Raw genomic sequence first — 90,911 nt, 5'->3', positions numbered from 1 at the left:
CGGTATCTTCATCCGTCGTTGCACTGTCATCCATGGCTATTGGTGCATCGGCAACCGCTGCTATCGTCAGTGTCACGGTATGCACCGCCGATAATGCCCCGTCGTTGTCACGTACTTGGAAGGTAAAGCTGTCGCTATGGTTTTCACTGCCATCATGTTGATAACTAAAGCTGCCATCACCGCTCAGCGTTAAACTACCAAATTGCGGTTGGCTCACCCCGACCGCCGTCAGGGTATCGCCGGTGTCATCATCGCTGGCATTACTTAATAAGCCATTGGCCAGTGCCACGGTTAAGGTTGCGGCTTCATCAAGATTAAAGCTAAAGTTTTGCCCAACAGGGGCATCATTGGTGTTAGTCACTGCTAAGGTAAACGGCGCTAAGTTTGCACTTGCCGTACCATCACTCACACTGATTGTTATAGCCGCGTAATTACCCACATCACTGTTATCCGGCGTGCCCGATAACTCACCTGTGCTGGTATTAAAGCTGGCCCAGCTTGGTCTATTGATAATACTAAAGGTGTGAGTATCGCCTGTATCACTGTCAGTCAGTGTCGGTGTAAAGCTATAAGCCGCATCTTCTGCTGTTGTTGTACTGGGGGTTCCACTTAATACAGGCGCAACATTATATTGCTTGGTTACTGTGGCAGTTACTGCAGGGCTTCCATTTCCAGCCGAATCAGTCACTATAGCTGAAAAAGTTAGCGCCCCCTCAGCCAATGAGGTCACATTAACACCTGTTATTTGCTGTGTTGCAGCAGTGATCGTTGCTGTACCACTGACAGAGCTACTACCGTCACTTACTTGATAACTAAGCGTACCACTGCCCTCAAGACCCGTTAAGGTCGCGCTTATTGCAGATTCATTACTGGTATTTATTACACTCTGATCCACACTTACCGCATGCCCTGTTGGCGCAGTATTATCCAATGTGATGGCTGTGGTTGCTGCGGGTGATATATTACCAGCGCTATCGGTTTGCGTTGCCGATACCGTTAATGTGCCATTACTTAATGCACTGATGTCTAATTCATTCCCGCTGAGGGTCCAGTTACCACTAGCATCCGCGGTGACAGACTGACTCTGCCCACCTATATTTACATTCAAGCTTGCATTTGCTTCAGCACCAGAACCTGTCACTAATACACTGTCATCTTCACTTGCATTAACAATGTCATCGACTTCTATGGGGGTATCAATCGTGACCGCTGTTGGCGCACTATTATCTAAGGTGATTGTAGTGGTAGCTGCTACTGAGGTATTACCTGCGTTATCCGTTTGCGTTGCCGATACCGTTAATGCGCCATTACTTAACGCACTAATATCTAATTCATTGCCGCTGAGGGTCCAGTTACCGCTGGCATCAGCAGCGACAGAAGCATTCACGCCATCAATATTAACAGCAACGGTTGCACCAGCTTCTGCACCCGAACCACTAACAAGTACGTTATTGTCTTCACTCGCATTTACAATATCATCCGTTGCAATAGGTGTATCAATTGCTAAGGTGGTTGGAACTAAATTATCGAGTTCTATTTGAGCCGTCGCAGTAGGTGAGATATTACCAGCACTATCGGTTTGCGTTGCCGATACCGTTAATGCGCCATTAACTAGCGTACTGATATCTAATTCACTGCCACTGAGGGTCCAGTTACCACTACCATCAGCTGTGACCGAGGTATTCACGCCGCCAATATTAACATTAACCGTAGCACCCGCTTCGGCGCCTGCACCGTTGATCACCACAGCATTGTCTTCTGCTGCGTTTACCACGTCATCGCCGGCAATCGGGGTACTAATTGTCACAGCTGTTGGCGTAGTGTTGTCTAAGGTGATCATGGTAGTAGCGGCGACAGAGGTATTGCCTGCGCTATCAGTTTGCGTTGCCGATACCGTTAATGTGCCATTATTTAATGCACTGATATCTAATTCATTCCCACTGAGTGTCCAGTTGCCACTGCCATCTGCGGTCGTTGCGGCATTCACTCCGTCAATACTTATATTAACCGCGGCATTCGCTTCAGCCCCGGCCCCCGTAATCAGTACAGTGTCGTCTTCACTCGCATTAACAATATCGTCGCCTTCAATGGGGGTATTGATTGTTAAACTAACTGGGGCACTTTTATCTAATAACAAAGTCAGGCTACTGTTGTTCAAGCTATTGTTTGCTGGATCTGTAGCGATAAAAGTAACTGCTATTACGCTACCTTCTTGCATATTACCATTACTATTAAGTGCTGCGGTGGTAATGCTATAAGTACCATCACTATTATCGGTTAATGATGAAGAACTACTAAAGTCGCTATCTAGCACAGTTAGATCTGCAGTGACAATTAACCCCGCCTCCCCTAAATTTAAAGTAAAGGTAATGGTCTCACCCGCTTTATAAGTGCCATCGCCAGTTTGTACCACTGATGTATATACAGGAGCTGTGGTATCAATCGTAAATGCTGGGATACTTAATACACTACTGGTATTATTCGCCGCATCAGTAACCGTCACGCTACAGTTATTGTAAGTGCCATCGACGAGTGCACTGTTATTGTCTGTTTGAGTTAGGGTAACCGTATTATTTCCTACTGAGGCAGTTGTTGAGCTAGATAAACCACAATTTCCTGCAACACTAATTGTGCCAGCTTCATTACTAGAAAATATAAAGTTCGGAGTGCTATCGTTAGTTGGTGTGGTCACTGCAGTGACTAAGGCGAGTACAGGAGCGGTATTATCATCGTCATCTAAAATAGTCAGTGTTTGTTGCTGTATACCACTTTCGCTCGCGCTGCCGCCTGAAACGGAGCTCAGATCAATGACAATCGTTTCTGTTCCTTCCTCGATAGCATCATCAATACTTGTTATAGCTGAAGTTGTATTTATATCTCCTGCCAATATAGTCATACTACTAACAGGTGCATTATAGTCACTTCCTGAAGTTGCTGTTCCTGAATACCCCAAATTAACGGTTACATTTTCATATGTCGGCACACTCAATGTTGCCGAAAGCGTACTAGAACCGCTATTTTCAGTAAGGTTAGTATCACTCAAGCCAAGAGACACCACAGGGGCTGACTCCGCATCAATGATTGTCACTGTCGCCGCAGAACCCGTTATAGTACCAGTGCTCGCAGAGCTAAGAGTCACCGCAAAGCTTTCGTTTATAGCTGCATCATAAAATGTGTCAGGCTTACCTGTAGCAGTCACACTACCACTTGTGCTTCCGGCATTTATCGTTACTGACGCACTATCAACTGTATAATCCAGATCGCTACCACTATTATTAGTGTCGTTAAATGCAAGCGCCGCAGTAATCGCAACAGGCCATTGATTATTCAAACTATTACTAAGTGATACCGAAATTACCTCAGTATCACCGTCTTCTCCTAGGTTACCATCTGCTGTCGATACACTCACATTGGGTAAGTTAGCGTAAATAGCATCATTTGCCTGTACAATTGCATTGTTATAGATACTACTGGTATTACCCGAAGAATCACTCAAAGTAATGCTAACAGGCACGTTTGAGCCGGCAGCAAAATCTTGTCCACCATCTGTAATAGTGAACTGGGCGGTATAGGTCGAGTTATTCGTTTTACTTAAATTGGTTACCGGATACCCGGCAATAGTGCCTGAAATTCCACCACTGCCTGTTGTATAATTGTCGCTATCATTACTGACAGAAATTGTTGCAGTAACTGTATCACCTACTTTAGCGCTACTATTTGCAATACTTACATTACTTATGGCTGGGGCAGTTGTATCAACACCGGTTCCTTGTAAAGCAATGTTATACGTTGATTCATCGCTATCATTACTAGTAATACGTAAATTACCGCTCACTGAGGCAAGCGACGTAGTTGCAAAAGCAACCACTACATTGCAAGAGGCACCGGCAACTAAGGTTACAGGAAAAGGACCACAGCCATCATTTTGAACAGAGAAATGACTCGCTCCTGCTGTTATGGCTATATTAGAGATAGTTAGGTTGGCATTACCGGTATTTTTAACTAAAAACGTTTTTGTTATAGCAGAGCTACCATTAGCCTCGACATTACCAAAATTCTCACTGAGTGTAGTACTGCCATTTTCAAGTACATCAATTTCAGGCACAGTTGCAGGGGTACCACAAAACCCGTAAGTGCCACCTTGTATATTACAGCTAAAGGTTCCGGTTACGTATGTAAGGCAATAGCCGTTTGGTAATTCGCAATAATCATCAACTGCAAATACTTTTCTTACCATTGTATCGCTGGCACTAATGTCACTATCACCTGACACTATGCTTGTTTCTGTAACCGAGGTATTTAATAAACCTTGCTCGCGCAAAAACGCCATAGTTTGTTGAACATCGTTATTATCTGCAGTACTCGCTGGGACATTTTGTGTTGTTGTTTTATTGCTAGTGGCAAATGCATTAAATGGATTAACCTTATTACTTTGCTGTTTTATTTCATAAGGTTGAAATTTACTTTCCATATTATTAATACGTACACTACGGCGCGATGAAGCCACAGAAGCAAATGCACCACCGCTTAATAACACCGGCAATACGGCACTTAATATGGTTCTTTTTACTGGCACAACATTCATGTCATTGACTCCTGATAAAACTCAAACAAGTGGCTTGCTAGGCTATCTGAGCTTTGAATAATTTCTGGTACTAGGGTATTTGGCAGTACAGCAATATCGTAAAGCTGCTGCACATCGCCGTTAAATTCAATACTGGCGATGATTTCGCCATTTTTCACATCAATTAACCATACGCCACAACGACTATTTTCAGCCCCTAACTGCTCATCAAGTGGTATTTTATTGCGATGTTTACTCGCACGAATTCTACTTGTCGCAACAATTAATAAATCACCAAAAAAAATCATTCCACGGGTAAAACCGGGTAAAACACACAGCACTTTTGTTTCACCGTTACTCGGGTTGTATGATTGCACTTCGCCTCGTCCTGATTCACAGTAGTAAACCAAGCCTTGATAACACCTTGGCGAGTGCGGCATGATCAGCCCTGTTTTTAATATCTTATTCGTTTTTATATCAATCAAAGTGCCATCTAATTGATTGAATGTTCGCCAAGCATCTTTTTGATTAGCTTGGTTAAACGTTGTGACATAACGCGGCTCGCCCGCCAATAGAGCCATACCATTGAGATGACACCGATCTTCTGCCACCAGCTCTGATATAAACGGTGGTTGCCAGCAAGCAACAAAACTATAGTCTGAGTTCAATTTAGAGATACATGAAAAGGCCGAATTCACCACCCATAGCCCCTCATTTCCCCATGCAATATCATGGATATTAATCATTCCAGTAGTTAAAGCGGCACGTTGTGTAAATAGCGAATCAGCTTGTTTAATCGCATTGAGTTGTGCAGTCCGTTGCTGCAATTGCTCGATCATTTCTGGATTTTGCAGCTTCGCAGGCAATGTTTCTAAGCTATCTAAATAGCCCGATTTCACACTTTTTAGTGAAATGTCACTACGTTGAAAATTAATAACCTGATTTAATGTACCTATCGTTATACGGTTTTTATCAGCATAAATTCCCATCGGCCTAGGAAATGCGATTAAATTGGTATCTAATTTACCTTTAACTGTACGCAACAAAATAAGCCGCTGTGCTTGGTAACTCGTCACTGCTAGGGTGATCCCTAAAAGAGATAAAATAGAGGGCAAGTTACTTGTATAGTGACTTTTAAAATCAAATGATTGCTGGCTGCCGATCGATTCCCTATCATGTGTTTCCATGTTATACCTATAGATAAATACCAAACCACCAACAACCAACTCAAATTAAGTTTTGCTAACTGGCTGTTACAAAAGGATTATTCCAATACATATTAAGCTGCTGTAATGTCGGCTGCACATCACACGATAAAGCCTGTGCAAGCGATGCCGACACTAACGCTGCAGCTGAGGACGTACCACCAAATAAACGATAGCCATCACGGTCTGTAGTGACTACGCCAAACGGAGCGAATACATCAACGCACGGACCAAAGTTTGAAAAATTTGCCACCTTGCCCTGTGCCGTTTTGGCTCCTACAACAATCACCGAATCTAATTGTGTAAGGTGATTAGCTTCACATGCTGGTCGCGCTTCATTTCCTGCTGCAACAACAATGTAAGGTCGGTGCTGCATAGCAGCTAATTCATCAATCACAGTCACTGCCAAGTCCGACATAAATGGCATAACCCAACTACAGTTAATCACCTGCGCTTTCATCAGTTTGGCCACATTAAACGCAATGATCAGCGACGAGGTCCACGTAGTAACCTGACGAATAGCAATCAATTCACTATCAGGTGCCCCGCCTTCAACTGCGCTACCATCTTGTTTCGCCACAATAAGCCCCGCCACTAAATTGCCATGGTAGTCACGGCTACTGTGCGGTGTTGCTGCTAAAACTCTTGTTTCTACGTCGTAGGAAAATAAAACATTAAGATCACTAAACTCATGATGTGAAAAATCAAAACCATCATCAATAATCGCCACTCGCACTGCTTTAGGAGTCTTACATTGTCTAGCTATAGCTACCGGTGCTAACCGTTGAGGTATCGTTTGATTAAATGGATGACTGGCAGCGCTTTTTCCTTGTGGTGCAACATCTGGCTGTACTGCAATAATCTCAGTAATTGCTTGCAAGGTCGTTAATACTGCGGGCAGGGTATTAGGCTTTAAGGTTAACCAATAAATGTTGGCCTCGCGCAGCTGAGTCAATATTTGCAAGTTTAGAATATCTTTATGTAAACTTTTTATTTGCTCAGCTGACAATTTACTCTTAACAATTAGCCGTTGATTTAGAGAAAATAATTGCCCGTGTATATCACTCAATACTGTGTCTTTTAATTGCCCATACAACGCCACTCGCTCACCATTATTGGCAAACGTTAAAACGGGCTGGGGCTGCTGGCTCAATACTTTGTTATGCAAAAAAAGTACAGTAAGCAGCAAAAACACCTTCGCAATTATCACAGTATCCTCCGAGTAAAAGACGGCTCCTTTTCACTATAAGCTAATATAGGAACAAGCCATGTTTAATTTCTATTCAAATCACGCATAACAGTTTTCACTCATATCCACTTGTAAGTACTGCTGTAACAATTACCCACGCGAGGGATAAAGACCTGTTAGTGCAATACAAAAACGCATTGCTAGTAAAGGCTGTCTATTTTCGTGGCCTTGGCTACCTCCTGTATTACCAAGACTATTACTGGCCATCGTAGTGGTGGTAGCTTGATTTTGTTCAGCGGTATAACGTATTACCCCTGTGCCTGCGCCTACATCAACGGCTAAATGACTATTAGCCGGACTACTACTATTACCCACCTCGGAATAGCCAAATAATGAATGTCTATGCTGCGGTAACTCAGTTTGATTTAGCGTTATCTGCTGATCACCAGCTGATTCACCCACCATTCTCGTTGATAGACCAGGTCCATGACCAAAGTGCATAGGAGATCTACCTTGCAGATCAGGTAAATTAAACGAAGAGATACCATCGCCCCCATAAAGAGTGCCGATCAATGAAAATAGCGCTGTATTTTGATTAATAGCAATTGTTTGGCCGTCACAACCTGCCCAACCGCGAGGGTTAAAAGTACTCCCCCAGATACGAATTTCTGCAATAAATGGTTCTGCCATGTGCTCAACTCCTAACTTCTTGACGGGTAAATACCAGCAAGGCTGATAATAAAATTAATGCAGGTATAGGGCATCATATTGGAGTGTGCTGCACTATGCCCTGAAACTTGAACCGTCTGTTCTGCGAGCATCTGAGGCGGCTGAGTAGGGTTACCAGAGTAATATATATTTTCGTTGTTCGGACTGGGAGCAAACACATTATTTTCTGGGCTTTGTGTTGTTCCAGGCTCTGTACTTGATAGCAACTGATGACTATGACTTGGTACATTCATCAACGTTAAAGTGACATTTTCTGTGCCATTTTTTTGCCCTAGTCGATAACGTGACAAACCATTTCCTTGGCCATATTTAACCGGTAATCGACCTCGCAGATCAGGGTATGCGAAGCTAGTACGACCATCGCCCCCATAAGTCGTACCCAGTAAAGAAAATAGCGCATCTTGTTGCGCAATAGCCACTAACTGCCCATTACAAAAAGCCCAGTTACGAGGAGCAAAATTTGCTCCGAACATTTTTACTTCACCAAGAAAAGGCTCTGCCATAATCAACCTCCATTAATTTCGACTAGGAAACACGCCAACCAATGCAATACAAAAGTTAATTGCTGCTGTTGGTTGAACATTCGTATGAGGCAGATTACCTCCGGTATTTAACACCATATTTTCAGCAAATGCGGTTAGATTTGTTGCTGCACCATAAATGTTAGGATCCCCTTTACCTGGTGCATCAACAGCTCTAGAAAATACTCTGTTAGTGAAAATTGGTGGATTAACGCCATCATCCGTAGTGGCTGTTAATAAATGACTGTGAGCGGGTATTTCTGCCGTTGTAAGCGTTACTTGTTCCACTCCCGCCGTCATGCCAGCATCATAGCCATTACCTATGCCAACAGGCACTCGGCTACGTAAATCTGGCAATTTAAAATTAGTTCGCCCATCACCGCCATACTGAGTATCAAGTAATGAAAACAAAGCTTGGTTTTGACTGATTGCTAACAATTGCCCATCACACCAAGCCCACCCTTTAGGTGCAAAATCAAAAGCGAAAGGCCTTATTTCAGACATAAATGGATCCGCCATTACATTCTCCTAATTTGCTATTTTTCTCGATACATGAATTTCATATTCGGTTGAACTATTGGGTGAAATCAACAACTCAACACTATCAAATGCGTCATGCTTAAGCGTGTAAGTACCTTGCATCAACGGACAGTCCTCAGAGCCTTTCATAACGACACAAAAAGCATCCCACTGATTACCATGCAAACTCGTGCGCTCAACAGCATCAATAGTCAGTTCCGTTTCACCCTGTTCAGCACTGACTTTCGCCTTAGAACCAACGATGCCAAGCAAATTGTCGTAATTAAACTTTTCCATTACCTTTCCTTTTTACTACTTGCAATTGCATTACGGGTTTAAACTTTTTCATTTGCAAAACAGCAAAACTAAATTAGCAATTAACCACTAATTTCTTCATCACTGCGGGATACCAAATCATAAATTCGTAAGGAGCTGAAACCGACTCACTTACAAAACCAAGGCGTAAATAAAGCGCTTTAGCAACAACGTTACTTTGCTCAACAGTCAATGTTAATGGAGTGCATGAATCAGCGGCTGCATGCTGAAATGACTGAATAATTGCCGCACCAAAACCATGTCCTCGCGCCTGACTAATAAAACCAATATCAATAATACGAACTTCATTAACACCAAAATCTATGGTCACTTTGCCAATTGGGTGATGGTGTTTTTCAATAATGAAGTACATGGCATTTGGAAACTTTTCGCCATATCCCTCGGTTTGTGATTTAAATTGCATATCAACAATCGAGTCGATAAAGTCTTGATCCGCATTGATCTGCTGTAAGTCCTGACGCACCTCAGAATGTAAACGCCGAATAAATGCAGCATCGCTAGGCTTGGATGGGCGAATATTTAATCCATCAGGAATAGAAAAATGACTCATCACTATGTCCTTTCTAAATTTCTAACAAAGAGACTGTAAACAACGAAGTAGCAAATAAAGTTATAAAAACGTTGAGTAACAAACTGAACTTAAGCTTTACACGCATTTAACAAAAAAAACATTACACAGCATTACACCACTGCGAGTTATGTTGCGATCCAACCAAAGCAGAGAAGCACCGTTGTTATTCACACAGTAACAACAGTGCTTTAAGGTACGCCATTGCGGACATAATAGAATCTTACTGCTATTGCCAATGCCTCGTATCGCTCCCCCAACCGCCTGTAATGATGTGTAATAGAAAAGCCTGCACTTCCCATATACTCCTTGACGAGTAAAGCATTTAGCTGCAACTCACAATCTATTCAAATAAACAATTTAAGGAGAAATTTATGGCTACATTTAAAGTGAATATCCCAGCAGGTCCTATTTGGGATCAAAAAGATGCTGAAGAAAAAGCCCCAGCCGTTGCCGCAGCACATCAAGGTAAATGGACAGGCCAATGGAATACAGTAGTAGAGAGTCAAATGAGTGTTGTTGAAGTTGAGCTTGAAGTGACAAACACTGGCAGTAACTCATTCAAAACCACAGTATTAGCTGGCCCACTTTGGAGCAATGATGAAGCTCAAAAAATAGGTAAAACAATCGCCGCTTCTTATGGTGCAGAATTTACCGGCGAGTGGAAAACCATCGTAAACGGCGTGATGAGCGTGATTGAAATAGAATATAAATTTTAATTAGTTAGAATTTATAAAGCGCTATGAAACCTAGGCTTATAGCGCTTTAACTGCCCTCAGATTAGAAGGCCTGCAACCCCTGCCATGCCAGTTGCAGCGCAAGTAAGGTTAAGACCGCACGGAAAATAGCTTTAAACTTAGCCGCAGAAATCCGCTGTAATAACTGTAAACCAAGCCAAGTGCCAAGCGCGCCGCTGATGATCATTGCGGTAACTAAAGGCAACCACTGCCAAAATGAAAAGCCCACAAAGCCATACAAAATAGCTTTAAAAGTATGCTGTACACTCATACAAGCAGAAAAAGTAGCGGTATATTTTAATTTCTCGTAATTATTAACGTACAAACAGCTGCCTACCAACGGGCCACTCGCCCCAATAAACATCGATAAAAATGTGGTGACAGCTCCCGCCATGTAACGCCATAATTTTGAGGTTTCACGTAGCTTTGGCGTCACGCCCCATAGTAAATAAAGTACAAACCCCGCCACTACAATTTTCATCAATTCAAGTGGGATATGCGCCACAATCGACGCCGCCGCAAGCGCACCAATAATCCCACCGAGCGAAAAATACACAAACATACTTTTATCAAGGTGCTTAAAAGTCAACATAAAGCGATTAGCATTTGAACCCAGCTGCACTAACCCATGCACCGGAATTACAATATTCATAGGTAATAGCGACGCCATCACCACCAACAACATCAAGCCGCCACCAGCACCAAAAGCCGCCGAAACCATCGACGTAATGGCCGATAAAACAATAAGCCCAACCGCACTGAGCGGCGTTAATAGATCACCAGCTAAAAATTCCATGTAGCACAACTTTGCAATACAACAACATGCTAGCAAAGTTACCATGAGACAAAACAAGTTACGAGTACCTAAAGAGCTAACAGCTATCTCCATTTGAATACATAACCGCTTTAAAACAGACATAAAAAAACCCGCAAACTTGATTACTCAAATTTGCGGGTTTTTTAGGGTTTTTAAATCAACGAATTTAAAAACCGATATTGGTGGAGCTGGGGGGATTTGAACCCCCGCCTAACCCTTTAAAAACAACAACTTAAAATCATTTGTGTATAAATGGTGTATTTTTTAATTTCTATTCTTAGTGTGACTCGTATTTACACCCATAGAGTTGAAGTTACTAACTAATTTTATCTCCAGTTTTAAAACCTTGGTATTCCGACGAATTGGGGAAATTAAAAATAATTTCAATTTGGACTCGCTCCCCCCGCCCATTGTCAATGTGACTCATCCATAATTCATTTCGTTGGCAGAGAGGTCTGCCTGTTACTTTTAAATCTAATGGAGAAAAAGAAATGAGTCACAAAAAAGTTCCAATGACAGCAGATGCAGCCAGTCGTATTGTTAGCCATGAAGCAAAAAACAATGGTGGCAGAATTGCTAAGAATGGATTTGCAGCAAAGGCTATGAGCGCGGCAGAAAAAACGCTAACAAAGGAGTGAAATAGTATAGATAAGCATGACGCAGATAACCACTCTAACCAATTAAACCCTGAAAATGATGCTTACTGGCAAAGCCGTGGTGAAGACGAAAGACCTGATGATTGGCAAGAGTAGCTAGATGATTAATAGATGTCAGTATGGAATTAAGTTTGTGTTAGCTTAATTAAGTTTGTGATGAAGTACTGACTATATATAAAAGGGCTATAAGGCCCTTTTATATATTTTGTATTTAAATTTTTATTGGAAAGCAGTAACTTAGTAAAATACTTTAATATTAATAGGTTAGATTAGCTCAACTAAAATACATCTATTGTGAGATGTAGACAATCTGACTATTACGGTGTAAAGCACTTTTAGTAAGAGAAGCTGGTAAGTCATAAAATGTATCATCATGGACGCATGCAAAAGTTTCATAAACACCGTCGCGACGTGCTACTTCAATGTTTGCTTCTACGGATTTTAATAGCTCAGAGTTATTTCTTTCTATCAAGAAGGATTTAAATCCTTCTTGATCTTCAAGTGTCTGCCTCTTTTTTAAAATTAGTATTTGATCATACTCTTCAATTAAATATTCTATGTTTTCATAAAATTCCAAAATTTCACCATCGTCACATTTGACCTTATCATCAATTACAGCTTTAACTTCACATTGATGATAAAATTCAAACCCTACGAGATCATCAAACAATAAGTCCGTATCAATTAGCATTTTTAACACTCCTAGTTATTTTAAATTTGAACTTCATCTTCAGCGATTATGCCTAACACTTTTTCTAAATATTTACCGTGTTCTTTAGAGGTAGCAGAGCGAAGGTAAGGGGGCACCTTTTCTAAAAACTCACTTTTCGATATCGGCTTAAACTCGCATAAAGCATCAATCATTGAGGGTCTTAGAAGCCTATTTGCCATAGGCACATCATCATCTTTTGGTATGACACATTCATCAAATTTTTGTAGTTTTGCTTCTAGTTTTTCATCATTATGACTAAATACTTCAATGCTATTAACTATCTGATTTTCTTGTTCAATAACACTGTCAATTATTTCTACATCAGAGATCGAACTATCGAGCGTTATAACTTCTGTTTTCAATTTATGGAGAGCTTCAATAATAGGTTTTAACTGAGCTTGTGGGTTTTTAAACCAATCTGTTGACCAAATTCGTTTGATATTCCAACCTAATCCTTCTAGAACAGATTGACGAAGTCTATCTCTATCTCGCGCTGATTTTGCAGAATGGTATGTTGCTCCATCACACTCAATACCCATTAAATATCTTCCAGGTTGGCCGGGATCTTGTACGGCTAAATCTATAAAATATCCAGCCACTCCAACTTGAGGTATACAGTTAAAACCCTCTAATTTTAGTGCATTCATAACAGATATCTCAAAATCACTGTCGGGCTGTTTTCCGGTGACTTTTTGTTGTTGAAGCTTTCCGGTTTGTGCGTAGCTTAAGAAGTTTTTTAAAGCATGAACGCCCGCACTAGATGTTTCTGATGCAACAATGTGTCCTTCAGTCATTGAACTAAAAACATGCATGCGCTTTTTAGAGCGCGTAAATAAAACATTTAACCTTCTACCACCGGCTGCTGAATTAATTGGTCCAAAACGTTGAGGCATATGCGCCGCACCAGCTTCTTGAGGGCCATAAGTGCAGGAAATATAAATAACATCTCTTTCATCACCCTGAACATTTTCAAGGTTCTTAAGAAATAAGGCTTCTTCATTGTTAGCATTTTCGGCTAGAGCGTCTCTGAACTGAATATCATCTTTAGACAACTCTTCAACACAGCGCTCTATTTGCTCCCGTTGCTTTGAGCTCATTGCCACGACACCTAAAGATTCGTGAGGTCGATGTAATAAATGGCTTCTAACAGCTTCGGCAATAACTTTAGCTTCTTCTATGTTATGTTGATTTACGAACCGGCCGCTTTTTACATGAGTGAACTTTATACCAAACTCATCACTTTCACTCGATGGCGATGGAAATACCACTAAGTTACTGTCATAAAACGCTTGGTTTGAAAATGCAATTAAGCTTTCATGGCGTGAGCGGTAGTGCCAACGTAATCTGCGGGCATTAAACATTGGAAAAGTTACATCAAGAATACTTTCAGATTGCTCAATAGCTGTTACATCCTCTTCGTCATTTTCAACAGCTTTATCAAAGAAACTTGTTGGAGGTAATTGTTTGGGATCACCTACGACAACTAACTGCTTACCTCTAGCAATCGTACCTAGTGCATCTTCAGGTTTTATTTGTGATGCTTCGTCCATTACAACCAAGTCGAATTCTAATTGTCCGGGGGCCAAATATTGAGCAACCGAATGAGGCCCCATCATGAAACATGGCTTCAGAGCTAAAAGTGACTGACTAGATCTTCGTATGAGTTGACGAATTGGCGCATGACGAGTCTTTTTATTAACTTCATTGTTTATAAGCCCCATTTCTGTATATGAAGCTACTTTACCGCTAGAAACACCGCTTTCAGTATTAGAAAATCCATTATTAGCCACTTGGTAAGCTATTTTTTCTTGTTGTAGGGTTTTTAGCTTATTGTCGTACTCCTTAAACTGTTTACGAATTGCATTTTGATCTGCTCCAGAGAAGTAAGCTAATTGTTGATTCTCATTAATAATTTCTCTAGCCAGAATATCAAATACTGAATAGATATATATTTGTTCAATCTCATCTAAATTTAAAGCGCCTGTTTCAGTGTAACGTAATAAATTTTCTAGGCCTTTATCAGATAAGGAAGTTCTAACTCTAATGAAATCCACCCAAGTGCTTAACCACCTTGGTTGACTGATTGCTTTATTATTACGCTCTTTTAATAGTTCAAACTTTCTGGAAGTGCCTTTAAACCAAGCCGTTTCATCTAGTTCTACTCTATCAGCAAACTTCAAAAGGCTTTGCTTATAATTATTGTAAGAAGCAGAAATGTTATCGATATTTGATTTTATTAGTGATAATGAATAAGCACTAATATTATCTAATAAATATCTTTTTAAAAGTTCAGACTGAAGAGAGGATATCGCTTTACTTAACTCTAAAGTTGATTCAATTTTTAATAATTGTGTTTTACTGCAAGCTCTGACTGTCAGTAAGATATTTTCACCAAATATTTCTTGGCTGACTAAGTTATTATCAAGCGAAGCTTCTTCATTTATAAAAACCGATATTCGTTGTATAGCTTGAGGAAGATCTCTCAGAGTGAAATCTTTTTTACAGAGTGACTGTAAAGCTTTGATATTACCTTCTATTTCATTAGTAAACGAAGAAATACCAATGTCAGTTGATAAATCTAAATTTTTATTTTCAAATAACTGGTGGGAAAATACACGCTCTAACTGAGGAAATAGTCCAAAAAATTGCTCAAGTTCCGATAGTGTTTTAGACGCTGCTAAGTGCTTTAACCCTTTAAATATTTCGTTTTCGATAGAAAATAACGAGTTAGCAAACGCAACTCTTTGTCCGAAACCAACTCCATATGAAGCTCGAATACCTTTGTACCAGAGCCGAATACTCACTAACTCAGATACAGGAGTCTCAATACCTTTAAACTCATGTTTAAGTATATCTTGGTAAGCTGGCTCTTTATGAAGTTCTTCTACTAATTTACGGTAACAGATTAAATTAGTGAGCAATGGCTTTAAACTTTTAACTTTCGGCTTCAGCCCTTTTGCACATAAAAATAATTTAGATTTTGCAGCCCGCCATTCACTACTTAACCAACAAAAAAGCCCTGCATTTTTAATTATGCTATTTATTTCTTCGAGCTCATTTGCTGTAGGTAAACTATCTAATTTAAAGTGCGACTCTAATTCTTTGTGTAATGAATTAATCTTAGGCAGTAGCTCCTCTAAATTAGCAAGGTGTATATCTAAAAGCTCATTATCGAATAACTCATGTCGTCTTGATACTAACGTTACATCTAAAGAGTTAACATGTTCTAGGAACTTCTTACACTCTCCAAACCCATTAAAAGATGGTGAAAATAATTCAGATAAGCTGCGGTCTTGCTCTATTAAAATACGTAAATCGTCAGCAATTGAGAGGCTAATATCTTTTAGTTTTGTCAGTGACATAAGCTGTTGATATAAGCTTGTTAGCTGCAAATCATTATTTTTACACTTCTGGAGTAAATTATTGCAAGAAGTTTCTAAAAGCTGAAATTTCTCATTATTATTGAATGCAGCAGACTCAAATAAATTATCTAATGTTTCTAGCTGTGTTTTCACTAGTTTGAATTGTTTTATATATTCCTTTAAAGCAATTTCTTTTTCGGTAGTTATAAGCTTTAATGATGAAAGGTCTTCAGTACCTTTTAACGCTGGTAATTTATGATTATCAGCTAAAATTTGTTCAAGCGTACTTATATCGGAGATTGCAGAGCTTCCTATCTGGTCGTGTAATGGCTGAATAGATTGCTCTAATAAAAAAATATCTTTGTTCCATGCTGCAAGTAAGGTACATATATCCTCACAATCAAAGAGCTGAATTGATTTATTATATAATCCAAACCAAGGGTGATCTGATAGTTCTGATTCTGCTCCAAGCTGCATTTTTACTTCAGAATATACATCAGCATACTTTTTAAGTTCATCGGTTGTTCTTCTTGATGATATTTCATCAAAACTCTGACCATTAATATGGTCTGGCTTGATATCTTGTAAATTAATGCTGGCAAATTCTTCACGGTACCTTGTCGCGGTCGAAAATATTTGATGAATAGTTCTACCTGTATTTTTCCATTTGCTATTAATTAAATTGGCATAACTACTTAATATTTCTTTCTTTTCTTCATACATTTTTATATCAATGTCTATAGAAGATGGGTAACGATATTTATCTTGATTATTAATCCGTTGAGCTAAGTTCTCGTAAACCTGCTTTTTTTGAGTTTTGTGGCTATGCAACTCCAAACAAAAGTCACCAAGTCCCGCTCTAGATAATCGAGATTTTACAACTTGAAGTGCTGCCATTTTCTCTGCAACAAATAATACTTTTTTTCCTTGCGCTATTGCGGCAGCAATTAAGTTTGTGATTGTTTGAGATTTACCGGAACCGGGGGGCCCTTCAATAACTAAGTTTTTACCCTGAATTGCATCAACTAAAGCACTATGCTGAGAGCTATCCGCATCATCAATTAAAGGGTAGTTGTTATGGACTTCATCTAGCTTATCTATTAAATACTCTTCACCAAAACTTGTATTATTTTCACCATCTGCAGTTCCGTGTTTTGCAAAAAACTTCTGAAGAATGGCATGGTTTTGAATATTGCTTGAGCCTTGAGGCCAACGGCTTGGATCTAAATCTAGATACATTAAGAGCTTGCCAAAATCAAACATAGATAAAGTTGAATACCGTTTAACTTTCCATGCTGGCTTATGGCGCTGTAGCTGGCTCTCAACCTTTTTGAGGTACTCTTCTGGCAACATATCTTCGATTAGTTCTGGTAATTCAAGATGAAAATCGTGCTTAAGTTTTTCTCTTAAGGATAGGTTTGAAATAATATCCTCACCAGTGTACTCAATAGTATAAGTGTATGTACCTAAATCTTTATTTAATGATGCCCTGTCAATTTTAACCGGAATTAAATACAGAGGTGCTTGCCTTTTAACATCAGACTTTTCATCTTCAAACCATTCTAAAAAACCAAAGGCAAGATAAAGAATATTGGCTCCTGTTTCTTCGATTGCAGTATTTGCTTTGGTACGAATATTTCGTAATTGGGCCTCTAGCTCTCGAGGAAAAAGGAGAGATTGTATATTAGTGTCATTATGCTTAGAGTCTTTTGACTTAGTACTTAATGGCAGTTCATAGCTTGTGTTAAAACCTTTAACTTTCGCCCAATCTTTAGAGCTAGGGTCTGCTTTTACTTTTACTTCTTGTCCATCGTCATTAATGACGATATATCCATGCTTAATTAATTCTTCACGCAAAGGCTCATCGATAGGAATAAAAGTAAATTCATTACCTTCGAGAATATTTGAAGCCAACTGATCTGGCATCTCATCTATAACTCTTATAAAGCCTGTTTTTCCATGCTTAAAATTTAGCAGACGGTTTCTGCCTGTCAGGTCTAACAAACGATTTCTAATAGCTTGCAAAGAGTCAAATGCAAAATTATTATTTAACTGGCTTTTAGTTGAACTATCCATTTTATAACCTATCTCTTTTCCGTTCGTTTCAGTTAAACACCATGAATAATCATCACTTTGCTGTACTTCATTTTTTAAGTCGATATGCAAAGCATGATTAATTGCTTTCTTATCCACGCCAAGCTTTTTAGCAATCGCTTTTGCTTTTTGATTAGGGGTGTTCTTAAGTTCACTAATAATTAAATTAGATAACTCACTCATTTTTCAAACCTATTATTCTACATTTAAGAGGGAGCGCTCTCCCAAACTCATATTCATTAACAGCAATTAAGTACGTTGCTCATTACTCTTACCCGCAACACCTTTCATTAGCATGTCGAACACTAAACTCGCGATGCCTTTAGACACTAAGTCGCTTGATAGAGCTTTCATAGCCATCACGTTATGAGTATCCATGCTTTCAATAATCGCGTTTTGAATTGCTTCAGGGAATTGCCCAAGCATGGCTTGCTCTTTGGTATTGTGCTTAACCTGATCCATTGCGGTTTCGTTTTCGGCTACTTTACCCATAATTGCATTAGCATAATTAACCATATCGTTTTCAGATAGGCCATCTTCAGCAAACAGGTCGTTCATCCGCTCAATTATTTCGTTTAAAAGCTCCGTTTTAGGGTCTTTTGGTACTGCGCCCGAGCCCTCCTTACTTGGTGGTATATAGCTTTTAGGTTCTTCACCAATTTTATGACCTAACTGTAAATCAGCTTCGCGTTGTTCATGAAGCCGATAATGCGTCATAACTACATCAGTTAGGTCAACGTCGTCTTCTATTACATCCATGCGTAATAGTGGGTGTAAGTTTTTAGCAAACACGCTGAGTTTTTCTAGGTCAGTGTCGTTAAAGTCAACAATTTGAGAGCTAAACTCGTAGTAACGATAAAACGAGATTAAATCTTTTCTAAACACATCTAAAATATCTCTGGCTTCTTTAGCGTGCTTAACACTGTTCTCACTGTACTTAATCGCTTTGTCGTTGTTCTCATCTTTCGCTTTTGAAAGCTCTTTTTGAGCTGATTGCAGTACAGTTGTGGCTTCTTTGTAGCGCAGCTTAAATCGTTCAACCGGCGCTTTCATAATGTTGGTGAGTTTGTCTTGCTTGGCATGTTTACTGTTATAAGCGGTTACAAAAGTTTCTACTTCAAACCATTGGTAAATACCCACCTCAGCTAGCTTATCCATAATGTCGTAAACAATATTAGGATCAGACACCCCCGAAAGCTCAGCGGTTTGAAAGTATACTTTAAACTCTTCTAAAATTTCTTCAGGGTCGTTTACAAAATCAAGCACAAAGGTTTTATCTTTACCTTTGCAAGTACGGTTTAGCCTAGAGAGCGTTTGAATACATTCAACGCCTTTTAATGGTTTATCAACATACATGGCCACTAATTTAGGTTGGTCAAACCCTGTTTGAAACTTATTCGCTACTAACATGACTTGGTAGTCGTTAGTGTCAAAGGCTTTGCGCATATCGCGGCCACGTAAATTAGGGTTCATCGCTTTTTCAGTAAAGGCATGATCAGGAATATCTGGGTCGTTTACTTCACCAGAAAACGCCACCATTGCATTGACGTTTTCATAGCCTTTATCCATCACGTACTTTTCAAAAGCAAGCTTGTACCGCACAGCTTCTAAACGGCTACTCGTCACCACCATTGCTTTAGCTTCACCGCCTAATAAGTGTTTAATTTTGGCATTAAAGTGCTCAACAATTGTTTCAACTTTTTGGGCAATATTATAAGGGTGTAGCCTAACCCACTTAGCCATTTTAGACGCTGCTTTTTTGCTATCTACCTCTTGGTCAGACTGCGGGTTATCATGAGCTAATTGATACGCCACACGGTAACTGGTGTAGTTTTGCAGTACATCTAAAATAAAGCCTTCTTCAATGGCTTGGCGCATTGAATACACATGAAAGGGTAATGGCTTATTAGTATCGCTTAGCGGCGCGTCTAAATCTTCAGGGCGGCCAAATAGCTCTAAGGTTTTCGCTTTAGGTGTTGCTGTAAAGGCAAAATAACTAATATTGTTAGAGCCTTTACGAGCCTCTAGCGACAAACGCAGCAACTCTTCACTGTCTAGCTCGTCATCGCCTTCAAGTTGTTCAGCCATTAGCACTTCACGTAACTTACGTGCTGTTGTTCCTGTTTGGCTAGAGTGCGCTTCATCGGCTATTACTGCAAAACTTCGCCCAGCTAAAGTAGAATCTTTACGTATTGCCTCTAAAACATGGGGAAAGGTTTGTATGGTCACAATAATAATCGAGGTACTGGCTTTTAGCTCACCGGCTAACTGGCTCGATTTAGAGCCTTGTGCTTCTTCGCGGTTAACGCGCGCTATCATCCCTTCATTATGATCAAACTGATAAATGGTATCTTGCAGTTGGCTATCTAAAACGGTTCTGTCGGTAATGACTATAACTGAATCAAATACTTTATCGCCCGCTTGTTTTTGTAATTCAGGGTGTTCAGTCAAGTAATGTTTAGAGGCCAGCTGGTGCGATAACCACGCAATTGAGTTCGACTTACCCGAGCCTGCACTGTGCTGAATAAGATACTTTTTACCCGTACCTTCAAAATCGACTGTATTTATAAGCTTAGAAACCACAGCCCATTGATGATAACGCGGAAATATCATGGTTTCTTTTACTTTTATTGAGCCATCTAGTTGCTCTTCGTCTTTTACTTCTAAGTGAATATAGCGGCTTAAAATAAGTAACAGGTTATCTTTTTGAAAAATCTCGTTCCAAAGGTACGAGGTCGCATAGCTGCCATCAGCCGGACTATCATTTCCCGCAGCGCCTTCTGCTGTACCTTGGTCAAACGGTAAAAAGAAAGTTTTATTCCCCGCTAAACGGGTCGTCATTGCCACGTTATATTGACTTACTGCAAAGTGAACTAACGCACCGCGTTTAAAGGTAAGTAACGGCTCTGCCTTTTTAATGGTTGGATCTTTTGGTTGGCGGTCTTTCATATACTGCACTTTGGCATTATTGAGAGACTGCTTAAATTCAGACTTTAACTCGCAAGTTGCAACAGGTAACCCATTCACAAACAGGGTTAAATCTAACCGGCCATCATACCCATTCGGTGAGTATTTAAGCTCAGGCACCACACGTAAAATATTTTTGTTATAGCGTTTACTCGCATCAGGGTTTAAATCGTGATCAGGCTTAAAGCTACATAAACTAAATTTAGCACCGCGGTCTTTAATTACATTACGTAACACCCAAAGCGTGCCTTTGTTTTTTAAGTTACGTTCTAGGTTTTTAAGTAAAGCATCTGCGGTTGCTGTAGGGCTTCTATCAGTCTCTGGGTAATGTTTTTGCAGCTTATCCCACTGCTCAGGCTGAGAGCCTTTTACAAAGGTAACAACATCCTCTGGGTAAAGGGCTAGCTCTTTATTATATTTATTCGACTCACCCAGTAACCAGCCTTGTGCAAGCATTTGGTCAATAATGTCTTTTTGAAATTGCAACTCTCTTACTGTTTTTGCTTGGCTCATTTACTCATCCTTTTGATTTAATCGTTGCTTTGCCTTGGCAATAGAGTGCTGTAATTTTTGTTCGAGTAGTTCAACATCCATCAAATGCGTTAGGTATTCTGCAACATGAATATCGCTGCCTTCCATTTCAAGTAACTCAATTTGTTCTTGTTTTTTACTGGAGCACAAAATGATCCCAAGTGGTGGGTTTTCACCCTCTTCGGTTTCATATTTTTTTAGCCAGTTGAGGTATAGCTCCATCTGGCTTTTGTGGCTGTGTTTAAACTTTTCGAGCTTTAAATCTATTGCCACCAAACGCTTTAACTTACGGTTGTAAAATAGCAAGTCGATATAAAAATCATCGTTGTCAATTTGGATACGCTTTTGACGTGCCACAAAGCTGAAACCGGCACCTAGCTCTAATAAAAACTGCTCAATGTCCCTTAGAATGGCATCTTCTAAATCTTTCTCTAAGTAGCGGTCATTCAGCTCTAAGAAATCGAGAATGTAGGGGTCTTTAAGCAGCAGTTCTTGATTATATTGGCCTGAATTTCGTAACTCAGAGAGTTCAGCCACAATGGTATCGTCTGGCTTTTTAGAAATAGCCGTGCGCTCAAACAACAATGCACCAATGCGCTCATCCAAGGTGCGGGTTGACCAGCGTTCCTGAATGGCCATTGTGGTGTAAAAGTCTCGCTTTATGGGCTCATCAATGGCAATTAACTGGCGAATATGGGTCCAGCTCAATTGTGTACGCAGTGCGTGCACAATCTCTATACCCGAAAAAACCTCTGCAAACTTAACCATTTGCGCAAGGTTGCGCTTACTCCAGCCTTTGCCAAATTGCGCCGTTAGCTCATTAGAAAGAGTGGCAATTACTCGTTTGCCGTAATCGGCCCGCTCGCCGCCCAGCACCGCTTGATTAATGCGATTACCCACTTGCCAATACAACAAAGTAATTTCGCTATTCACTGCGACCGCAGCGCGCTGCTTGGCACTGTGGATCAGTGCGGTCAGCTCTTGGCTCAAGGGAGCCAGGCTTGTTGGCTTACTCATCCTCAAACTCCTTGCGGCTTCCAATCTCGAACATCAATTTTACCCGTTACGGCGGCTGAGATAAGGGCGGTTTTGCGTTCGGATAGGAGCGCTATCTTATCGCTCGCAATATTGATTAGACGATCATACTTAGATATTTTTAAGTCTAAATGTTCAACGATCGTATTCAATTCATCTTCTGGTACTTTGAAAAATACTAGGTTTCTTAAATCACCCAAAGATAGAAAGCCTTGCGCACCACCTCTACTTTGAAGAGATATTTGAATATCAAGTAACCCACTTTCTAAGTAATACAAAATATAAGATGCTAAAGCACTTTTCCTCGTGGTTTTGAACAGAGCGACATTCTTGATAGAAAACTCAGCAGTTTCTTTTACGATTAAAGCTTTACCAATATTCCCCCCAATCATAGACATTAACACGTCACCGACTTCAGTGTTTGAGCGCTTAACTATCTCTCTATGAGCTTCTTTACTAATGTATTTAGCGCTCTCGAAAGATATATTTTTACCCTCAAAGTCTTTTGATGTAATCAAAGGGAAGCTGTTCTCACCTTTATCTAAATACTTTGGTGTATCGTGCGTACCATCTTTGACCTCACACATTCGTTTGATCGGTACAACGAACCAATGCTCTGGAACTTCACCTAACCATTCTACGCCTGAGTCGCGCATTGGGGCATTGGGGTTTAGCCCTTTAGTCACTGCGTGAGAAATCACCGCTTGGCGCTTTTCTTTTAAAAGCTCAATCAGCTTTTCTTGCTTAGCTATTAAGGTGTCGATTTTAGCAGTTTCGTGATCGAGGAAGCTGGCTATTTTTTGTTGTTCTTCGTAAAGCGGTAAAGGGTATTTAAAATTTACGAACGTTTCTTGATATAAATGGGCGATGGTACTGCCCGTTTTGTAGTAGTCTACAAAATCAGTAAATGCTCTAGAAAGTAGTAACCAATAATAATACTTAGTTGTGTAGTCTGAACGTAATGGCCGCACAACAAAAACACCACTATTCAATGTAGCTTTACCATTTAACTGACTGACTAATGCTACCTTACCGATCGTTCCATCTTTAGTGATAAGCAAATCACCATTTGTTAATTGAATATAAGGATCTTGCTCATATCGCTCTTCATCACAGTGGTAACAATTTTTCCACTGAATAAATTTACCTTTAAAATCTGAACCTGTAACCAAGTATGGACCAACTTCAGTAAAATCATCTGATTTAAGGCCGTGCCAGCCTACCCTTGCTTTAACAAGTGAATTAAATTTAATCCGTGTAAGAGCCCAATGTTCAGGGAAGTCTTCTATTATCACTTCCCTTGTTGATGACAACTTGTCATATGCTTTATAACGACCTGCCATCACGAATGCACCTCGTTAAGTAGCTGCATAATCTCGCTCGATACTTTATCTAAATCCGCATCAATTTCGGTTAGTGATCTTGGTGGCACATATTCATAAAAGTGGCGATTAAATGGGATTTCGTAGCCAACTATACCCACTTCCTTATCTTGCTCGTCCGTTTTTTTAGTATCAATCCACGCGTTTGGTACGTGTGGTAGTACTTCACGCGCAAAGTAGTCCTCAACACTTTCGGTAAGAGGTACGTTTTCGTTATCGCGTAAGTCGGGGTTGGCTTCTATTTTACCTTTGGTTTTGCATATTTCGGCTTCGTCATCGTGTTCACTTAAGTGTTTAACTATCAGCTTGAGCTGTGCAGCACTAAGCTTAACGCTTGGTGTCGTTGCTTCTAATTCAGTAGTAAGTGCTTTTAAAAACACATCGCGAGATAAGTACTTTTTACTAAGTGAGGCAAGCGCTGCAAGAATAGTGTGTTGTGTAGGCGCGTTTAACTTATCCCATGCTTTATCTGTTGTTAAAGCAGTAATACGTAGTTCACCTTTTGGATAAATGGCCAGTTGTAATGGGCGCTCTACAGTAATACGGCGATAACCAAATTCTTGGTAATCGAATATTTTACTAAAGTCGTTTTCTACAAATTGGCCGTATGTTTTAACAATGGTTTCTATTGCGTCTTCTGTTAGTTCTTTACGTTTGCTACCGAGTGACTTACGCATGGCTGCATAGAACACATTTTCAACGTCTTCAGTTGACTCGCCACCACCACTGCAGCCTCTGCCACCTGTTTTAGCGCGCTCTTTTGCCGCATTTATAAGTTGTACTTTACCTTTACGGTTAGCAGGTTTATGGCTTGAAAGTACCCAAACATAAGTTGATATACCCGTGTTATAAAACATATCCGTAGGTAGAGCTACAATGGCTTCTAACAAGTCGTTTTCGAGTATATAACGGCGAATTTCGCTCTCACCACTACCTGCACCACCGGTAAATAACGGTGAGCCATTTAAAATAATACCAATGCGCGAGCCACCTTCGTGTTGTGGGCGCATTTTGCTAACTAAGTGCATTAAAAATAGTAGCGAGCCGTCAGATACGCGCGGTAAACCTGCACCAAAGCGGCCTTCAAAGCCTTTTTCGGTGTGTTCATCGTTGATTTGTTTTTGAATTTTTTTCCAGTCCACACCAAATGGCGGGTTAGATAACATGTAGTCAAACTTTTCGGTGCGTAGCTGATCGTTCGATAAGGTATTACCGAGTTTTATATTATCGACCTTTTGGCCTTTAATAAGCATATCGGCTTTACATATAGCGTATGACTCTGGGTTTAGCTCTTGCCCAAATGCTGAAAGCGATGCTTTATCGTTAAGCTCTAATACGTATTCCATACCCGATGATAAAAACCCGCCCGTACCAGCTGTTGGATCGTAAATTGAGCGAACTAAGCCCGATTGCGTAAGCGCATCGTCGTCATTGGTAAATACTAAAGACGTGGTTAAACGTACAATGTCGCGCGGGGTAAAGTGCTCACCTGCGGTTTCGTTAGAGCTTTCAGCAAAGCGCCTAATGAGCTCTTCAAACACTAAACCCATGCCATAGTTATTTATAACATCTGGGTGTAGGTCGGTTGTAGCAAAGCGTTTAGCTACTTTATAAAGTAGGTCGGCTTCTGCCAGCTTATCTAGGGTGTTAAAAAAATCAAAATGTTCAAAAATTTCACGCGCATTAGGGCTAAACGACTGAATGTAGCTTTCTAGGTTACTGGCTACATCGGTTTCGCCAAGGCGGTTTAAGTCCATTTTTGAAGTATTGTAAAAGCTTAACTGCGCTGCATGAGTAAGGAGCTTGTCTTGCGCTTCAATTGGCATAGCTTTAACGGTTTCGTACTTTTCAAGCACGGCAGGTTTGGTGGCTTCAAGCACACACTCTAAACGCCTTAACAGTGTAAAAGGTAGGATTATACGGCCATACTGAGATTGTTTAAAATCACCGCGAAGCAAGTCAGCTACTGACCATAAAAAAGCAGCGGTTGAAGAGAAATTGTTGTTAGTCATTTTGACCCTTTATTATTTTGTTTTCCGTAACTTAACTTACCATATCACTAGATATGCTATTTTTTAAGCAAGATTTAAGGATTATTTACCAGCACTAAAGGCAGCACTGTTATTAAGGGTATTGTAACCTTTATTATGTTGCTTGGAAGAGAGTTTTGAAATTACAGTGGAAGCTTTCAGTTGATAGTGACTGTATTGAATTAGGGCTTATAAAAGGAAGATATAGTTGGTTATGTTGAATTAAAACTAAGTATTCGGTGGTCCGCGCTGAGAATCAACCCTAAAAGCTCGCCATGAAATGAACGAGTGCAATCTTTGGCTGTAATAATTATGATCAAATACAGATTTAGCTATGAATGAATTTATCAAAATTAATTGATTTAAAATCCATACCAAAGCGCACTCAACTTCTTTATAAGCATATCTAAAAAAGCTTAAACTTTGACGGCAGTAGTAAGAGCGATCACCTTTGACTTTGTTCTTACTATATTTAGGTTGTTTAGGGGCCTGCGGTGTAGCAATAGCTAACGCTTTTTCTAAAACAACTGTCATTTTTTGAAGTTTATAATTTAAATCCATATCCATCTAATTATCTATAAGCTAAATATCCGTTGTGATGTGTGATTGCATGAAACTACATCTTAGAAGGTTATTACCCTTCCTCTAAAATTAATAAATCAGTTTAGAGCAATATGAAATATATAAAGCAATCTAAACCCCTATTTTAATAAAATAAACTCTATTACAAGTTTTACTAATCTGAGGATAGCCGCAAAAGTCATTTTACGTTTATTCCCCCTGTTTAATTTTTTCTCTGTTTTTATAGACCTCCTGTAAAGCTTTATAAGTGAAAGTACGCTCCATACAACTAAAGCTATTAGAGTAAAAGTACTACGAACTTCAGAATTTGAAATTTTGTATTCAACAACTAATAGCCATAAGAGCAGTTTTAAAAAATTAATAAAATGTTTTCCCGTTTTCCTCATCACTAAATCCTAGGTATGAGGAAAGGAACACTGACTTAATTAATTAACGAATATTAGCAAGATAGATATATAGCTGGTTAAAAATAAATCAAGGGATGAATTAAGGGCATTTTTGATATAAGCACCTTTATTAAGGCGATAGCATAATCGTAGGCTAACCTATATAAGTTGGAGGGTTTAGCTATGTCCCATCAAGTTATTTGTTTAGCGGTGCAATTACTTAATAAAGAACAGCTGAATGAGCATTATAGATTGACGTTACCTACTTATTGCTTAGTTGAGTTTGCCGAAAGGCTCATTAATGAAGTACGTAGGGCTCTTAAGCATCTAGAAGAAAATAATTTTTATGAGGTTGTTGTTAAAACGACTGAGGTAAATTGGTTTTATGGGCTAACCAATCGGTATCATCATTCGATGACTTCATTCCTACATGTAACAAGTACAAAAGTTGCATTTTCAGGGCTGTTACCCCCAAATAAAGAACCCCACTTCATTACCGCATATATAAATATTGACGATATAGCACTACCTGAGCGAACTATTAAAAACGTTATATTAGATAAAAAGCGTGTGCCATTAGTTTTATCTTTAATTCGTGAACTGGAAGCTAAACAAGAGACGTTCGAAAACACCTCTGACCTATACTGGCAGCTTGAAAATATAGTTTCTCCGATTCGAGATTTAGATGACAAGTGCACCAATATGCTAACGACAGAACGTGATGAACTGTTATCTGATTTGAATGAAGAGTCGAACACGCTAAGTGTACAAACTGAACGACTTGAACTTGAGATTGAGCAAATAGTATTAAGAGTCATAAAGCGTGTTTTTGGTGTGGTTTATGGTGACTTAATTACTCATATTGACACTAAAAATAGAACCGCTAGCTTACGGTTTGAACATGCTTATTACTACGATAAAGAAATTACATTTAGTGGTACAGGCATTACAAAGCAAGGAAAGGTTGGTAAGCGACATCAGTCTTTTAGCATAAAGATTATGGCTGAGCGTGAGTCTGTATGAATATTCAAACTTTACTATCAGAAATCAAACAGGCTAAAAAGCGCAGAGTAATTCTTGATTATCATCCATCACCAGTTAGTGGTGTAGATGTAATGGCAAAAGATTGGAAACCAAGCTTAGTGCTATTACATGGCTTATTTAAATCACTTAAGGCAAAGAACTGTTCTATTACAATTACCTGGTGGGGCCAAATATTCGTTACCCCTGAAAATAGCAACACTGCATTTGAGTTAGCACTTGGCTACAAATTAATAAATGTTGAAATTCACGATGTACACACTTTAATGAGAGAGCAAGATTTCACTATTTTAAGGCTGGCAACGGCAACCCCTTATTACACAGTAAGTTTGAGAGCTCACCGAAATAGTACTAAGTGGAAGGACATACCTTTTAATATAGACTGTGACTCTGCTGAAAAACTTGCTACTGCCCTACACTTAGACATGCTTATTAAGATTAAAAGTTATAGTAGATCAGGCTTACAAGTTGAAAAATTTAGCTTATCTAACGATGATTTACTGGCGGCGTTACATTATGGCGCTGCAAAATTTGGCACTAATTCGCAGTTTTACCGCATCTCTTCAGTAGTACTCAATTCTACGAGGAGCTGGAAAGTTGAGTTAATGGAAAATCAAATAACAGCACAAACTCAGTACCCAATAAAAAGTAGAACTTTTCAATTAAATGATAAAGAAGTTGTGTTTTTAAGGTCCCTTTTGCCACGCAAGTTTGTAAACCTGAACAATTTAAAAGCACTTAAATACTTATAAAACTAAAAAAGCGCCCAAATTAACTCGGAGCGCTTTGCGTTTAGGACAAATAAACTAAAAAAATCGAAACAGTAGGCAGATTAACATTTGACAGATGCTAGGATCACTATTCTGAGGACGCGTCTCATAGACATAAATACCCATAGCAACCTTTGTGCAGAATAGAGAAAGACACAAAAACCAAAAGTATTCATCTGTTGCATAATACTGTATTACCAGAAAGCCTACCCCTAAAATAGAAATCGTGCTGTAGATGATTTCAACCCGATATTGCAAAATTTTCACCATTATCATACCCAATAACTCAACTATACTATTTGTGATATTAATGATTTCATGATAAAAAACAAACTTGTTTGACTGCAAAGCTCAGCAACAAAAAGTTTTAATTAAGTAACTCACCACCATTTAATTTTTAGTACAAACTTCCCACTTATCCTTTTCTAAAAAATACATTATTAAATTTAATTTAAAGACGCTTTTTGTCTGAAAGACGTATTTCAGAACGCATTTTTCGGCACGAAAAACTGCAAAAAAAACGTCTCAGAATGAGACCAACAAGCGCGTAATGTGTTGTAGGCGAAGCCGTAAACACATGGAGAAAGCGCGAATGTACAGGCTGGTCTGTACTAACCGCGATAGTGTTTCGCATCAGCGAAATTCGATTAAAATTTGGCACAAATTGATATCGAACCATCTATTTTCGTAGAAAATAAAAGCAGATGAAAAAGGCGAATAGTGAGGAACTCACAGCCTTGTCAGGCGCGGCAGGATGGCGGTTAGTACAGAGCGTAGCTCGGTGCATTCGCGCAGGGTCTTAAACGCTAGCGCGATAGCGCGTTGAGTCAGCTCGTTGCGGAGCAACATCAGAGATGGCGGGCGTTTTAGACTCTATGGTTGAGCAACGCAGTTGAGAGGCCATCAGCTGAAAGCTGCTTTTTGTTGCGATTATTATCGCGACAACGATTCCGTGCATGCCGTCACAACATCTCGGAATGAAAAACGGCAATATAATTATAAAATGATGATAATTTTTGTGTTGCGGTGCTAGTTAGTTTTAATAATTAACTCACCAAAAGGATTTTGTGAATTGACTCAGCAACCATCAAAAGATTTAGAAACGAATAACCCACTTCATACTCACTACCCTCGCTATTTTGATATTGATATGCGCTATAATGCAGGCGCAAATAATCATCAAAAAGGCGTTAACCGAACACGATTAACCGTTCTAATCGCTATTCGGTTTTCTATTGTTACACCAGGGATTGTTCGTTGGCTATATGGCATTAATCATCGCCTCGCGCTGGAACATCTAAACCGGCTAGAAAAAAACAATTTTTTGAGAGTAGTAGAAACCCATCGTAGCCCTGATGGGCGCGTATATGTTCCTACCTATACTGCTGCCAAATTTGCTGAGGAGCTGATGGGTATCGACATACATTTTAGATCGTATAAAAATCCTGCACTGCAGTTCAATCAAAATAATGTAGTACACAACCTTATAAACGCATTTGTCATGTTGCGCGGTATGCATAATTATCACAGTGATGAAACGTACGCACCAATGTGGAATGGGTTTATTACCGAGCCTGAATTTAAACGTATTAATAACCTATCCGATACACGAACGGTAGATGGCGCTGTGCGACTTCCTGATGGCTCAATAGCCGCTATTGAGGTGGAACATTCTTTTAAAAACAAAACTGCACGACAGGCCATTTTGCTAAAATATTTGTCTTCGTTAAAAAATGGCGATTACAGTAAAGTTTTTTTATTCTCTCAATCAGTCAAAATTTTTGATGATATAAAACGACTTCACGAACAGTTATTTAGCGAAATGAGCCAACGCTTTGATAAAAAAACACGAGCACCACTTCTCAGTGAAAGCGATGCTGAGCTGCTGCGTGCCTCAATAATATACCGAACTAAACTGTGTTCTGAAATTGAAAAAATGTTTTACTCGTAATGCAGTAGTATAAACATCAAGGCGTTATGATTATTTTTTATTCAATTGATTGGAGTAAAAAACCTTAGTTTCATCGTCACCAAGGATTTTTGCATACGTTATACAGCGCCTTATATCGACTTTTGCCAACCTAAAAGCAGGGTTTTGATTCTGCTTTAACAACTCATAAGTTCTTAATAACTTGAGGTTTTCACAAGCCCACTCCCCCTCTTTAGCTGACCCTTTTTTAACTTTAGGGCGGCGAAATAGATGCGGCCTTGCTATATGTTCACTTTTACTAGGGCATTGGGTGATGTACGCAAACTCAATAGCGGTGATACAGTTGCCCACTTTTAGCGGCTTAAACGTTACGCAGATATCTGTGTGGGCATTGATTTTTTCAATAGCAGGTAAGAGTACGCGAGCCTTAAAATCGCGCCATGCACCATATGATTCGGATAAAAATAATTTCTGTTTCATCTCTGGTAATTGAAAATTCACAACTACCGCGCCCTGCCGTTTGTAATTGTGGTAATTTCGCACCCGATTGAGGAGTGCGTACAATCGAAATGATGCCAGACTGTTTAATTTTACTGTGTTATGAAAATATAACTCTGTGAAATCACCCTCTATATTAAAAATATACGGCTCTATTTCTTTTGAAAACTCCAATGTGATAAACGAGCCCTGATTTTTCAACTTTTCGTATGTAGCATTGCTCACCCAAGGAATTGAAACAGCTTCACCTTTATCATCTAAAATACTTACAGATTTATCTCTGAGTGACTCTACAGCTGAACTCAGCTGCTCATAAACACTACCTTTACTGAGGCCGAAACACTGGGCATATTCCGTTGGATAAATCACAATTTTTCCTGGATTAGATTTTTTTGAATTGATTTTAGACAGCGCCAGATTTATTAATCGCTGCTCATTAATCTCTAGCGAATAACCCGCATGTAATAGCTTATTGGCGAAAACAATTTTTGGCGAATTTTTACTGCTCATTTTTCTACCTCATTTCTAGTTGATGGTGTTATGCTAACCGCGACCCAACCAATAAAAGAAATTTCGGTAAGTTATTTTGGTAAATAAAATTTTTATTTATTCACGGTAAAAGTGTCCCCCTAAACCGTATAAATTGCCTACTCATTTCGTATAAAGTGCCACAATAAACATATAAATCGCCCACCAAATCAGTAAATATTTTATTTAATTTCAATAAGATAACACCCTCTAAAAGTATTAAAATAGAAAAATAAAAATAAAGGCACATTTGCCACTTTTTATTTTTTATGAATTAATTTCTGACGGTTAAAAAATAAATTAATTATTTTTTTAATTGTTTATTTTTTTACCCCACCACTATCATTTAATGAAACCACTGAGTGAACTGACTTACTGAAATACGCAAAAGGGAGATAGATATAAATCTACCTCCCTTGTGCATTTGACCTCTAAGCCTTGCCAAACATGATTACAATGACTGCTCTTTTGAGTCATCATAATGAAGTTCTGTATTTGCGCAGGACTTCCTCCTAGGTTTGATACTCAGTGATTGAGTAAAATCAGCCCCATTAAACGCTATTGCAGTTGGGGCTGCGAATTAGCAAATAATAATTCACGGCATATTTCAGGAGATATGGTTAGGCTGTTATTTTAATTTTGAAAATAACTATTTAGACCTGGTTCAACTGCTAATTCTTTACAATTTAACCCTAAGAAAAAACATCATCCTCGAAGTCGCACGGAAGCTCCACAGGACCTATCGGGGCGCTAATCAGAGCATGCATCAGCTCGTAGGTAAACTTTCGCATAGCATACTGATTTAGCTCTTTATTCGCTGTAATTTCAGGGGCAATAACCTCCCAAAGCTCACCTAAATTAGCATTATCACTGCGTAATTCTAATAGGTTTATCTGGTGGTCATTCGCGGTGATTACCCGACTAAATGTGTGTAATAAATTTAAAAAATCCAATGTTGATACATATGTGTTTTGCATGTTTGTCACTATCCTTGTGTTTTGTTATCAAAATCGATAACTCATTATTAGGTAATAATCAGGCATGGGTATTTAAATCGGTTTACGAAAAAATATCATAAAAAAAGCGAACAAATGTTCGCTTAGGGGGTTATGCATTATCGATAATATCGACCCAATCACTCTCTGCCGCTGCAAAAAATGTAGTTGGCGTTTGCATAAATATTTGCTGAAACTCCTCAGAGAAGTGCTCACAAAACTGTGTTATTTGCTCTATGTAGATAAGTAAAAAAAGCGTCATATCATGCCCTTCTAAATACCTATTCTCGAAACTCGGATTTTTTTCTAACATACTATTTGAAATGCTAATTCCAAGTGCCTTTCCAACACTATCCCTATGTAGATAGATGTAATTATTGAAATTTAACTCTATTGTTTGTTCATTAACTACATCTGCTAACAGCAGAATAGTTGTGCTGTCATCCCACGGAGATTTGCTCGATCGAACGTATTGGCGAATGAATTGTGATTTTTTCTCGTTCATATTTTTCCTAGTTAGTTATGGCCTCAGAACTAACTAGGAACATCAAATACAAATTTATTGGTTTTTTGATAAGACTGTTATATCGCTACAAGACTTACATTTTTTAATGGCGTAACGAATAGAAATAGGCTAATTTAATACAAAACGACAAACTGGGGAGATTCACAATGTCAGATGAGATTCTATGGTTAATACCAGCAACAATCCTAACCATCGGAGTGTGTATTGCTGTTTATAGAGTGAAAGTCAAAAATTAGTAATTCAATTTCGCAATTGTGCTAATCAGACATTAACCTAATCAGCTAAATATACACTCATTTTATGCATAAGAGCTCCCTCAGATGAATACTCATTATTTATCTACCTCCTTATAATTCCCCTTACAAAACCTGCTCATTTATCGAGCAAAACTTATCACCTGAAATCTGTTCTGCTTTTGATTCACAGTTATCACCCATTAAAAAACTAAAGTAGCCATCTGATTTTTATATAAAAAATAAAAATCAAAAAAAACTATAAAAAACGACTTAAAAAAAAATGATTTTTGTCGAATATGTTTATTCAGCCGGTGAATAAGGTTTATCTATTTACTAAATTACGTTTTAAAGAACTGGAGTTTCAATGTTAAATGAAGTACTTCTCAGCCGTTATTGTGAATTAACTGGTGACACAAAAAAAGCCGTAGATTCTCGAATTCAACGAGGTATATGGTGTGAAGGTGTGCACTTTTACGTAGTAGCAAATATGCGTGAAAGATGGATAAATTTAGGGGCAGTTTCTGAGTGGGTAAGAAAAAGTGGCTCTATGATCACAAATCAAACAACCAAGTACTAGGTAAAGGGTTTTGGGCTGAGCTTCGCAGCAAAGAACCCTTAAAATACAGTATTTTATGGATAAAATATATAAGATTAAAATATTAAAATATTAACCCTATAATGCTATTAAAAACTCAAAAAATTAAGCCCCCTACTGGCGTAGTAATTCGTTACAACTCAAAAGGTGCAGCCACATCATTCCAAGTGTGTTTTACCTACAAAGGTATTTTATGTAGAGAAAAAGTACCATTTATCCCAAATAAACTAGGCCTAAAATCTGCAATCTTTTTTCTGGGCCAAATTAAAAATGAAATAGCGCATAACACTTTTGATTACGCCAAACATTTTCCTAAATCTAACAAAGTAAAGCTGTTTACAACTACCCTAAACGACGCAAAAGTTCTTGATTACATGGACCTATATATTGAAAGGGGGATAGACAGAGGGTTAGAAAAATCAACGATTGCTGGGTATAAGAAAGCAAAAAACGGATTAAAAACACTATGGGATTGTAAAATTTCCGAATTAGAAAGCATTGATGTTGTAAAGCTAATCGAAAAATCAACTGTATCGAGAAAAACGTTATCAAACCGGATTTCATTTTTACGTTGTTGTCTAGCTCGAGCTGTGATCGATAAATTAATAAAATCAAACCCTGTTCAAAATATTCGTATAGAAGAATATTTACCTAAAATAAACAACATAGATTCAAGAGGAGCACATAAAGATGTGTATCCATTCACACCTCAAGAAAAAGCAAAGATAATACATAAATCATCAGGGACAATACGAGCAATTGTGAGCCTAGTATTCAATACAGGCATTCGCTCTAGTGAGTGGGTTGCTCTAAAAAAAACTGATGTATGTTTAAAAACAAAACAGATATCTATTTTCGATGCAATTGTTGACGGTGCTGTAAAAGGCACTAAGACAAAAGCTGGCCGAAGAAATATTCCTATTTCAGAAGATGTTTGTGATTTATTAGCTTTAGAAATGAAAAAACACGACTCTGAATACTTGTTTTTAAATTCTCAGCAAAGAGTTTGGAACCAAGATTCGTTTAGAAAGCACAGATGGAAAAAATTACTCGACTCTTGCGGTGTAAAGTACCGTTACCCTTACCAGATGAGGCATACGTTTGCATCTCAGTTGATTTCTGAGGGAGTAAATCACTGGAAGATATCTAAGCTTTTGGGTCACTCTTCACCCAATACACTCTATCAGCATTATGGTAATTTTATCGATGAGTATGAAAGAGAGCATCATGCTTAGTTAAATACAGAGTTAGAGGGGCTTTATAAGCTTTTTGCCGATCCCTCCTAGCCCTTAATAAAGACTATTTAGTCCAAGTCAAACTTCAGGAAGTGCCATTAGCGGTCGTTTAGATTATCGGGAATGGACGGAAGCAATCGTAAAGAACCTATATTATTAGGCAGATTGTAGTTAGCTATACACTTACATTTTTTGTTGCGATAGCTGGGGAACAGTCTGGCGCTGCTCAAGGTGCTCCACCGTTTTCTTGTAATGTGCTCGATCAGGTTGCTTTAATGTCAGATGAAATGCTATTTAAATGAGAGGTCCAGTCTTACCAAAGGATAGCTGACTGACATCATAAATGTAGTAACTTACCAAGTGTTCATAGGAAACCTGGTAAGCCCACATTGTTTTAAATCACTCCGTAATGATTACCCCAACGGGTTACTTATCGGCGTTAGCTGATTGTTTCTATTGTTACAGCCACTCCAAGACTCAAATACTTTATCTTTTTCCAGCCAAATGGTGTCTGAGAAGCCTCGTAGCGGTTGACTGATAGCGATTTGGAACATGGGATATTTTTCATCTATTACTCTTCCACAGAAAGTCTGATCACCCACGCTCAGCCCTTTTCGCCAGCTTTCCAGTCCAACTAGAATTGCTTTACGCTTTTCCAATTTTTCTTTTTGAATACGCTGTTCGGCTTTGGCCACTAGGTCACGTGCACTACCTACAAGCTTCGCTTCGTCAATATTTTGGTAAGTAGCAATAAAGTTATTAGCATCACTAATTGTTTTTATGTTGTCGAACGCCACTTTTTGCTCTTTTTTAACAAAAGTAGACCATTTATTTTTCGCTTGGTTGATTAGCTGCGCTTCATCTAGTTTTTCGTATTTTTTAATGAAGCGCATCATCGCAGTGGAACTTTTTGCCGATGCGTAAGCCTCTTCTTGCTTCTTTACATATAACGCTTTAGCTTTCACAAACTTTTCACCAAACTCAGACTGTAGATCTATTTGAGAGTTAGCATAGTAAACTTCCATCTGCGAATGTATATCCGCGCTTGCTGTCTTGATATTACCGTACGCTGGCATCTCGAATTTGTAAGCTTCCAACCTTTTTAATTCGATAGACTGGTATTGATTGAGCATTGCAGACTTATCTTCCTTAAGTCGATTCAAGTCTGCATAGAGACTTTTGTTGTGCAGGGTTAGTGCACTATATTCAGCGCTGGCTGATACCATGTAGTCTAGATAGTTTTCCAGCGAACCATACCTAGATTGAATAGCCACAACGGTTTGCTCATAAAAATTATCGTGGTCAAACTCGACCCAATTATGACTCCAAACGGAACCATGACTAATTAAATTGGTCGTTCCGCCTATTAGCGCTAATGGTGTTCCCACTACAACCAATGCTGGTGCGATCAGCATAGCTCCTGCACTGGCCAAAGCTAAGTTACCGACTTCGGCTGCAGACATCCCCGGCTTTTTGCCATCGGCTACACGTTCTTCGTAAGTATCGCCGTAGTCACTGTCAGTAGTACTTACCTTTAAAAAGGGAGAGTCAATTTCTTCGTATTTCTTACATTCGTCTTTGGAAAGACTGCATTCGAACCGCCCAGAGTGAAATGCGGGGAATAGAGTTTTTCCGCTAAATTGCCAACTCGCAGTTGCCAATTTGTCTTTACTACTACCTTTTTTAACAGACAAAGTAGGGGCAATAACAAAACGACCCTGTTGTCTTAGTAATGTGCCATTCAGTTTAATCTGCTCTATCTTTGCTTGAATTTCTGCTGACGCTTTTTCATTTACAGGTGGGGTTGAACTGCAACCAGCAAGTACAGTCAGCGCAACTGCGCTTGCAAAAAGTGGTTTATTCAAAATTAAAGTATCTCCGATTTTTATTTTTTTAATTTAAGTCAAATAGGGGTTACAGCAGGCACAATTTAGAAAAAGATAAATAGGAAACAGATATAAACTACTTCCATGTTAACTTACCTCCCAATTTGATAAATGCTACAACCTGCTAACAGTTGACTACAGCGGGCAGTATAATACCGAAGTATTATCAAGTTTCAAGATTAGCTGGATTAATAATTGATATAAACGTCATAATAATTAGACACTTAGGTTTTAACTTGGGAACAATGGAGCAGTTCTTGAAACAATATGTTCATATAGAGCTATGAGGTCAACCATTAGTAAACCCTATTATTTCCACTTATCTGATAGTTTTTTACACAAAAACCGTGTGTATTTTTTGTGTATTTTTGTGAAAAAGCACTGAAAACATAAAATGTACAATTATGCTAAATAGCCCGTATTTACTGATGTGTAGAGCTTGTGTATTTTGTAGAGTGTTGTAGAGGGTTGTAGATGTAAAAAAACCGCTGAAGCCATTGATTTTACTGGGCTACAGCGGTTTTAAAGTGGTGGAGCTGGGGGGATTTGAACCCCCGTCCGAAAAGCCTCGACCGTCGGTACTACATGTTTAGTATCGTCATTTAATTAACCTTTAAATCTCGGACGAACACGATAGATAAAGGCGAGGCTGCTTAGTTTTAACGCTTCAACCCCAGCCAGGGTTTCCGTCGCGATCAGGTGTTAGGGTGACACTCCAAAATCCAGTCCACAAGAATACTTGGAAGGAGCGCTAGCCAGCCTAAGCTGCTAGAGAGTAGTTATCGTCGTTTGCGATTACTTTAAATTGCGGCTTTTTTACGAGGCAAACCGCACCTCGACATGCACCTTGGGCTTCATGAATTCCGTCGAATCCTAATCAGCCCCTGAATTAGTTAAACTCATTCAGAGCGTGCAGGCAGTATAACCGAGTAACGTGCTGATACTCAAGGCTGATCTATGCTTTATTTTTATCTTAACAATCGTTTGCAGATTTAATACACAACTGAATGTTCATTTCACCAAGTACCACGTATGATTTATAAACAATTACTTGGGTGGACGCCAAACGGAGTATGCAAATAACTACAAGCATTATAGTGTGAGCTCAGAGCTGATCAGCTAACCCATACCGATAAAGCTCCCTTGCGTTAAAATTACTCAGTGGTGTTAGCGGCAAAGCTTTCAGTTTCGGCATTTTGCTCATCTTCTGGCACTTCTTCGGCTAACGGCCAGCCTCCCAATTGCTGCCAACGATTTACGATTAAACAATATAGCTCTGCTGTACGTTCTGTATCATATAGTGCTGAATGGGCTTGCTTGTTGTCAAATTCAATACCTGCAGCACGGCATGCCTTTGCCAGTACTGTTTGGCCAAGTGCTAGCCCCGCTAAAGAAGTGGTATCAAAGCTCACAAAAGGATGAAATGGTGTGCGCTTGATATTATTACGCTCAATGGCTGCATTTAAAAAGCCATGATCAAATGCTGCATTATGCGCAACAACCACTGAGCGCTGACAACCTGCTGCTTTTTGTGCTTTGCGGACTAATTTGCATATTTCTTTGATCGCTTCCTCTTCAGAAACTGCGCCACGCAGTGGTGAAAAAGGATCTATACCATTAAAATCAATGGCTGCTTGCTCAATGTTTGCCCCCTCAAAAGGCTCAACATGAAAGTGTACGGTATGATCGATACTGAGTAAGCCATCCTCGTCCATTTTTAATACTGACACCGCAATTTCTAACAGCGCATCGGTTGCTTTATTAAAGCCCGCTGTTTCAACATCAATAACCACCGGAAAAAAGCCACGAAAGCGTTTTGCGAAAAGAGTTTGTTCAGTATTTGCCATAGTATTCTAGGTTTGCAAGTATTAGCTGGTTATTATGACAAAGTTGATGCCCTTTAGGCTAGGCCATTTCAGGATTAATTATTTTATAAATTGTAGGCATATAAATTGCTTTCATTTAAATTAGCGTCACAATTGCAGTTACTAAATATTTTTAGTGCTTAGCTCGTCAATTAATTGGCTATGCTTCGTTTGATTAGAGTAAACCCTGTTGGAGAATTTCGTGGTGAAGTTATCATTGTTATCTATAAGCCTCACTGTAATTGGTCTATTACCTTATAGCGCCAATGGTGCTATGCGCCAATACACGGCCACAGCAGACAACTCCCAATGGCAAGTGGTAACAACAACTCGTTTACAATGTCAGTTAAATCATGAAGTTCCCTATTACGGCGAAGCTATTTTTAGTGCCACTGCCAGTAAAAACAAAGACGTATTATTTAACTTAGATATGGTTGTACGCCCTGATAATTATAGTATTGCTGGTTTAAAAGCGGTGCCACCACCTTGGCGAGCGGGCTTACCTGCCCGCGATCTTGCTAATATGAAATTACTTCGCAAGTTTGACGGTGAACTTGGTAATCATACCGCATGGGAAATGTTGACTGAGCTGGAAAAAGGCTATCAACCAACATTTTATTACCAAGACTGGCAAAATAGTGCCGATAAAATTGCCGTAGGCTTATCGAGTATTAACTTTAAACAAGCCTACTGGGCATTTCTACAATGCCGTGATGCCTTGTTGCCATACAGTTTTGAAGATATTTCATTCACAGTAATGAATTATCAACCTAATACTAGTAAGTTAACTAAATCATCGCAGCAACGCTTAGATAAAATAGCCGAATACTTAAAATACGACACCAGTATTGCCGCGATTTCAATCGCGTCATACACCGATAGCTACGGCGGACGCTGGAATAACTTAGAGCTTTCTAAAAAACGAGCTCTAGCAATTAAAGAATACATGGTGAGCCTAGGTATTGATGAAAATAAAGTTGAAACTGAAGGTTTTGGTGAAAAACGCCATGTAGCAACTAATGACAATATATTAGGGCGCAATAAAAACCGTCGCTTAGTGATCCAAATAGAAAAAATGTAGCTAACACTTCAGGCTACATTTTTATAAGATCAATGGGTAAGTTTGCTACACTTCGCCCTTTTCATTATCCAACCATCACCAAACTGAAATACAGCTAAACTCAATAAAATAATACTCGCGCCGACTAACAACTGCCGATCAATCGCTTCATTATTCAGCCAGGCACCTAAGCCTATTGCAAAGCTGGGGGTGATCAAGGTCGTTAAAGCAACGGTACTTGCCGGTAGTTTTTGTAACACATGAAAATAAGCCAATGCCCCAATAAGTGAACCAAATACGCCTAAATAGCCAATTGACCATAACGATTTGGCACTCCACGCATTGCTGTTAAGCTCGCCATCGACCAGCCACCAAGTAATAAAAAATAGCGGAGTTACAAATACTAATGCGCCAAATGTAGTTGCCATTGGGTGAATTGCAATTTTTACTCGTTTGATCATTACGCCGCTCAAACTAAAAAAACACACAGCCATGAATACGTAGAGCAAACCATGCAATTGCATTAATGAGCCTTGCATGTGTTTTTCACTGACCAAAAATAGCCCCAACAATGCAAACGCCAAGGCAATTAGCTTCAATGCACTAAATTTAGGCTCATTCAGCAGTCGCTGTGCTAATAGCCCCGATAGAATAGGCGCCAAACCAAACATTAAAGAGATAAGCCCTGAAGGAACCGTTTTAGCAGCCATGTAACTCAATAGCATGCCGCCATAAATACCTATACTCGAATAGCCATACAAAAAACACGCGCGACGATGCCAAGGAATACGAATATTCGCTATTGCGACAACCAATGCCGCTAATACTAAACCTATCGACATACGCAATAACACGGCAAGTGTAGGCGAGACCGACTCACTGCTCCAAACAATGCCCAGCGGGGTTGTTGACCAAATTAACACCATTAAAAAATACGATACTTTGACGCTCACACGCTTATTCCTTTAGCAAGGCGGCAATAACAAAGAGGAAGGAATACAACACTAACCGCTTTGAAATCGCGGTTAGTAAAAAACAACTTAACCGCAGCGCAGCAATGGACGCACAACTGATAGATTCAGCCATGGGCGCATTGTTAGGGCTCGGTTCATATGTTGCATATAAATAGAATTCTTAATAATAAAATGAATCTATAGAAATAGCAGAACTGCACAATAAGTCAACACATCCAATGGCTTTTTTGCTAAATACTGCTTTGATAAGGTTCGCTTGTAAATCATAAGTTACATTTAATTTCTTTGATTTATAACAAAAGTATTTAAGTTTGTGCCAACTAGTTATATCTTGCCTGCCTCTCACGAAGTTTTAGGGGCAAAAAGTGCTTAAAAATAAAACAATAGGCAGCATGTTAATTGTTGCAGGTACAACTATCGGCGCAGGTATGTTGGCATTACCCATTGCCTCAGCAGGGCTTGGTTTTACCACTGCATTAGCGTTAATTATTTCAACTTGGGCGTTAATGACTTATACCGCGTTATTAATGCTTGAGCTTCATCAACATGCTGATCGCGATGCCACGCTCAATACATTAGCAAAATCATGGCTTGGTAAGCGCGGTCAATACGTCGCTAATTTTTCAGTGATGTTTTTGTTCTATGCACTGTGTGCAGCTTACATTGCCGGCGGCGGCGCACAACTACAAGAAAAAATAAACAACGGTTTTAATCTCAATATTGCACCGCAAGTGGGTTCGATTATTTTAGCGATTGTAATAGGTACCGTTGTTACTTTGGGCACCAGCAAAGTAGATAAATTAAACCGCGTGCTGTTTAGTATTAAAATCTTGGTATTGGCGAGTTTATTTTATATGTTAACTCCCTATGTTCATGGCCAACACTTATTAGAAATGCCTATTGAACAAGGGCTTATTTTATCAGCCATTCCAGTGGTATTTACCTCGTTTGGTTTTCATGGTTCTATTCCATCCATCGTTAAATACGTAGGCCTTGATATAAAAACGCTGCGTCGGGTGATGATCACCGGTGCAGCCCTGCCCTTAGTTATTTATATTTTTTGGCAATTAATTAGCCAAGGGATGATGAGCCAAGCTGAGTTACTAAAAAGTTCTGGCTTGCCAGGCTTTGTCGCCAGCATTGCCAATATTGCAAACAACTCAGCGGTCGCCACTGCGGTTAATCTATTTGCAGACTTAGCGCTAGCAACCTCATTTTTGGGTGTAAGCTTAGGGTTATTTGATTTTTTTGCTGACGCGTTTAAAAAAGGCGATGGTAATAAAGATCGTATCAAAACGGCGCTAATCACTTTTATCCCACCGTTAGGGTTTGCACTGTTTTATCCACAAGGCTTTATTATGGCCCTTGGCTATGCAGCTATCGCTTTGGTTGTCTTGGCTGTATTTTTACCCGTTGCAATGGTTTACAAGCAACGCACCAGTAGTGATAAAAGCGGCTATGCGGTGCGTGGTGGCAATCTTGGCTTAGCCATTGCGGCTTTATGTGGCGTGCTTATAATCAGTGCTCAGGGTCTGCAAATGGCCGGTGTGATCCCAGCGATTGGTTGAGTTTAATTAGCACCACGCAAAAGGCACCTAAGGGTGCCTTTCTATAATTCCAACTAAAGCGAAATAATAACTAAGATCCAGCCCGTTCATTAAGTTTTTCAAACAAGTTTGATAACTCACTCTCGGGGATCGGCGCGCTGTAATAATAACCTTGTACAATAAAACAGTTATTGTTTTGTAAAAACTCCACTTGCTCTATGGTTTCTACCCCTTCTGCTACCACATTCAATTTTAATTTTTGCGCCATCGCTATAATTGCTGCGGTGATCTCCATATCATTTGGATCATCGGGTATATCTTTAACAAATGAGCGGTCTACTTTTAAAATATCCACAGGGAAACGCTTTAAGTAACTTAGTGACGAATAACCTGTGCCAAAGTCATCAATAGAAATAGATACGCCAAGCGTTTTGAGTTGATGTAACTGCGAAATAGCGGCTTCTACATTACCCATTAACATGCTCTCAGTTAGCTCTAAGTGTAAGCATTTAGCTGGCACTTTGGTTTTCTTGATAATCGATGCCAATAGCGGCACTAACTTGGCGTCTTTGAACTGTCGAGCAGATAGGTTAATAGAAATATTATTCTCACGCCCTTGCATCGCCAACCGAGCCGCAAACTCACACGCTTCTTGTAATACCCACGCCCCTAGTTCAACAATCAAACCTGTTGCTTCAGCGATAGGAATAAATTTAGTTGGTGGGATCATTCCTTCCGTTGGGTGGAACCAACGGATCAAGGCTTCGTAGCCCACAACCTGCTGAGTACGACTATCAACTTGTGGTTGGTAGTAAATAATAAACTGCTTCGCTTTGATGGCGACACGAAGTTCATTTTCAATAAACAGGCGCTCATTTGCAGCGGCATTAAGCTCTTGGCTGTAAAAGTGATAGGTATTGCGTCCTTTTGCTTTTGCCTCATACATTGCCAAATCAGCATGTTTTAACAGCTGATCTTCTTCTTTGCTATCGTAAGGAGCCATTGTGATGCCAATACTGGCACTAATAATTACTTCGTTATTACCAAGCATTATTGGCACATTTAAGGTTTGCTGAATAGTATTAGCCACTTCCATCGCATGCTCTTGGCGTTCGATCCCGCTCAGTAGCACAGCAAATTCATCGCCACCTAACCTAGCAATGGTATCTTCAGCACGGAGGCGTTTTTTCAATCGATTTGCCACTTCAATCAATAACTGATCACCAGCATCATGTCCAAGCGTATCATTTATCCGCTTAAACTCATCTAAGTCAAAGTAGAATAAAGCAAACGCATAATGACCACGTTCGGCAAGCGCCATTGATTTACGTAATTGCATTCTAAAAAAGGTACGATTAGCAAGCCCAGTTAAAGTATCAAAGTAAGCCAATTGTTCCATTTTCCGCTGGCTTTCTTTAACAAACGAAATATCTTGTGCAGATGCAACGTAACTACTGATATTTCCACCGTCTTCACGGATCGGCGAAATGCTCAACGAGACCCAAATAGGTTTTTTATCTAAGCCTTGGATCAAAGTATCACCACGCCAGTAATTTCGACTACGCAGATCTATATCGATGTCATCGACTAAAATAGCCATTTCTGTGGCAATAATGCTTAGTAATGGCGACTCCATAAAGTGGCTTTCATCAAACCCTGTCATCTCTAACATTTTTGGATTAACATATTCAATGACAAAGTTTTGATCTGTGATCACTACCCCGGTTCCTGAGAAAGCGACCGCTTTTGATAATCGGTTAGCTGCTTTTTCGGCAATTTCTTTTTCAGTAATACGCTGATTTAACCCATCGATCAGCTTACGGATTTCAATCGCCATATCTCGAAAAGAGCCATTTAGAGTACCTATTTCATCTTTATTCTCTTTCGGAAACTCTATCTGTAAATGCCCTTTACCGAAATTAGTTACGGCATGTACCAGTGAATGGATCCTGCGTAACACCAATTGATACAAGGCTTGGTGTAATAACAGCGCGACCAAAATAGCGTACAGAATAAACAACCCAAAAAACTTCACTTTGAGTTCTTCAAGCGCTGAAAGTGCCGAGGAGCGTTTTTTGTAAATGCCGATATACCAGTCTAAATGTTCAACTTTACGAATATTAATAATATGGGTTTCCCCTTCTTGCACAAAGGAGTCCGCGTATTCTGGTAAATGCATTTTTATGGTTTGATTAATGAGTTCTTGCAAATCACTATTTAGAAAATCAGCCGTACGCAATGGTTTACCTGCTTGCCCATAGGTTTCGTAAAGATTTTTATTTAAGTTTGGATGAGCGAGTAATTGCCCTTGACTATCAAAAACAAATAAGTGCTGCTCATTATCGCCAATTGGCAATTGGGAAATAAGCGTATCGAGTGCTAGATCACTGCCCGTCACCCCTAAAAATTTATTTTCAAGGTAAATTGGCACAAGTACACTCACCACCCACTTATGCCAAATTTTATCGTAATACACTTTAGACCACACCGCTGCACGAGTTGGGTTCAATGCTTCTTTTGCGTAATTAAAACTTTGGCTATCAATAAATTGATGAGAACCTGCTACATTCAATGCCCAATTAGGTGGGGCGATACGAATAAAATTATCTTTCGTGATTAGGTAAAAGTTAAAGAAATCTTGGATCAACGTAGGTGCAACAATTTTCCACAGTGACTCTGAGTCATTAATCAGTTTTTTATAAAAAGGTGTGTATTTATCTTGCGGCATAAACGCTGCAGATAACCCATCTTCCGAGGCACTACGAATACTCCCATCAGAGTCAAAAGTCAGCTGTGCGCTCTGATTGCTTATCAATTGCGATGAGTTATAAAGCAACTGGCTAGAGACAACATTATTCGCTTGCTCGGCAATATTAATTTTAGTTTTCACTAAATTATTAAATTGACGGATCAATCGCTCACTAGAGTGTTTGAGCATTTCATGCTCTTCAAATATCAGCTGTTTTTCTTCTGATTTGAGCATCAACACTGCAGCACAAATCCCAGCAATTAAACAAATAGCTGAAATTAATAACGAGAGCTTCATACTCAACGAGTTTACACCAAAACGTGATGGTGGGCGTCTATACACCACAAGGCAACCTTCTTTTTTAATAATTATTCTTATTTAAATCCACCTACCGAAATATACCAGATACCAATTTAGATTTATAAATTTTTCGTTAATATCACAGAAAAAAACCAATATCTAAAATAAACCACACTTTGGTGGTGATAAAACCCGCTGGAGTGTTGACTTTATAGCCCACTCTTCATACATTAAGACCATGAATACAAAATTTTCGCAATTACACTTTTCGTTTTTTAGCTTCTTTAGATAGAAGAGGCTTACCTGTTTGCGAGATTAAATCTACCGAATAGCAAAGCCTCCCAACTGGGAGGCTTTTTTGTTTTTATTACCCAAAAGGTAATTTTTTGGAATGAGGAACCCAAAAATGACAAACGATGTACTAAATTCACTCAGACACGATATAAATGAAATCGACTCTGACTTGTTGGTTTTATTGGCAAAACGCCGCAGAATTAGCCATGGTGTCGTAGAGTATAAAATTGCTAATAACAAACCTATACGCGATGAAGCCCGTGAGCTGGCGTTACTTGAGAAACTAATTGGTTACGGCAAATCACTTGGCTTAGACGCCTATTATGTGAATAATGTCTTTCAAACAATCTTAGAAGATTCAGTACTTAATCAGCAGGCCATGCTGCAAAATAACTTAAATCCTGATGTCATGAGTGAAACGCATCGCGTGGCATACTTAGGTGGCCAAGGTTCATATAGTCAACTTGCTTGCCATAAATACTTTAGCCGTCGCCCAGGTAAACTTGTTGAGATGGGCTGCTCTAGCTTTGAGCAGATCACCGGCAAGGTTGAAAATGGCCAAGCTGACTTTGGCTTATTACCGATTGAAAACACCAGCTCAGGTAGTATTAACGAAGTGTTTGATTTACTACAACACGCACAAGTCTCAATCGTTGGTGAAGTAACTCACAGCGTTGAGCACTGTTTACTTGCGACCCCAGATACTGAGCTTAGCCAAATTAGTAAAATTTTTGCTCACCCACAGCCATTCGCACAATGCAGCCGCTTTTTACAAGGCTTAGGTGATATTCAACATGAAACCTGCGACTCAACCTCAAGCGCCCTACAATCAGCCCTAGATACCCCTAACAGCGCGGCAATTGGCTCTGCACAAGCGGGGAAAAATGTCGGGCTAGAAGTGATAAAATCTGGCTTGGCTAATCAACGTGAAAACCACAGCCGCTTTATTATCGTTGCCCGTAAACCGTTACATGTCTCAAAACAAATTCCAACCAAAACCAGTTTAATTATGGCCACTAAACAACAAGCGGGTTCGCTTGCTGATGCACTGATGATTTTTAAACACCATAATATTAACTTAGTTAAATTAGAGTCACGCCCTGTACCTGGCAATCCATGGGAAGAAGTGTTTTATGTTGATTTAGAAGCGAACCTTGTCGATAGTCACGTTAAACACGCGTTAGAAGAGCTAAAAGAGCATACTCAGTATGTACGCGTATTGGGTTGTTATCAAAGCGAATCACTGCAAGCAGTCAGTGTAGAAAGTTAAACGCTAACTAAAGCAAAAGGGCCATTATGGCCCTTTTTGTTATCTCTTGAATGGTAATGCTTTATTAATCAAGTACTTTAGCATCATTGGCTTTGTTTAGTAGGCTGCGGCTTTGCGTTAAGAAGTGCGCGGTGGAATCTGAGAAGTATTCTTTCGCATCAGCAAAGGCATCAATTAAAGCCGCTTTATCGCCCGCTTTTAATTTTGTTAATGTACTAGCAAAGGTTTCTTGGTATTGCGCAAGCAAAGGTTCAACATTATCAAATTGCGCTAGCATAATGTCAGAATAAAGCTCTGGCGATTGTGCAAACAAGCGGCCCACCATCATCAGCTCTAACTGGTAGATAGGCGACGAACAACTACGTAGCTCTTCAAGAGTGTGGCTTTGTTTAGCTAAAAATTGGCCATACACAAAGGTGGTTAAATGGCGCATCACTTGGATTATTTGCATTGCTTCGTCGTGCTTTTTAGCATCTAACTCAACTAACTGGCAGCCCCATACTTGTAATTGCGACAATAACCCTTGTGCAACTTCATGGTTACGCCCTTCACACACTACCACGGTCTGCTTTACCCAATGAGAGATATCAGGGCCAAACATCGGGTGTAAGCCAACCACAGGACCATTATGCACCGCTTTTAATACATTTAATGGTGCTTGCTTAACCGATGTGATATCAACCAACAAACAATCATCATCGAGTTTAGGTAAGGCAGTAACTACGGCTTCTAAGGCATTGATAGGCACACTGATCATCACCAGTTTTGCACCTGCTAAGATTGCTTGAGCGTTACTTTGCTGTTCTTTGTCGAGAATCCTAACTTCATACCCTGAGCGAATAAATTGCTGAGCAAACAACTGCCCCATTGCACCTTGGCCACCGACTATAACAATAGGTGACAATTGCGGTGCACTACAGGCAAGTTTAGCTTGTTGATTTTGGTATGCTTCGCGCATCATCCGGCGCAGAATATCTTCGACTAGTTCAGGGTTAACCCCTTGATTTAATGCTTCTTGGCGACGGGCTGCTAATAAACTCGCTTCACGGTCAGGCGCATGCAGCGGCGCACCGGTTTGTTGTTTGATTGCGCCAATTTGTTCAGTAATATTATTACGCCTAGCTAGTAATGCAACCAACTGGGCATCGCATTCATCAATGCCTTCTCTTAACTTATCTAACTCTTTTATATCCGCCACGCGACTACCACCTTAGAACTGCAATTTCGTACACTAAAATTTACATAAAAGTAAACTTATTAATACGATAAATACTAACAGGATCAGTAGGCTGTTAAAAGGCTAAATAGGGAAAAGAATAAGTGTTTAAGCTTTAAGCGCTAAGCCTTAAGTTATAAGGTTTAAGTTATAAGCCGTAAGTTATAAGTTGGCGAGTGAATTTGATTTATGAGTAATACCAATCGACTTAAATATTTAACCATTCTAGCGGGCTAAATAAAGCGCTAACTGCGTTATAAATTTTTCATGTAGAACAACTACATGTCAAAATTTATGCCTTGTTATCACTTCATTTATCTGTCGCTATAAATGGTCAGTAACTTAACACGATTGGTATAATATTTTTTAGCGGGCTTATTTTGCTATAAAAACCAAAACGGGTTGCAACCCGAAGGCTGCAACCCGTTTTTTTTGCGTTGCTAAACAGCGCGTATTAGTTAAGTTTTTCTCTAATACGTGCAGATTTACCAGAACGCTCACGTAGATAGTAAAGTTTCGCACGGCGAACTGCACCGCGACGCTTAACTGCTACGCTATCGATAAGAGGGCTGTGCGTTTGGAATACACGCTCAACACCTTCACCGTTCGAGATTTTACGAACTGTGAATGCTGAGTGAAGACCACGATTACGCTTAGCGATTACAACACCTTCAAAGGCCTGTAGACGCTCTTTAGCACCTTCTTTTACTTTTACCTGTACAACCACTGTATCACCAGGGCCAAATGCAGGTACGTCTGTTTTAAGCTGCTCATCTTCAAGCGCTTTAATAATATTTTGGTTTACTTTTGCCATTATGTTTCTCACTTTCCTAGGTGTAACTGTCTTCTAGCCACAAGCTTTTTGGTACTCTTGCTGAAATTTCGCGAGTAATACCGCTTGCTCCTCAGTCAGAGCTAGGTTATGCAACAAGTCAGGACGCCTAAGCCAAGTTCTGCCTAATGACTGCATTTGCCGCCATTTAGCTATCTCTTGGTGGTTACCACTGAGTAATACAGCAGGAACCTGTTTGTCGTCCAATGTTTCTGGCCGAGTATAATGAGGACAATCTAGCAAGCCATCCGAAAATGAGTCTTGCTCCGCTGATTGGTTGTGTCCTAATACACCTGGCACTAATCGCGCTACTGCGTCAATTAATGTCATGGCAGGTAGTTCACCACCACTCAAAATAAAATCACCAATTGACCATTCTTCGTCAACATATGATTCTATTATTCTCTCGTCTATACCTTCATAGCGACCGGCAATTAAAATCAGTTTTTTAGAGTTTGCGAGTTCGCTCGCCCCTTGCTGATCTAATTTGCGCCCTTGCGGGGACATATAAATTACTTTTGCACCATCACCTGCCGCTGCTTTAGCGTCAAGAATGGCTTGCTTCAATGGTTCAACCATCATTAACATACCTGGACCGCCCCCGTAAGGACGATCATCCACTGTTCTATGCTTATCAGTCGCATAATCCCGCGGGTTCCAGCAGTTAAAATCAATTAACCCATTTTTTACTGCGCGACCAGTTACACCTTGCTGTGTAATGGCATCAAACATGTCCGGGAAAAGGCTAATTACCCCTACCCACAACGAACTCGTTTGACTCATTAAAAGCCTGGATCCCAGTCTACGGTAATTTCTCTTGCATCATGTTTAACTTCTTTTATAACTGAATCAGTTAAAAATGGAATTAAACGTTCTGCTTGTCCAAATGCATCTTTATTATTTGCTTTCACAACTAATACGTCATTTGAACCTGTCTCCATCAGGTCATCAACTATGCCTAAGTTATAACCTTTATCAGTTACAACCGACATGCCAATGAGATCTCGCCAATAGAATTCACCTTGCGGTAATTCTGGTAGCTGCGCTGAATCTACAGATACTTCCACATTGGTATACGCCATTGCTTGGTCTCTGTCGTTTACTTGCGCAAACTTGGCGATAAAGCCTTTGTTGTGGCGACGCCAGTCGACCACTTCTAAAGCCTGCCATTTACCTTGTTGCCCTATCAACCACGGGCTGAAATCGAAGATCCCTTGGGGATCATCAGTAAATGAATGTACCTTAAGCCAGCCCTTTATACCATACGGGGCGCCGAGCTTTCCTACGACAATTATTGATGAGGTGTTCTCTTGACTCATGGTTACACTTACGCCTATTAAGCCGCTTTACGAGCGTCTTTTACTAACTTACTTACGCGATCTGAAAGAGATGCGCCCTGACCTACCCAGTGTTCTACACGAGATAAATCTAAACGTACTTTTTCTTCTTGACCACTAGCAATTGGGTTAAAAAAGCCTACTTTCTCGATGAAGCGACCGTCACGCGAGAAACGGCTATCCGCAACCACAATTTGATAGAAAGGGCGTTTTTTAGCGCCACCACGTTGCAAACGAATAGTTACCATACCGTCCTCTAAATAGATTGACTGTTTTCATTAATAAGATTTACTCCCCAGTATGGGGAGCTGGGGAATTGTACGAGTTTTTAGCAACAATGCAAGTAAGAAGTGACGTGAAATGAGTGTTAAGTTGATTAAACTATGATCTACGCGTTAAATCAGAGTATAAAGCCCTTTCAGTGCATAATTTATCTACAAAAAAAGAGGCTATTTGCCCCCTTTTTTCATTAACTAAATGACGAATACATCAAACTTTAGCCAAAAGCTTAGAATTTAGGACCGCCACCGCCCATCATTCCCGGTGGTAACATGCCTTTCATTCCACGCATCATTTTCATCATGCCACCTTTACCTTTCATTTTTTTCATCATCTTTTGCATTTGGGTAAATTGTTTTAGCAATTTATTGATCTCTTGCACTTGTGTACCAGAGCCTGCTGCAATACGTTTTTTACGAGAACCTTTGATGATTTCAGGGCGAGCACGCTCTTGTTTAGTCATTGAGCTGATGATTGCTTCCATTTGAATAAATGTTTTATCACCCATTTGCCCTTTTACTGCATCCGGTAAGTTTTGCATACCCGGCAGCTTATCAAGCATCGACATCATGCCGCCCATGTTTTTCATTTGCTTTAATTGTTCAGCAAAATCATCAAGGGTAAAGCCATCACCTTTAAATACTTTTTCAGCTACTTTGGCCGCTTTTTCTTTATCGACTTTCATCTCGACTTCTTCGATCAATGAAAGTACATCACCCATACCTAAAATACGTGAAGCAATACGGTCAGGATGAAAAGGCTCAAGGGCATCAGTACGCTCCCCCACACCCATAAATTTAATTGGTTTACCCGTGATATGGCGAATAGATAATGCCGCACCACCGCGCGCATCACCATCGGTTTTAGTTAAAATAACACCCGTAAGCGGCAATGCTTCATCAAACGCTTTAGCTGTATTCGCCGCATCTTGACCTGTCATTGCATCAACTACAAATAAGGTTTCGATTGGCGTAATAGCACTGTGTAACGCTTTGATTTCATCCATCATATCGCTATCAACGTGCAAACGACCTGCGGTATCGACAAGTACCACATCGATAAATTTCTTTTTCGCATGAGAGATAGCCGCATTAGCAATATCAACCGGCTTTTGGGAAATATCACTTGGGAAAAAGTCTACACCAACTTCGTTAGCCAGCGTTTCTAACTGTTTTATTGCAGCGGGGCGATAAACATCGGCACTAACAACTAGTACTGACTTTTTCTTACGCTCTTTTAAGAATTTAGCTAACTTACCGACGCTGGTGGTTTTACCTGCACCTTGTAAGCCTGCCATCATAACAACTGCTGGCGGTTGTGCGTTTAGGTTTAGCTCTTCATTCGCTTCACCCATCGCTTTTTCAAGTTCTTCACGAACAATTTTTATGAACACTTGCCCTGGGCTTAAGCTTTTTGTTACTTCAACACCCACAGCACGTTCTTTAACTTGTTTCACAAACTCACGAACGACGGGTAGCGCAACGTCAGCCTCTAAAAAAGCCATACGTACTTCACGTAGCGTATCTTTGATATTATCTTCAGTAAGGCGCCCACGGCCGCTAATATTTTTTAAGGTTTTACCTAATCGTTCTTGGAGGTTCTCAAACATGTAAAGGTTCCGATCAAACGTGATATACCAATTTTCCAATCAAGGTTATCGTTATTAAGTTAATACTTACTAAAAAATAACGTTGATTTCATATAATCAGTATTATTAAAATTTTAATTAAAAGCAGTATACCGCAAATGGTGGCGCACAATACAGTGTTCAAGTGCGCTGTTTGAGTTTCTTTTTACAAACTCTATGCATTTGCCTTGCTATAAAATACAATGCCTTTACTCTAACAAGGAATATTTGACTCAAATTGAGTGGCCCAAGCACTATGCTGATTATTAGTTTAACTATTATTGCCAGTTTATTTTATATCTTAGCAACGTCTCACGTACTATCTCGGTTATTTCACCAGCAAGGGCCGAGCCAAAAGCTGACTATTATTCTCAGTACTGTGGCGATTCTAGCGCACATGTTATTACTGGTAAATTCAGTATTTCGCACCGACGGCCAAGATTTAAGTATTGTAAATGTGTCACTGTTGACCTGCTGGGTGATAGTAGTGTCAGTTACAACAGTATCACTAAAGTTCCCTGCAACCTTATTACTGCCTGTCGTTTATGGCTTTGCAGCTTTACTCACTATAGCCAGCTTATTTATCCCACATCATATTTTATTACAAAGTATTGATGTCGAAATCGGGTTAGTTACCCATATTTCACTTTCATTGCTCGCATACTGCGTATTGATAATTGCGACTTTGTATGGCGTACAATTTTACTTTATTGACAAGCGTTTAAAGCGCAAAGACTTAGCTATAGTGCGTAGTCATTTACCCCCATTGATGGTAGTTGAACGTCAACTCTATCATTTACTCACACTTGGTACACTCTTATTAACTTTGGCTTTATTATCTGGGTTTATTTTTCTTGATGGCATGTTTGCCAATGAATTTATACATAAAACAATTTTATCATTAATTGCTTGGGCTATGTTTGCAACAGTGACAATTGGTCATTTAAAACAGGGTTGGCGCGGAAAACCCGTGGTACTGGCTATTATGGCTGCCGCTTTTGTTTTAACGTTGGCTTATTTTGGTAGCCGGTTTGTACAAGAAGTGATCCTGAATAAGTTTTAACTTGACTCAAACTGCTCACTCACGCTTAATACACATTGGTTAAATAAAAAAGGATCCTTCTTTGGACGACATCTCTACAAGTGTTTTGTTTATAATACTTGGAATACTCATACTTTGTTCTGCATATTTTTCTGGTTCTGAAACAGGCATAATGTCAATTAACAGAATCCGCTTACGTCACCTTGCTAAAGAAAACCATCGCGCAGCGAAGCGTGTCAACAAATTGTTGAGCCGTCCTGACAGACTGATAGGTCTCATCCTAATCGGTAATAACTTAGTAAACATTGCCGCTGCACAGGTCGCAACTATTATAGGTATTCGCCTCTATGGTGATTTAGGTATTGCCATTGCAACAGGCGTATTAACCCTAGTGGTATTAATATTTGCAGAAGTTACACCCAAGACTTTAGCCGCTCTTTATCCTGAAAAAGTGGCCTTCCCAAGCTCTGTGATCCTCAAAGGGCTACTGAAAATAATGTTTCCGTTGGTGGTTATTGTTAACTGGATGACCAACGGTATATTACGGTTATTTGGTATTAGTGCCGCACAAATAGATGAGCACAGCATGAGTAAAGAAGAATTGAAAACCGTGCTGAATGAATCAGGCGCACTTATTCCTGCCCGTCACCAAAGTATGTTGACCTCTATATTAGATTTAGAGCAAGTTACCGTTGAAGATATTATGATCCCACGTAATGAAATCGTGGCAATTGATATTAACGACGACTGGAAGCTAATTAGTAAACAGCTTACCCACGCACAACATACTCGCGTGCTTTTATACCGCGACCAAATTGACGATGCTGTGGGCTTTATTCATTCGCGTGATGCGCTTCGCTTATTAACAAAAGAGCAATTTGATAAACCGTCATTACTACGTGCCGTACGTGAAATTTACTTTATACCTGAAGGAACTTCACTAAATACACAACTGTTTAAGTTCCAACAATCTAAAGAGCGTATAGGCTTAGTGGTTGACGAATACGGTGACATACAAGGTCTGGTAACTTTAGAAGATATTCTTGAAGAAGTAGTCGGAGACTTTACCACGACACAAACACGGACGCCGAGCGAAGAGGTTATGCCTCAAGATGACGGCTCTTTCTTAGTCGATGGTGGTGCTAACGTACGTGATCTTAATAAAGAAATGGATTGGGAATTTCCTCTCGATGGCCCAAAAACATTAAGTGGTTTGATTGTTGAATACCTAGAAGATATTCCGGATACAAATTTGAGTTTACGTATCGCTGGCTACCCAATAGAAGTCGTCGAAGTAAAAGAAAACATGATCAAATTGGTTCGTATCCAAGCAAATAAACGCAAAGTGTAAGTCTTAAAGTAGAGTAGTACCTCACTACTCTACTCTCCCCATTTTCTAGTTTCTTAAATTTTCCTCTGCTATTACTCATTTACGCCATAACTATTAAACTATGGTATAACTGCTAATTTTTATTTCTAATGGGGAAACTTAATGGAAGATATTTCTATCGAAACCATTTACACCAAAGCTATTGAAATAGTGATGCTGTATGGTCCGAAATTTTTACTGGCAATTTTTGTTTTAATTGTTGGTTGGTGGTTCATTGGTCGTATTTCAAATATGGCCGAAAAATCAATGGCACGTGTGAAGTTTGAAGCGGGTTTAACGCATTTTTTAGTATCATTTATCTCTGTCATTTTAAAAGTTCTATTACTGATCTCTGTTGCCTCAATGATCGGTATCGAAACCACCTCATTTATTGCCATGCTCGGTGCTGCAGGTTTAGCGGTAGGTATGGCATTGCAAGGAAGCTTAGCTAACTTTGCAGGTGGCGTACTGATCTTGTTCTTCAAACCATTTAAAGTCGGTGATGTAATCGAAGCGCAAGGCTATATGGGCAAAGTCGTAGAAATTCAAATTTTTGTTACTGTATTACTGACTTATGATAATGAAAAAATCATCATACCAAATGGTGCTCTTTCAAATGGTTGTGTTAAAAACAAGTTCGCAGAGCCCACTCGCCGTGTTGATATTGAGTTTGGTATAAGCTACAGCGACGATGTAATTAAAGCGCGTGCAGTACTTATGAGTGTATTAAATGACTATGATTTAGTGCTCAAAGAAGAAAATAAACAGCCAGTTGTTCACGTGAGTCAACATGGCGATAGCCATATTGGCATGCTAGTTTGGGCATGGGTTGATTCTGAAAATTACTGGCCGGTGTATTTTGGTTTATACGAACGCGTTAAAATTGCCTTCGATAAAGAAAATATCACCATTCCATTCCCACAACGCGATGTACATATACATCAGTTTCCCGGAAAGTAAACCGACCATTAAAAAGCCCGCCATATGAGTGCGGGCTTTTTAAATATTGAGTAACAGGTTAACTAAATAACCTTTCCAGCCAACTTTTATCGAGATCTGCTTCACACTTTTTAAGTTGAGCACCATAGCGACTCGCGCGATTTTTAACCTTATTAGCTACATTCATAAGCCATTGTTTCTTTTTATAGGTGCCACGCTTATAGCCTCCCCAGCCTTCATGATAGTTGAGGTATTGTGCATAGGCATCCCATTTTGACACGCCATTTACTTTATTGGTTTTATATACAAACCATGCCATAAAGTCGATAGCATCATCAAAATCATCGCGATCTGCCCCGCTGTTACCGGTTTCACGGATATAGTCAGACCAGGTTGGCGTTTTTGCTTGCGAATATCCATACGCTGAACTGGCACGTCCTGTGGGGATAATCCATAAAAAATATTCCATCGGTGGTGCTGCATCATGACGAAACGAACTTTCTTGATACATCATGCTCATGAGGACATGCTTTGGCGATCCCCATTTATCTTGAGCGTCTCTTGCATCATAATACCAATCGTTTTTTTCTTCAAAAATCTTACATATATCATTAGGTTGCTTTGGAGGGGCTGTTGCGCAACCTGTTAACGCAGCTCCCAGCGATAAAATTATTAAACTTTTTTTCATTTTTTTTGATTCTCGCTGAACTTTTTATAAAAGCGTAAGTCCTACTTTATGAATGCGCAGTTTAGCATTGTTTATCCCTGAAGAATCTTTACGCAGCCAACTTGGGCTGCGTTTTTTTTTGCCGCTTTATTTCGCTTTAAAATAGGCATCTAAAAAAGCATTAAATGTCACATTATCAGCGGCTTTCAAGGTTTGTTCAGCGACGATTGATTGCTCAGCTTGCTGGTTTAAGTAATTATCTGAATACACATGATACGGTGTTGTCTCATGGCTTTGCTGATAATTTTTTGCCAGCGCTAATGCAAAATAACCATTATCAACACCTGACTCTTTCAGCTGCTTTACGTAGCGACCCGAGTAAGTTAAGTCAGGATCAGCAACCCATAGGCTTAATCGCGTGATAGTTTCACTGTAATAACTTACCCCATACGCTTCGTCCATATACGTAGCAACATGTTGTAACTGAGTAAAAATTTCCGCGCCCCAAGTCGCTAAACTACATGTTTCACCAGAGCGATTTAGCATCACCTGCACAGCTCGACCATCACTGACAACGGTATCTAAATTTTCAGTACTACGTTGCTGAGAATCCCAGTCCATTGCAGGTGAATCTTTTAACAAGCAATAAGTCAAAAACACATCTAAAAAGTGGATTTGTTCAATATCTATCCCTGTTGCTGCAAATGGATTGACATCTAGCGCACGAATTTCTATGTATTCTATACCACCACGTAATAGTGCATCTGTTGGCGTTTCACCGCTATTAGCATTACGTTTAGGACGAATTGGTGAATAAAATTCATTTTCAATCTGCAGCACATTTTTATTCAATTGCTTTGGCTGCGCATCTTTATAGTCCGCGAGTTGATGATAAATATCAGACGGTGTGTTGATTGCTGCTTTTAAGCCAGCAACATATTCCTCTAGTGAGTTATACATTACTTTTAATGAGGATTGAGCACTATTAGTATAACCTAAATTCCCTAAGCGTAACGCAGTGCCAGTTTCTAGATAAAGTGTGCCTTTACCTAGCTTTTTAAACGGCAGTTCAGTACTGCGCCCTTGTAAAAATGAATTACACAGTGCCGGAGATGCGCCGAATAAATAACTAATTAACCACAGCTCTCGTTTAAAATTGCGGATCAACCCTAAATAGCCTGATGAAATGAAGTCTTGTAATGATCCGGTATCGCCTTTAATCGTTTGTAAACTTTTCCAAAAAGAGTTTGGAAACGAGATATTAAAATGCACACCGGCAATTGCTTGCATCATACTACCATAACGGTTTTTAAGGCCTTCACGGTAAAGGGTTTTCATTCGACCAATATTAGAATCACCAAATTGAGCTAAAGCAATATCATCCTGGTGCTCAATAAAACATGGCATACTAATAGGCCATAATAATTCATCACCCATTTTTGATAGAGTAAATTTTTGCAAATCATGAAGCTGTTTTAGCGTTTCTTCGGCAGAGTCACTTACAGGCGTAATAAACTCTAGTAATGCCTCTGAAAAGTCAGTGGTGATATGCCCATTCGTTAACGCGCAACCAACCCCTTTTGGGTGAGCCTGTTGCGAAATAGTGCCATTTGGTTGAATTCTTAACGCTTCCCTTTCAATACCACGTTGAATGCCTTTAATTGCGTATTTATGCTGTTCTGGGGCGAGCGCTGTTAGCGCTTTAGTTAAATCATGTGTTGTCAAAAATGCTTCCTCGAGCCACGTGGCCTAATCCTAAGTCTATGGGGGCAAATTGATAATACTCAAGGTTTAATAATGACATAACTGAAATTTGCCACTATTTACCATGAAGGTCACCGTGTATTTATAAAAGCACACTAGCTGCGGGAGCTTAGCCCATACCCAAATGTTTACTAATCTTGCCATTCTAAGGGCTAATATACAATTGCTTTAATTGCACGACAGTGATGCGATTTTATTGCCTGTAACTGCAGCTAGCAATACTCAATTCATGGGACTAGACCGATGATATCTATTTATTTATTCAGCGATTATCAAATTGCTCATTAGGATTTCTCGCATTTCTTTGTTTTAGATCATAAAAATGCTATTTAATACTAGTTTTGTACTCGATAACTATGCTGCGGCTATCTTTACATTTGTATGAACTTTATAATTACAACTAACAATTAAGTATGTATCAAGGACTACCTATGCGTCGGGGTCAGCAATTACTAAACGAAGAAGTGACTTTTTCACAACAACAGGAACTCGTCTCCACAACTGATTTGCGCGGAGTAATCACCTACGCCAACAAAGAGTTTTGCACTATTGCAGGTTACAGTTTAGAAGAACTCGTTGGTAAAAATCATAATATTGTTCGCCACCCTGATATGCCTAAAGCCGCATTTAAAGAGCTGTGGGAAAAACTCAAGCAAGGACACTCGTGGCGTGGCATGGTTAAAAATCTTTGTAAAGATGGTCGTTACTACTGGGTTGATGCATTTGTTACACCAATTTTTGAACATGGCCAACTCGTTGGTTATCAATCCGTGCGCACAAAACCCAGCGAACAGCAAAAACAACAAGCACAACGTCTTTATGCAAAAATCAATGCGGGTAAATCTCTTTCATCTTGGCGCGAACAAGTAGCACTGCGACAAGGGGCTGCGGTTTGTATTGCTTTAGTTGGTTTATTAATACTCGGCGTGTTTGTTTCCGTATCTGCGGCGTTGATTGCTAGTGTGTTTTGTTTATTAATAGCTTTATTAAACTTCGATGAATTAATTGTTACCCCTGCTGCACTTAAACAACAAAAAGCACAATTTGATTCTGTATCTCGCTATGTGTACGTCGGCCATCACCCATTTAGTATTAGCGAATATACCCAGCAAATGCTCAATGCTAAACTTCGTACAGTATTGGGAAGAGTGAAAGATTCGACGTCTACATTCACCTCTATTGCAGCGAACTTAGATCAACAGTCAACTCTGACTGAAAAGGGTATTTCAGCGCAAGGTCAACGCCTAAGTCAAATTGCCACAGCAATGTCGCAGATGAGTGCAACCATAGGTGAAATATCAGGGAATACTCAGCATACCGCTGAAAAAGTGAATATTACTCACCAGAGCTGCGCTGACATTAAGCTTCACATTGCAGATAACAGTGCTATGGTCTCTGATCTTGCATTACAAGTTGAGCAAGCAGCAACCACAGCAACAGCACTTGCCACTGAAGCGGATAAAATAGGCCAAGTGATGACTGAAATCGAAGGGATCGCCGAGCAAACGAACTTACTGGCACTCAATGCGGCCATAGAAGCTGCAAGAGCGGGCGAACATGGTCGTGGTTTTGCTGTAGTTGCTGATGAAGTACGGGCTTTATCATCGCGGACTCAACGTGCAACAGCACAGATCCACAGTTCAATAAAAGAAATTCAGGATACCTTGTTTAGCTGGTCAACGGTGATGAAAAATACCAAAGCACAAGCTGATGAATGTGTAAATACAACAGGCCATACCCAGATAGAGCTAGACAGTATTTTTACTCAAATTACTGAAATATCACAGCTTGCTACGCAGATATCGGCAGCAGCTGAGCAACAACAAGCTGTCAGCACCGAGATCGGCAGCAATATCACACATATAAAAAGTTACAGTGACGAAAATTTAACGTTGAGCTTTAATGTAGCAAAAGATGCAGCGCATTTGGTTGAAGGGTCACGCAAAGTAAATGATATTCTACTGACTTTTAAAATCTAATAATTTACGGTACTAACAAGATTTGGCTTGAGCTTATTGTTAAGCTCAAGCCGAACTTAGAACTAACGTGATGAGAATACTAGCCCATTTTCATCAGCATCAATAGCAATCATATCTCCGGTACTGTAATCACCTGCAAGCAATTTTTGCGACAGTGGATTTTCAATTGTATGCTGTATCGCACGCTTCAATGGCCGCGCTCCATAAACAGGATCAAAACCACTGGCGGCAATTTTCTCCAGAGCAGCATCACTGATCTGTAGTAAATATCCCATTTCTGTTAATCGCTCACGCAATTTACTCAATTGAATATCGGCAATCTCTTTAATATGTTCATTCGCCAATGGATGGAATACCACCGTTTCATCAATACGGTTGATAAACTCTGGCCTAAATTCATTAACCAATACACCCATGACTTTTTCTTTTAACGCTGCATAGTCATTATTACCCGTTTGCTCTTGAATAATATCTGAGCCTAAGTTTGAGGTCATAATGATCACCGTGTTTTTAAAGTCAACGGTGCGTCCTTGTCCATCCGTTAGTCGGCCATCATCCAATACTTGCAGTAAAATATTAAACACATCAGGATGAGCTTTTTCTATTTCATCTAACAATATCACTGAATAAGGGCGACGACGAACTGCCTCGGTTAAATAACCGCCTTCCTCGTAACCCACATAACCAGGAGGAGCGCCCACTAAGCGTGCCACTGAATGTTTTTCCATAAACTCAGACATATCAATTCGCACCATGGCACTTTCGGTGTCAAACATATAGCTTGCAAGCGCCTTGGTTAACTCTGTTTTACCAACCCCGGTTGGGCCTAAGAATAAAAACGAGCCAATTGGGCGGTTGGGATCGGCAAGTCCTGCGCGTGAACGGCGAATAGCATTGGCCACTGCAACAACGGCTTCGTCTTGGCCTATTACTTTATGGTGTAGGTGCTCTTCCATTTGCAGTAGTTTTTCACGCTCTCCTTGCAGCATCCTCGATACTGGAATACCTGTCCAACGTGACAGTATCTCTGCAATTTCATCTTCACCTACTTGGTTTTTCAATAAGCTCATTTCTTGCATTTCGGCTTGTGATGCAAGATCAAGTTTACGTTCCAAATCAGGAATACGACCATATTGCAACTCAGACATACGCTGTAAGTCTGTGGCGCGTCGAGCAACTTCTAAGTCCAAACGTGCCTGTTCAAGCTCAGCTTTAATCACCTGAGTGCCTTGCAATGAGGCTTTTTCTGCTGTCCACACTTCATCAAGCTCACGATATTGAGCTTCAAGTTCAGTGATCAACTCTTGCATTTCAGCACGACGCTTTTGACTGGCGTCGTCTTTCTCTTTGGCTAATGCATTGTCTTCGAGTTTGAGCTGAATAATACGGCGCTCTAACTTATCTAGCGATTCAGGCTTTGAGTCAATTTGTAGGCGAATAGACGAACCCGCTTCATCAATGAGATCAATCGCTTTATCTGGTAATTGACGATCACTGATATAGCGATGCGATAAATGCGCAGCTGCAACAATAGCTGGATCGGTGATCTCAACACAATGATGCAACTCGTAACGCTCTTTTAAACCACGTAAAATAGCGATGGTATCTTCAACTGATGGCTCTTCGACGAGCACTTTTTGAAAACGACGCTCTAAAGCAGCATCTTTTTCAATGTACTTACGATACTCATCTAACGTCGTAGCACCGACACAGTGGAGTTCACCACGGGCAAGGGCTGGCTTGAGCATATTACCCGCATCCATTGCACCATCACTTTTACCAGCACCAACCATAGTATGAATTTCATCAATAAATAAAATCACTTGGCCTTCTTCTTTGGCCAGCTCATTGAGCACCGCTTTTAAGCGCTCTTCAAATTCACCTCTGTATTTAGCACCTGCCACCAGCGCTCCAAGATCCAGCGATAGCACACGTTTATTTTTCAGTCCTTCAGGTACTTCGCCATTTATAATACGCTGCGCCAACCCTTCGGCGATCGCGGTTTTACCCACACCAGGCTCACCGATCAACACCGGATTATTTTTAGTACGCCGTTGTAATACTTGGATCGTACGACGAATTTCGTCATCACGACCAATGACAGGATCAAGCTTGCCCTGCTCTGCACGTTCCGTTAAATCGATAGTGAACTTCTTAAGTGCTTGGCGGGTTTCTTCAGCATTGGGATCATCTACTTTTTCACCGCCGCGAATAGCGTGTATCGCCGCTTCAATTTTTGTGCTGGTCACATTCAAAGCACGGAAGATGTCACCTAATGGGCCTTTATCTTCACAGGCGGCTAATACAAACAATTCACTGGAGATATATTTATCTTTGCGCTTCTGTGCGTACTTATCGCATAAATTAATTAGTGAAACCATGTTATTTGACAACTGCACGTCGCCACCAACACCTTCAACTTTAAACAGCTTTTCTATCTCTTGCGACAACTTAGTGTTAAGTTCATCAGCACTAACACCTGCTTGTGCTAATAACGCACGGACACTTGAGCCACTTTGCTGTAGCAATGAGTACATTAAATGTACCGGCTCAATAAATTGATGGTCGCGACCAAGCGCTAATGACTGAGCGTCAGAGAGCGCAGATTGAAATTTACTGGTAAATCGATCTAAACGCATAAGGGTTACCTATTAAAAAAACTAATTGCTTAATTAATGGGTATGTTCGAAGAATTGATCAAGGTTTAAAAGAAAATATAATCCCCTGTTCTGCGCTTACTTGCGCCAGATCAAAGAAGCCATACGTCCAGTTTGACCATCACGACGATAGGAAAAGAATTGTTCAGGCTGGCTAACAGTACAATATTCACCCCCACTGATATGTTTGACACCTAACTGATTAAGCTGGTGACGGGCAATGGCGTAAATATCAGCTAAATATTTACCATTCGATAACGCTGTAAACGCGGCTGCGTGAGTAAGTGATTGCTCACAAAATGCCATTTTCACCTCAGCGCCCACTTCAAACTTTTGTGCGCCAATAGCAGGCCCCAGCCAAGCTATAACTTGCTCCGCAGGCGCATTAAAGTGCGCGAGAGTATTGGCAATAATACCCAAGTTGAGGCCTCGCCACCCACCATGAATAGCCGCGACTTCAGTACCGCATGTTGAAGTCAGTAATACTGGCAGACAGTCAGCAGTCATAATTGCTAATGGTCGATTTGGTAATTGCGTATAAAGTGCGTCAGCATTAATTAGCTCAGCAGTAAATCGCGCATCAACGACCACCACATCAGCGCTGTGTACTTGATTCAACCAAACTGGAGGTTGAGGCAAATACTGAGCTAAGTGATCGCGGTTTGCGAGTACCGCCTGTTCATCATCGCCTACATGTAGCCCCAAATTCAAACTCGCAAAAGGTGCAACAGAGCTCCCCCCTGTTCGCGTGGTACTGAGTGCACCAATGTTAGCCGGTGCGTTCCATGTAGGCGTTAGCATAGCAATTAAAAATCAATATTTGGGTTGGCTTTGGTATCTTCACGAAGTACGTGAGTCATAGCAACCATGTCATCAGGTATTGGGGCTTGCCATGTCATCATTTCACCTGTGATCGGGTGCGCGATACTTAACTTAACCGCGTGAAGCGCTTGACGATTAAACTCACGTAACATCTGGAATAACTCTGGTGTCGCCCCTTTTGGAGGACGCGGACGCCCACCATAGGCTTTATCGCCAATTAGTGGGTGATTAATATAGGCCATATGCACACGAATTTGATGTGTACGCCCTGTTTCGAGGCGCAGACGTAATCGCGTATGAGCACGGAATTTTTCAGCAACACGAAAATGCGTAATTGCCGGTTTGCCCTGTTCATGCACTGCCATGTGAGTACGTTGTGTAGGGTGGCGAGCAATCGGCTTTTCAACCATGCCACCTGCGGTCATGGTGCCATTACAAATTGCTTCATATTCACGGGTAAAATTTTCACGCTTTTGCAGTGCTTTAACTAAGTGCGTTTGTGCCTGAATCGTTTTAGCAACCACCATTAAGCCTGTGGTGTCTTTATCAAGGCGATGCACAATACCCGCACGCGGTACATTAATGATATCAGGGTAATGGTGTAGCAAGGCGTTAAGCACTGTACCATCAGGATTACCTGCCCCCGGGTGTACCACTAATCCCATTGGCTTGTTGATCACTAAAATATCATCATCTTCATAAACAATGTTTAATTTGATATCTTGTGCAAGGTATTCACGTGGTGCTTCAATACTTGTCTCAACATTGACAACTTCACCACCAAAGAGTTTTTCTCTTGGGGTGTTGAAAATTTCACCATCGACGGTGATTTTATCATCTAAAATCCACGTTTTTATACGTGAACGCGAATAATCCGGGAACAATTGCGCTAATACTTGGTCTAGACGTTTACCGCCTAACTCAGTTGGCACATCGGCTTGAAGAGAAATTTGCTCTGTCATTAGTAACTTTACCCAATTTACCAGTGCAAGCTGTGCTCGACTGGGTTAGAATCGCTTTTAATAAAAGCATTATATAATAAGCATAGTTTACTCGGTTTTACCCACTTGGCCTAGCCGAAGACATCGAAGGTAACAAATAAAATGATAAATAGAATAGGGAAACGTGCATTTGCCATTGTTTTTACAGTTTCATTACTTGGTTTAGGTGCATGTTCGTCAGCGCCTGATGAAGAAGATATCCAGCGCGTTCCTAATAAATCAGCGCAAGCATTGTATGAAGATGCTAAAAAAACGCTTGATTCGGGCTTATATGCGCGAGCAATAGAGCTTTTAAGTGCGATTGATTCGCGCTACCCATTTGGCCCTATGTCAAAGCAGGTGCAAATGGACCTAGTATACGCCCATTACCAAGCTGGTAATACTGAGCAAGCATTAGCAACCATTGACCGTTTCATCCGCTTAAACCCAAACCACAAAGATTTAGACTATATGTACTACATGCGTGGTTTAGTGAATATCAAAGCTGATGAAAATGCCTTTCAGGAATATTTTGGTGTTGACCGAGCAGACCGCGATGCTAATCGTACTCGGGTAGCCTTTACTGATTTATCAACCTTAGTCAACCGCTTTCCAGATAGCGGCTATGCTCCTGAAGCTAAAAGACGTTTAGTGTGGTTACTTAACAAAATGGCCCGTTACGAACTAAAAGTTGCTGATTATTACTATGAGCGTGAAGCTTATTTAGCTGCAGCTAATCGCGGAAAATATGTTGTTGAGCATTATTCACAAAGTAGTTATTTAGATGAAGCACTAGAAATGATGGAAAAAAGCTACACTAAGCTAGGTTTACCTGAATTAAGCGAACACGCTAGGCTTACCCGCGAACAGAATAAACGCAAGTAAATTCTAAAAATACAAAAAGGCGCTACTTATGTTTTATAAGTAGCGCCTTTTTTAATGCATCGATTTTTTAATTTTAGATAAGAAATTATACCAATCGTGTTAAGTTACTGACCATTTATAGCGACAGATAAATGGAGTGATAACAAGGCATAAATTTTGACATGTGGTTGTTCTCGGCAATTGCTCCTGCATTGCTCTACCTCCTGCATCCATGCAGTCGTACATGAAAAATTTATAACGCAGTTAGCGCTTTATTTAGCCCGCTAGAATGGTTAAATATTTAAGTCGATTGGTATTAAATCGCGTCTTCGTCTTCTTCTGCCGTACGAATACGTACCACACGCTCAACGTCGGTAACAAAAATCTTACCATCACCAATTTTACCGGTTTGTGCTGTTTTGACGATAACCTCAATTGCACGGTCAACATCGTCATCACCAAGCACAATATCAAGTTTGACTTTCGGTAAAAAATCAACCATATACTCGGCGCCGCGATAAAGTTCAGTATGCCCCTTTTGGCGACCAAAACCTTTTACTTCACTGACAGTCATCCCCGTAATACCGACTTCTGAAAGCGCTTCACGTACATCATCAAGTTTAAATGGTTTAATTATTGCTTCGATTTTTTTCATTGTTAGTTGCTGCTCTTATATACCCGATTGGGTCGATTCTAGACAATCCTGCAGCCCATAGCAAACAAAGCAATTGAATTACGGTGATTTAACCATCAACAATGGTATGATTGTTCCAATAGAAACAACTACACTTACGATTAAGTGATATAAAGCGCTATTAAATCCGCGCCAACCCTGTATCAGAGGTAAACATGAAAAAACAACAACATGGCTTTACATTACTTGAGTTGATGGTCACTATTGCCATCGTTGGGATTGTAGCCTTAATAGCTATTTGGAATAGCAGTGATATGTTGGAGAATAATCGCGCCGAGAACTATTTATTAGAGTTAAAGCGTAACATCAGCTTTGCACGTGCAAAAGCAACCAGTACCGATTCACTCATTGTAGTGTGTAGTGGTGAAACCTCCAGAATCGAAAATGATCAAAAAGTAACTTGCTTAGATGACTGGAGTGAGGGTTCGATAGTCGTCTTTCATGATAGTAATAGTAATGGCGTTCATAACCCACGCAGAGGAGACATAATACTCAGAGTAATGGCAGAAATTCCAGAAACCAGTAAATTAAAATTCACTGGTGATTCGTCATTAATTTTTGATGCCAGTGGTCGTATCACCACAAACCCCGGTACATTCGTTTACTGCCCAAATAAAGATAATGAAAACAACAAAGAAATGGAAGTGAGCGTATCTGGCACCGCATTATACTTCGGAGATACCACAAATACCTGTGACTAAATCCCAGTTAACAACTTGCAACTACACCTAGCTCAACTACCATTAAAAGAAATACCACCTACGAGCTCTCACGGATGAGAAAAACAACCCTATCTAGCCCACACTCTGGTACGACACTTATCGAAATAATGGTGATAGTGAGTATTCTCGCTATCTTAGCTAACCTTGCTCTTTTTCATCTACACCCTTTTTTTGCACAAATTCGTCTTGAAAACTATGGCCACCTTATAAAAAGAACATTGAGTTTAGCCCGCACTAATGCAATTTCTTTAAATAGCCAGATCACAGTATGTAGCTTAGCGTCATCGGTTTGTGATAGCAGTCGCTGGCATCAAGGCCTTACTGTCTTTGTTGATAAGGATGAAGTAGGTGTATTTGGTGATAATGACACTGTCATTTTAGTCACAGAGGCAATCAATGAATCTGATATGCTTACTTACCCACGTGACGCAGTGACCTATAGACCTGACGGTACACCTAGAGGATTTGATAATGGCACGTTTGTGTATTGCGCCGAATATAAATCAGCTGAATTAGCTGGTATTGCCATTTCAGTCAGTACAACAGGAAAAACAACATTAAAAGACACTGAGCAATGCCAAACTAACTAACATGTGCCTGAGCAATTATTTGCCCCAACACTTACTCGCATCGGCTTTCCCTTTAGCCGTTTTGAGCCCTGTATCATCAATAGTCAATGACGTACATTCATCATCTTGTAAAACAGGACCAGCCACTGGTGTGGCAGTAATTTTAAATGTTCCAGCATCGTTATCAACGATAGCCGAAAGCGTATAAAAACCATGTTCGGTTGGTGAAACTACATTTAGGTTGGCCAAGTTACTTGTATAAGTACGATTATCAACAAAAAACTGCTCTTGTTTATTAGCCGCATCAAGTAAAGCTGTAATCGCTTCAGTACGTGCAGTCCTTTTCACATGTTCAAAATAGCTTGGCAGAGCAATAGAAGCGATGATGCCAAGTATTGCTACCGTGATCATTAACTCTATCAAGGTAAAACCGTTTTTGTGTGTGTTTATGATACGCGCCATCTGTTTCTCACTTTATTTCTGGTTGGTCATAGCATAGCAATACGCCGCAACCATATTTATTCACTATCATAGGTCCGTATGCGAGTGAATGCAATTACTCGCTCGCTTAATGTATGCAGTTCATAGTATTAAATTAACCTAGCTATGGGGAGGAATATAGCCATAGTTTCAGCCCGGATTTTTAATTAATGAGAAATTATATCTTGTCTATACACATAAGTTTGCTGCAATTTAAAACCAAAAGCTTGTCCTTGGGTGTCATTTACTAATTTTATATGTCCATCCTCATCAAAACTAAGCTCAGGCCCTAAAAGCTCTTGCGGTATAAACGCCTTACTCGCCTGTAACTCAGTACCACCTTGAGTGGTATTTAACCATGGCCCCAAAAGCAAAAACTGGCTTTTCTTTATTATCGGCTCCATTGTGTCGTCACAGAGTTGATCATTATTTTCATCGACACATTGATCCATTGAACCAAAAAAGAGCTGTGGTGTATCAGGTATTTCTTGGTGTGTTAAATAAGCCAGTTGATCATAAACTTTAGTACCGTAGTGTAAGTGAAACGCATACATAGCCCCGTGACCTGTGTTATTTACACATTGCAGCTGTGTGTCCGTAGCCGCTGGTGTATAACTGGTAAAATACGCTACACCACCGACAACAGTTGCCGCAGCCAAAGACTTCTCCCCTAAACTAGGTAAATTATAGTACCAACCTTTAAAACTGCTCAGCTCCATTTCAAGTAGGTTAAAGCCATCTAGATCATCAAGCTTAGCTGAAAAAGGATCAGAACTAATATCCATTAAATCATTTATTTTGATTGGTTCAGGTAAGCCATTGGGGAATTTCCCTGTTACAGTATTTATATCGCGGATCATATAAAGTTGATCTTGTGTATTTGTCGATGTTGCGGCAGCACGATCACCACTGCCAATTAATACGGCATCAAAGGGGGTATTTTCACGTACATTGATCATTTTACCGCTATAAAACACACGACTAAGTCGACTAAATGAAGTTCGAGCAACCATAGTCTGAGTTAAGAACCGTCGCTTTTGAGTCGCTCGGTTACCACTAAGCTCCGCTAATTTATAGTGTGTCCAATAGTTCGTGTCAGGCATATCTACACGCCATATATTCCCTCCAGTATCTGCTACATAGAGACGATCTATATAACCATCATAGTTTGCATCAAAAGTAGCTACATCAGCAGCAATACTATCTACACCTTTAAAGCCATTCTCAGGTGTTAATGACCACACTTTTTCACCCGTACTCGCATCAACAATATAAACCCCTCGTCCTTGGCTATCGGAAGCTGCATACTCTTGGTCTTTATTTGTATCGTAACCCGCAGCAAAAATCAGTACGGGCTTATCCTCAAAGCCTGCTAGTTTGATATAGGTTACAACTGGCTTTGACCATGTTTGGCCTAATTCTTTAAAAGCACCACTCCCTCCTTGGATAGGGTGACTCCAAAGCAACTTAGGTGAATTGGGCACAGAGATATCGAGTCCATAATAATCCCGACCACCTCGGCGCAATCCAAAGAATGCCCATACTCTATCACCCTCATTTATGATTCCATTGCTATTCTTGTCATCTATAAATAGGCTGATAGGGCCATCAACACCATAGACTTTGTTATTTGCTTGATTTTCTCTAAGCGGCTTAAGAATGCGATACAAGCTACGAGGAATAAAAGCCCAACTTTCTGATAATACTCCCCCCTTATCTTGAAACATATGCAAAAAACCAGCATTTGTACCAATAAGAATTCTTACATCACCATTTCCATAATCAATAGCAACTGGTTTTGAATGAAGGGGATCACCAAAAATATTAGCGCGAGTTTCAGCTCGATCATTGTTGTTATTTTCATCGTCTACATCAATGCCCCTCGCCCAGTTAATTGTTGCTTCAACTTGCTCGGGAGATTCATTAAATAACTCATCAAGTTCATCTAATTGCCCTTGTAACGCTGAAAATGTAAAAGGTAATAAACCAGCTGCAGAGTCTGTATAAATCGCTCTTTGTGTAAATTGCGATAACCAATAATTGACGCCTCCAGCTTGTAAGTCTGATCCATCATTAGAGTGTGATGTCGGTAACCAAAAAGTACGACTATTTTGGCTGATTTTCCCTTCATCATCCAATGCCGCTTTTCCTGTAGCATCGACAATTTCTGCCCCAGACACTTGTAACTTTTTAAGATTACCTTGCCAGCGAGGGCCTAAATCAGGTTTAAACATTGTTAAATAAATACTATCTAAATGACGCGTTCTATCAGCGCCATTTGCGACAATCGCGGGGGAAGTAAAACTAGCATCCACTTTGCGAACTGTTTTCATAGTCGCGGTAAACGCATGATTTAGCTCATCAATAGACTCAGCTAAAAAATACTGCCCTCCACCTTGTTTTGCGGTTTCCATTAATACTTGCTCTGCATAACGAGGCATTCCTCGCCCAAACCCAACAATATGTACATTAACGAAATCTCTCTCGTTAGTTTCTGGATAGACATCATAATTATCAATACCTTGCCCATGTAAAAGCTTAGCCACTATTGGCAAATAGGTATTATTAAATTTCTCAGCTGAATAGCCATACATAGACTGATGTAGCTGTTTTATATCATTTTCACGGCTGTTTTCTAATAATGGCAGACTTTCTGTTAGTGACACTCCATCTGTTATTAGTACAACATTCACACGACTTTCGCAGCGTACTGCGGTATCACTTAACAACTCGAAAGGAGAAATATACTGCCCTTGCTTTTGAATTCTAAGATCAATTAGGTTTAACAGGTTAAGGTGGTCATACCCTACTCGTTGACCATGTAAGTAAAGCATAGCTTCATGTAACATTTCTGTAGCTGGACTTAAGTTAACCAGAGAGAGTAACCCCCAATCATCAATAGTCTCAATAATATCATTATGATCAGAGCCAAACCCATGAGCGACATAACCTCCTGCAGAGCCTAATACCCCTCCTAAGTTAAGTATGTTACTTAAATCTAAATTTAGCGGCCCGTTCGATTTTATCAGTGCAAAATCCACATCTGGATTATCATTTATTAGCTTTTTCATCGCTTTTTTTGCTGCAGATAACCGTGTCTCTGGACATAACTTAATGACCCCTAACAGGCCCTTACATTGTTTATTACTATTAATAGATAACGCCATACTGAGTGAGTTATCAAATACTAATAACACTCGTGGTTTATCATTATTTTCTAAATGATAAAGTTCAATATCCTCTGCCACGCAAAATTGACTTGTAGCAAAAAGCACAGTACCTAAAAGTAATGCTCTAAACCCATGAGTGAATTGAATCATAGTGATCACCCCTATCCATTTGAGAGTCTGCCAGATGAATACCCATACAGAAGACGGTCAACATCCTTAATGAGTACTACTTTAGTACAGCATAAATTCTGGCTTTAACAAGATAAAATAGTGATAAAAACGTATGAAAAACAACCAAACCAACCCTTTTTAACTACATCCAATTGATTAGATTAGAATATTAGAGCGTGCTTTAATTCGTGTTTTTATATTGAGTTTTAAGGAGGAAGTGGTAATTGATAGGAGCCGTTATAAGCCACGCAGTGCGTAAAAAATTATAAAGGAGTATTCGATAAAAACTGTAAGATATAGGTAGGTTTCATGCCACAAACTGGGTTAAAGAAATATATCAGACCCAGTTTTATAAAAACTGAGCCTGATAACAGTGTACAATTGCGGCAAAATTAAACTTAGCTGCCTAAGTTTGATGTGATTACAAACTCATATTTTGCCTAGTAGTTCAATTAAAACCCGAGTGAAGCCATGGCGTTCTGTTTTATCATTTGCCAACAGACACGTTTCACTATTATTTTTGGTTATCGTTGACCTCTCGCTTATAAATAAATGTTTGTTGCGTTTTAAAACCAAAGCCAATAGGTACTGCATCACTAACAAGCTTGATTTTACCATCCTCATCAAACGAAATACCTGGACCGAGGATCTCTTTTGGCACAAATGGGTTTTTCGCACTCAGTTCAGTTTCCGTCGCTTGTGTTTTCTTAATGCCTGGTCCAAGTAATAAAAACTGGCTTTGCTCATTACAGTCATCGTCATCACACGTTTCTGTGCTACCAAAATAAAGTTGTGGCGTATCTGGTACATCATTGCTCGTCACATAGCGTAGTTGATCATACACTTTACTACCATAATGCAAATGGAACGCATATAACCCACCACTTCCACCACTTAAAGAACATTGATTAATCGTGGCATCTTCAGAGGCCGGTGTAAAACTAGTATAGTAAGCGACCCCGCCCACGACGGTTGCTGCTGCAAGTGATTTCTCACCACTGCCCGCTAGGTCATAGTACCAGCCACTGGCCTTGCTTAATGTTACTTCGGCTTTAGTGAACTCATCTATATCATCAAGTGCGTTCGCAAATGGGTCATTATCCACATTCATAAGATCGCTTGGTGTAATAGCCACTGGTATGTCATCCCCCACAAATGACTTAGTTACAGTGTTGATATCACGGATCATATAAAGTTGATCTTGGACAACAGTCGATGTTGGCTTTGGCCGATTACCACTGCCTATTAATATCGCGTCAAAAGGAGTATCTTGGCGCGTTATAGATGTTTTATTATTGTCCGTAGTACTGGTTACTTTACTAAACATAGTACGTGCGACTACAGGCTTATAAAAAAAGCGTCTATCTTGACTAGCCGCAGTGCCACCCAATTTTGCTAATTCAAAATGAGTCCAGGGACTTTCACTATCTGTAGGACTTGCGCTAGGCATATCAACTCGCCACACACTACCTGCGGTATCTGTCGCATATAAGCGATCTATGTAACCATCGTAATCAGAGTCAAGTATTGAAACAGTTGCCGCAATACTGTGCTTACCTTTAAAACCAGTGTCAGGTGTTAGCTCCCACACTAACTTACCATCTGAGGCATTTACAATATATATACCTCGTCCTTTTCTATCATTACTGAGCGACACATTATCTTTATTAGTGTCGAAACCTGCACCAAAAATCAATACAGGATCATCTTTTCCTTTAATGTAAGACACCGTAGGTGCTGACCATGTTTGCGCTAACTCTTTATAGACTCCACTACCGCCTTGTATTGTCCACATTAACCTCGGCGCATCAGGGTTCGTGATATCTAGAGCATAATACTGATCACCACCACGGCGCATACCAAAGAATGCCCATACACGATCACCTGATTCAACAACACCATCACGGTCTGCATCATCAAAAAACACTGTTATTGGCCCATCAACACCATACACTTTGGTATCAGCTTGATTTTCACGTAAAGGAGTTAAAATTTTATATAAGCTACTTGGAATAAATGACCATGTTTCACTAACAGCATCACCTTTATCTTGGAACATATGCAAAAATCCTGCATTAGTCCCAATCAAGATGCGTACGTCATCATTACCATAATCAATCGTTACTGGTTTTGAATGTAATGGATCCCCAAAAATGTCCTGACGCTGATCACGGGTTGAACCATCTTTATCTTCGTCATCTACATCAACACCACGTGCCCAATCAATTGTAGTACCTACATTGGTTATATTCGTACCAAAACTTGTGGCAAGCTTAGTAAGCCCCCCTAATGCGGTCTGTAAAATTGAGCTTTTAAATTCAATCAAGCTTCCTTGAGGTGAGTCAGTGTAAACCGTTCGTTCAGCTAAAAGAGTGAGGTGTAAATTAACACCGCCGCTTTCCACCGAGTTACCATCTGCTGCGGTGTTAGGGGGTAGCCAAAAGGTATGTGCCGTTGATTTGATCAACCCATCATCATTAAGTGCAGGATTACTTTTAGCATCAACAATCTCTGTACCAGAGACTTTTAATTTTTTTAAATTTCCTCGCCAACGAGCGCCCGTTTCGGGATAGAACATGGCATAATAAATTGATTCACGACTACGTGTTTGATCTACATTATTACTCGCTATAGAAGGGGAAGTAAAAGTATCATTTACTTCTCGAATATTTGTGACGAACTTCTTAAATGCCGCGGACAATTGCTCTGCTGTATCTGCATGTTCGTACTGACCTCCACCGAGTTTCGCAGTCTCTTCTAATAGTCTTTTACCTGAACTACTCATTCCCGAACCAAAGCCGATAGTATAAACGCGGCCCGTTTCGTGAATATCTGGAGTTTGCGGGTATAAGTCAACGATAACTTCCTCAATACCTGCCTTTTTATCGGCATCTACACCATGAATTACTTTAGCTAGTTGATGAAGATAGTTACCATTAATACCGTCATTTCTCATCACCAGAGGACTACCGAAATACTGTTGATGAAGTGCGCTAATGGCATTATCAGCATCACTATCAGCACCATTACCAGAGGGATCTCCATCTGTCATAAAAATAATATTGACCGAGTTATCACACCGTTTTGCTTCCTCGGTACTATCATCAAAAGGGGAGATATACGTATAGTTATATCTAGGATTCCACCAGTTACCAGTGACCTTAACACTTTCTATACTAGTATCTCTTTGTAGCGTACTAACATTTTTCCCAAAATATACATCTCTACCAGTGATATACAGGTAAGCTTCCCACAATGTTTCTGTCAAAGGTGTTCCGCCATCTGCAGGTAAGTTTGCAATGGTTGTTTTTATTGTCGAAGTTGACGAACCAATGCCTGACAGCACATAACCACCACTGGTACCATTAAAACGCATTAAGCCAAAATCGATATCTTCATTTTCATCAACCAACTGGCTCATTGCATTTCGCGCAATGCCTAAACGGCTGTCACTACACAGTTGATACAAACCATTTCTAAATCCGCAATCACGTCCACTACTAGTAGAAAAAGCCATACTGCCGGAAGTATCAAAGATTATTAATACCCGCGGCCTTTCATCAAGTTCTACATTATGATTTACATAAAGTTCAATATCTTCAGCATAACCGGGCATACTCAAAAGCACGGTACTACCGAGTAAAATACTTACTACTAATTTTTTAAATTTCATCATCTTTACTCACTTACCCACCCGTGTTCAAGCTTGCCATTTCTTGAGCAATGCCTGACGTTACGGTAATGGTATGTTTACTTTTTGAACCGTACGTTATAGTGCTATTTACTTGCACCATATTGCATGAAATCCCCGCAGTAAAATTAAACTTCCGTGGACACGGTAAATCCAGTGCGCCGCTATTCAAATTACTCATAGTACTGACCGTTTCATCCACTTTGGCTAACGCTATTTCACCATTAGGTATTTGTGCTCGAGTATATAAAAAATGACTTGTACCACCTTTATTAGCTTCAGTGGCAATAATTTGCTGTACATCCCCCATAAGGGCGTTCTCAGCTTCTTCTCGCTCAAATGCAGCATTGGTAATTTTCATATCAACACTACTGCTACTCATCAGTGTCACTGCAATTCCTGTTACAGCAACGACCATGATCAGTGCCACGATAAGTACTACACCCTGTTGTTTTGAGGCTAATTTTAAATGCGCCATAAATTTGCTCCTACATTATTTAAGCGGATCGTGGTGGTAAATAATGCACGACGAAACTTATCGTTAAACTCTAAAACACGCTGGTTTGCATCTTCACCTAGTGTGTAGGTTTGATTTAACTGATTTAGATCAGCATCTTCTTGCAATGCCCGCACTAAAATGAAAACTTGTACGGTTAATATCCCACGACGATTTTCCCAATCTGTTGCTGTCATATTATTAACGCTTCGATAAGTATCCACTCGGCTATCATTATTGGTATCTAAACCAAATAGAAAACGCATGTTTTCAACACCTTCCATAATTGTTTCAGCGATCATCTCACCACTTGGTGCTAGTCGGCGACGCATCAATACCGGAACACTCACGTTTTTCTCATTAAGCTTGTAACTTCTCTTGTCAATATAATAAACATGATGGCGATAACGCCAAACCGTCGCGTTACCATTAATTGAAGCCGCTGCGATTGGTCCTTTGCGAAATTCAGCTTGCTCTTGTTCGGCGATAAAATAGTAATTATCTGTATCGCTATCGGCAGGGTTAATTTGTAAACCTTCTAAAAATTTAACCTGTAAGATATCGGTATCATCTTGTGCATTGGGGATACAATTAAGCTGAGCACCACCTGTGGACTCAATTGCATATATTGAACGAAAGTTACTGTTTGCGTTAAAAACGGGAAAACTGCCATTATTTAAACCTGCAGTACAATCTGGTGCTGGGTTTGGTAATGTATCAGTGTTTTCTTGGGAAAATGAGTCTTCATAAAAAGTGCCCCAAAAACCAACTTGTTCGATATCACGTTGCATAATATTTAACGCCAAACGACCTGTTTCTTGTAGCTCCCCAATCGTCATGGTATCTCTGGTGGTCACTTTCATACTGATGTAAGTAAACATCACGCCACCAAGTACTAAACCACCAATAAATAACGCCACCATCATTTCCACTAAAGTGAAACCTTGCTGCTTCATATTAGCTCCTCAAATAAATATAGCTTTTTAATACCATTACACGGCGAGTGTTACTTGCTTCACCACACGATATTGCTTTTGTATCAGCACTGGCGGTGATCTCCTGACGGCCTTGCCAACTAACCACGACTTGAATATTAAATGCTTTACCATCACCGCCTGCTACAGCCGTATTTTCTATGCAAACCGTTGCATCATCCAAAGCGCCTGTATTTTCGCGGGCCTGAATTGCACGGATCCACTGCTGGCGATCAAGGGCTGCAATTTCTGCAGAACTACACGTGTCGGTATAACAGGTTCGGGACTGCTCAAGTGCTGTATTGCTGGTAAATGTGCCATTGTACTGAGTGATCACTCCCACTCTGTCATTAGCACGCATTCGCTGGATCATATCATTACCCAGTGCTACAGCCGCTGCACGCTGCATAGAGTCAAAACTGGCCTGTTTAGCTTTTGCTTGTAATGCGACCGCACCAAGTAAACCAAAGCTTAAAATCACAAATGCGATTAAAACCTCGACTAAGGTAAAACCCTGTTGCGGTGAATAATTGATGGACTTCATAGCACACCTAATATAAAACTACCTGACTCTAAGCATATGCGAGCAGTGTGTATATACAAGGAACTAAAGGATGAACGGTTATATTTATTGATGAATGGTTCAAACAATACAGATGAATAACTTTAAAGCTGCTCTTTAACTGTTTTATAAGCTCGTCTGCTTACTGGCAATAAACAGCTACAGTCTTTTATAACCACTACGTGGCTGCCATCTTCGGCTCTTTTTAATGCCACTAACCGTGATTGATTGACTAATATTTTACGGTGAATTCGTAATAACTGTGTTGGATAAGCTTGTTCAAGCTGCTTTAAACTCTGATCAATCAGTGCTTCACCGCTTGTGGATATCAAACGCGTGTATTTGTCTTCAGCCATAACATAACAAACATCTTCGAGTGCCACACTGCGTGTAACTCCCCCAAGCTGAAAACTAATAGTGACTGGGCGCTGCTTTTGCACATGAGCACGTGTTAACCGGCCAAGCTGCTCTATGGTTTTAGCCAAGTTTTGCTCTGTAACAGGCTTTAGTAAATAACCCGCAGCACTGAGCTGTAATGCCTCTAGAGCATGTTCTGGATGAGCCGTAACAAATATTATTGCTGGTGGAATTGGCAATTTATTCAATTGTACTGCGACTTCTAGGCCGCTCATTGCAGGCATATCAACATCGAGAAATACAATGTCTGGGGCATATTGTTTTATTTGTTGCAGAGCACTATCGCCATTACTGGCCTGTACTACTTGCTGATAGTCTGGGTAATGAGCCAGTAAACGCTGAAGGCGCGCACGCGCTAACGGTTCGTCATCCACTATAAGTACTTTCATACTGACTCTTTTGTATAATTAGTTGTCAAAGGCAGCACCAACTTAACCCGAAAAATTTCATCGCGGGTTGTCATTGTCAGCTTAGCATGACCTTGATAGTAAAGGTCTAAACGTTGGCGAATATTATCTAGGGCCATACCATTACCAGGGCGTTTTTGCTGCTGCGCTGAGATTGGGTTTTCTACTAGAATAACTAATGAACGTTTACTAACATGCAACTCAACGTAAATCGTCGCGCCAGACAATGACGGCTCGACACCATGACAAACGGCATTCTCTAATAGTGGCTGGAGTGTTAAGCATGGAATGGTTACATCCGGTAACTGCTCTGGTAATTGCCAGCTCACTTGTAAGCGCTCAGCAAAGCGCCATCTTTCAAGCGCAAGGTATTGTTGAGTCAAGGTAATTTCGTCGCTTAGTGCAGTTTCTTTGCCAACCCGCATAGCGGCTTGTGACAAGGCGGCAAGCGCTAAAATTGCTTGCTCAGCAGCTTGCGGATCGCAATGTGTTAGTTCAGCAGCAGTATTAAGGCTGTTATATAAAAAGTGTGGTCGAATACGCGCCTGCAAAGCATCCAACTCAGCACGTGCTAAGGCATTAGTTTGTTGATCTTTCTCAAAATGAATCGTTAAAAACTGGATAAATAATGCGGTGACTAAAAACACAACTAATAAGTTTCTTAAGATAAACTCATAGTTGTTTTGCTGCACAATAAAGTCACTTGCAAACTCAACTAATAAGCCACTAAAAATAGCTGTGGTCATTAATAATGAAAGCATTAACGCACTCATTTGCAGAGCGTGTTTTAAACGCAGCAGGTGTGTTCGCAGTATATAAAGCCAAGTTAGGCTAGATAAAAAGGTTAGGTGTAAAAACAGGCTGATCACCCCAAGGCGGATCCAAATATCATCAGCCGCTGTTGGAGCAAATGCAAGTATGGTTGCAATAACTTGTGCAACGACTAAAGTGGCAAGTACACCACGCTCTTTAAAAAGAGCTGCAAAAAGCAAAGTAGGGGTTTGCACCGACTTGCTCATTGCTCGCTCCTTAAAAAAATCCTGTCTGTACGCTAAGGTTAGCGTAGCTCAACAGGTACGGCAAATACGATGTTTTCTTCTTCGCCAGGGTTTTCAATAACCTGTTTACCACCTAATTCTTTCAGGCGATTAATCACTTGTTGAACGAGCACTTCTGGCGCCGATGCACCCGCAGTAACACCAACAGCTTGGGCGTTAGCAAACCAGTGATCTTCAACATTGCTTGCATCATCAATTAAATAAGCAACAGTGCCCATTTTATCTGCAAGTTCGCGTAAACGATTTGAGTTTGAGCTATTTTTAGCACCAACAACAAGTAGCACATCAACTTTATCTGCTAAATCGCGTACCGCATCTTGCCGATTTTGCGTGGCATAACAAATATCATCTTTACGTGGGCCATCAATTGCTGGAAACTTAGTTCTTAAGCCATCAATAACGTCAGCAGTATCATCAACTGATAGCGTAGTTTGGCTACAATAAAATAAGTTATTAGGATTTTTAACATTTAACTTGGCAACATCCTCAGGGGTTTCGACTAAATAGATACCGCCTTTAGGATTATTATATTGCCCCATAGTCCCTTCCACTTCAGGATGACCATGATGGCCAATTAAAATGCACTCAATGCCTTTACGACTAGCTCGAGTGACTTCCATATGGACTTTAGTTACTAATGGGCAAGTAGCATCAAACACTTTAAGCTCTCGGCGCTTTGCTTCACTGCGCACGGCTTGCGATACACCATGCGCACTAAAGATGACAATGCTATCGTCTGGTACTTGGTCTAGCTCTTCAACGAATACCGCACCACGTCTTTTTAAACCATCCACTACATAACGGTTATGTACCACTTCATGGCGTACATAAATTGGTTTTTCAAAGATATCTAACGCACGCTCAACGATGCTGATCGCACGGTCTACCCCCGCACAAAAACCACGCGGGTTTGCCAATAAAATATCCATTAGCCATTTACCTCTAAAATATCAACTTCAAAGGTTAAGCGCTGACCTGCAAGCGGATGATTAAAGTCAATCGTCACAGACTCACCTTGTACTTCGCGGACAACGCCCGGTAATTCAGTGCCGTCAGGTTGCGTAAATGCAATGATTGAACCAATTGTTGCAGGTGTTTCTGGGCCAAACTTGCTGCGCTCTACATAGTAAATGTTATCTGGATTTGGTTGGCCAAATGCATCTTCTGGCTCAAGCTCAAATGACTTACTATCACCGGGTGCTAAGCCAAATAAACACTTTTCAAAGTTAGCAGTTAAACTGCCATCACCCATAGTTAATTTAGCAGGCTTATTGTGTACTTTGGTAGAGTCAGCTGCTGAGCCATCCGATAACTTAATTGAAAAATGAAAAATAACTTCTGATTTTTCACCGATAACCACTTGGCTCATACTTTTTGCTCCTTTGGGCTTTCGCCTGTAAAGGCATCAAATAATAATAATGCAGCACCAATACAAATAGCACTGTCGGCAATATTGAATGCTGGAAAATGCCAATTGTTATAGTGCACATGTAGAAAATCAATAACATAACCATAGCTAATACGGTCATATAGATTACCAATTGCACCCGCCAGTACCAGTGAGTAAGCGCCACAAAGCACTTTATTCGTTGCCGGTAAACGTTTTAGCCACCAAATCAACAATACGCTGATTGATACTGCAATAATGCTTAAAAACCAGCGCTGCCAACCACCCGCTTCACTTAAAAAGCTAAATGCAGCTCCATAGTTGTGCACGTAAGTAAGATTAAAAAACGGCAAAATATCAATTGAATCACGTAAGTTCATGGTATTTACAACCAGTGTTTTTGTAGCAAAGTCTACTACTAACAGTAATAGACTTAACCATAGCCACACTAAACCACTTTTTTGGGCTAGTTTGCTCACTAAATACTCCTATGCGAACTGACGCGTCTCGCCTTCGCCATCAACGTTACTCACGCAACGACCACAAATCTCTTCATGAGCAGGGTTTGAGCCCACATCATCACAGTAATGCCAACAACGCTCACACTTTTGAGCATCAGTTGCTGATACTGCAATATACAAGCCTTCAATCTCTGTAGATTGGGTGCCCTCTGGCTGTGCATCAACCGCCGTTACAGTCACTTTAGAGGTTAAAAATACAAAACGTAATTCATCGCCCAGAGCGGCTAATTTCGCAGCAAGATCAGCATTAGCATAAAGCGCTACATTGGCTTGCAGTGTTGCACCAATTACATCTTCTTTACGTGCCCCTTCAAGCACGCGATTTACTTCATCACGCACGTTTAGAATAGTTAACCAGTCATCATTACTAAACTGACCTTCGCTTACGGCTTTTAAGCCATCATACCAAACTGATGTGAATACGTACTGATCACGTTCACCCGGTAAGGCCTGCCAAATTTCCTGCGCCGTAAAGCTCATAATTGGCGCCATCCAACGCGTCATCGCCTCAGCAATATGATACAAGGCAGTTTGACAAGAACGACGAGCATGACTGTCACTTTTAGCTGTGTACTGACGGTCTTTAATAACGTCTAAGTAGAATGAGCCCAGCTCACCTGTGCAGAAATTCATTAGCTTTTGCGTTACTTGCAGCATTTGATAGCTTTCATAAGCCGCTAAGATTTCATCTTGCAGTTGCGCTGCTCGTCCTACAATCCAACGATCCAATTCAACCATATCGTCAATAGCGACTTGATCTGTCTTAGGATCAAAACCACTTAGATTAGCTAATAAATAACGACTGGTATTACGAATACGACGGTAGCGATCCGCTGAACGGTTGAAGATTTCATCCGATACAGTCATCTCTGCCGTGTAATCAGTTGACGCAACCCATAAACGTAAGATATCAGCACCGAGTTTGTTCATCACATTTTGCGGTGAAATAACGTTACCTAACGATTTTGACATCTTGCGGCCGTTTTCATCCACAGTGAAACCATGGGTTAACACTTGACGATAAGGCGCATGGCCATTAATTGCCACTGATGTCATCATTGATGACATAAACCAACCACGGTGTTGATCAGACCCTTCAAGGTATAGATCAGCAGGACCAACTAAGTCTTCACGAGCATCAACCACACACGCATGGGTCACCCCCGAATCAAACCATACATCTAAAGTGTCTTGCACTTTCATGTATTGCTGCGCATCAGCTTCACCAAGTAGCGTTGCAGGCTCTAAATCATACCATGCTTGAATACCTGATTTTTCAACCAGTTGAGCTGCTTTTTCAATGAGTTCTTGCGTATTAGGATGTAAAGCACCGGTGTCTTTATCAACGAATAAAGCAATCGGTACACCCCATGTACGTTGGCGTGAGATACACCAATCAGGGCGTCCTTCAACCATGTTGGCAATGCGGCTTTCGCCCCACTCAGGCAACCACTGGGTGTTTTTGATCTCCTTTAATGAGTCTTGACGCAAATTAGCCTGATCCATGCTGACAAACCATTGCGGTGTAGCGCGGAAGATAATTGGCGTTTTATGGCGCCAACAATGTGGGTAACTATGCGTTAGCGCATGATGATGCATAAGCGCATTACGCTCAATAAGCACCTCAACAACACTGGCATTGGCTTTAAATACGTGTTGTCCTGCGAACAATTCTGTATCCGGTAAATACACACCATTTGCGCCAACTGGGTTAGCTACTTCTAAGCCATATTGTAAGCCAGCTACAAAGTCTTCTTGACCATGCCCTGGTGCTGTATGCACGATACCAGTACCTGAGTCTGTCGTAACGTGTTCAGCAACAATCACTGGCACATTGAAGTCATAAAACGGGTGTGCGACTTGTAAATTTTCAAGTGCTGCACCGGTTACATAACCTAATACATGGTAGTGGTTAAAACCATAACGATCCATGGCATCTTTAACCAGCTCTGAACCTAAAATCAAACGCTGCTGTGCACCTTCGTCATCAACTTGTACTAAGGCATACTCTAAATCAGCATGCACAGCCACCGCGCGGTTAGCAGGCAGTGTCCATGGTGTGGTGGTCCAGATCACAGTACTTACGGTGCCAGTACCCTCATGATCCGCTTTTAAATCAAACGCACTAACAACAGCCGCCTGATCAACAAATTCAAAACGTACGTCAATCGCTGGTGACTGTTTATCTTGGTATTCGACTTCTGCTTCAGCTAATGCTGAACCACAATCAGTACACCAATGCACAGGTTTTGCACCTTTGTGCAGATGGCCTTTTTCAATGATGCGACCAAGTACACGAATTGCATTCGCTTCAAAGTCAAAGTTCATGGTTAAGTAAGGCTTATCCCAATCAGCAAATACACCTAAGCGTTTAAAATCAACTTTTTGGCCTTCGACTTGTTTTTTAGCGTAAGCACGACACTTTTCACGAAATTCAGCGGCGGTTACTTTAACACCAGGTTTGCCTACTTTTTTCTCTACCATTAATTCAATTGGTAGACCATGACAATCCCAACCTGGTACATACGGCGCATCAAAATCAGATAAAGTTTTTGATTTAACAATAATATCTTTTAGAATTTTATTTACTGAATGGCCTAAATGGATATCGCCATTTGCATACGGAGGGCCGTCATGCAAAATAAAGGTTTTTTTACCTTTTTTAGCGTTGCGAATTTGACCATATAGATCGTCTTCATACCATGTTTTAAGCATTTTTGGCTCACGTTGTGCCAAATTGCCGCGCATTGGAAATTCTGTTTCCGGTAAATTCAAAGTATGCTTGTAGTCGCTCATTAATCCTAGTTTCCGTATCGGCTACCTAATTTAAACCAAAACACTGTTTAGCGGCAGCAACATCAGTTGCTATTTGTGCCGTCAATTGTGTTAATGTCTCGAATTTTTTCTCATCGCGAAGTTTTTCAATCAACTCCACGTGCATAAACTGTCCGTAAATATCTTGCGCAAAGTCAAATAAATGAACTTCTAATAATGCGCGTGTTCCATTAAATGTGGGTTTGTTGCCAATATTTGCAACCCCATACACTGTTTTATCGTTTAATGTTACTTGTACCGCAAAGACCCCATTTACAGGGCATACCTGACGCTTTAACGCGATATTTGCAGTACGAAAACCCAGTTCTCGGCCACGCTTCCAGCCATGGATCACTCGCCCTGATATTGCATAGTCATGGCCAAGCATTGCTTTGGCTTGCACTAACTGACCGTCAGCGAGTGCTTGGCGGATCAAAGTGCTGCTTACTCTAGCATTTAATTGTCGAAAACTCGCAGTGCTTTTTACATCCATTTGTACCGCTTGGCCCATCTTAGCAAGCAAACTAAAGTCCCCTTGCCGCCTTTTGCCAAAACGAAAATCGTCCCCAACCGTTAATGCTTTAACGCCAAGTTTATTGATCAATATCTCTGTCACAAATTGCTCAGCCTGCATATTGGCAAATTGTTGATTAAAACTAATGCAAATAACACGCTCTACACCTAACTTAGCTAATAAACGTAGCTTGTCACGAAGTCGTGTTAGTCGAGCTGGAGCATTGTCTTTTGCAAAAAACTCTTGCGGTTGCGGCTCAAATAACATTACCGTGCTAGGTAGGTTATATTTTTTAGCGTCATTGAGTAACCCATTCAGTACTTCAGCATGACCTAAATGCACGCCATCAAAATTACCAATGGTCAACACGCAACCATAATGCTGCGTACGTATATTGTGAATACCTCTAATTAACTCCATGCCACCTAATGCCTTAATGAGCGTTATGTACCGAGTAAAATTTCACTTGGGTTACAGAACCACCGATTATACCCAAACCACCTCAAGATGCGAGTTTCAGTTAGTTTTTTTAGTCTGATTGAGCAGTCATTACGTTTTTTATGGTATTTAGTCGTACACCAAGTAAAAATAATGCCAAAAAGTACACTACACCAGCAAGGGCAAGTAATCCCATAAGTAAAACAACTTGCTCACTAAAATGCCATTGCTGCCATAAAAATTGTGTTGCGACATACCAAACAGTAGTGCCCATGAGTAAAGCCGCTGCCACACACTTGCCAGTAAACAGCAAACTAAAACGCGAAAATGTATAGACTTGCTCTTTGTTTAACTGGCGATATAACAAATATGCATTACAACTGGCCGACATTGATGTTGCCAGTGCTAAACCCAAATAACCAATAAAGGGCGCTAACATAATGTTAAACACCATATTGAGTATCAAAGTAATAATACCTATGCGTACTGGTGTTTTAGTGTCTTGGCGTGCATAAAAACCAGGCGCTAATACCTTGATCAGCATAAAACTGACTAACCCCACCGAATATGCCATAACGCCAAAACTGACCGCCTGAACATGGTCAATATCGCCATCTTTGAATGCGCCATGATCAAATAACACCGAGATAATTAACGGGCTTATGATCATTAAGCCGACCATTGCAGGCAACCCTAAAAAGATCACAAAGCGCACCCCCCAGTCTAAAGTGTGCTGAAAATCGCTACTTTTTTTACTGCTGTGTAATTTTGATAATGCCGGCAAAATCACCGTCGCAATGCCAATACCAAATAAACCCAGCGGAAATTCGATTAATCGATCAGAGTAATACAACCAGGCAATTGACCCCGTCATCAGCAATGAGGCAATCATAGTATCAAGCAACAGATTAATTTGACTAATCGACACCCCAAATAATGCGGGCAACATGAGCTTGCGCACTTTTTTAACATTGTCATCTTGCCATGCCCAGCGAGGTTTACTGAGCATTTTTGCACGATACAAAAACGGTAATTGAAACAATAGCTGCACGACACCACCGATAAATACACCGATAGCAAGTGCGTATGCACCCACTGAAAATTTATCATGTAAGAATATGGCACAGGTTATAATCGAAATATTAAGTAAAACGGGCGTGAATGCAGCCACCGCAAAGCGATTATAAACATTCATCACCGCCCCACTGAGCGCCACAAGGCTTACAAAAAATAAATACGGGAACGTTAATTTAAGTAAACTGCTGGCTAACTCAAACTTTTCGCTGTCTGGTCCACCTTGCCACCATTCAATAAACCAACCTGTACCAAACAATGCTGCTATAACGGGCGATGCAATCACCCCAATGAGGGTAACAACCAGTAAGATAGTTCCTAATGTCCCAGCTGCTTGAGCAACAAACAATCTAACTTTATCGTCGCCTTGCTGTTCTTTGATTTCTGACAATACTGGCACAAATGCTTGTGCAAATGCACCTTCAGCAAATAGGCGGCGTAAAAAATTTGGAATTCGATTAGCAAATAAAAAAACATCTGCCGCTGCACTTGCACCGAGTAAATTGGCGACCACAGCATCTCGTACTAACCCTAAAATACGCGATATCATTGTCATACAACTGACAATCATACCAGAACGAAATAATCCTTTAGCCACTTTAAACCTGCTTTAAAACCAATGATAAAGGGGATTATGCCACAGTCTTTTTTATAAATCGCTCTAAAGCACTAGGCTGAACTCACCGCCTTTGTTACAATAGCGTTATTAACTGCTAAAGCGGCAAATTGATGTTCGTTATATAGGAGCAGTTTTTCTTGTTATGTCAATTTTTTATTGACATTCATGATAAAAACAGGCATATTCCACGGCCTTTAAATTAAGCTTATTTTAAGATTGTTAGGAGCAAACCTTGGCTAACATCAAGTCTGCAAAAAAACGCGCTATCACTAGCGAAAAAAACCGTCAGCATAACGCAAGCCGTCGTTCAATGATGCGTACATACTTCAAGAAAGTAGTTGTTGCTATTGAAGCGGGCGACAAGGAAGCTGCACAGCAAGCTTTCGCAGTTGCTACACCTATTTTAGACCGTTATGCAACTAAAGGTCTAATTCACAAAAACAAAGCAGCTCGTCATAAGAGCCGTTTAGCAGCTAAGATTAAAGCGCTATAATTTGTTTTTGCTAGAATATAAAAAACCGGCCTAGGCCGGTTTTTTTATATCTGTTCTATAGCGTACTACACCACTTCTAAATCTGGGTAAAACTTTTTCAACATGGCGGCTATTTTTTTAGGTGTAAATGGCTTAACTACAAACCCTTTAGCACCTTTTTCAATGGCATCTTTAACATTCTCAACAGTTGAGTGAGCCGACACCATCACAACGTTAGTTTCAGGGTTTATTTCATTGATTTGGGCAATAATCTCTTTCCCATCACCATCAGGCAACTCTATATCTAAAAAAATAATATTATAATCGGCCGCCTGACATGCACTAATACATTGTGCAGCTGTTGATGCTTCTTTAACATTTTCAATACCTAAGTGCATGAGTGTTTGATTTAGAAAGCTGCGCACTGTTCCCACATCATCCACTATTAAAATTGAAAGCTGCGTATTCATGGTTGATCCCCGTAGGTTATGAGCTAGGTTTAAGTTATTATACTTATTTAATTATCTCATTATAGAGAGCTCTGCTTAAAAGGCCAGATTTGCTTTATGTCGAACAATATAAAAAAACAATCCTTATTAGGGAAAGCCCCACAACGCAAAAAACCAACTGCATCAAATAACAAGCGCAAAACCTCCGCTCCAACACGCCCTGCAACAGAAGCTTCTGTTAAGTCACCTGAAGCAATTGAAGTCAAAAAAAGTCGTACAGGCCTTATCTGTGCTGCTATTGCTGTCTGCATTATTTTAATCACTCCTAAGCCCCAGCTATTAACCTACGAAAAACTAGGGCTGGTCACACAAAGTGTGTATTGGCCGGGATTATTTGGCCATGGAACGATGTTATTTGATTCACACTTACAGCCAACAGCTGATTTAGCCCGTAATAGCCTTTATTTATGCCAAAATAATAAACAACCTGATACCTGTCAGAAGTATCGAATTATCGAACAAGCAGGCTTTTTTGCAGCATTCAAAAAATTAATTTTGGATTAAAAAAACTAATCTGAAAATATAAAATTACTTGGTTGAAAGGTGCGCAAATTATCACCATAATGGCGCTCCTTTTTTCAACACATGAACAATGATACAACCATGCTAAACGAGCTAGATTGGCTTTTAAATTTTATACTGCTAGCCCTAGGATTAGGGGCGTTTTTTATCAATCAATTAACAATATTACGTGTAGCGGCGATCAGTGCCTGCGTTTTACTGTTTTTATCATTTAGCTTGGATTTAATGTCATCGAGTGTTATTTCAAACATGAGTTTAGTGTTGATCAACACGTTTTATCTGTTCAAAGTGTATACTTTTGGGCAATTGAACGTGACGCAAAATTAATATCTCTCCCAAGATAAATTTATAATACCTCACGAAGTTTGACTTTGTGGGGTATTTTTTTATGCTGAGTTTAAGTGATTTAGCTAATGAACTAAGTTAAAATTTCTAACGTATTAACTCACTTTGAGGTAGCATATGCCTTTATCTGATCTTGATTTATTTTTAACGTCCATGGAAGATGTTGTCCGTTTAGATCACGATACCATCAAACCAACACAGCGCTCTGCTCAGCCTTCTTTAGCCCAACAAGAAAAACGTAAATACGCAGAGTTAGATTTAACTATCGACGACAACTACCTACGCAGTGAATTAGTTGAGTTACTCCCTCCAGACGCACTGTTAAGTTATAAAAATGCAGGAGTACAAGAAGCCGTCTTCAAAAATCTTCGCTTGGCTAAATATCAAGTTGATGCAACCCTTGATTTACATGGCAGAGCTCTCAAAACTGCGCGCCACGCTTTATTTGAGTTTATAAACGATTGCCAGGCACGTAACATCCGTGTGGTATTGATCCGCCATGGTATTGGCTTCAAAAATAAGAAGGCTCCTGGAATATTAAAAAGTTATACCAATAAATGGCTACAGGAGATTGACTGCGTGTTAGCATTTCACAGCGCCCTAAGACACCATGGTGGGAGTGGCGCAACCTATGCGTTAATAAAGAAAAGTGATGAGAAAAAGAATGAAAACCGGGAGCGTCACTGCAAACACTAACCCGGCGTAAATTATAAACGGTGGGTTAAATGGTATTACTCAACTTGTTGCTGCAACGCATGGGCTTGCTCATGCGCGCTGGCTTGATTAAACCACGCAGACACCCCCATTAAAATAATAGAGATCACTATAATACTGAGTTTTACGCCACCCTGCTGCTGTTTCATGGTAAACCTTATCGTTATTTTTATTATTAAGATACGTTCCTAGGTTAACTAAAATAACATATGTTAACAATGTGTAATTAGCAGTTATTTCCCCAATATTAATAACCTTTTGTTCTATCGACCTTATTATTTAGTTTATCGCCCGCTTGTAGACGTTGTACATTATCAGCAATTTGCCCGGTGACACTATTAACATCAGATAAAGCAGCACAATGAGGAGTTACTGTAATGGCCGGGTGTGACCAAAGTGGGTGTTCAACAGCTAAAGGCTCATGCTCGAATACATCTAAGGTTGCAGCACGAATAACCTGATTATCTAATGCCCAAAGTAAATCTTCTGCAACCACATGTTGTCCACGCGCAACATTAATAAGTACCGCATGAGGCGGTAATTGTGCTAATAAATCACGATTAATAAAGCCTTTCGTTTGTGCTGTAAGCGGTAACAAACACACCAAATAATCAGCTTGTGGCAACACATTCGTCAAATCATTACGATGATGAATACAATTTACAAGAGGAAAATTTTTAGGGCTTTGAGAAAATGCACTAACGCTAAAGTCATTAGCCAGTAAACGCTTTGCACAGCTTTTCCCCAGTTCACCAAAACCAAGAATAACCACATGCCGATGGTTAAAAGCACGCTTTGGCTGCCACAACATATTTTGCTGTTTAATAGAGTATTCTTTCAGCCTGAGTTTATGCGCTAAAATATGGGTAAGCACATATTCAGCCATATCTTGGGCTAAGTTTTCATCCACAATGCGTGTTACAACAACATTATCTGGGATTAAACTCATATCGATACTGTCAACGCCTGCGCCAAAAGAAGAGACGACTTTTAAGTTTGGTAGCTGCGACCACATTTGTGCTGGTGCAAGCCAAGCTATAACAAACTCAACCTCAGTTAAATTTTCACAATTAGGCCATTGTGAAATGGTTATATCTGGTAACCTAGCTGCAAGAGCTGCAATAATTTTACTGCAATCTCGCCCAGTTATTGCCACAAGAACATGCATATAGATACTTCAATAGTGATTACTTTTCCCTAGTATAACCTTAACTAAGGTTGTTTATCTAAGGACTCTTTAAACAGTCACACAACTGCAACAGAACTGTCATAGCAAACTTCTATGCTGAACACAGATTGATCGCAAGATGACGATGAGGTAATTATGATCAGTGTTGATAAAGTAATCGCAGCAAACCTGCCACAGTTAGAAAACTCACCTAAAGTAAAAGGGTTAGTAAAAAAAGGCCTAGGTTATTTACTTCATGAGCAAGAGTTTGTTGCCTTTGGTGATGCTTATCCACATCTGCAAGGAATTGAGTTTGTTGAACAAGTACTTGATGAACTCGATTTTGACACGCGTTATAAACCAAAACAAATCGAGCATATTCCCAGTGAAGGTAAACTTGTCATTGTTGCAAACCACCCTATTGGTTCATTAGATGCGTTAGCGCTAATAAAAGTATTATCGGGTGTGCGAAAAGATTTAAAAGTGGTTGCAAATCGTATGTTAATGTCCGTCACCCCCATGCATTCGTTACTTTTACCAGTGGATAATTTATCTGGTACAAGTAAAAAGCAAGAATTAAGCAATATTCATCAACACCTCAGAGAAGAAGGAGCAATCCTAATTTTCCCTGCGGGGGAAGTATCACGGTTAAGTCCCACTGGTATTAAAGATTGTAAATGGAACAGCGGCTTTCTACGGATCGCAAAAAAGGCCAACTGTGCTATTTTGCCTATTTTTATTAAAGCCAAAAATAGCCCATTATTTTATGGTACATCGATGATCTACAAACCTTTAGCGAGTTTATTAC

General features: G+C 40.1%; 73 protein-coding genes and 1 other RNA gene (1 of these 74 cut by a window edge). 21 read left to right on the top strand and 53 right to left on the bottom strand.

What is annotated here, in order from left to right; translation table 11 throughout:
• The 8 genes from PHAL_RS0113555 to PHAL_RS0113520 all read right to left on the bottom strand — a co-directional run.
• Positions 1-4,585, bottom strand: a 4,585-nt coding sequence (locus PHAL_RS0113555; protein ID WP_016708963.1) for a beta strand repeat-containing protein, incomplete at its 3' end; no start/stop codon positions are given.
• Positions 4,582-5,751, bottom strand: coding sequence for a TIGR03032 family protein (locus PHAL_RS0113550; RefSeq protein WP_016708962.1), 1,170 nt, complete (start codon positions 5,749-5,751; stop codon positions 4,582-4,584). The genes PHAL_RS0113550 and PHAL_RS0113555, both read right to left, overlap by 4 nt.
• A gap of 55 nt (positions 5,752-5,806) precedes the next feature.
• Positions 5,807-6,979, bottom strand: coding sequence for a S8 family peptidase (locus PHAL_RS23085; RefSeq protein ID WP_016708961.1), 1,173 nt, complete (start codon positions 6,977-6,979; stop codon positions 5,807-5,809).
• A gap of 129 nt (positions 6,980-7,108) precedes the next feature.
• On the bottom strand, positions 7,109-7,648 hold the full coding sequence (locus tag PHAL_RS0113540) for a phage tail protein (protein ID WP_016708960.1): 540 nt from the start codon (positions 7,646-7,648) through the stop codon (positions 7,109-7,111).
• An 11-nt stretch (positions 7,649-7,659) separates the two neighbouring features.
• Positions 7,660-8,190: a phage tail protein gene (locus tag PHAL_RS0113535; RefSeq protein ID WP_016708959.1), complete on the bottom strand. Its 531-nt coding sequence runs from the start codon at positions 8,188-8,190 to the stop codon at positions 7,660-7,662.
• Positions 8,191-8,202: 12 nt separating this feature from the next.
• Positions 8,203-8,727 (bottom strand): phage tail protein, encoded by a 525-nt coding sequence (locus tag PHAL_RS0113530; RefSeq protein WP_016708958.1) that lies wholly within the window; start codon positions 8,725-8,727, stop codon positions 8,203-8,205.
• Positions 8,728-8,736: 9 nt separating this feature from the next.
• Positions 8,737-9,024, bottom strand: a complete 288-nt coding sequence (locus PHAL_RS0113525; RefSeq protein ID WP_016708957.1) for a DUF6916 family protein — start codon at positions 9,022-9,024, stop codon at positions 8,737-8,739.
• A 73-nt stretch (positions 9,025-9,097) separates the two neighbouring features.
• Positions 9,098-9,613, bottom strand: a complete 516-nt coding sequence (locus tag PHAL_RS0113520; RefSeq protein WP_016708956.1) for a GNAT family N-acetyltransferase — start codon at positions 9,611-9,613, stop codon at positions 9,098-9,100.
• Between the two features lie 392 nt (positions 9,614-10,005).
• On the opposite strand from PHAL_RS0113520, the gene PHAL_RS0113515 reads away from it, so the two are divergent.
• The gene (locus PHAL_RS0113515) at positions 10,006-10,350 is read left to right on the top strand and encodes a mannan-binding lectin (RefSeq protein WP_016708955.1); all 345 of its coding nucleotides are present in this window, start codon (positions 10,006-10,008) and stop codon (positions 10,348-10,350) included.
• A 61-nt stretch (positions 10,351-10,411) separates the two neighbouring features.
• Here the strand turns inward: PHAL_RS0113515 and PHAL_RS0113510 are convergent, their stop codons facing one another.
• On the bottom strand, positions 10,412-11,164 hold the full coding sequence (locus PHAL_RS0113510; protein WP_016708954.1) for a sulfite exporter TauE/SafE family protein: 753 nt from the start codon (positions 11,162-11,164) through the stop codon (positions 10,412-10,414).
• Positions 11,165-11,676: 512 nt separating this feature from the next.
• On the opposite strand from PHAL_RS0113510, the gene PHAL_RS24380 reads away from it, so the two are divergent.
• Positions 11,677-11,823 carry a hypothetical protein gene (locus tag PHAL_RS24380; protein WP_085999749.1) on the top strand — a complete coding sequence of 49 codons (147 nt, stop codon included), beginning with the start codon at positions 11,677-11,679 and terminating at the stop codon, positions 11,821-11,823.
• Between the two features lie 307 nt (positions 11,824-12,130).
• Here PHAL_RS24380 and PHAL_RS0113500 read toward each other — a convergent pair whose 3' ends face one another.
• From PHAL_RS0113500 to PHAL_RS0113470, 7 genes are all read right to left on the bottom strand, one after another.
• Positions 12,131-12,532, bottom strand: coding sequence for a hypothetical protein (locus PHAL_RS0113500; RefSeq protein WP_016708953.1), 402 nt, complete (start codon positions 12,530-12,532; stop codon positions 12,131-12,133).
• Positions 12,533-12,552: 20 nt separating this feature from the next.
• The gene (hhe, locus tag PHAL_RS0113495; RefSeq protein ID WP_016708952.1) at positions 12,553-18,192 is read right to left on the bottom strand and encodes a DUF4011 domain-containing anti-phage protein Hhe; all 5,640 of its coding nucleotides are present in this window, start codon (positions 18,190-18,192) and stop codon (positions 12,553-12,555) included.
• A gap of 66 nt (positions 18,193-18,258) precedes the next feature.
• Positions 18,259-21,489, bottom strand: a complete 3,231-nt coding sequence (locus tag PHAL_RS0113490) for a type I restriction endonuclease subunit R (RefSeq protein WP_016708951.1) — start codon at positions 21,487-21,489, stop codon at positions 18,259-18,261.
• A complete protein-coding gene (locus PHAL_RS0113485) occupies positions 21,490-22,524 on the bottom strand; it encodes a PDDEXK nuclease domain-containing protein (protein WP_016708950.1) in 1,035 nt (344 codons plus the stop codon).
• A 2-nt stretch (positions 22,525-22,526) separates the two neighbouring features.
• Entirely contained in the window at positions 22,527-23,888 is a 1,362-nt protein-coding gene (locus PHAL_RS0113480) for a restriction endonuclease subunit S (RefSeq protein ID WP_138973954.1), read from the bottom strand.
• Positions 23,885-25,936, bottom strand: a complete 2,052-nt coding sequence (locus PHAL_RS0113475; RefSeq protein WP_016708948.1) for a type I restriction-modification system subunit M — start codon at positions 25,934-25,936, stop codon at positions 23,885-23,887. The genes PHAL_RS0113480 and PHAL_RS0113475 overlap by 4 nt, the downstream gene beginning before the upstream one ends.
• A gap of 246 nt (positions 25,937-26,182) precedes the next feature.
• The gene (locus PHAL_RS0113470) at positions 26,183-26,521 is read right to left on the bottom strand and encodes a hypothetical protein (RefSeq protein WP_016708947.1); all 339 of its coding nucleotides are present in this window, start codon (positions 26,519-26,521) and stop codon (positions 26,183-26,185) included.
• Positions 26,522-27,105: 584 nt separating this feature from the next.
• Here PHAL_RS0113470 and PHAL_RS0113460 point away from each other — a divergent pair.
• The 3 genes from PHAL_RS0113460 to PHAL_RS0113450 all read left to right on the top strand — a co-directional run bounded on the left by PHAL_RS0113460 (position 27,106) and on the right by PHAL_RS0113450 (position 30,684).
• Positions 27,106-27,945, top strand: coding sequence for a hypothetical protein (locus PHAL_RS0113460; RefSeq protein WP_016708945.1), 840 nt, complete (start codon positions 27,106-27,108; stop codon positions 27,943-27,945).
• The gene (locus tag PHAL_RS0113455) at positions 27,942-28,715 is read left to right on the top strand and encodes a hypothetical protein (protein WP_016708944.1); all 774 of its coding nucleotides are present in this window, start codon (positions 27,942-27,944) and stop codon (positions 28,713-28,715) included. Before PHAL_RS0113460 ends, PHAL_RS0113455 begins: the two co-directional genes overlap by 4 nt.
• Positions 28,716-29,805: 1,090 nt before the next feature.
• Complete coding sequence (locus PHAL_RS0113450) at positions 29,806-30,684, top strand: hypothetical protein (protein WP_016708943.1); 879 nt, start codon at positions 29,806-29,808, stop codon at positions 30,682-30,684.
• Between the two features lie 30 nt (positions 30,685-30,714).
• Here the strand turns inward: PHAL_RS0113450 and PHAL_RS0113445 are convergent, their stop codons facing one another.
• The 3 genes from PHAL_RS0113445 to PHAL_RS0113435 form a co-directional block, all read right to left on the bottom strand.
• The gene (locus PHAL_RS0113445; protein ID WP_016708942.1) at positions 30,715-31,671 is read right to left on the bottom strand and encodes a replication initiation protein; all 957 of its coding nucleotides are present in this window, start codon (positions 31,669-31,671) and stop codon (positions 30,715-30,717) included.
• A 710-nt stretch (positions 31,672-32,381) separates the two neighbouring features.
• Positions 32,382-32,666, bottom strand: a complete 285-nt coding sequence (locus PHAL_RS0113440; RefSeq protein WP_016708941.1) for a hypothetical protein — start codon at positions 32,664-32,666, stop codon at positions 32,382-32,384.
• Positions 32,667-32,796: 130 nt separating this feature from the next.
• Positions 32,797-33,189 (bottom strand): hypothetical protein, encoded by a 393-nt coding sequence (locus PHAL_RS0113435; RefSeq protein WP_016708940.1) that lies wholly within the window; start codon positions 33,187-33,189, stop codon positions 32,797-32,799.
• Between the two features lie 935 nt (positions 33,190-34,124).
• On the opposite strand from PHAL_RS0113435, the gene PHAL_RS0113425 reads away from it, so the two are divergent.
• The gene (locus PHAL_RS0113425; protein ID WP_016708938.1) at positions 34,125-35,276 is read left to right on the top strand and encodes a tyrosine-type recombinase/integrase; all 1,152 of its coding nucleotides are present in this window, start codon (positions 34,125-34,127) and stop codon (positions 35,274-35,276) included.
• Positions 35,277-35,689: 413 nt separating this feature from the next.
• Here PHAL_RS0113425 and PHAL_RS0113420 read toward each other — a convergent pair whose 3' ends face one another.
• The 3 genes from PHAL_RS0113420 to rnt all read right to left on the bottom strand — a co-directional run bounded on the left by PHAL_RS0113420 (position 35,690) and on the right by rnt (position 39,009).
• Positions 35,690-37,141: a hypothetical protein gene (locus PHAL_RS0113420; protein WP_016708937.1), complete on the bottom strand. Its 1,452-nt coding sequence runs from the start codon at positions 37,139-37,141 to the stop codon at positions 35,690-35,692.
• Between the two features lie 549 nt (positions 37,142-37,690).
• Positions 37,691-38,047: a transfer-messenger RNA gene (gene ssrA, locus PHAL_RS23890) on the bottom strand.
• Positions 38,048-38,316: 269 nt separating this feature from the next.
• A complete protein-coding gene (gene rnt, locus PHAL_RS0113415; protein ID WP_016708936.1) occupies positions 38,317-39,009 on the bottom strand; it encodes a ribonuclease T in 693 nt (230 codons plus the stop codon).
• Between the two features lie 223 nt (positions 39,010-39,232).
• On the opposite strand from rnt, the gene PHAL_RS0113410 reads away from it, so the two are divergent.
• Positions 39,233-40,108 carry a flagellar protein MotY gene (locus tag PHAL_RS0113410; RefSeq protein ID WP_029216154.1) on the top strand — a complete coding sequence of 292 codons (876 nt, stop codon included), beginning with the start codon at positions 39,233-39,235 and terminating at the stop codon, positions 40,106-40,108.
• Positions 40,109-40,137: 29 nt separating this feature from the next.
• Here PHAL_RS0113410 and PHAL_RS0113405 read toward each other — a convergent pair whose 3' ends face one another.
• Entirely contained in the window at positions 40,138-41,040 is a 903-nt protein-coding gene (locus tag PHAL_RS0113405; protein ID WP_016708934.1) for a DMT family transporter, read from the bottom strand.
• 386 nt (positions 41,041-41,426) lie between these two features.
• On the opposite strand from PHAL_RS0113405, the gene tyrP reads away from it, so the two are divergent.
• The gene (gene tyrP / locus PHAL_RS0113400; RefSeq protein WP_016708933.1) at positions 41,427-42,629 is read left to right on the top strand and encodes a tyrosine transporter TyrP; all 1,203 of its coding nucleotides are present in this window, start codon (positions 41,427-41,429) and stop codon (positions 42,627-42,629) included.
• Positions 42,630-42,699: 70 nt separating this feature from the next.
• Here the strand turns inward: tyrP and PHAL_RS0113395 are convergent, their stop codons facing one another.
• A complete protein-coding gene (locus PHAL_RS0113395) occupies positions 42,700-45,702 on the bottom strand; it encodes a bifunctional diguanylate cyclase/phosphodiesterase (RefSeq protein WP_016708932.1) in 3,003 nt (1,000 codons plus the stop codon).
• 361 nt (positions 45,703-46,063) lie between these two features.
• Between PHAL_RS0113395 and PHAL_RS0113390 the strand changes: the two genes are divergently transcribed.
• Positions 46,064-47,221: a chorismate mutase gene (locus PHAL_RS0113390; protein ID WP_016708931.1), complete on the top strand. Its 1,158-nt coding sequence runs from the start codon at positions 46,064-46,066 to the stop codon at positions 47,219-47,221.
• A gap of 64 nt (positions 47,222-47,285) precedes the next feature.
• Here the strand turns inward: PHAL_RS0113390 and tyrA are convergent, their stop codons facing one another.
• The 6 genes from tyrA to ffh all read right to left on the bottom strand — a co-directional run bounded on the left by tyrA (position 47,286) and on the right by ffh (position 52,494).
• Positions 47,286-48,419 carry a bifunctional chorismate mutase/prephenate dehydrogenase gene (gene tyrA, locus PHAL_RS0113385; protein ID WP_016708930.1) on the bottom strand — a complete coding sequence of 378 codons (1,134 nt, stop codon included), beginning with the start codon at positions 48,417-48,419 and terminating at the stop codon, positions 47,286-47,288.
• 472 nt (positions 48,420-48,891) lie between these two features.
• Positions 48,892-49,251, bottom strand: coding sequence for a 50S ribosomal protein L19 (gene rplS, locus PHAL_RS0113380; protein ID WP_002962189.1), 360 nt, complete (start codon positions 49,249-49,251; stop codon positions 48,892-48,894).
• 33 nt (positions 49,252-49,284) lie between these two features.
• A complete protein-coding gene (gene trmD, locus PHAL_RS0113375; protein ID WP_016708929.1) occupies positions 49,285-50,052 on the bottom strand; it encodes a tRNA (guanosine(37)-N1)-methyltransferase TrmD in 768 nt (255 codons plus the stop codon).
• Positions 50,052-50,588, bottom strand: a complete 537-nt coding sequence (gene rimM / locus PHAL_RS0113370; RefSeq protein ID WP_016708928.1) for a ribosome maturation factor RimM — start codon at positions 50,586-50,588, stop codon at positions 50,052-50,054. The genes trmD and rimM overlap by 1 nt, the downstream gene beginning before the upstream one ends.
• Positions 50,589-50,605: 17 nt before the next feature.
• Positions 50,606-50,854, bottom strand: a complete 249-nt coding sequence (rpsP, locus tag PHAL_RS0113365; RefSeq protein ID WP_016708927.1) for a 30S ribosomal protein S16 — start codon at positions 50,852-50,854, stop codon at positions 50,606-50,608.
• Positions 50,855-51,114: 260 nt separating this feature from the next.
• Positions 51,115-52,494, bottom strand: a complete 1,380-nt coding sequence (gene ffh / locus PHAL_RS0113360; RefSeq protein ID WP_016708926.1) for a signal recognition particle protein — start codon at positions 52,492-52,494, stop codon at positions 51,115-51,117.
• Between the two features lie 274 nt (positions 52,495-52,768).
• On the opposite strand from ffh, the gene PHAL_RS0113355 reads away from it, so the two are divergent.
• From PHAL_RS0113355 to PHAL_RS0113345, 3 genes are all read left to right on the top strand, one after another.
• A complete protein-coding gene (locus tag PHAL_RS0113355) occupies positions 52,769-53,575 on the top strand; it encodes a cytochrome C assembly family protein (protein ID WP_016708925.1) in 807 nt (268 codons plus the stop codon).
• 61 nt (positions 53,576-53,636) lie between these two features.
• Positions 53,637-54,905: an HlyC/CorC family transporter gene (locus PHAL_RS0113350; RefSeq protein ID WP_029216153.1), complete on the top strand. Its 1,269-nt coding sequence runs from the start codon at positions 53,637-53,639 to the stop codon at positions 54,903-54,905.
• A gap of 141 nt (positions 54,906-55,046) precedes the next feature.
• Positions 55,047-55,883, top strand: coding sequence for a mechanosensitive ion channel family protein (locus PHAL_RS0113345; RefSeq protein WP_016708923.1), 837 nt, complete (start codon positions 55,047-55,049; stop codon positions 55,881-55,883).
• 58 nt (positions 55,884-55,941) lie between these two features.
• Here the strand turns inward: PHAL_RS0113345 and PHAL_RS0113340 are convergent, their stop codons facing one another.
• Together PHAL_RS0113340 and gshA are read right to left on the bottom strand one after the other, a co-directional pair.
• Entirely contained in the window at positions 55,942-56,550 is a 609-nt protein-coding gene (locus PHAL_RS0113340) for a transglycosylase SLT domain-containing protein (RefSeq protein ID WP_016708922.1), read from the bottom strand.
• A 126-nt stretch (positions 56,551-56,676) separates the two neighbouring features.
• Positions 56,677-58,254, bottom strand: a complete 1,578-nt coding sequence (gene gshA / locus PHAL_RS0113335) for a glutamate--cysteine ligase (RefSeq protein ID WP_016708921.1) — start codon at positions 58,252-58,254, stop codon at positions 56,677-56,679.
• 470 nt (positions 58,255-58,724) lie between these two features.
• On the opposite strand from gshA, the gene PHAL_RS0113330 reads away from it, so the two are divergent.
• On the top strand, positions 58,725-60,272 hold the full coding sequence (locus PHAL_RS0113330) for a methyl-accepting chemotaxis protein (protein ID WP_016708920.1): 1,548 nt from the start codon (positions 58,725-58,727) through the stop codon (positions 60,270-60,272).
• A 62-nt stretch (positions 60,273-60,334) separates the two neighbouring features.
• Here PHAL_RS0113330 and clpB read toward each other — a convergent pair whose 3' ends face one another.
• From clpB to rluD, 3 genes are all read right to left on the bottom strand, one after another.
• A complete protein-coding gene (gene clpB / locus PHAL_RS0113325) occupies positions 60,335-62,911 on the bottom strand; it encodes an ATP-dependent chaperone ClpB (protein ID WP_016708919.1) in 2,577 nt (858 codons plus the stop codon).
• Between the two features lie 96 nt (positions 62,912-63,007).
• The gene (gene pgeF / locus PHAL_RS0113320) at positions 63,008-63,736 is read right to left on the bottom strand and encodes a peptidoglycan editing factor PgeF (protein WP_029216152.1); all 729 of its coding nucleotides are present in this window, start codon (positions 63,734-63,736) and stop codon (positions 63,008-63,010) included.
• Positions 63,736-64,713, bottom strand: coding sequence for a 23S rRNA pseudouridine(1911/1915/1917) synthase RluD (gene rluD, locus PHAL_RS0113315; protein WP_016708916.1), 978 nt, complete (start codon positions 64,711-64,713; stop codon positions 63,736-63,738). The genes pgeF and rluD overlap by 1 nt, the downstream gene beginning before the upstream one ends.
• 141 nt (positions 64,714-64,854) lie before the next feature.
• On the opposite strand from rluD, the gene PHAL_RS0113310 reads away from it, so the two are divergent.
• A complete protein-coding gene (locus tag PHAL_RS0113310; RefSeq protein WP_016708915.1) occupies positions 64,855-65,616 on the top strand; it encodes an outer membrane protein assembly factor BamD in 762 nt (253 codons plus the stop codon).
• Between the two features lie 295 nt (positions 65,617-65,911).
• Here PHAL_RS0113310 and glnB read toward each other — a convergent pair whose 3' ends face one another.
• A complete protein-coding gene (gene glnB, locus PHAL_RS0113305; protein ID WP_016708914.1) occupies positions 65,912-66,250 on the bottom strand; it encodes a nitrogen regulatory protein P-II in 339 nt (112 codons plus the stop codon).
• 194 nt (positions 66,251-66,444) lie between these two features.
• On the opposite strand from glnB, the gene PHAL_RS0113300 reads away from it, so the two are divergent.
• Positions 66,445-66,990 carry a GspH/FimT family pseudopilin gene (locus PHAL_RS0113300; RefSeq protein WP_016708913.1) on the top strand — a complete coding sequence of 182 codons (546 nt, stop codon included), beginning with the start codon at positions 66,445-66,447 and terminating at the stop codon, positions 66,988-66,990.
• A gap of 74 nt (positions 66,991-67,064) precedes the next feature.
• Positions 67,065-67,601, top strand: a complete 537-nt coding sequence (locus PHAL_RS0113295; protein WP_016708912.1) for a GspH/FimT family pseudopilin — start codon at positions 67,065-67,067, stop codon at positions 67,599-67,601.
• A 15-nt stretch (positions 67,602-67,616) separates the two neighbouring features.
• On the opposite strand, the gene PHAL_RS0113290 is transcribed toward PHAL_RS0113295, so the two are convergent.
• From PHAL_RS0113290 to murJ, 14 genes are all read right to left on the bottom strand, one after another.
• The gene (locus PHAL_RS0113290) at positions 67,617-68,042 is read right to left on the bottom strand and encodes a type IV pilin protein (protein WP_016708911.1); all 426 of its coding nucleotides are present in this window, start codon (positions 68,040-68,042) and stop codon (positions 67,617-67,619) included.
• A gap of 185 nt (positions 68,043-68,227) precedes the next feature.
• Entirely contained in the window at positions 68,228-71,380 is a 3,153-nt protein-coding gene (locus PHAL_RS0113285; RefSeq protein WP_016708910.1) for a pilus assembly protein, read from the bottom strand.
• Positions 71,381-71,915: 535 nt separating this feature from the next.
• On the bottom strand, positions 71,916-75,074 hold the full coding sequence (locus tag PHAL_RS0113280) for a pilus assembly protein (RefSeq protein WP_029216150.1): 3,159 nt from the start codon (positions 75,072-75,074) through the stop codon (positions 71,916-71,918).
• Positions 75,075-75,087: 13 nt separating this feature from the next.
• Positions 75,088-75,570, bottom strand: coding sequence for a pilus assembly PilX family protein (locus PHAL_RS0113275; protein ID WP_016708908.1), 483 nt, complete (start codon positions 75,568-75,570; stop codon positions 75,088-75,090).
• Entirely contained in the window at positions 75,558-76,544 is a 987-nt protein-coding gene (locus PHAL_RS0113270; protein ID WP_016708907.1) for a PilW family protein, read from the bottom strand. The genes PHAL_RS0113275 and PHAL_RS0113270 overlap by 13 nt, the downstream gene beginning before the upstream one ends.
• A gap of 1 nt (position 76,545) precedes the next feature.
• Complete coding sequence (gene pilV, locus PHAL_RS0113265; protein WP_016708906.1) at positions 76,546-77,106, bottom strand: type IV pilus modification protein PilV; 561 nt, start codon at positions 77,104-77,106, stop codon at positions 76,546-76,548.
• A 122-nt stretch (positions 77,107-77,228) separates the two neighbouring features.
• Entirely contained in the window at positions 77,229-77,930 is a 702-nt protein-coding gene (locus tag PHAL_RS0113260) for a LytR/AlgR family response regulator transcription factor (protein WP_016708905.1), read from the bottom strand.
• Positions 77,927-78,967, bottom strand: a complete 1,041-nt coding sequence (locus tag PHAL_RS0113255; protein WP_016708904.1) for a sensor histidine kinase — start codon at positions 78,965-78,967, stop codon at positions 77,927-77,929. Before PHAL_RS0113255 ends, PHAL_RS0113260 begins: the two co-directional genes overlap by 4 nt.
• Positions 78,968-79,005: 38 nt before the next feature.
• Positions 79,006-79,935: a 4-hydroxy-3-methylbut-2-enyl diphosphate reductase gene (gene ispH / locus PHAL_RS0113250; protein ID WP_016708903.1), complete on the bottom strand. Its 930-nt coding sequence runs from the start codon at positions 79,933-79,935 to the stop codon at positions 79,006-79,008.
• Positions 79,935-80,375: an FKBP-type peptidyl-prolyl cis-trans isomerase gene (fkpB, locus tag PHAL_RS0113245; protein ID WP_016708902.1), complete on the bottom strand. Its 441-nt coding sequence runs from the start codon at positions 80,373-80,375 to the stop codon at positions 79,935-79,937. The genes ispH and fkpB overlap by 1 nt, the downstream gene beginning before the upstream one ends.
• Positions 80,372-80,872: a signal peptidase II gene (gene lspA, locus PHAL_RS0113240; protein ID WP_016708901.1), complete on the bottom strand. Its 501-nt coding sequence runs from the start codon at positions 80,870-80,872 to the stop codon at positions 80,372-80,374. The genes fkpB and lspA overlap by 4 nt, the downstream gene beginning before the upstream one ends.
• Before the next feature lie 9 nt (positions 80,873-80,881).
• A complete protein-coding gene (gene ileS, locus PHAL_RS0113235; protein WP_016708900.1) occupies positions 80,882-83,710 on the bottom strand; it encodes an isoleucine--tRNA ligase in 2,829 nt (942 codons plus the stop codon).
• A 25-nt stretch (positions 83,711-83,735) separates the two neighbouring features.
• Positions 83,736-84,662 (bottom strand): bifunctional riboflavin kinase/FAD synthetase, encoded by a 927-nt coding sequence (gene ribF, locus PHAL_RS0113230; RefSeq protein ID WP_016708899.1) that lies wholly within the window; start codon positions 84,660-84,662, stop codon positions 83,736-83,738.
• Between the two features lie 109 nt (positions 84,663-84,771).
• Positions 84,772-86,310, bottom strand: coding sequence for a murein biosynthesis integral membrane protein MurJ (gene murJ / locus PHAL_RS0113225; RefSeq protein WP_036981033.1), 1,539 nt, complete (start codon positions 86,308-86,310; stop codon positions 84,772-84,774).
• A gap of 295 nt (positions 86,311-86,605) precedes the next feature.
• Here murJ and rpsT point away from each other — a divergent pair, with 295 nt between their 5' ends.
• Complete coding sequence (rpsT, locus tag PHAL_RS0113220; protein WP_016708897.1) at positions 86,606-86,866, top strand: 30S ribosomal protein S20; 261 nt, start codon at positions 86,606-86,608, stop codon at positions 86,864-86,866.
• A 65-nt stretch (positions 86,867-86,931) separates the two neighbouring features.
• Here rpsT and PHAL_RS0113215 read toward each other — a convergent pair whose 3' ends face one another.
• Positions 86,932-87,315 carry a response regulator gene (locus PHAL_RS0113215; RefSeq protein WP_016708896.1) on the bottom strand — a complete coding sequence of 128 codons (384 nt, stop codon included), beginning with the start codon at positions 87,313-87,315 and terminating at the stop codon, positions 86,932-86,934.
• A gap of 96 nt (positions 87,316-87,411) precedes the next feature.
• On the opposite strand from PHAL_RS0113215, the gene PHAL_RS0113210 reads away from it, so the two are divergent.
• The 3 genes from PHAL_RS0113210 to smrA all read left to right on the top strand — a co-directional run bounded on the left by PHAL_RS0113210 (position 87,412) and on the right by smrA (position 88,917).
• Positions 87,412-87,858 (top strand): hypothetical protein, encoded by a 447-nt coding sequence (locus PHAL_RS0113210; protein ID WP_016708895.1) that lies wholly within the window; start codon positions 87,412-87,414, stop codon positions 87,856-87,858.
• 99 nt (positions 87,859-87,957) lie between these two features.
• Positions 87,958-88,203: a hypothetical protein gene (locus PHAL_RS24590; protein WP_029216148.1), complete on the top strand. Its 246-nt coding sequence runs from the start codon at positions 87,958-87,960 to the stop codon at positions 88,201-88,203.
• 135 nt (positions 88,204-88,338) lie between these two features.
• Entirely contained in the window at positions 88,339-88,917 is a 579-nt protein-coding gene (smrA, locus tag PHAL_RS0113200; protein ID WP_016708893.1) for a DNA endonuclease SmrA, read from the top strand.
• Positions 88,918-88,952: 35 nt separating this feature from the next.
• On the opposite strand, the gene PHAL_RS24660 is transcribed toward smrA, so the two are convergent.
• On the bottom strand, positions 88,953-89,084 hold the full coding sequence (locus PHAL_RS24660; RefSeq protein ID WP_016708892.1) for a hypothetical protein: 132 nt from the start codon (positions 89,082-89,084) through the stop codon (positions 88,953-88,955).
• Between the two features lie 98 nt (positions 89,085-89,182).
• Positions 89,183-90,103 (bottom strand): 2-hydroxyacid dehydrogenase, encoded by a 921-nt coding sequence (locus tag PHAL_RS0113190; protein WP_016708891.1) that lies wholly within the window; start codon positions 90,101-90,103, stop codon positions 89,183-89,185.
• A gap of 156 nt (positions 90,104-90,259) precedes the next feature.
• On the opposite strand from PHAL_RS0113190, the gene PHAL_RS0113185 reads away from it, so the two are divergent.
• Positions 90,260-90,911 carry the start of a GNAT family N-acyltransferase gene (locus PHAL_RS0113185; protein ID WP_016708890.1) on the top strand. 1,067 nt of this gene lie beyond the right edge of the window, so 652 of the gene's 1,719 nt are visible here — the first part of the coding sequence; its start codon is at positions 90,260-90,262; its stop codon lies beyond the right edge, outside the window.

Source organism: Pseudoalteromonas haloplanktis ATCC 14393, from assembly GCF_000238355.1.
Taxonomy (GTDB): domain Bacteria; phylum Pseudomonadota; class Gammaproteobacteria; order Enterobacterales; family Alteromonadaceae; genus Pseudoalteromonas; species Pseudoalteromonas haloplanktis.
The sequence above is the reverse complement of the archived record's forward strand: the minus strand, read 5'-3'. Positions and strand labels throughout refer to the sequence as shown.

Coding starts and splice junctions, on each gene's coding strand:
- PHAL_RS0113550 (WP_016708962.1), bottom strand. CDS start 5,751: ATGGAAACACATGATAGGGAATCGATCGGCAGCCAGCAATCATTTGAT.
- PHAL_RS0113540 (WP_016708960.1), bottom strand. CDS start 7,648: ATGGCAGAACCATTTATTGCAGAAATTCGTATCTGGGGGAGTACTTTT.
- PHAL_RS0113535 (WP_016708959.1), bottom strand. CDS start 8,190: ATGGCAGAGCCTTTTCTTGGTGAAGTAAAAATGTTCGGAGCAAATTTT.
- PHAL_RS0113530 (WP_016708958.1), bottom strand. CDS start 8,727: ATGGCGGATCCATTTATGTCTGAAATAAGGCCTTTCGCTTTTGATTTT.
- PHAL_RS0113525 (WP_016708957.1), bottom strand. CDS start 9,024: ATGGAAAAGTTTAATTACGACAATTTGCTTGGCATCGTTGGTTCTAAG.
- PHAL_RS0113520 (WP_016708956.1), bottom strand. CDS start 9,613: ATGAGTCATTTTTCTATTCCTGATGGATTAAATATTCGCCCATCCAAG.
- PHAL_RS0113515 (WP_016708955.1), top strand. CDS start 10,006: ATGGCTACATTTAAAGTGAATATCCCAGCAGGTCCTATTTGGGATCAA.
- PHAL_RS0113510 (WP_016708954.1), bottom strand. CDS start 11,164: ATGGAATTTTTAGCTGGTGATCTATTAACGCCGCTCAGTGCGGTTGGG.
- PHAL_RS24380 (WP_085999749.1), top strand. CDS start 11,677: ATGAGTCACAAAAAAGTTCCAATGACAGCAGATGCAGCCAGTCGTATT.
- PHAL_RS0113500 (WP_016708953.1), bottom strand. CDS start 12,532: ATGCTAATTGATACGGACTTATTGTTTGATGATCTCGTAGGGTTTGAA.
- hhe (WP_016708952.1), bottom strand. CDS start 18,192: ATGAGTGAGTTATCTAATTTAATTATTAGTGAACTTAAGAACACCCCT.
- PHAL_RS0113490 (WP_016708951.1), bottom strand. CDS start 21,489: ATGAGCCAAGCAAAAACAGTAAGAGAGTTGCAATTTCAAAAAGACATT.
- PHAL_RS0113485 (WP_016708950.1), bottom strand. CDS start 22,524: ATGAGTAAGCCAACAAGCCTGGCTCCCTTGAGCCAAGAGCTGACCGCA.
- PHAL_RS0113475 (WP_016708948.1), bottom strand. CDS start 25,936: ATGACTAACAACAATTTCTCTTCAACCGCTGCTTTTTTATGGTCAGTA.
- PHAL_RS0113470 (WP_016708947.1), bottom strand. CDS start 26,521: ATGGATATGGATTTAAATTATAAACTTCAAAAAATGACAGTTGTTTTA.
- PHAL_RS0113460 (WP_016708945.1), top strand. CDS start 27,106: ATGTCCCATCAAGTTATTTGTTTAGCGGTGCAATTACTTAATAAAGAA.
- PHAL_RS0113455 (WP_016708944.1), top strand. CDS start 27,942: ATGAATATTCAAACTTTACTATCAGAAATCAAACAGGCTAAAAAGCGC.
- PHAL_RS0113445 (WP_016708942.1), bottom strand. CDS start 31,671: ATGAGCAGTAAAAATTCGCCAAAAATTGTTTTCGCCAATAAGCTATTA.
- PHAL_RS0113440 (WP_016708941.1), bottom strand. CDS start 32,666: ATGCAAAACACATATGTATCAACATTGGATTTTTTAAATTTATTACAC.
- PHAL_RS0113435 (WP_016708940.1), bottom strand. CDS start 33,189: ATGAACGAGAAAAAATCACAATTCATTCGCCAATACGTTCGATCGAGC.
- PHAL_RS0113425 (WP_016708938.1), top strand. CDS start 34,125: ATGCTATTAAAAACTCAAAAAATTAAGCCCCCTACTGGCGTAGTAATT.
- rnt (WP_016708936.1), bottom strand. CDS start 39,009: ATGGCAAATACTGAACAAACTCTTTTCGCAAAACGCTTTCGTGGCTTT.
- PHAL_RS0113390 (WP_016708931.1), top strand. CDS start 46,064: ATGACAAACGATGTACTAAATTCACTCAGACACGATATAAATGAAATC.
- rplS (WP_002962189.1), bottom strand. CDS start 49,251: ATGGCAAAAGTAAACCAAAATATTATTAAAGCGCTTGAAGATGAGCAG.
- trmD (WP_016708929.1), bottom strand. CDS start 50,052: ATGAGTCAAACGAGTTCGTTGTGGGTAGGGGTAATTAGCCTTTTCCCG.
- rimM (WP_016708928.1), bottom strand. CDS start 50,588: ATGAGTCAAGAGAACACCTCATCAATAATTGTCGTAGGAAAGCTCGGC.
- rpsP (WP_016708927.1), bottom strand. CDS start 50,854: ATGGTAACTATTCGTTTGCAACGTGGTGGCGCTAAAAAACGCCCTTTC.
- ffh (WP_016708926.1), bottom strand. CDS start 52,494: ATGTTTGAGAACCTCCAAGAACGATTAGGTAAAACCTTAAAAAATATT.
- PHAL_RS0113355 (WP_016708925.1), top strand. CDS start 52,769: ATGCTGATTATTAGTTTAACTATTATTGCCAGTTTATTTTATATCTTA.
- PHAL_RS0113345 (WP_016708923.1), top strand. CDS start 55,047: ATGGAAGATATTTCTATCGAAACCATTTACACCAAAGCTATTGAAATA.
- PHAL_RS0113340 (WP_016708922.1), bottom strand. CDS start 56,550: ATGAAAAAAAGTTTAATAATTTTATCGCTGGGAGCTGCGTTAACAGGT.
- PHAL_RS0113330 (WP_016708920.1), top strand. CDS start 58,725: ATGCGTCGGGGTCAGCAATTACTAAACGAAGAAGTGACTTTTTCACAA.
- clpB (WP_016708919.1), bottom strand. CDS start 62,911: ATGCGTTTAGATCGATTTACCAGTAAATTTCAATCTGCGCTCTCTGAC.
- rluD (WP_016708916.1), bottom strand. CDS start 64,713: ATGACAGAGCAAATTTCTCTTCAAGCCGATGTGCCAACTGAGTTAGGC.
- PHAL_RS0113310 (WP_016708915.1), top strand. CDS start 64,855: ATGATAAATAGAATAGGGAAACGTGCATTTGCCATTGTTTTTACAGTT.
- glnB (WP_016708914.1), bottom strand. CDS start 66,250: ATGAAAAAAATCGAAGCAATAATTAAACCATTTAAACTTGATGATGTA.
- PHAL_RS0113300 (WP_016708913.1), top strand. CDS start 66,445: ATGAAAAAACAACAACATGGCTTTACATTACTTGAGTTGATGGTCACT.
- PHAL_RS0113295 (WP_016708912.1), top strand. CDS start 67,065: ATGAGAAAAACAACCCTATCTAGCCCACACTCTGGTACGACACTTATC.
- PHAL_RS0113290 (WP_016708911.1), bottom strand. CDS start 68,042: ATGGCGCGTATCATAAACACACACAAAAACGGTTTTACCTTGATAGAG.
- PHAL_RS0113285 (WP_016708910.1), bottom strand. CDS start 71,380: ATGATTCAATTCACTCATGGGTTTAGAGCATTACTTTTAGGTACTGTG.
- PHAL_RS0113280 (WP_029216150.1), bottom strand. CDS start 75,074: ATGAAATTTAAAAAATTAGTAGTAAGTATTTTACTCGGTAGTACCGTG.
- PHAL_RS0113275 (WP_016708908.1), bottom strand. CDS start 75,570: ATGGCGCATTTAAAATTAGCCTCAAAACAACAGGGTGTAGTACTTATC.
- PHAL_RS0113270 (WP_016708907.1), bottom strand. CDS start 76,544: ATGAAGCAGCAAGGTTTCACTTTAGTGGAAATGATGGTGGCGTTATTT.
- pilV (WP_016708906.1), bottom strand. CDS start 77,106: ATGAAGTCCATCAATTATTCACCGCAACAGGGTTTTACCTTAGTCGAG.
- PHAL_RS0113260 (WP_016708905.1), bottom strand. CDS start 77,930: ATGAAAGTACTTATAGTGGATGACGAACCGTTAGCGCGTGCGCGCCTT.
- PHAL_RS0113255 (WP_016708904.1), bottom strand. CDS start 78,967: ATGAGCAAGTCGGTGCAAACCCCTACTTTGCTTTTTGCAGCTCTTTTT.
- ispH (WP_016708903.1), bottom strand. CDS start 79,935: ATGGATATTTTATTGGCAAACCCGCGTGGTTTTTGTGCGGGGGTAGAC.
- fkpB (WP_016708902.1), bottom strand. CDS start 80,375: ATGAGCCAAGTGGTTATCGGTGAAAAATCAGAAGTTATTTTTCATTTT.
- ileS (WP_016708900.1), bottom strand. CDS start 83,710: ATGAGCGACTACAAGCATACTTTGAATTTACCGGAAACAGAATTTCCA.
- ribF (WP_016708899.1), bottom strand. CDS start 84,662: ATGGAGTTAATTAGAGGTATTCACAATATACGTACGCAGCATTATGGT.
- murJ (WP_036981033.1), bottom strand. CDS start 86,310: ATGACAATGATATCGCGTATTTTAGGGTTAGTACGAGATGCTGTGGTC.
- PHAL_RS0113215 (WP_016708896.1), bottom strand. CDS start 87,315: ATGAATACGCAGCTTTCAATTTTAATAGTGGATGATGTGGGAACAGTG.
- PHAL_RS0113210 (WP_016708895.1), top strand. CDS start 87,412: ATGTCGAACAATATAAAAAAACAATCCTTATTAGGGAAAGCCCCACAA.
- PHAL_RS24590 (WP_029216148.1), top strand. CDS start 87,958: ATGCTAAACGAGCTAGATTGGCTTTTAAATTTTATACTGCTAGCCCTA.
- smrA (WP_016708893.1), top strand. CDS start 88,339: ATGCCTTTATCTGATCTTGATTTATTTTTAACGTCCATGGAAGATGTT.
- PHAL_RS24660 (WP_016708892.1), bottom strand. CDS start 89,084: ATGAAACAGCAGCAGGGTGGCGTAAAACTCAGTATTATAGTGATCTCT.
- PHAL_RS0113190 (WP_016708891.1), bottom strand. CDS start 90,103: ATGCATGTTCTTGTGGCAATAACTGGGCGAGATTGCAGTAAAATTATT.